The following is a 115,343-nucleotide window of genomic DNA, read 5'->3' as shown; positions in this document are numbered from 1 at the left end:
CCATTGAGCCTTACGAGCGGCCGCAAAAAAGCGAAGGCTCCGTATGGCAGCAGGCGAAAGAAGAGCTTGCGGACCGCCGGAACTGGACGATCATCGGCTGGCTGATGCTGAAATTCCCGCTGGGTCTGCTTGCCCTTCTTTTAGCCGTGCTTTGCTACATTGCTCCTGTCATCTTCATTCTGGTTCCGCTTGCGGTTCCGTACATGGACCTTTACTTTGCGGGGATTCGGGTGGACACCTTCGTAAAATCCCTCTTCGTGATGGCCGGGGGCGTTCTGCTCGCTTTTGCGGGGGCAAAACTGGGCCGGAGCACGGCGCTGCTGATCGGACGCTATATCCGGCATATGTTCAAACGGCTTCACGCATAGACAGCCGAGGCTTGCCGTGGCATAGTAAGGACAAGAACAGCCGGGCGGCAAGCCGGGCAGCCAGACAGAGAGGTGATGGACATGTTCGAAGCGGTCAAGCAGTGGATCTGGTACGAATGGGCGCTCTTTATCATCCGTGTATTGATTTTTATTTCCACCATGATCACGACCGTGCAGTTTCAAAATGACTTAAACCTTCCCCTGTGGCTGGTTCTGTGCTGGCAAATCTCCGCTTTCTCGGTTCCATGGATTTTGCTGCAGGTGAATTCGACGGCGTATGTCGTTCTCGAGCTGATTTTGTCCGGAGGAGTCAGCATCTATTTAACTTCGTTATTTCCCGAGGCCTATTTGACCTTTCTCGTGCCCGCCGCCCTGATCGCAGCCAACAGTGCGAACAAAACATACCGCTGGTCGGGACCGGCCGCCGTTCTGCTGGTGCCCCTCGTGATGGTTGAATTATCCAAACAAGCGAAGCCGTTTTGGGAAATGATGTCTCAAATCGGGCTGGCTTATGCGATCGGGTACGCGTTCCATCTGTTGGTGGTGAATTACCGGCAAAATGAAATTATCCGCAGCCAGAACAGCGTTCTGGAGCAGTACATGTCCCAAGTGGAGCGGGTCACCCAGCTTGAAGAGCGGAACCGGCTCGCGAAGGATCTGCACGATACGATGGGGCATTCGTACACTTCGCTCCTTATGGGACTTGAAACGCTGCGACCGGATATCGCGACTGAGGAAGGCGAGCATAAGCTGAAGGCCCTCCTGGACGTGACGCGCAAAAGCATGGGAGAGGTGCGGGACTTCCTGCACGGAATGGGCGCCTCGGAGGAGATGTCCTCTCTCCGGCAGGCGCTTGAGCAGTTGGCGCGCGAATTCGAGGCCAGTGCGGGGGTGACCGTAAGCCTGCGGGTGCTCGGGGAGGAAACAGCCCTGCCTCAGCAGGCAAAGATGACCTTCTACCGCTGCCTGCAGGAAGCGCTCACGAATGCGGTGCGGCACGGCAGGGCAACGGAGATTCAGGCGGCGCTGCAGTTCGAGCCCCGGCAGACCCGGCTGGAAGTGCGGGATAACGGCGAGGGCAGCGAGTCTCTGCCGGAGGGCTTCGGCCTGAAGGCGATGAAGGAGCGGGCCGCAAGCCTGCAGGGGCAGATCTCCGTCTATTCGGAGAAGGGCGTGGGAACGACCGTGACGTGCACCCTGCCGCGCCAGGCGGAGCCGGGAGGCGAAGTGATCCGCCTGCTGATTGCCGACGATCAGGCGTTCATCCGCGAAAGCCTCCGGACTCTTCTGCAGGGACAGAAGGATATGACCGTTGCGGGGCTTGCCGGAGACGGCGAGCAGGCGGTCGAGCTTTGTGCGGAGCTGGAGCCCCATCTGGTGCTGATGGATCTGGATATGCCGAAGATGGACGGCACTGCGGCCACGCGGACGATCAAGCAGAAATGGCCGCATGTCCGGGTCGTCATCCTGACGACTTTCCAGGCGCCGGACAAAGCGCTGGAAGTGCTGCGCAGCGGCGCGGACGGCTATCTGCTCAAATCGATCGAGCCGAAGGAGCTGGCCGAGACGATCCGTCTCGTGCATCAGGGCGGCACGATGATCGCGCAGGATCTCTCGACGAAACTGTTCGGCGAGCTGGGAGAAGCGGCCAAAGCTACGGGGCGCAATGGCGTCTCCGGTACTTCCGAGCCGGCGGAAACGGTCGGCCTGCCGGAGAGGGCGGCCCCTGCCGGAGAGAGCTATGAGCTGACTCCGCGCGAAATCGAGATTCTGCGGATGCTGTCCAAAGGGCTCCGCTACAAGTCCATCGCTTCTAAGCTGTACTTGTCGGACGGAACGGTCCGGAACTATGCGTCCACGGTGTACGCCAAGCTTGGCGTGCGCAACCGGGAAGAAGCTGTGGAAAAGGCGGCGGAGGCCGGGCTTCTTTGAAGCCGTATCCGGAAAGGCTTTCGGTTCCGTAAGGAACCGGGAGCTTTTTTTGTCTAAAGGAATAAGGCTTGTCCCCCCAGGCTCATCTCAGGATGGAAAATCGCTCCGATTACCCGCCCGTTAGGTATGCGCTCATACCAACCCGCCTTCGCCCGAATAATGTAACCTTAGAGCGAGGAGGCGATTCTAATGCCCGTTAAAAACGGCAGCGAGTATATAGAACGGATTAACCGGCATCTTCCCGGCGTTTGGATTGCGGGTGAACGGGTGCGGGGATTGATTTCAGAGCATCCAGCTTTCAAGGGACTGATGGCGACTCAAGCTTCCATGTATGATATGCAGCAGGCGGAGGAATGGCAAGCGAAAATGACGTATGCTTCCCCTTCGACAGGGGACCCGGTCGGATTGTCCTTCCTGCAGCCGAAGACGAAGAAGGATCTTGCGCTGCGCAGGCAGATGATGCAGGCGTGGGCATCGGTCCATCACGGTTTCCTGGGGCGTGCTCCCGATTATATGAACACGGCCATAATGGCTTTCGGCGCAGCGGCGGGTCTGATCGAGAAGGAAAATCCCGAATACGGGGATAACTTAAGGCGGTATTACGAATATTGCCGGGAAAACGACGTGACGCTCTCACACGTGTTTATTCAGCCGAAAGCGGCGAGAATGTCCACTTTTCTGCGGACCTTCGAGGAACACGCCGCCGCCCGGGTGGTCGAGAAGAATAAAGACGGGATCGTGGTCCGGGGCGCGTTCTTGCTGGATACGCAAGGGGCGACGTCGGATGAAATCCTCGTTTTTCCAGCCCCTTTTCCGTATGCAGGCAGCGAGGACAGTCCGCACGCATTCGCTTTTGCGGTGCCGAGCAATCTGGCCGGCGTGAGCTTCGTATGCAGAGAGAGCTTCGTCGGGGGCGAATCGGCTTACAACTACCCCCTAAGCTCCCGGTACGAGGAAATGGATACGCTGGTCCTTTTCGAAGACGCGCTCGTGCCGTGGGACCGTGTGTTTATATGCGGGGATGAAAGGATGGCCTGGCAGCTTGTGGACGAAAGCCGGTTCCATATCCACGCCGGTATGCAGATCATGTGCAAAAACATCGCCAAAACGGAATTCATTCTGGGCACTCTCGAAAGAATGGTCGAAGCAGGAGGCCTCGACAGCCACAGCCATGTAACCGAGAAAGTAACGGAAGTTATCGTGGCTTTGGAGACGCTCAAGGCGCTCCAGGTTGCGGCGGAAAAAGGGGCGTCCCGGGATAAATGGGGAAGTATGCTGCCCGACCCGAAGCCGCTTCTTGCGGCCAACTCCTATTTTCCGAAAGTGTATCCGCGGTTTGTGGAAATCATCCAGTTGATCGGAGCCAGCGGGCTGATCATGATTCCGGACGAAGCCGATTTCGGCACCGAGATTGGCGGGCAGTTGAACCTTTACTTGAAGGGGATTGACCTGAGCGCCGAAGAAAACGTGAAATTATCCCGGCTTGCGTGGGAGCTTAGCGTCAGCGCGTTCGGCGGCAGGCAGGCGGTTTACGAGCGTTTTTTCTTCGGAAACGCTGCGGTTGTAGACGGACGTTTGTACAACACCTATAAAGAACGGGAAGCGTTAGGACGCCGGGTTCAGGATTTCTTGTCGGGAAAAGACGGAAAGGGATTGGGTTAAGTTTTGCCGGTAAAAGTTGAAAAAAGTTTCGGCTCGGGCCGGGGCTTTTTTTTGCTTTTCGGTCTTTTTTCTTTTATATTATTTATAGATGAATATTTTATTGTTGAATTAATTAAGAGGGCTAACGTTTGGAAAACATACAAGAGAGCCCCCTGCGGGGAAAGGCTGTCTAACCTACGAGGAGGATAACCTGTCATGATTATTATTCACGCGGCCATGCGGCTGCAGCCGGGCAAAGACGAGGCGTTTCTGAAAGAAATTCTTCCGCTCGTGGAAGCTTCGAGAGGCGAGGGCGGCAACGTTTCGTATGATCTGTACAAACATGCGGAGAAGGAGCATGCCTACACGATGGTGGAGGTCTGGAAAGATGAGCAGGCTGTGGCCAGCCACAATTCCAGCGCTCATTTCAAGGCTTTCACCGGCAAAGCCGGCGAATTTCTTGCTGCTCCGCTGGATGTGAAAGTTTATGCGGCCGAGGCGGTAAAGGTGTAGAAGATGGTGCAAAACAAGCTGCCGCCTGCAGGTTACAGACGGCGGCTTGTTCTGTTCCGTTTACCGGGATAAAACATTGCGGCGATCCTAAAGATGGATTACTATCGGGTTTGTGCACAGCCTGTACACATACACACATCCATAAGCAGGCCGCAAAGGAGAATCGCGTCATGTCCGCAAAAGTTATCCACCATATCTGCATTCAGACGAGCTGTTATGAACAATCACTCGCATTTTACCGGGATGCGCTCGGCTTCGAGGTTGTGCAGGAAACGCCTGATTTTCATACACGGGCTTATAATTCCTGGCTGCGGCTCGGCGAGTTTTATATCGAGCTGCAAACCGGCAAGGCCGGTGAAGAGCTTCAGCCGGTGAATACGAGTTCGCGGGGAATCGTTCATTTTTGTCTATGGACCGAGGATCTTGAAGAAGAGGTCCGCCGTTTGAAGGATTCCGGAGCGGAGTTCAGGCTTAAAAACGGCCGGGAAATTTATACGGTAGAGAACGGGAAGCTGTGCAAGCTGACGGCGCCCGAAGGAACGATTATCGAACTGAGGGATACGAAAGGGATCTGACCGGTAAAAAAGAAAGGCCCGCAGACGGGAAATTCTGCGGGCCTTTCTTTTTTTTGCAAGCCGCTAACCGGTCGGGCAGCGTGCCGCTCTTATTTTACTTCGACGATACGTCCTTCGACCTTCGGATTAACGGTTCCCTGCTTGATCAAGGCTTCTTCCACGACATCGTAAAGCGTGAAGCCGGAGTCGAACACTTTCTTATCCTTCATCATGGCATAGCCGTCACCGCCGGCCGCGATGAAGTCATTCGTAGCCAGCTTGTAGGTCTTGTCCGGATCAACCGGCTCGCCTTTCACTTTCAGCTCCACCACTCTTTCGCCGGCAGGCTTGCTGCGGTTGTAAGTGAACGTCATGCCGCCGATTTGCGGGAAGCGCCCTTCGCCACTCTCCACTTTGCCGACTCCGTTTTCGAGTGCCGCTCTCAGCTCGCTGCCTGTAAGCTCCAGGACGACAAGAGTGTTCGGGAACGGGAGCACGTCGTACAGATTTTTCTTCGTGATGTCTCCGGCTTTCACCTGGGTCCGGATACCGCCGCCGTTAATAAGCGCAACATCGGCTTCCTGTCCGCCGATCGTCTTCGTTTTGGCGAGCATGGCATCGGCGATCAGGTTGCCGAGATTGGTTTCCTTCGCGCGTACGAGGGTGCGTTCTCCGTCAAGCTGAACGTCGGTTTTGGCGATTTTCACATCAAGCTGTCCGTCTACACGGCCGACGATATCTTTAACCAGCTTCGCCATCTCGGCATCGGGCTCTACTTTCTCGTCATACTCGATCAGGCCGCCGGTAAAGCCGACAAGTTCCTTGTTGTAATAGTACAAGTCCGCGCGGCCCATCGACTTGCCGTATTCCCAGTCCTGTACGATGTACGTGCCGTTTACGAGCTCCGGCTTCGTCAGCTGGGTGTGGGAGTGGCCGCCGATGATCAGGTCGATGCCGGGAACCGTCTTCGCCATTTCGCGGTCGACTTCGATGCCGTTGTGGCAGACGACGATGACGTGATCGACTTTCTTTTTCAGCTCGGGCACAAGCTGTTTCGCTACTTCGATCGGGTCCTTGAACTCCAGCGCCTTCACGTTGTCCGGATGAGTCACGATCGGTGTATCCGCGGTCGTAAAGCCGAGGATGGCGAATTTCTTGCCGCCGATTTCGGTATAATGCACCGGCTGGAGCAGCTCCGTGCCGTCTTCTTTTTTGAACACGTTGGAAGAAATGATCGGGTGATCGACCATGCCTTTGAGCTTGAGCAGCTGCTCGTAGCCGAAGTCGAATTCATGGTTGCCCGCCGCCTGCGCGTCGTAATCGAGGTAGTTCAGAAGCGGCACGATGGACTCGCCCTTGAACAGATTGGCGAAGACGGTTCCCTGGAAAGTGTCGCCCGCATCCATCAGCATGAAATTAGGGTTTTCCGCCCGCATTTCTTTCACGAGCGTTGCGATTTTAGCGTAGCCGAACTCTTTCAGCGATTTGTTTTCTTCGATATGTCCGTGAACGTCGTTGGTGTGTCCGATCGTAATATGTAAGGTGATGGCTTGGCCGAGGGCCTGCAGAAAATCTTTCCGGGATACGGAGTCGGCACCGGCCGTCAGTTTGATGTCGTACCCGGCTTTCTTGGCGATTTCGGTAACGGCTGCGGCGCTGAGTACGGCGTCCGGCGTTTTTACTTCCGGTTCGCTCAGCAGTCCCTGTTTTTTGGCCCAGGACAGGGAAGCCGAAGCCCAGTGGGAAATCGAAGCGTCCGTCGTCAGAGAAGCTCCCTTGGAACGGGCGAGAATCGTAGCGAGCTCCGCTGTCGAAACACTGCGGTCCAGCGCCAGGCCGCCGCCTTCGTAGCCTTCGATGATCGCTTTCTTTTGCATCCAGTCGGTATGGCTGAGCTGTGGTGCCGTCTGGGCGTAAATCGAAGTGGCCAGAATAGAAGATATGATTGCGCTTACAGATAAAGCCGAAACAAATTTGCCTTTGAACAAAAGAATTCCCCCTTAACAAAAGTAGACCCATTGTAACATGAGCCTTTGGGGGCAACAATAGAGGTATAGCGAACATAGTTTGTCAATTTGTGCACGGACGCCGCCGTAAACGCTCTCAAAAATGGTATAATGAAGAGAAGTGCTTACTGAATTCACGCTCATCTTCATTCATTTCCGGCCTGGATTGGATTGATTTTCATAAAAGGATGTTTTATACTCAGGGAATGAAATGATGTCACTTTTATATTGAACATAATTTCATAATGCGAGGCAGGGAAAAGCTCCAATGGAAGATGAAAAGCTCAGAAAGATTATCGAGGTAGCTAAATTATACTACCAGCTGGACTATAATCAGAACCAGATTGCGCAAATGCTCGGCTTATCCCGTCCGACCGTGTCGCGTCTGCTGCAGCAGGCCAAGACAGAAGGAATCGTGAAGATTCACATCGCGGACCCCTCGGAAGATTGCGAGGCTCTTGCGGTTACCTTACGGGAGAAGTTTCATTTGAAAAAAGCGGTGGTCGCTTTCGTACCGACTTATGACGACGAAATCGTCAAGAAATTTATCGGCGAAGCGGCCGCGCAGTACTTGATGACCACGGTAAAAGACAAAGATATTATCGGGGCTTCGTGGGGAACCACGATGTATCAGGTGGCGGCGAACCTTCAGCAGAAGGGGCTGACGGATTCCCGCGTCGTGCAGCTGAACGGAGGCGTGAGCCATGCGGACATTACGATCTCTCCGTCTGAAATCATCTATCTGTTCAGCCGGGCGTTTCACGTTACGCCGTATTTCCTCTATCTCCCGGCTATCGTCGATCACAGTCTGGTCAAGCAGGCGATTCAGTCCGACCGGCATATCCGCCGCGTGCTGGATCTCGGGAAGCTGGCCAATATCGCGATCTTTACGGTCGGGCTGCCGGATGCCGAATCGGTGCTGATCCAGTCCAATTACATGACCGAGGAAGATTTGGAGATTATTCAGAGCAGAGCCGTGGGCGACATTTGCTCGCGATATTTCGACGATAAAGGGCAGATCTGCCATACCAGCCTGAACGACCGCACCATCGGCATCGAGCTGGAGGATTTAAAGGAGAAAGAACAGGCGATTCTCGTAGCCGGCGGAATGAGAAAGGTAAACGCCATTTACGGCGCGCTCCGCGGCGGCTATGCGAATACGCTCATCACCGACCAGATGACGGCCAAAGCGCTCATCGCCAAACATGACGGCGGGCAGACGGCAACAGCCTGACGGCGGGCCCGCAGGATACGCGGCGCGCCCCGGCCGGGCTGTCTTGTACCGCAGCAAACCAGGGGGACTTCACGAGATGACACAGACAACACAGACTAACCACGTATCGCAGGCGGCTGCCTATATTAAGGACAAGTTATCGTTTACGCCGCAGGTCGGCCTTATTCTCGGTTCTGGCCTCGGCGTTCTCGCCGATGAAATCGAGAATCCGGTCGTTATTCCTTATCACGAGATTCCCGGCTTCCCGGTATCGACGGTTGAGGGACATGCCGGCCGGCTCGTATGCGGAATGCTGCAAGGCAAGCCGGTTGTCGCCATGCAGGGACGCTTTCACTATTACGAAGGATACGCCATGAATAAGGTCGTCTTTCCCGTTTTCGTCATGAGGCAGCTCGGCGTGAAGACGCTTCTCCTGACCAATGCCGCGGGCGGGGTCGACGTAAGCCTGGAACCGGGGGATCTGATGCTGATCTCCGATCACATCAACCTGATGGCGTCCAATCCGCTGATTGGACCGAGCGACGCGCAGCTCGGTCCGCGCTTTCCCGATATGTCGGAGGCTTACTCGAAAAGACTGCGCGAAGCGGCGCGCGAAACCGCCGGCTCGCTGAACATGAGCCTGAAAGAAGGCGTATACGCGGGCCTTACGGGCCCTTCGTACGAAACGCCGGCCGAAATCCGCATGGTGCGGGCGCTCGGAGGAGACGCGGTAGGCATGTCTACCGTGCCGGAGGCAATCGCCGCGAGCTATGCGGGGCTTGAAGTGCTGGGCATCTCCTGCATTTCCAACATGGCCGCGGGCATCCTGGAGCAGCCGCTTTCCCATGCGGAAGTCATGGAGACGACCGAGATGGTGCGCGCTAATTTCATAGCGCTGATCAAAGGCATCATCGGCCGCAGCGACCTGTAGAGCGAGTCCGACCGCCTGCCCGGTTCTCTTCAAGGAATCCTGGATATTGCCGTCCAGGGTTCTTTTTTGCGCCCGGAAAAGGGAGCGGAACGTTGTGCAAGAAGGACGGCATAAAAATAGAATAGACAGATATAAAATAAATTTCAAATTAATATTTACATATGTTCATGTCGAACCTATAATAGGTGTAATGTATTCCGGTTTCACAAATACTAGCCCCTGACAGCGGGTTTCATGCCTTACCTTTTTCTACAACTTAGACAAGTCTGGAGAGATGGTTTTGAATACAGCCTATGTGAACGGTCACTTTTTTACGATGGATGAAAGCAGCCGGCAGTACAAAAGCGGATTGATGGCCGTCAGCGGCGACACGATCGATTACATCGGCGATCATTCCGAACAGCGGCTGGCCGCGGCGGACCGGGTCGTCGATCTGGGCGGCAAATGGGTTATGCCCGGCCTCGTCAATGTCCACTCCCATATCGTGATGACCATCCTGCGGGGAATCGGCGACGATATGCTGCTGAAGCCGTGGCTGGAGACGAAGATTTGGCCGATGGAAGCCAAGTTTACGCCGGAGATCGCGTCTGTGAGCACCCGGCTCGGCATTCTGGAGATGCTGAAGTCGGGTACGACGACTTTCTCGGATATGTTCAATCCGAACGGCATCGACCTGGACGGCATCATGCAGGAAATCGCCGATACGGGCATCCGCGGCGCATTCTCGCATACGATTTTCAGCCTGGGCACGGAGCGGCAGCAGCGGGACAACATCGCCGGCGCAGAGCGGTTCGCGAAACGGTTCCGCACGTTCGCTGACGGACGTCTGACGACGATGGTTGCGCCCCACAGCCCGTATGCGTGCACACCGGCGGCGCTGGAGGAAAGCGCGCGGATCGCGGCCGAGAACGGCCTGATGGTGCACATCCACGTGTCGGAGACGGATCTGGAGATCCGCGACATCGAGAGCCGCTACGGCGTGCGTCCCGTGGAGCACCTTCGACGCCTGGGCCTGTTCGACCGGCCGACTGTGATGGCTCACGGAGTCGTTCTTAATGAGGAAGAAAGAGCGATTCTTCATCAATATGATGTACGGGTGGCTCATAATCCCATCAGCAACTTGAAGCTGGGATCGGGAGTGGCGGATGTTGCCGCGCTTCTGGAAGCGGGAGTCAAGGTCGGCATCGCCACGGACAGCACCGCGTCCAACAACAACCTCGATATGTTCGAGGAGATGAGGACAGCGGCCCTGCTGCAGAAAGGGATTTACAAAGACGCGAGCAAGCTTCCCGCCGAAACGGTGCTGGCGCTGGCTACACGTGTCGGAGCCGATGTTATCGGCATGGGCCATACGGGATCGCTGGAGCCGGGGAAGAAGGCGGATTTTATCACCATCGATCCGTCCGACAAGCCGCATCTTCAGCCGCTGGAACAGGCGTTTTCGCATCTGCTCTACGCCGCAAGCGGACGTGACGTCTGCGATGTGTATGTCGGCGGAGCAGCCGTTGTGCGCGACGGAAGCTGCCTGACGATCGACGAAGAAAAGATCTTGGCGGAGGCCAACCGTCTGCAGGCTAAGCTGCGCTAAATCCGCTGCGCGGACTGCGGTTGACTGACGGGGCAGAGTGGAGGAATAGAAGTGATTCGGGGTCTTAACCGGTATTTTCAATTGGAAGCCCACGGGACGACGTGGAAAAGAGAGCTGATGGCAGGTCTCACCTCGTTCTTTACGAGTGCGTACATTATGCTCGTCAATCCCCTTATCCTGCAGGATACGGGAATGCCGCTGAGCGCGGGAGTGCTTGCCACCATTGCGGCGACCGTTATCGGCTGTCTGATGATGGCCCTATGGGCGAATGCGCCTATTATTGTCATCCCCGGCATGGGGCTGAACGCGTTCTTTACCTACACGATCGTCCAGTCGCTGGGACTTTCCTGGCAGCAGGCGCTTGCCGTTGTCGTCGTGTCGGGTGTCATTTTCCTGCTTGCGAGCGTCTCTTCGTTCGGCGGCAAAATTTTATCGGCGGTACCCGCTTCGCTGAAGCACGGGATTACCGCGGGAATCGGCCTCATGCTTACGTTTATCGGCCTTCAGAAAGGCCAAATCATTCAGCCTGATTCCGTCAATTACGTGGCACTCGGCAGTTTTACGAGTCCGGTCACGCTGGCGACGCTTATCGGATTGGCAGTTACGTTCATGCTGTTTGTCCGCAACATAAAAGGAAGCCTGCTCATCGGAATCGGGTTTACGAGCTTGCTGACGCTCGGACTCGCAGGAACAGGAGATGTGGCCGATAAAGCGGTCGATCTGAAGGCTTACGGGCAAGTCCTGGGAGCCGCCGATTTCAGCGTCATGCAGATTCCGTTCTGGATCGCGGTCTTTTCCATGACGATGATCGTCCTGTTCGAGAACATGGGTCTGCTCAGCGGCATGCTGCCGGATAAGGAAAAGTTCCCGAAGGCTTACCGGGTCGTGGCGGTGTCCACGATCGTATCCGGCTTCTTCGGGACCAGTCCGACCATCGCTTCGGCCGAAAGCACCTCCGGCATTTCCGAAGGCGGCCGGACAGGCGTCCCTCCGCTCGTAACGGCGGTCCTGTTCTTGCTCTCCGCCCTGGCGCTGCCCGTCATCGGGCTGATTCCCGGCAACGCCGTCGCGCCGGTGCTCATGATTATCGGAGCGCTGATGATGATGAGCGTGAAGGATATTCCATTCAACGATTTCTCGGAATATTTGCCCGCGTTTCTCATCGTGGTGTGCATTCCGCTGACGTCCAGCATCGCGGACGGTCTCGCTTTCGGCTTCATCGCGTATCCTCTGACGAAGGCGGCCATCGGCCAGTGGAGAAAATGCTCGCCTCTGCTGTACGCGATTGCCGCGCTCTTTGTCCTGAACTTCGTGGCTTCCGCCGTGTTCGTACATTAAACAGGGAAACCGCACGGGAGGCAGCTCCCGGAGCCCGATAATCGGCGTCGCAAAACGGGCGGCCATCCACTGGAGTCCGAGTCGGGCACCTATTCTAGGATATTAAGGTGAGTGACCTGGAAAGTTTCTCGCTTCAAGCGTCGATTGCCCCTCAGCAATCGGCTTTTTATTTTGAACGACACATTTATTAGACTGGTTGATCAAATTGTCAATCTCTTGGGACTTAGACAATGTTCGGCTATCCAAAATGCCATATTGAGCAACTAATAGACACAATAACTCACGTTCTCTTAGTTTAAGATCAATTACGTTGAACCGTATCGCCGCTCATCCCGCATCCAACGACATCTAACAGATGAATCAAGAAGATCAGAAGCCTGGTTCCATTAGAAAGATGGAAAGCAGGCTTCTTTTGTTAATCTCCTGTGAAATATTCTACTGATAAAAAACTTGAAAGTGACGTTGCGTCATCTTGTATAATCAAGCAAATGATGAGGCTCCTCTTGAGTTATGTTCATTAAGTCAGGGGAAAAGAGATTTATACAAAAGGGATGTGTAAAAATGAAACAAGGAGATATCATTATTTATGCATGTGTCATTATAGGAGCAGGGATTGGACTTATGTTGGATCAAGCATTTCCTGGAGTATTAGTCGGATTAGGGTTGGGGTATCTAATCAAATATGCTGTATATAAAGATAAAGAAAACTAGAATTGTTCATCGTTGGAGGTGTCAGCTTGATTCATATCAAAGAAGTAGCGAAACAGACTAAAATCACGGTCAGAACACTTCGGTACTATGATCAGATCGGATTATTGACAGCTTCATCCAAAACAGAAGGGGGACATCGTCTATATTCTGAAGAGGAGATGAAGAAGCTTCAATATATCCAATTTTTCAAAGGAATGGGTTACAAGTTGCAATTTATTAAAGATATATTATCTGACTCCAATTGGAATTGGCCGAACAGTTTGAAAAGCCAGTTAGCTTATATCCTTGAAGAACAGGAAAGATTAAGAGAAATAGAGTCGTCTGTGAGGGAATTGATAAATGGGATTGCAGTCGAAGGAGGGGATGAATGGCTTGCGGTACAGAAACTTATTCAGTTATCGAGTCAAAATAAAAAAAGATTGATAACCTTTAAGGAGAACGTGTTTAACGATAAGGAAATTAAGCTGTGGACAAAGCTCCCCAAAATGAAGGGAGAAGACCCTGATTCTCTGGAGTGGATTGCTTTGTTGGGTCAGATAAAACGATATACGAAAGATGATCCTGCTTCATCAAGAGTGCAAAACATAATACGCCGTATGTTGGAAAAACAAATGGAAGAATTCAAAGACGAAAACGAATTTATAAATAAATTATGGGATTTGAGGAAATCCCCAAAGCAATCTGAAAAACTCGGACTTTATCCTATAGATAAGGAAGTTCTTGATTTTATGGAACGAGCATATGACATTCACATTTCTTGCCTACAGGACTCTTCCTTCGAGCAAGGAGGAGAATCATGAGTCTGGAACTCCTTGTTTCGGTAGGGGGATTAGCCTTATTAGATACGCTGAGTCCTACAACATTAGGGGTGACGGTATATTTGCTGTTAACTGAAAAGGAGCGATTAAGTACACGCTTAATGATCTACTTGGTTACAGTAGCGGCATTTTATTTTTTTGTAGGTGTTGCTTTCATGTTAGGCATGGATATGTTACTAGCTGCGTTCTCCTCCATCTTTCAAAATCGGATTGTGAGTTGGGTTACGCTGATCATTGGGGGAATTCTGTTTATAGCCAGCTTTTACTACCCAGAGAGTAAAAAATCGGATTTGCCAAGGTCGAAGTCCAAAAGTAAGACATCCATGATTGCACTCGGGTTTTCGACATCATTGATTGAGGTGGGTACAGCATTACCGTATTTTGCTGCGATTGGTCTTATGACAACCTCCAATTTAGCCGTTTTTCAGTGGCTCCCGATTTTAGCCGGTTATAATTTTATAATGGTCCTTCCGCCATTAATTGTGTTTTCCTTGCATTTATTATTGGGACGTGTGATGCAAAGACCATTGGAAAAGCTTCAAATCAAGATTTCAAAGCATTCAGGATCGGCTATTTCGTGGATCATGTGTATCGTTGGGCTGATTTTGATTTTTAATAGTTTGGATTATCTGTAAAGAGTTTAATGTATGCGGCTTGCTATCTAAAGATGTTAAGCTAACGGGTTCGTTAGTTGAATAACAACAACGGCAGTCTAAGATTTTATTTTCAAAGAACAAATGCTCATTCTTAGTTCGTTTAAGTTCAACTCCTCAACGCCTTTCATCCATTCTGACTAATGATTTCAAGAAGAACTGTCATTTTTAGTAACAGCAGGATTACGCTCCGGGAAATGCCGCTTCGATAGTGGAGGCGCTCAACAAAAGCCAGACGATACTTGGTACCGCGAGGCTTTTTTGGCATGCGAATAAGCATCCGGGCCCGTCAAGGTCCTTCAGGCAGAGAGGGCGCTGCCGTGCATCGGGTGATCTCAGTCTTGCCGCTTCGTCATACATACCGGGCTTTGTGTCCGGCGGTGTTTTTAACCGCGCCGTATAAAAGGGACGGCGAGGATAGGGGGAAGGTCCCACACAAGCTCTTACTTTTGGTACAATAAGGAAGAAAGGGCAGACTCCCTTGAAAGCAGGCTCTGCCTGCCTCGGTTAAGCCGACAACTTCGATTATTGGGGATATAAGATGGACATTTATGCGATAAACATACGTTTCGACGAAGAAGAGATTATACAACATGCGGACCGGCTGATGGTTCATCTGTCGGAGGAGAAGCGGGCCAAGGCCCAAAGGTTCCACCGGATGGAGGACCGCGTGAGGGCGGTTGCAGCGGATGCCCTCGCGAGGTGGTGCCTTTGCCGGAAATTGGCCGCCGCTAACCCGGAGCTGCGCTTCGGGACGAATGCCTACGGCAAGCCGTATGTGACCGCGCCCCGTACCGGCGTCCATTACAACGTGACGCATTCGGGCTGCTGGGTCGCGGCGGCCGTTTCCGAAGAAGAAGTCGGCATTGACGTGGAGCAGATCCAGCAGGTGGATCTGGATATTGCCGAACGCTTTTTTTCTGCCGCGGAAAAAGCCGACCTCTTCAGCCTCCCTCCGGAGGAGCGGCTGGATTATTTCTTCGATCTGTGGACGCTGAAGGAAAGCTACATCAAAGCGGTCGGCAAAGGCTTGTCGATTCCGCTGGACTCTTTTGCCATCCGCAAGAGGGAAAGCGGCGTGTTCGAGCTGGAGCCGCAGCCGACCCATGTTTTCAAGCAGTATGAGCTGGACGGGCCTTACAAATTGTCCGTTTGCTCGACTTCGGACAATTTTCCGGATGAAGTTACCTTGCTGCGTCTGGAAGATCTGGTGTTTGAATAGCAAGAGAACCCTCCGGCAGGAGGCTTCTCCACAAATAAAACACCGCATAAGCCTCCCAGCCCCGCCAGGGAGCGAAAAGCTGCCGGATCTCTTCGAGAGCCGGCTTTTGCGTGCGGCGCAGCAGCTGTTTCAGGGCGTTGTGAAGCCCCGCGTCCCCGATAGGGAAAGCGGCCGGATTCCGCAGGCAGCGCATCAGCACGTAATGCGCGGTCCACGGACCGATGCCGCGTATGGCGAGCAGGGTGCGCTCGGCGGCCTCATAGGAACCGGAAGCGAGAAGAGCTTCCTTCGACAGCGTGCCGCTGTCCATTAGACCCGCCACATGGAGGATGTATTCGGCTTTCTTGCCGGTGAACTGGAGCTGCCGCAACTCTTCCACGGTCACGCCCGCCAGGTCCCCCGGTTTCGGGAACAGCCAGTAGGTGCGGCCTTCCCAGACCAGCTTTTTGCCGTAGTTTTCTACAAGCCTGCGCTTGAGCGTATAAGCGAACGTTAAATTAATCTGCTGCCCCGCGATCGCCCAGCAGAGGGCTTCGAACAAATGCGGCACGCCGATGATGCGGAGCCCGTAATACCCGGAAGCTAACGGACCGAGCAGCGGATCGGACTGTGCGACCGCATAGAAGGGCGTCATGTCTCTGGCGAGGTCCATCCATTCCGCCGTGTAGGCCACCGCTTCTCGGACGGCGTTCGGATCTGCGGGCGGACCCTGCAAAAACAAGAGCTGGAGCCGACCGGGACCCGGCTCGCTGATTTCGACCGGAAGCAGTTCTTTTCCCGCTTCCAGCAGCTTGTAAATGCGGCGGTTCTCCACGCTGTGAAGGCACTCAAGGGGAGAGCGCGTCAGGTACAGAAGCGTTTCCGGATAACTGAACGCCGCCGGAGTTTCGATCTGCGCGATTCCCGTCTGTTCGTCAAAACTGAAAACGGGCGTGTCCTTTTGCCGTATAGTCATGGAATCCCTCCAGTCTGAGCAGCTCTTCTTTGACCTGAAGGCCTCCTCTGAAACCGGTGAGCGTCGCATTTTTGCCGATGACGCGGTGGCAGGGCACGATGATGGGAACGGGATTGGCGCCGTTGGCCGTACCGACCGCTCTTACGGCTGCGGGACTGCCCACGCTGGCCGCAATGTCGGAGTAGCTGCGCGTTTCGCCGAACGGAATTTCGGCAAGAGCTTTCCAGACGGAAGTCTGAAAAGCCGTGCCCCGCATGTCGAGCGGAACGTCGAATTGCTGCCGGGTCCCTTCGAGATACTCTTTTAGTTGAAGGAGATAGCCGGCCATCCGTTCTTCGTCTTCAATCAGCACGGCCCCGGGAATCTGCCTGGCGGCCCAGCTTTTCAGGGTGTCCAGACTCTCGGTCGGCCACGTAATGCGGCACAATCCCCGGTCTGTGGCGGCTATATATAAAGGTTTGTTCCGGAAAAGGGGATGCACCAGGGCCGCCCAATAAATTTCGGTTGTCGCCGAAAGAGTGTTCATTTTAGTTGCCTCCTGTTTGTCTCGGTTTGAATTGAATTGGCTTTACTTTGGTATCGGTTCTCACTCAGGAGTTCCGGGCATTCTGTTCCCTATATTCATTCGGCGTACAGCCGGCAGCTTTCTGAAAGGCGGCAGAGAAATGCGAAGCGCTGCGGAACCCGACTGCCGCGGCGATTTCGCCGATGGCCTGTTCACTCCGGGACAGCCGCCGCTTCGCCTCCTCCATGCGGGTAAGAAGAAGCTGGCGCGAGGGACTGATCCCGGTCGTCCGTTTGAACGTACGCTGCAGATGATAAGGGCTCATGTTCAGCTCGGAGGCAAGCCCGTGCAGCGTCAGATTTTCGCCGTAGCGGGTGCGGATCAGGCCCAATACGGTTTCCGCCAGCTCCGCATCGGGTCCGTGGGGACTCGGATTCTCGGGCTTGCACCTTTTACAGGGGCGGAACCCGGCTGCCAGAGCTCCTTCGATGCTATCGTACACCCGCACATTTTCGGGCTTGGGAGTCCGGGACCGGCAGGATGGCCTGCAAAAAATGCCCGTAGACGTAATGCCCACATAATACTGCCCGTCGTGACGGGTATCTCTGCTTAAAATCGTCTCGTAGACGGATTTGAAAATAGCGTCCTCGTTCATCCGTTAATCGCACCTCCTTCTCTTAACATTATAAACTTCCGTCCGGTGCTTGATAATAGGAGTGAAATAGGACAGCAAAAATTCGCTAAGACCTTGAATGTGCGAGAATCTGGAAGCAAAAGAAGGATATAGACCTTGATCGGCCGTGCCGTCCGGTTTTCCTCGGCCCCGCTTTCCACTATAATGAAGGAAGATTTTGTACAAAAAGGATGGAGGAGATCAGACAATGAAACGCATAGCGGTTTTCTGCGGATCAAGCAACGGAGCATCTGAAGTCTACAGGGAAGGGGCCGCAAGGCTTGGACGCGAGCTTGCGGAGCGGGGCCTCACACTCGTATACGGAGGCGCCAGTGTCGGACTGATGGGAGCTGTGGCCGATGCGGTTCTGGAAGCCGGAGGCGAGGTTATCGGGGTTATCCCGAAAATGCTCGAGAACCGGGAAATTTCCCATCACGGCCTGACCGAACTGATCGTCGTCGAGTCCATGCATGAGCGTAAAGCGAAGATGGCGGAGCTTGCGGACGGATTTATGGCTCTTCCGGGAGGACCGGGTACGCTGGAGGAGTTTGTGGAAATTTACACGTGGGGGCAGCTCGGTCTTCACCGGAAGCCGTTCGGGCTTGTCAATCTCAATCATTATTACGATCCCCTCGTCGCCCTCTTCGACCGGATGAATCAGGAGCAGTTTATGCAGGACAAGTACCGCTCGATGGTGCTGGTGAACGAAGACCCGGCCAAGCTGCTTGAACAGTTTGCTTCCTACAAGGCTCCGGAAGTCAAAACTTACATAAAGAACGATCAGACCTGAAATTTCAGACATCCTTAGTAAAACGTACCGAAAAGAAGCATACTAGAGTCGTTTACGGCCTTCTTGGTGAAGAAGACTGTAAGGGGCTCTTTTTTATGCCCGGAAAAAGAGCGTAAGAAGCCTAAAGACACAAAAATGACATGAACATAATTTTATGATGTGTTTTACATATGTTCATTCGTGTGCTATCATGAAGGCATGAAATTCTAAACACATTGTCTTTTTAAAGGGCATGATAACTCATAATCAAGGAGTGTAAACACATGAGCATAGCCGGAATGATCGATCACACGCTGCTTCGCGCAGACGCGACAAAGGCTGAAATCACCAAGCTGACGGAAGAGGCGAAAAAGTACGAATTCGCGTCCGTCTGTGTAAATCCGACCTGGGTTGCCTATGCGGCCGAACAGCTCTCGGGATCGCCCGTGAAAGTTTGCACGGTCATCGGATTCCCTCTGGGCGCCACGACGTCTGCCGTGAAAGCGTTTGAAACGAAGGATGCGATCGCAAACGGTGCCGGGGAAGTCGACATGGTTATCAACATCGGCGCCCTCAAAGCAGGGGACGATACGCTGGTGGAAAGCGACATTAAAGCCGTTGTCGACGCGGCCGCGGGCAAGGCACTGGTGAAAGTCATCATCGAAACGAGTCTTCTTACGGACGAAGAAAAAGTACGCGCAAGCGAGCTGGCTGTTAAAGCGGGAGCGGACTTCGTGAAGACGTCCACCGGGTTCTCGACCGGCGGAGCGACACCTGCGGATGTAGCGCTGATGCGCAAAACCGTCGGTCCCGACGTAGGCGTCAAAGCATCGGGCGGCGTACGCAGCCTCGAGGACATGAACGGCATGATCGAAGCCGGGGCAACCCGCATCGGAGCTAGCTCGGGCGTTAAAATCATGGAAGGCGGCCAGTCCACTTCTTCCTACTAAACCCTGACCTTTGAGGAGGACGGATCCATGAAAGACCAGCTGATACAAGAAGCAATCGAAGCCCGCAAGCAGGCCTATGTGCCTTATTCGGGCTTCCAGGTCGGAGCGGCCGTGCTCACGGGCGGGAAGGTTTACCGGGGATGCAACGTTGAGAATGCATCCTACGGTTTAACCAACTGCGCGGAGCGAACAGCTATTTTTAAAGCCGTTTCGGAAGGCGAAGGCGGGCACAAGCTCGAAGCTATCGCCATCGTAGCGGACACGGAAGGACCGGTATCGCCATGCGGCGCCTGCAGACAGGTTATCGCCGAATTCAGCGACCGGAATACGAAGATTTACTTGACCAATCTTCACGGCAATACCGAAGAATGGACGATCGACCGGCTGCTCCCGGGAGCTTTTCAAGCCGATGACATGGAAAAAAAGTAAAAATCAATATGAAACTTCTTTTTGCAAACTGAATGTAAGCGCTTAATAGTTTTTCAGGTTCAGAGAGCTGTACCTGCAATCAAATCTGCTAATGCTGAGCAACCATTGGGGGAACCACTAACATGAAATATTTAGTTGCTATTCTGGGCGTGCTTGTCGTGTTCGGGCTTACTTACGCCGCCAGCAACAATCGTCACAAAATCCGGTACCGTCCGCTGTTCGTCATGATCGCCCTGCAGGTGGTCCTGGCTTTCGCCCTTCTGAATACAAGCGCGGGCGAATTTCTGATCCGCGGTTTCGCGAGTGTATTCGAATCGCTTCTCGCTTATGCGTCTGAAGGGATCAATTTTGTGTTCGGCGGCATAGCGAACGACAAGACGTCTCCGTTCTTCCTGAACGTGCTGCTTCCTATCGTATTCATTTCCGCATTGATCGGGATTTTGCAGTATACTAAAATTTTGCCGTTTATCGTCAAATACATCGGTCTGGTGCTCAGCAAGGTCAACGGCATGGGTAAGCTTGAATCTTATAATGCCGTGGCATCTGCTATACTGGGTCAATCGGAAGTATTCATTTCGGTGAAGAAGCAAATCGGCCTGCTGCCGAAACACCGCCTGTACACGCTTTGCGCTTCGGCCATGTCCACGGTTTCGATGTCCATCGTCGGAGCTTACATGCAGATGATCGAGCCGAAGTTTGTCGTAACGGCGCTGGTGCTGAACCTGTTCGGCGGATTTATTATCTCGTCGATTCTTAACCCTTACGTGGTTACGAAGGAAGAAGATATTCTTGAAGTGCAGGAAGAAGAAAAGCAGTCTTTCTTCGAAATGCTGGGAGAATATATTCTCGACGGTTTTAAAGTCGCCATTATCGTGGCGGCCATGCTGATCGGTTTCGTAGCCCTGATCGCCTTGATCAACGGTGTCTTCAACGGCATTTTCGGCATTTCGTTCCAGTCCCTGCTCGGGTATATTTTCGCTCCGTTCGCGTTTATAATGGGCGTACCTTGGGCCGAAGCGGTCGAAGCCGGAAGCATTATGGCAACCAAGATGGTATCCAACGAGTTCGTCGCCATGCTCGACCTTGCCAAACATACGACCATGTCCCCGCGGACCGTCGGAATCGTATCGGTGTTCCTCGTTTCCTTCGCGAACTTCTCTTCCATCGGGATCATCGCCGGTGCGGTTAAAGGGCTTCACGAAAAGCAGGGCAACGTTGTGGCCCGTTTTGGTTTAAAATTACTGTATGGAGCTACATTGGTCAGCGTCCTGTCGGCTACGATTGCGGGGCTGTTCCTGTAAGCTGAATAGGAAAGGAAGCGAGAAACATGACTACGTTTAAACGGATTCACCTGATTGTACTGGACTCGGTCGGTATCGGCGAAGCGCCGGACGCCGCTAAATTCGACGACTTCGATGTCGATACCCTGGGACATATCGCCCGGGAGAGGGGCGGCCTCAACATGCCGAACATGGCTAAGCTGGGCCTCTCCAATATCCGTCCGATCGAAGGCGTGCCTGCGGCGGACAAGCCGCTGGCTTACTATACGAAGATGCAGGAAGCGTCGAACGGGAAAGATACGATGACCGGGCACTGGGAGATCATGGGCCTGAACATCGAAACGCCTTTCCGCGTGTTCCCGGACGGTTTCCCGGATGAGCTGATCGGGCGCATCGAAGAGAAAACCGGCCGCAAGGTAATCGGCAACAAGCCGGCCAGCGGCACCGAAATCATCGACGAGCTCGGTGAGGAGCACGTGAAAACCGGAGCGCTTATCATTTACACGTCCGCGGACTCCGTGCTGCAGATTGCCGCCCACGAAGACGTGGTGCCGCTGAAGGAGCTTTACGAAATTTGCGAGTTCTGCCGCGAAATTACGCTGGAAGATCCGTATATGCTGGGCCGCATCATCGCTCGCCCGTTCGTCGGCGAAGCCGGCAGCTTCAAACGGACGGCCAACCGTCACGATTACGCCTTGAAGCCTTTCGGACGCACTACGATGAACGAGCTGAAAGACAAAGGCTTCGACGTGATCGCGCTCGGCAAAATCTCCGACATCTACGATGGCGAAGGCGTTACGAAAGCGGTCCGGACCGTTTCCAACATGGACGGCATGGACAAGCTGGTGGACACGCTTGGCGAGTCCTTCACCGGACTCAGCTTCTTGAACCTCGTCGATTTCGACGCTCTCTTCGGCCACCGGCGTGATCCGCAAGGATACGGACAGGCGCTGGAGGAATACGACGCCCGCCTGCCGGAAGTGTTCGCCAAATTGACGGACGAGGATCTGCTGATCGTTACGGCCGACCACGGCAACGATCCGACCTACCGCGGAACGGACCATACGCGCGAATACGTGCCGCTGCTCGTTTACTCGCCGCGTTTTGCGGATGGCGGCAAAGAGCTGCCGCTGCGCCGCACGTTTGCCGATATCGGCGCTACCGTAGCGGACAACTTCGGCGTCACGCTGCCCGCCCACGGCAAAAGCTTCCTGGCGGACTTGAAATAAACCGGGACGATAAACCGTCCCTTCTATCCTTATTTATAACGGAGGTATACGTTCATGAGCGTTCATATTGGTGCAAAACCGGGCGACATCGCCGAAACGATCCTGCTGCCGGGCGACCCGCTGAGAGCGAAGTATATCGCGGAAACTTACTTGTCCGACGTAATCTGCTACAACGAAGTCCGCGGCATGCTGGGCTTCACGGGCACGTATCAGGGCAAGCGGGTTTCGGTGCAGGGATCGGGCATGGGGATCCCGTCGATCAGTATTTACGTTAACGAGCTGGTCAGCCAGTACGGCGTCAAAAACCTGTTCCGCGTCGGCACGTGCGGAGCCATGCAGGAGCATGTCCGGGTCCGCGATGTGATCCTGGCCCAGGCGTCCTGCACGGATTCGAGCGCGAACCGCCATGTGTTCGGCGGCTTCGACTACTCCCCGATCGCGAGCTTCCCGCTGCTTAAGGCCGCTTACGAGCGCGGCGTGGAGAAGGGGCTTAAGCTTCATGTCGGCAACATTTTCAGCTCCGACATCTTCTACCGCGACGACAAGACGGTCGTACAGAAGCTGATGGATTACGGCGTGCTCGGCGTTGAGATGGAGACGACCGCCCTTTACACGCTGGCAGCCAAATTCGGCGCGAACGCTCTGACGATTCTGACCGTGAGCGACCACCTTCTGACTGGCGAGGAAACGTCGTCGGAAGAACGGCAGACGACCTTCAACGAGATGATGGAAGTGGCTTTGGATACGGCGATTTCGCTGTAGGACGATACTGACGCCGGGGGATTTAAATACGACTCGGTTTTCAGGACAGAAACACGGCAATCCAAGACAGAGAAGACATTAAGACAGACGAATGACGGATAAACGGGACACAGGTTTAGATCTGGCACCCCCGTGAACAGGAATTAGTTAAGAGTACTTACTGGTAAAGCGAGGAGAAAAGACGATGAGAATGGTCGATTTGATTGCGAAGAAGCGTGACGGCAAGGAACTGACGACGGAAGAAATCAACTTTATTATCGAAGGTTACACGAAAGGGGATATTCCGGACTATCAGGTCAGCGCACTGGCGATGGCGATCTACTTCAAGGACATGACGGCGCGCGAGCGGGCCGATCTGACGATGGCAATCGTCAACTCCGGCGAAACAATTGACCTGTCCGCGATCGAAGGCATCAAGGTAGACAAGCACTCCACGGGCGGAGTGGGCGACACGACGACCCTGGTGCTGGCTCCGCTCGTAGCGGCTTTGGATATTCCCGTTGCGAAAATGTCCGGACGCGGTCTGGGCCACACCGGCGGTACGATCGACAAGCTGGAAGCTATCGAAGGCTTCCACGTGGAGATCTCCAAGGACGAGTTCGTGAGCCTGGTGAACGAACACAAAATCGCCGTGATCGGGCAGACCGGCAACTTGACGCCTGCCGACAAGAAGCTGTACGCTCTTCGCGACGTGACGGCGACCGTAGATTCCATCGCGCTCATTGCCAGTTCCATCATGAGCAAGAAAATCGCCGCAGGCTCGGACGCTATCGTACTCGATGTCAAAACGGGCGCAGGCGCGTTTATGAAAACTCCCGAGGACGCGAAAGAACTGGCGCATGCCATGGTCAGCATCGGAAACAACGTAGGCCGCAAGACGATGGCCGTTATTTCCGATATGAGCCAGCCGCTCGGCGCCGCCATCGGTAACGCGCTGGAAGTGCGGGAAGCTATCGATACGCTTCGCGGCCAAGGGCCGAAGGATTTGGAAGATCTCTGCCTCGCCCTGGGAAGACAAATGGTCTTCTTGGCAAACAAAGCTTCTTCCCTGGAAGAAGCCGAAGAGAAGCTCAAAGAAGTAATCCGCAACGGCAAGGCGCTGGAGAAGTTCAAGGAGTTCATCGCCAACCAAGGCGGGGACGCGTCGGTCGTGGACGATCCCGAGAAGCTGCCTAAAGCGAAGTTCCTGATCGAAGTGCCGGCACGCGAGGACGGTGTCGTAGCCGAAATCGTCGCCGATGAAATCGGTACGGCGGCTATGCTGCTCGGAGCGGGACGCGCCACGAAGGAATCGGAGATCGATCTGGCCGTCGGCCTTATGCTGAACAAGAAGATCGGCGAGAATGTTAAAGCGGGCGAATCGCTCGTAACGATCCATGCCAACCGTGAAAACGTGGACGATGTGATCGCTATGATTTACGACAACATCCGTATCTCGGACCATGCCGAATCTCCTGTCCTCATTCACGATATCGTGACGGAATAGAGCTTGGGCGAAGCCGCGAACCGTACAGCTTTGCGGCTGATAAAATCAGCCCGTCCGGCCGCAGACCGAAGAAACCGCCGCATCATAAGGGATGCGGCGGTTTTTTTGTGCGCTGCGCGAATGTATCGGGGCGGACGGTCACAGGTTCGCTCGATCGCCGGGCTGCGCCGCAACATGCGTCTCGGTTTTGCGCGCGTTGGAAAACATGGAAAGGACGTTTCTCATTTCGCGGTTGACAACAATTGGAATGGGGAATAAAATGAACGAAATGATAGTGAGTACTAACAAACATAACGAATCATTTGTTCTCCTTAACGGGAAGAAACATACAGATACAGAAGGAGGGGAAGGCATGAGCGGCAGCTCATCCTCAAGCAGCTCCGACAAACTGCTGCTGGCGGCTATCGATCTCATAGCGGATAGAGGCTATAAATGCGTCACCACCAAAGAAATCGCCGCTGCTGCGGGACTGAGCGAAATGACGCTGTTCCGGCACTTCGGAAGCAAGCAGAATTTGCTCGAATCCGCCTTCGACCGGTTTCATTACGCCGGGGAGATGCAGAAACTTTTTACGGAAAAGCTGGTATGGGAGCTGGAAACCGATCTTCTCCTGATCAGCCGGACCTACCACGAAATCATGAACCGCAACCGCAAAATGATCCAAATCAGCCTGAGAGAATCGGGAAGCCTGCCCGGTTTCCGGGAAAAGACGCAGAAGCATCCCCGCCATTTAAGAGAGTTTTTGACGGACTATTTCGTGAAGATGGCGGAGCGGGGAAAAATGGTCTCGACCAATCCCGATCTCCAGGCGGTCTCGTTCATGTGGATGAATTACGGCGCGTTTATGAATAACCGGGAAGGTTGGGGAGAGGGGACGTTCGCCGATGTTGCGCTCGACGATTTTATCCGGGAAAGCGTAAAGATGTTCGTCAGGGCGCTGACTCCCTAGTTTTTTTCACCCGATATGTTAGTGGGCACAAACATACAAAGCTTTAATTATTAGCGAGATTAACCGAAGTATTCGGATATCATTTACATACTGGGGAGGCGAAAGCCGTGTCAACCGCTGTACAGAAAACAACCGGCGATAAAATTATGCGGGTTCTGGCGTTCACTCTGGTCATTTCGGTCATGAACGCCTCGATTTTCAACATCGTGCTGCCGCAGATCAGCGCGGAATTTCATCTGAATTCGGCCCAGGTCAGCTGGGTGGCTTCCATCTACATGCTGGTTTACGCCATCGGGTCGGTCATTTACGGCAAGCTCGCGGATAAATATCCGTTGAAACGGCTGATTACGTTCGGCCTGATCGTTTTTGCGCTCGGTTCCGTCATCGGCCTGTCGGCCACTGCTTACTGGATGGTTATCCTGGCAAGGGGATTTCAGGCCGTGGGTTCCTCGGTAATCCCTGCGGCCGCGATGATTATCCCGATCCGGTTTTTTCCGCCGGAGACCCGCGGCAGAGCCCTGGGCATCTCGGCTATCGGGATGGCGCTCGGCAACGCGCTCGGACCGGTTCTCTCAGGCCTGATTATGAGCGTAGCGGACTGGCGCTGGCTGTTCTGCCTGTCTCTGCTCACGCTGGTGACGCTGCCCTTCTACCGCAAATTGCTGGACGATAAGCGCGGGACGGCGGGCAAAATCGACGCGTGGGGCGGCGCTTTTCTGGCGGGAACCGTCAGCCTGCTGCTGCTCAGCATTACGAACGGCGGCTGGATCACCGTAATCAGCGGAATCGTGCTGCTTGGACTTTTCATTCTCCGCATTATGAAGGCGGAGGAGCCTTTTATCCAGCCCCGGCTGTTTATGAACAAACATTACGTAACAGGCCTGATCGTCTCTCTGCTGATCGTGGGCATCGGTTTTTCCCTGTCGTTCCTGATTCCCCAGCTCATGTCTCACGTGAATCATATAGAGCCGGGCCTGATCGGCTTTATGATGGTGCCGGGAGCGGCCGCATCCGCAATGATGGGTCTCAGAGGAGGCAGGCTGGCGGATGAGAAGGGCAACTCCTTTCTCGTGTATCTTGCGTCCTTTCTGCTGTTTATCAGCTTTGTTCTGCTGTCCTCCTTGTCCGGTGCTCTTCCCGCGCTCGTGTCGGCTCTGCTCATCTTCGGCAACGTAGGCATGACGTTCATGCAGATTGCGCTGTCCAACACCATTTCGCGGTCTCTGGCCAGAGACCAGGTCGGCGTGGGGATGGGGCTTATGGCCATGATGAATTTTATCGGAATCGCGTCTTCGTCGGCTATTTACAGCAAGCTCCTGGACAACGGGGCGACGGTGACGTGGAATCCCTTCAATCTGTACCAGGGAGCTTCCGTGTACAGCAACATTTACTTGGGGCTTGCTGTCCTCGTTCTCGCGGCGGCCGGTATTTATTTCTACCGGTTCGGCAGAACTCCGGCAAGCGCAGCGCCACGAAAAGCGGAAGCTTAAAGCTGCAAGGCAGTCGCGAAAAGACGGAATGGGCTCTTTAGAGCATGATTCCGTTTTTTTTTTCGTTTAAACCCGTCGACGCCAAGCACCCCGGGCCGGGAGCCATACGCGATAACGCGATACATTTCGTGCAGAATTCTGAAAAAACAATTGAATTTGTTTTTTAGCTGACCTTGTCCCCGGGGGAACGGTATAGTGGAGGAGAAGCGCCTAAACACCTTACGCAAAAGCCACGCCTATCACGCCTATATAGGAGGTTCCCCCTATGTCTTATACGTTTGAGGAATTTGCGCTTCCGGATAAGGATTCAGGTCCGTACGGTTTGACGGCCGGCAAGGACGGGGCCATCTGGTTCACCGAGCAGAAAGGCAACCGGATCGGCCGCATTGCGCCGGACGGAACGATAACGGAATATCCGGTAACCGCCGAAGATGCCGGTCTCTCCGTGATCCTATCGGCAGCGGACGGCGCCTTATGGTTCAGCGGATATAAAGCCGGTATAATCGGGCGAATCCGCTTAACGGGAGAGATCACGGAATTTTCGCTGCCCACGGCGGATTCCGGGCCGTTCGGCCTTGCCGAGGGACCGGATGGAGCCGTCTGGTTCACGGAAATGACGGGAAATAAAATCGGCCGGATCACGGAGGACGGGACGATTACGGAATACGGTCTGCCCCTGCCGGGAGCTTTTCCTTCCTTTATCGCGCGAGGTTCGGACGGAGCGATGTGGTTCACGGAAAATCAGGGCAACCGGATTGGACGCATTACTTCTGCTGGGGAGATAACGGGATACCGGCTCCCGAGTGAACAGGCAGGCCCGGTGGGTATCACGGCAGGCCCGGACGGCGCCTTATGGTTTGCCGAGATTAACGGCAACCGGATCGGGCGGATCTCGACAACGGGCGGGATCACCGAATACCCTCTTCCGGAGCCGGGGGCAAGGCCTCATGCGATTACCGCAGGCACGCAGGGGGATCTGTGGTTTACGGAATGGGGAGGCAACAAGATCGGCAGGATCAATACAGCCGGTGAACTATCGGAATATGCGATCCCCAGAGAGAAGGCGGAGCCGCACGGGCTTGTCGTCGGGCCTGACGGAGCCGTCTGGTTTGCACAGGAGAGCGGCCAGATCGGCCGGTTGACGGTCCGTTCGTTTTGAATTCGTAAAGACGAAGCACGTGAAAAGGAGATCACTGCGCGAAAGCGGTGATCTCTTTTTTTGTTGCTGAAAGAAGGGGCTAATGTCTTAAATTCAGGTTGGTTAGGGGTGGATTTTTTTATAAAAAGGTTTCGTGTTATGGAATTTTTTTACTGCAATTGTGCTTGTATCCTATGGTTTAATGAAGAGAGATGACAAAATGAGCCTTTTTCTCACATTCGGGCCCTGATCTGGAAATGAACCGGTTTACTTATGCCTGTCCAACTTTTTTTGAAACGCAGTCTTGGGGAGAGTCAGACGGAATTTTCAGGTACAGAGGGTCCATCCCACATTTGCGGAGGTTTATCATGAAAAATATATGGATACGCAATCTGCTTGCGTTCTCCCTTCTGACCGGAATGGCCTATACATCGTTTATGACCCCGGAAGCTGCGGCAGAGTCTTCCCGGACTTCGGCCGTTCACGGTTATACCGTACAATCAGGCACCATAAGGGAAGCGGAAGGGATGACTTCGGCCGCGCCTTTCCGGGCGGACGGTATGAATCTGGCGTCACACGAAAAGGATGAGAACGTGAATCACATAGGGCTCAAGGAACTCGGGATTTTTGCGGGTATCCTTTTCGTTATCTATCAATCGATTCGTGTTTTCCGGCAGTGGAAGAGGAAGGAAAAGCTGCTCCGGGAAGCGCAGGCTTATTCCACGGATCTGTATCGGGACAGCGAGCGCCTCGGGCTGCTGGCCGATTTGTACAAAGGGCCTTCGGCCGAAAAACGCATCCGCCCCGTAGAAGCCGAATTGAAAGATGTTTCTTCCATTCTGGATGAGATGACGGGGATGATCTCGGGCATCAAGATTTCTTTTATCGGCAATGTCAAAACGCTGGAAGAAACGATGGGAGAATGCCGGGTGCTGTTGAGGCAGTATCAAGGGGTATACGGCAGTCTGAAAGGGAGCATAGACAGGCTCTGCGAGCTGGAAAAACAGAACGACAAAGTCGTCTCGGAGCTTCAGGCGAAAATCGAGTCCCTTCTGGCTCGGGCAAAGGACCGTTCGGCCGCCTACCGGGTGGATGATCTGGAAGAGGAACTGCTCAGTCTGCAAAAGCGGATCGGGATCATCGACCGGGAGCAGATGAGCGATTTTATTGACGTGCAGGAGCATCTTGCGCCGGAACGAGAGCAGCTCACCGAAATCGAACGGCTGCTTGCGGAGCTGCCTGAGCTGCATAACCGGCAGCAGAAATTCAAAGGACAGATCGTCAGCGCTCGGGATGACGTGAACCGCTCCATACGCGAGCACGGGCTGGACTCCTCGGATTTGACCTCCTTTGCGAGTCTGGATCGTGCGGAGGCGCTCTCGGTCGCGATGCTGGAGGCGCTTAACGCAGGCCGGATCCGGGAAGCCGAGCGTATTTCCTCGGATGTGACGGGGTTAATCAAGCATTCGATCGCCGCGGCGGGAGAACTGGCGGAACTGCGGGAAAGCCTGACCAAGACGCTGCGGCTTCTGAAAAGCGGCATACGGGAGCTGGATTTCCCCGAATCGGCTTTCAAGGAGGAGCAGAAGCGGGTAAAAGCGTATTTTGCGGAATCCGTCTGGTCGTTTATGCGCAGTGAATTCGATCAATTTACGGTCTTGTTCCGCGAAATTACTCAAAAGCTTCCCGAGGTGGAAAATCTGCTGGCGGAAGGGCGTTTTAACGAAGGCGGCAAAAAACTCATCGCTCTGATGGAGCAGTACGAGCTGGCCGAAAAGAAACATGCCCGTCTTCAGGTGTATGAAGCGGCCAATAAGGAACTGAACGGTCTGAGGGAGAGCGTGCATGCCTGCTGGATGGATTTTCAGGAGACGGTGTCGTTTATTTCGTCGGAAGGTTTGGAAGAAGCGCTGCACTCCCGCGATCTCGGCGATTTGAAATACAAGATTCATGACCGGAAAGAAATGATCGACCGCCGGATGAGCAGTCCTCCCATCCAGCTTGACCGAATCAAACGGGATGCGGAAGCGATGACTACCGATGTCCAGGCTTACCGCGCGCGTGTCGAGCAAATCGCCGATCAGCAGGAAGAATACGAGGACGAAGAGGAAGAGGAAAGAAAAAGCGTTGTGATCAACGTGAATTTTAAATAGTTTTGCGGGCAGGCGAGGGTTGGGTCTTGTAGCGAAGTTATTTTGATTCTGCTGTCCGGTAAAGGCCGCCGCTTCTAATCATGCAGAAGAAGCCCGTATATCAATCCGAGCCTATTTCCTCGCCCGGAAAACGGCGGTTGTGAAGCCGACGCCGGGTAACAGGAGCAGAAAGGAAGAAAAATTTTCGATGCGATCCATCGTATGGCGGCAAGTCTTGATCCGATCGTTAAAACCCGGCAAGCTGACCAAGTAAAGGTGATAGTTACCTCGTCGTACCCGGAACAACAGGAATCCAAGAAGCAAAAGCGCGGTAAGAAAACCGGCTAGGAGAAGCGCGGGGATGGCTAAATCCGAAAGGAAGCCCAAAGTAGGGAGCGGAAAAATCGACGCAGACAATGGCTGCCCTCTTCCCGCAACCGCTCATAAATGCTGAAAAACCGTTCCGGCCCGGAACGGTTTTTAGTTTGCCTGCGGGATGGCAGTGAGCCGTTGACATTTTGTCAGTTTAGTACTAAACTTAAATTATCAATGAAAGCGGGGTGAGCCGATGGAAGAGAATAAGAGGGAGCCGCTCCTCTCCAAGCAGGAAGAAAAGCTCGGGGTGCTGATCTGGTTCCGGCTGTCTCGAGTGTACAATCAGAGCATCCGACAGTCCAACCAGCATTTGAAGGCCTGGAACTTATCGGCCGCGCAGTTCGATGTGTTGGCTCAGGTCGGTTCGCACGAGCGGCTGACTCAGCAGGAGTTGGCGGACAAGCTTCTGGTCACCAAGGGAAATATTACGCAGTTGCTGAGTAAAATGGAGGAACTGGGCTGGATCAGACGCGAGCAGGAATGGAAGACCAAATATATTTCGCTGACGGCGGAAGGACAAGCTTTGTTTGACGAGGCCGTTCCGCAGCAGGAACAGTTTCAGGCTTCCCAATTTGGCGCTTTGGACCGGGAAGAGAAGAAGCAGCTTCTGGAGCTGCTGAAAAAAGTCCAGAAACAATCCTGACAACATAACCGGGGAGGGCATCATCATGGAACTTAAAGGCATCCACCACGTATCGGCCATCACGGCGCAAGCACCGGAAAATTTCGAATTTTACACGAAGGTTCTGGGACTCCGTCTGGTGAAGAAGACGGTCAATCAGGACGATATCAGCGTGTATCACTTGTTTTACGGAGATGAGAAGGGCAGTCCGGGAACGGAATTGACGTTCTTCGAAATTCCCATGGCCGCAAGGAACCGCGAGGGGGTCAGCAGCATTTCGGCCGCGTCCCTGCGGGTTGCCGGCGATGAAGCTTTGAGTTGGTGGAAAAAACGGTTCGCCGAATTCGGCGTCGATCACGACGAGATTCAAGACCGTGCGGGACGCGCGACGCTGGCTTTCCGCGATTTCGAAGGGCAGCGCCTGATCCTGGTGTCGGATCAACACAACACGGGAGTTGAAGGCGGAACGCCATGGGACAGAAGCCCGGTTCCCGCCGAATACGGCATCCTCGGACTCGGTCCCGTCAAATTGACGGTACAGGACCCGGAACCGACGGTGATTGTGCTGACGGAGCTTTTGGGCTTCCGGGAAAAAGGCCGCTACGCGGCCGACGTGCCGGGACAGCCGGATATCGTCGTGTACGAAACCGGCGAAGGCGGCAGCGGGGCCGAGGTTCATATCGAGCCGAGGAACGATCTCTCCCGTGAGCAGCTCGGCCGCGGCGGCGTACACCATGTCGCTTTCCGAGTGGATAACGAGGAAGAGCTGCACGCCTGGATCAAACGGGTCCGGCAGGTCCGGTTCCCGAATTCCGGCTTCGTGGACCGGTTTTATTTCCGGTCCTTGTACTTCCGCGAACCGAACGGGATTCTGTTCGAGCTTGCGACGGACGGGCCCGGCTTCGACACCGACGAGGATATCCGTCATCTGGGCGAATCGCTGGCACTGCCGCCGTTTCTGGAATCCAAGCGCCCGCAGATTGAAGCGGGGTTGAAGCCGCTCCACACGAAAGCGGACTAAGCCCTCCGGTTTAACTTCGCTGTGAATGCCTTTTGTAAGCCTCCCTTTGGACCGAAAGGTTCATAGGGAGGCTTTTTTAGTTCGGTCGGCTGGTACGCGCTCTGTCGTTTATAACTGAGGAGGCGCGATGTCTGGCACGGCATTTGAAATGAATTTTTCATGTCTTGCAAACTCCGCGGCCCTTACTGCCATTTTACAGCGGGCAGATGCGGTTTTTATGCGTTTACAAACTTACCCAGGGGCACTGTGATTGACGAAAAATCGTAATGGAGCTATAGTATCAATATACCCATACGGGTATAAGTATAAACGGAAAGCGATCCGCCAATAAAAAATCCCGATGGAACTCGGGGAGACAAAACGGCGGAGGTTACGCCGCCGCGGAATAACATCAGGGAGGTACTCAACGTTATGAATATTCAAACTCATCAAATACTCGACGCCAAAGGACTGGCCTGTCCCATGCCGATCGTACGCACGAAGAAAGCTCTGGAGCAGATGGATTCCGGCCAGGTGCTGGAGGTTCAGGCAACGGACCAAGGTTCTTTGGCCGATATCCGGAGCTGGGCCAAAACGACGGGCCACCAGTACTTGGGTAGCACTCAGGAAGGGGAGGTGCTGCACCATTTTATACGCAAATCCGATCCTTCCGAGGTTAAAGAAGAGCGGAAATTTCCGTATACCGCAACCAACGATGAGCTGGAACGGAGCCTGCGGGAGAAGCCGCAAACGAACGTTCTCGATGTACGCGAACCTGCGGAATACGCATTCGGGCACATACCGGGTGCGGTATCCATCCCCTTGGGAGAACTGGAGCAGCGGATCGGCGAGCTGAATGCGCAGGAAGAGCTGTATATCGTCTGCCGGACGGGCAGCCGCAGCGATATGGCCGCGCAGCTGCTGGAGCGCCAAGGTTTTAAGCACATCCGCAACGTGCTTCCGGGCATGTCCGTTTGGACGGGGCCGCTGGAGAAGTCGGCGGGCATTTGACACCCGGCCGGCGGGAAGCCTTTTACCGCCGATTATCGCATCGAGCGGCGGCAAATGTTCGACGCCTAGAGAACTGCCTGGGCAGACGATTAACGGGCTGGATCATTAAAACCATGAATCACTTATATGAGTAGGGAGGATACACGGATGAATACGAGCAATCGCGAGGAAGGGCGGCTTAGAGGATTAACGGCCGCCGCGTTGGCGGAGAAGGTTTTGAGCAATGAGCCCCTTTTTATATTGGATGTACGCAATGAAAGCGACTTTGCCGATTGGAAAATCGAAGGCAATCGGGTCGATATGCTGAACGTGCCTTACTTCGAGCTGCTGGACGGGGTGGAGGCCGTAACGGATAAAATCCCGACGGACCGCGAAGTACTGGTCGTATGCGCGAAAGAAGGCTCGTCGAAATTCGTGGGCGAGCAGCTTGTGGACGCCGGTTTCTCCGATGTTTCGTACTTGGTCGGCGGGATGAAATCGTGGAGCGAGCACCTGGAGCCCGTAAAGGTGGGCGATCTGAAAGACGGAGGAGCCGTCTACCAATTCGTCCGGATCGGCAAAGGCTGTCTGTCCTACATGGTGATCTCGGGCGGGGAAGCCGTGGTGTTTGATGCGGTACGGATGACCGGGGTGTTCACCGATTTTGCCCGAGAGAAGCAGGCCGTGATCAAGCATGTGCTGGATACGCACCTTCATGCCGATCATATATCCGGAGGCCGCAAGCTGGCTGCAGAAACGGGAGCGGCTTACTGGCTGCCGCCCAAGGATGCGGAAGAAGTGGTGTTCGGCTACTCGGAGCTGGAGGAAGGCGCCGATATCACGGTCGGCTCCACCCGGATCGCGATCCAGCCGCTGTATTCGCCGGGCCATACGATCGGAAGCACGTCGTTTGTGGTGGATGACCGCTACCTGCTGACGGGAGACATCCTGTTCGTCGCTTCCATCGGGCGTCCCGATCTGGCCGGCAAGGCGGAGGACTGGGCGGGAGATCTGCGCAGCACTTTATACGACCGCTACAAGAAGCTGTCCGAAGAGCTGATCGTGCTCCCGGCGCACTTCGGGCGGTTTGCCGAGCTGGGCGAAGGAGGAAGAGTGTCCGCCAGACTGGGCGATCTGTTCGCGAACAATCCCGGGCTGAATATCGGGGACGAAGCGGAGTTCAGAAAAACCGTATCGGAGAATCTGCCGCCCCAGCCCAACGCTTATCAGGAAATCCGGCAAACCAATATGGGTAAAATAACGCCGTCGGAAGAGGAGCAGCGCGAAATGGAGATCGGTCCGAACCGCTGTGCCGTACACGATCAATAATATACGATTCTTTACAAGAGCAATCCTTAACGGGATAAACGATAGAGGAGGATAACAAGATGGAAGTGAACGTAACGGTTGATACGAAGGGAATGGCATGTCCGATGCCGATCGTCAAAGCCAAGAAGGCACTGGATTCGCTGGAATCCGGAGGCATTATGCAGGTTCTGTCCACGGACAAAGGCTCGCTGAACGATTTTCAGGCTTGGGTCAAGCAGACCGGGCACGAGCTGATCAAGCATGAGGAAGATAACGGCGTATATACATTTTACGTGAGAAAAAAATAAGACGGGAGCGTCGGGCACAGGTTGCCTGAAAGCTCGGTTTTCCGGGCTTTTTCCGCAACTCCCGTATCAGTTATCGGTATAAACAACACGGACACCCAGATGACCGTAGGTTTCTTCGGTGTAGTGACCGCCGGGGCAGATTTTAACTACGCGGTGCGCGGTAGCCTCATCGCTTTGGAGGGGTTGCCCGCAATGTGGACATACCGAAACGAATAAACGTTTGAGTTGTTGAATCATTTTTAAAACCCCTTTTTCCAACTAAAATACTTGGTATTAATTTATTATAGCCGGATCGGCGGCACGAGTATAGGGCTTCTTCCTTCTAATTTATGCCGCCGCCGGAATGTCGTGCAGTCATTCGAGTTATTCGCATCAGGTCAGACAAGGAGGATGTTATGGATGTTTTGTTAGCGGTCATCATGCTGGCGCTGGGGTTGGCCGGTTCTTTTTTCTCGGGCCTGCTGGGAATCGGGGGAGCCATTATTAATTATCCGCTCTTGCTGTTCGTCCCTCCCCTGTTCGGGGAGGCCGCTTTTACGGCCCAGGAAGTTTCCGCCATCTCGATGTTCCAAGTATTCTTCGCCTCCTTGTCCGGTGTCCTGTTCCAAAGACGCGGAAGAAACGGACCTTCCCTCGTTCATAAAGGGCTTGTCCTGTATATGGGCGGCGGCGTACTTGCGGGCAGCCTGATCGGCGGATTGGCTTCGAAATATATGCCGGGCGACACGATTAATGTGATTTACGGTGTGCTGGCGGTAATCGCGGTGGTGCTGATGCTGATCCCGGTCAGGGGCAAGCGGCGGGAGGAAGGGAGCGGTTTGTCCTTCAACAAGCCGCTTGCCGTACTTTCCGCGCTGGCAGTGGGCCTGGTGTCCGGGATCGTCGGCGCGGGCGGGGCGTTTATTCTTATCCCGATCATGTTGACTCTGCTGAAAATTCCTACCCGCACCACGATCGCTTCTTCGCTGGCCATTGTGTTTATTTCGGCGGTCGGCGGGGTCATTGGGAAAATCGGGGCGGGGCATATCCCGCTGCTTCCGGTTATTTTTACGGTCATGGGCAGTCTGCTCGGAGCGCCGCTCGGTTCCCGGATTTCGGCCCGGATTAACGTGAAGTACCTGCGGTACGCATTGATTGTGCTCATTGCCGCCACGGCGTTTAAAATATGGCTGCCTATTTTATTGTAGAAAGCCGGTCCGCTGCGGATCGGCTAAAATTTTCACATTTTGTATACCTATAGGTGTATATGTATAAAGGAGTGGCATGATGGAGGAGCAAAAAGAAGGAACGACGATTGTGTTGTTCAGCGGGGAAATGGATAAAGCTATCGCCGCTTTTATTATAGCGAACGGTGCGGCCGCTTACGATCACGAGGTGACGATCTTTTTCACCTTCTGGGGACTGAACGCGCTGCGCAAAGATGAGCCGGTCAAGCTCAAGAAAGGCTGGCTGGAAAACATGTTCGGCCGGATGATGCCAAGAGGGCCGAAGAAGCTGGGCCTGTCCAAGATGAATTATATGGGCATGGGCCCGAAAATGATTCAGCATGTGCTGAAAAAGCACAACGCGCTGACGCTTCCGCAGCTCATCGAGCTGGCGCAGGAGCAAGGCATTAAGCTCGTCGCCTGTACGATGACCATGGATCTGCTCGGCCTGCAGAAGGAAGAGCTGCTGGACGGGATCGAGTACGCGGGCGTAGCCGCTTACCTGGGCGATGCCTCGCAGGCGAAGGTGAATCTGTTTATTTGACGATGACGGCGGGTGAAAAAGAGCGAAACCGCCGGGGGCATCGCCGCGTGCAGCAGCTCTCGGCGCCACCGTATCGCGCGAGGGGAAATGTATGCGGCGTAAACAAGGCGGCAGGGCAAGCCTGCGCCGAAAAGGGAAGGAGATGAACTCCTTCCCTTTTTTTTACGTGCGGCGTGCGTCATCCCATGCGGCAGTGTACTGTACGCGGGGGCATCTGACGGTGCGTCTGTGCTGTGTACGGGCACGAAGCCCGCCGGTGAAAGAGAGACTGCGGCGGTCTGACCGGCGCACATGATCGGCGTGCTCAACCAGACGTCGCCGCTGTCTGCCGAAGGCTGCGCACAGGCGCTCCCTGCGCTCCCCACCGCATGCTCCCCGCTACCGGTGCCCGCCGGAGGCTGCACGCGCGCGCTCCCCCTGCGCTCCCCACCGTATGCTGCCCACATACGCTGCCCGCTGCACCATCGGCCGTATGCTATCGGCGTCACGCCCCACTATCCGGCGGATGCTATCTCTTCGCTGCCGATAAGCGACCATACGGCATTGCCGTGGAGATCTTTGGACTGACGCAGATGCGAGACATGAATATCCCCGTTGGCTCGCTGCCAGACGACCTTAGCTTCCGCTTTGTTGCCCTTCAGAAGCAGCGCATACATAAGATCGCCGGGCTTAAGCCCGCGAGCCGCCGTGATGAAAACTTCATTGAAAGAGGAAGCTTCGTTCCTGCTGAGCTTGCTTTCGAATTCAGCTTCAATATCGGGACCCGCGATCAAGTTCCACTGCTCTTGCGCGAACGCGGCCGGCTGGTTGGAGTCAGAAGAACTGGTACCAAGTGCCTGAATAGCCTTGTTCCAGGAGGTTTCTAATTTCGAATACACGCTAGCGTCGGAAAACTCCTTATAAGGAACGGATTTAGAGGAGGCCTCCGAGGAGACCGCGGCCGGATATTTTTCGGTAAACGAACGTGCCGTATCGGCGGGAGTTGTTCCGGTTGTCGTATTAGCCGCGTACACAACGGTACTAGATATGACGACAGCAGCTAGGGTGGTAATTCCGATGATCACTTTTTTATTCATTTTATCCTCCTAATACTTATCATTTCCAAGTTGTACTGCCAGTGCGGTACTCTGAGCGCTCATCTCCAGCACGATAATAAAAATTGTGCCATGTTTTCATGAAATATTCGCCTTGAGCAGGATGTCTTTTTCGTTCGATTTCATCTTCTGCTGTTTTCTGACCAATTGTTTGGACCTGATGCTCTCCCATATAAACACCATTATGAAATAATTGCAAACCTGCAATTAATGATGCAGGTATACCGTCAGTGCCGGAGAAAGATCCTCCAACCATATATCCCTGTTCAGGGGTAAGAATCCTCAAATCGACATTTCCATAATAAGCATGACTTGATGACTGACAGAACAAGCTACTCGTAACTAGAACGATAGGAATTGCGATTAATTTATTTCTATTCATCAGCATCCTCCATTAGATTGAAAATTTACTGGTTCTTAAAAAGTATAACTTACTTTTTGTAAAAATGGCAATTAAAGTTAAACCTAGAAACAATTCTAACCAATTCGAAAAACTTTTTTCAAAAAACAGTGATCCAAACTTCCCTCCCCTGCGTTACACCCTATGTAAAGACCAAACAAGAACAAGCAGCACCAAAAACGGAAACGCGAAAAACACATAGACCAAGGGAGTGAACGTCCATGCAAATGAAAAAATTACTCGTTCCGGCACTGAGCTTGTCCATCCTCATGCCAACGGTGGCAGCTAACGCCGCTACAGTGGTTAACACGCCGAAACCTACCGTAAACACACCGGCCGCCGATCTGAGGGCCAGCTTGGATCATCTACTCTCCGAACACTTCGCACTGGCGGTTACCGCCATGACGAAAGCGTACGACGGCTCCGCAGATGCGGCTGAAGCGTACAAGGCGCTGGATCAGAATGCGATGGATATGACGCCGGCGATTGCTTCCCTTTACGGGAAAGAAGGCGCGGCCGAGTTCGAGCGGATCTTCCGGGCCCACAATAAGTACACGGACGATCTCGTGAAAGCGACCAAGATGAACAACCAGGAAGCCCGCAAGAAAGCGGAACAACAAGTGCAGGGCTTCGTGGACGAATTCTCGGCCTTCCTGGACAAAGCGACCGCCGGCAAGCTTCCGAAGCAGGCTGCCGCGCAGGCGATCCGTCTTCACGAAGATCAGGTTCAGGAAACGTTCGATGACTATATCGCAGGCGATTACCAGGGAGCGTACGCGGCCTACCGCGAAGGCTTCAAGGAAATGTTCACGATCAGCAAAGCGTTGTCCACGGCCATCGCCACGCAAATGCCGGAAAAGTTCAACAACACGAAGGCGGATACGCCGGCGGCTGATTTGCGATCGGCCCTGAACAACCTCGCGGCCGAACATCTGGCCCTGTCTACGCTGCAAATGCAGAAGCAGTACGACGGCAGCAAGGACTCCGACGCGCTGATCAAGGCGGAAAGCGGAAATACGGCCGATTTTAAAGCTGCGATCAGCTCGATCTACGGCGCGGAAGGCGGCATGGCTTTCGAGAAAATCTGGGTCACGAACCACGTGAACGCCCAAAGCGACTATGTGACCGCCGTCAAAAACAAAGACGAGGCCGCAAAAGCCGCCGTGGAGAAGAGAATTGACGGGTTTACGACCGAGTTTGCCAATTTCCTCGGTACGGCGACCGCCGGCAACCTTCCGGCCGCTGCCGCCCAGGATGTGCTGCGCCAGCATGAAGGTCAGGTGCAGAAAGTGCTGAACGAATATGCGGCGGGCAACTACGAGGCTTCTTATAAAACGGACCGCGAAGGCTTCAAGCTGATGTTCGGCGTAGGCCAGGCTCTGGGAAATGCCATCGTGACGCAGTACGGCGAGAAGTTCCAGGAGAAGGCGGACCCGTCCATGACCACGGTCTGGATGCAAATCGGCAGCCATGACCTGAACATCAACGGGACCGTAACGAAGATGGACACGACTCCGTTCATCTGGAATGACATGAGCTACATCCCGCTGCGTTACCTGGCGGAGGGAATCGGCGCCGAAGTGACTTGGGACAATGAAGCCCAGTCCGTCTGGGTAAAGGCTGGGAGCGACAAGATGCAGTTCTGGATCGGCAAAGACTTCATGGAGCTTAACGGCATGAAGAAAAACATCGGTTCCAAAGTATTCGTCAATGCGGATGGAAGAACCGTTCTGCCGCTGCGCTTTATTACGGAACTGCTCGGCTGGGACGTTAAATGGGGCCAGCAGGACAGATCCATCACCCTGACGAAGTCCATGTAATTCAAGGTCCCCCGGACCGCATAAATATTTAAGCGTCTTAACAAATTCAGCTCCGGCTGTATGAGACAAGCGGGGGTAACCGTTATCGCTTTCGGCAGCTATGCTGCCGATATCGGCTTCAAAAGCCGGACTGAAAAATGCCCATCCTCATGGATGGGCACTTTTTTTTATAATTCGGTCCGCCGTTTATGCTCGAAGGATTGGATCAACTGATCCAGGAGCTGATCCGGAGATGTATCGGCCAGCCAACTTTGCCCGAACATCTGGAAAATTTTGATGACGGGAAAATCTCCCCAGAAGCCGACAAATTCCTCGTTAAGGTAGACCTTGTCAGACACATGGGCGTTCATTTCTTCAAGACTTTCGACCAAAACCGATTTCGCAGTCGGGTTGCCGAGCCAATCGCTTAATAAGCTGAATTTATGAAGGGCAATAACTTCTTTTCCGAAATCACAATAAACTCTTTCGCGAATGCGGATATCCCGCGAGGAACTGCCCAACGCGAACTGGAAATACCCGGTTTCGGCGACCCATTTATTATATTTCGTATTGTAGTAAGCAAGGTCCCGTTCTTCGAGAGTAAAGCTTACGTCTTTTTTCTGGCCGGGATGCAGGGCAAGCTTCGCGAATGCTTTCAGTTCCTTCTCCGGACGGACCCACTTGCACTCCTCGTCATGCACGTACAACTGGACGACTTCTTTCCCGTACATAGCGCCCGTATTCTCAACGCTGAACGTAACTTTTACCGTGCCGCCGTTCTGTACGGCTTTCAAGTTAGAGTAAGCGAAGGTAGTATACGACAATCCGTGTCCGAACGGGAATTGCGGCGCTATCTCTTTTTTGTCGTAGTACCGGTACCCGATGAACAAGCCCTCCCGGTAATACAGCTTTCCGTTTTCGCCGCGAATGCGCATATGCGAGGGGTTATCGGACAACTTGACGGGGAACGTCTCGGACAGTTTGCCGGACGGGTTTATGCGGCCGAACAAAATTTCCGCTATCGCTCTGCCGCTGCCTTGTCCGGTCAGCCAAGAGTGGAGGATCCCCGGCACATGATGCACCCAAGGACGCATCGCCAGCGCCGTCCCGCTGCTTGTAATGACAATACACTTAGGTTGAACGGCGGATACGGCTTCAATGAGCTTGATCTGATGCAAAGGAAGCTCTATGCCGTCCAAATCATGCATTTCCGATTCCGCATACTCAGGTTGTCCGACAAACAAGACCGCCATATCCGTTTTCGCCGCCAATTCTGCGCTTTCCCGGATAAGGTTCTCATCCACGCTGTCATCCTGCGGATAGCCCTCCGCATAGGTGAACGAGACGGAATCGCCCGCAACCTTAGCCATCTCTTCCCACGGAATGTCGACATGAGTCGGCGTTACTTTGGCGCTGCCCGCGCCCTGGATTCTCGGCTGTTTGGCAAATTTGCCGATAACGGCTATGGAAGATACCTTTGCGGGATCAATCGGAAGAATGTGATTGTCATTTTTCAGAAGCACCATGCTTTCGGCCGCGGCTTTCCTGGCAAGAGCATGATAATCGGCAATCGGGTGTTGCTTTTCATTTCCGCTTCCTGTTCCGATTGTTTTGCGCACAAGTTCGAGAATGCGACGGACCGCTTTATCAAGCTGGGCCTCGCTCAGTTGGCCGTTCCGTACCGCTTCGACAATCGCATTCGTATTGTACTGTGCAGGCCCGGGCATTTCCAGATCAAGTCCGGCTTTAAGGCCGCGAAGCCGGTCGTTGACAGCCGTCCAGTCAGATAGCACAACCCCTTCATATCCCCATTCTTCACGGAGAATATGATGAAGCAGATGTTCGTTTTCGCTTGCGTAGGAGCCGTTCACGAGATTATAGGAGCACATAATCGTCCAGGGATTCGATTTTTTGACAATGCGTTCAAAGGCGCTTAAATAGATTTCGCGCAGCGTGCGCTCGTCGACTTCCGAGCTGGTTACCATTTTCTCGTACTCCTGGTTGTTGCAGGCAAAATGTTTAACCGATGCGCCGACGCCCTGGCTTTGTAGCCCGTTTACGAATGCCGCCCCGAGCTCGCCCGATAGACAAGGGTCCTCCGAATAATATTCGAAATTCCGTCCTCCGAGCGGCGTGCGTTTCATATTGATTCCCGGCCCGAGCAGCAGCTCTACGCCCATTTGCTTGCTTTCCGCCCCAAGAGCGACGCCGACTTCGTGCAGAAGTTCGGTATTCCACGAAGAGCCGATTGCCGAGCCCGTCGGATAGCAGGTGGCCGGTATATTCTCTCCCGTGATGCCCATTTCTTCGTCGCTGTTTGTTTTGCGTATGCCGTTCGTGCCGTCATACATATGAATGGACGGGATATCCAGCCGTTCGATTCCCTTGGTCATCCACATATTCAAGCCCGAGCAAAGAGCGGCTTTTTCCTCAAGCGTCAGTTCTTTTAACAAAGTTTCAGTTGACGGATTCATAGATGTCTTCCTCCTCTTGCGATTTCCCCTTATTCTTGAGGAATTTCATTCTGTTCTTTCTTCAACTCCTGCATATCGTACACTTTAAAAAACGGAAACCAAACGACAAACACAACCAACAAGACAACCGCCAGCAAGAGAAGTCCCTTGAACCCGGACAACAGATAGGTTGATAACCCCATAGGCGTGTACCACAACTGGAACACTTTGCTGGGAATGTCCACCAGTCCGAGATCGAGCGTCAGGTAGACAATGATGGGCGTAATAATGCCGTTGATCCACATGGGGATCATCAAGATGGGATTAAACGCGATCGGCGCTCCGTAGATGACGGGTTCGTTAATATTGAACAGCGAAGGCACGATCGTCGCCTTTCCGATGGAGTTCAATTTCCTGGATTTTGCGAACAGGAACCAAATGACCAGCGGAAGCGTCGCGCCCAGCCCGCCCACACCGACCCAGCCGGAGAAAAACGTTTCAAATGTGTTGATATTGACGGGTGCCATGCCTTGAGCGGCCAATTTGGCGTTCTCTTCGATCGCCGGGATCCAAATCGAATATAGGATCGGAGTGATTACCCAGGGGCTGACGCCGAACGAGTAAAGAAGCACGCCGACGAAATTAAACAGCACAAAGCCCGCGAGACTTTGACTTATTGTATTAAGCGGCTGGAATAGACCTACGATTAGTTCGAAGATATCGAAATTCAGTTGATAAATAAGCACCCATCCGAAAGTCAGAATGAGAGCGATCGGTACGAGAAAATCGAACCAGTCCACAATAAATTCGGGCAGGTTGGTATCCTTTTTGAACCAGGAAAAACGATTAAACGCATTAATTACGACTGCTACCGTTATACCTACCAGGAGCGCCGTAATCATGCCGGAAGGCCCGAAACGCTCCAGTACAAATTGGACGGTGCCGTCATCCCCGAATTTCGGATTTAAAAGCATCAAGAACAGCGATAGGCCGGTCGCTCCCGAGATCAGCTTGATTTTGTGGCGTTCTTTCTTTTGCATGACCATATAGGGGGTCAGAAAAGAAATAAAGATGCCGAGAAGGCCGAAGCTGAACGTCGTAATCGGCGTTAAGTTGGGCATGCCGGGAATAAAGTCCTTTAAAATAGAAACAAGCGTGATTAACGAACCGATGAAAATCATCGGCAGCGTAACCATGATCGCTTCCTGAATCGAATCGACCCATACATTCTTCGTAAACGCATTAATACGGGGCGCGAATTTTTCCGCCATCCACTTCATTAAACGATCCATTGTGATCCCTCCAATGCTTATGTTGTCACCATGTGCCCGTGTAACCCATGATAGAGCTTTTTGACAGCGCTTTCTTGTTCTTACTTGCCGTGTGGAGGTATGTTTTTTGCCGAAATCTCTTATCTGCGGTTTTTTCGTTTTTTCCGAAGTTTTGCCTATAGCAAAAAACACCCCTGTCTCGCAAGGGTGCCTTCCCGCGCGCATCAACGGCACGCTTAGTATTGTCTTGTAAAGGTAACCAGCATGACTCCGTGAGGGGGAAGGATAAAGGTCCCTTCATAGCTGTCGACATCCGTCAGCAATTCCGTTTGCAGGACCGGTCCGCTTTTGTTGCCCAAAAAGAGGAGTTCTTCCTCTGTGAGGTAGACGGGCATGCCCAAACGAAGCCATTCGTCGAAGACCGATCCATGCTCGCGGTCAAGCCGGTAGCTCGTCATTTTATAGTTGCCCTTTAAGCCGTTCAGTTTCAAATGAAGTGCTTTGTCTCCTTTTTCTTCAAAAATCGTGTACCGGTTCTTTTCCGTCAGTCCGGACCGGTCTCCGCTGGCGTAGAGCTGGTCTACATGCGTGTAATGGTACATTAACACTTGTATACTCCCGTCAGCCCGTGATGTTACGATATAACCCTCTCCATACGTGATCAGTTTCTCACCCAGCTTGTTAAGGAGCTCCAGGGCATAATAGCTCGGTTTCTTCAGACCGGACCGGGTTATAAGGCCGAAACCGCCGTAGAACAAAGACACGGGAACTTGGCTTTCCTCGAATACATCCGTGAATGACCAGTAAGCAATCGAAGTCAGCGTCCCCAGCGTGAGAAAAGATTGGTGGATAACGAACGCTGCCATAAACATCGTATCGTGGATGTAGTTCCGGTCATAGAGAGAAAAGTTCCACTCGGTCATATGAAGCTCCAGCGCGGGCATCCTGTCGGAACCGATCTGAGTTCTTAACCGCTTGATGCTGTCGGCATAGAACGATGGCGGCATAATCGTCGTTAATTTATCTTTTTCGTCCTTCTTATTGGGATATTCCGAATATACGTGAAACGAGAAAAAGTCGATGGGCACGTTATTCTCCAGGCAGTAAGCCATGAAGTCCTCCGCCCAGGTATCATTCCAGATCGATCCGTAGCCAAGGGCCGGCCCGCCTACTTTCAGTTCGGTAGCGACATCTTTAATGGCACAAGCAGTTGACTTGTAAAATTCAAAATATTCTTCCTTCGTTCCGGCCCAGCAGACGCCTGTCAGATCGGGTTCGTTCCATACCTCGAAATACCAATTCTTCATTTCTTCAAGGCCGTACCGGTTCAGGCAGTGGCGGACAAATTCGCGAACAAGCGAATTCCATTTGTCGGGATCCGCGGGAGGGGCGATATTTCCTTTCCACCAAAAAATCGTCTCCCGGGAACGGCGGAGCAGTGTCGGCATAAAGCTGAGCTCGACGAACGGACGAATGCCCGCTTGCAGTAAGAAATCATACAATTTGTCCACATAGGACCAATTATAAACAGCTTTCCCATCCTCCGTTTCGCTATACACCATCATTTCATCATTGAATATGCCGTGAAAGCGGATATGGGTGAAGGCCAAGCTCCGCTGCAATTCTATAAATTGCTCCTGCCAATCGGCACGCAGCCCTTCTACGGCTCTGCCCGCATTTATTAATCGCTGCCAGTGCGGCTCATAAGGCCGGCCCGGATCGTCCGCACGGACACGAATATGAATCTGGTCGTGAACGATTTCCTTAGCTCCCGACAAGTCCGGTTTGTCTTCATTAAGATTCAAATAATGAAACAAAGATTCCATCGCTTGAATGGTGTCGGTCTCGTAATAGTCTCCGCTTGGCGAGTCATCGTAGGTCAGCGGCTTTCTCTCCGGGGATGCAGTCTTTTCCTTTGCGGCTTCTCTGAAGGCGCCGGGAGTCATTTCATATTTCTCTTTGAAATATTTATTGAACAGTTTTACGTTGGCGAATCCGCAATCCAGCGCAATTTGCGTCACGCTTTTGGCGGATTCCGTAAGTTCGGCCACCGCTTTCTCCAGGCGGATCGAGGTTAAGTATTTTTGAAAAGGAATGCCGATTTTATCGCTGAAGAAATGGGAGAAATAATGGAGGCTCAGATGCTCCTGCTCGGCAATGGATTGCAGCGTAATTTTCTGGCTGTAGTGACGATCGATATACTTCAATACTCGGTTAAGACGTTTATAGTCGTAAGTTTTCTTGTCTTCTTGGTAAGCTTCATGGGGGCCGGTTGTGAAATAGCGGAACAGATGACCGGTTAACAAGTGAAGCAGGCCTATTGAAAAATTGCGGCAGCCGGGAGCCTTTTTGCTCGCTTCCCATGTCAACTGGGCCAAGTAATGGCGTACCTTGTCATAGCGGTCCCGGTTGCCGGGCTTCTGACGCAAAGAGTTGCAGTCGATAAACACTTGGCTGTCAAGCAAATCCGGGCTGAATTGCAGGGTCAGCAGCACATTGTCTTGATGGGTACGTTCAATCTTGTGAACGGACATGCTGTTTACCACGATAATATCGTCCTTGTACAACGCATATTGGTGTTGGTCCAGCCAAAGGGTAACGGCTCCGTGAAGGACGTAAATGATTTCGACTTCCCTGTGCCAATGAAACGGGACAAACGCGACGCTATTCACGAATAAACGATACGGCAGGTCATCTTGATGTTTGATAAACTCGTATAGGTAGCGCATTTGCAAATCCCCTTTCCATATACCGATTATGTACTCAAAAAAGACGATATTACAATGCGCAGGCTAAAAGAAGCTTATGAAGCACGCTATGGAGCGGCCTTTGCAGCTCCCGTTTTCACAAGATGGCTTTGCCATGGATATGGTTTCCAAACGGGCCCATAACTATAAGGTGCCAGCTTGAGGGAGCCCACGCCCTGAGCCACTGAACTGACAAAGGCGGTTAGGTTGTATAGGCGGCGGCATGCTATAATCGAGACGGATAACGTTCAGGGAGGGCAGACCGCATGGGTGTCAGGAGAATCTACCGCAACTATTTGAAAAACAACTTGTTTCTGAAAATGATCCTGATGTTTTCCCTGATCACGATCCTGACCATCATTACGCTTTCGTATTTGATGTTTTCTTTCATGTCCCAATCCATCGTACAGCGGGAGCTGGCCAACCAGAAAAAGGCGATGGAAGGCGTCAGCTCGTACGTTAACGGCAAATTCGAGTGGGTGCAGTCGCTGCTCACGGACATTTACCAGAACGATGCCCTGTCGGCTAACATGTCGTATTTTCTCCAGCATCCTTATCAGGAATATGCCGAGCACCGGCTGGATCAATTTTATAAAGATACGAATTTCTCGACGGATGTTCTGAAATATTTGCAGAACAAGCTGGATGCGGACCCGGATATCCAGAATCTCATGCTCTACAGCGCGGAGGAGCAGTATCTCTACACGTACAATTCCAACCGGCTGAGCAAGCTGATTTCCACGAACGCTTCGCGTTCCTACATTCCGGACATTATGGCGCAGGAGACCCGCACGATTGCCCCGCCGAACGTCTGGATGCGCAAGACGCTGAACCAGTGGGACCCCAGGCTGTATTCCATCCGCGTACCGGTTAACGATAAATACTCGCTCAAAAATATCGGGCAGCTGCTTCTTTATTTCAATTCGGACGGGATAGTCCGGGCTCTCGAAAGCTACAAGCCGGATTTGAAAGGGACCATCTTCGTCATGACCCCCGACGGGGATGTGATGTTTGATTCTTCCGGGCAATACTACGGGAAGAAGTTTCCCTACACCGACAGGATCAACAGCTTGTATGATACGGGCACGCTGCAAAACGGCATGTATTTGACGAAACTGACGCAGAGCCGGGGCGGCTTTATCGTCATGGGGGCCGCGCCCAAGGAAGAGATTGCGGCTTCCTACCGGGGCCTGCGCAATACGATCCTGCTCGTCAGCGCGATTGCTATTCTGTTCGCGATCCTCATTCCGTCGCTGTTCATTATGAACTTCGCGAAGCGGACGAACCGGATCATCCAGTTTACGCGGCGGGTGAAGCGGGGAGACCTGAAAGCCCGGATCCGCGATACGCGCGAAGATGAGCTCGGGCAGATTTCCAAAAGCTTTAACGATATGCTGGACGAGCTGAACAACTACATCGACCGCGTGTACAAGGCGGAGATCAAGCAGAAGCATACCGAGCTGACCGCGCTCCAGGCCCGGATCAATCCGCACTTCCTCTATAACACACTGGAGGTGATCCGGATGAGGGCGCTGTCCCAAGGGGCCAGCGATGTCGGCGAGATGATTTACAGCTTGTCCGTGCTATTCAAAAGTTTCGTGCAGCAGAAGACGATTTATACGATGAAGGACGAAGTCGAGGCGTGCCGGATGTATTTGGAGCTTTTCCGTATCCGGTACAAGGACCGTTTTTCGTACGAAATCGTGTGGGAGCGGGACTTGGCGCACGTTCAGGTTTTGAAAATGTCCCTGCAGCCGATCATCGAGAACTACGTCGTTCACGGAATCCGCAGCGACCGCAAGGATAACCGCCTGACGATCACGATCGGCGAAGAGGGCGGATTCGTCCGGGTCCGGGTGGAGGATAACGGCAACGGCATGACGGAAGAGAAGCTGGCCGAGATCACGGAGAAGCTGGACCGGGAGGAGACGGAAGGCGAATCGTTCGGTCTGAGGAGCGTTCACGAAAGGCTGAAGCTGCAGTACGGGAGCGAATACGGGATTGAACTTCACAGCAAGCCGGGACAAGGTACGACGGTAATCGTCCGTTATCCCGGCGCAGAGGGACAGGAGGCGGCCCATGTATAGAGTATTTCTGGTGGATGACGAGCCGTTCATTATCGAAGGGCTTTACGATATCATAGACTGGTCCTCGTTCGGGCTCGAAATTGTGGGCCAGGCCGAGAACGGCCGGGAGGCGCTGGAGGCGTTGAAGAAAACGTCGGTGGATCTCCTGATCACGGACATATCGATGCCGGTTATGAACGGGCTCGATCTGATCCGCGGGGCGCGGGAGTTTCATCCCGACCTGAAGGTGGTGGTCCTCAGCGGGTTTAACGATTTTGTGTATTTGAAAGAATGCATCCGGCTCGGCATCGAAAATTATTTGCTGAAGCCGATTAATCTGGACGAGCTGAAAGCGACACTGGACAATACGGTGGAGAAACTGAACGCTTCAAAATCCGAACGCTTGTTCAACGAATACGGCGTACAGATTTTGAAAGATAACATGATGCACCGCTGGCTGACGGGTCAGATTGCGTCCGGCGAGTACAGGGAGCGGGCCGATCTGCTCGGCATCGAGATGGACAAGCCGTATATGGCCGCCGCGGTTATGCGGCTCGAAGAGAACTTCGTCCAGGTGTTCGAGCTGATTTCGCGGCAGATGAAATACAACGAGTCGATCATCCCGTTCCGGGATGTGGACGGAGACCTCGTGATCCTTTTCGTGATGGACGATCCCGAAGAAGGCAAGCGCGAGATGATCGGCACGATTGAAGAACTGCTGGACCGGCTCACGACGTACCAGCCCATCCGCACCTCCATCGGAAGCGTGCAGCCGCTCCCCGATCAGGCGCCGCTCGGCTACCGGCACGCGAAGAAGGCGCAGGAATATTTCCTGCTCTATCCGGAGCACGGCCTCATCGACTACAGCGACCTGCCTTCGGGCAAAGACGCGGGGAAAGCGAAGTTCCCGATTGACTGGAGCGAGTATACGAAGCTGATCATGGCCAAAGACCGGGAGAAGCTGCTCCTGCGCATCGAAGAGGATTTCGAGGAGATGCAGACGCTGGAGGGTGTCACCCCCGGGGACATTCAGGATATCGCCATGGAAGTCATTATTCTTTTCAAAATGGCGCTGAAAGAGATCAAGCACGTGGAGGAAACCGAGCTGTACAAGGAAGGTTTCGAGAAAGTGCGGCAGGCGGGCACCCTGCGCGAGCTGATCAAGGCCGTCCAGGACGTGGCGGGGCTTACGGTCGATTCGCTGGTCCGGGATATCAAGAGCCCGGTTGTCCAGCAGGTGCTCAATTACATCCACGAATCGTATGCCGAAGAGCTCTCGCTGAAAGCGCTGGGCGCGCTGTACAATATCCATCCCGTCTATCTGGGCCAGTTGTTCCACAGGGAGACCGGCGAAACCTTTACGGAATACATCAACAAATACCGGATCGAGAAGGCGAAGGAACAGCTGAAAACGACCCATCTGAAAGTGCACGAAATCGCCCGGAATGTGGGCTACTGGGAAACGGGTTACTTTTACAAACAATTCAAGAAATATGTGGGAATATCACCTACCGATTTCAAGGGACTGCTCTAGCGGATGGCCGCGGGCGGTCTCTTTTCTTTATTTTAGACACGATAACTTTAATTTCTCTTCTATTTGAAACTGCTTTCATCACGTACAGTAAAGATAGTCCTCGAAGCAAGCGGACAGCGGCCTAAAGCCCCATGCATAGGGCATTTCCCGGTTCCGCACAATGAATAGAGCAGAAGATCGCGTAGAAAAGCCGTCTGCCCTGTTCGTGCAGAGATGGCGGATTTATTAAAGGGGAGGATACACACATGAACAGAAGCAAGAAAAGTCTGGCTGTCGTACTTGCCATGCTGCTTACGTTTACTCTGGTGCTCAGCGCCTGCGGCGACAGCAAACAAGGCGAGGGAACGTCCGATAAGCCGGTAGAACTGATCTGGTACACGATCGGGACTCCGCAGAAAGACACGGACCGCGTCATGGAAGAAGTCAGCAAGTACACGAAAGAGAAAATCGGCGTTACCGTCAAAATGAGACAAATCGATTTCGGCGACTACTCGCAGAAGATGCAAGTTATGGCCGCTTCCGGTGAGCCGATCGATATCATGTTCACCTCTTCGTGGGCATTCGATTATGTCCAGAATGCAAGAAAAGGCGCATTCCTGGCAATCGACGACCTCTTGAATAAACAAGGCAAAGGCATTAAAGACGCTCTCGACCCGGCGTTCCTCGAAGGCTCCAAAGTAGACGGACACAACTACGGGATTCCGGCTAACAAAGAGCTTCCGGCACAGGAAGTATGGCGCTTCAACAAGCAGCTGCTCGACAAGTACAACCTGGATATCACCAACGTGAACACGCTGGAAAGCCTGGAGCCGCTGCTCAAAACGATCAAGGAAAAAGAACCGAACGTATTCCCGCTGGCGGCGGACAAAAACTTCGGTCTGTACGTTCCTTACGACTACGTCATCGAAAAAATGCCGATGGCCGTCAAGCTCGACAGCACGGATCTGAAAGTCGTTAACGTTTTTGATACACCTGAAATGAAGCAGGCGCTTCAAACGATGAACAAGTACTATAAAGCCGGCTACATCCCGACTGAAGCGGCTACACTGAACTCGCTGAGCGACGTTCAAGCAACGGGCAAATGGTTCGCGGACAAAGCGACCAACCAGCCTTTCGCCGACAACCAATGGTCCGCAAGCTACGGCTATCCGGTTGTATCGACTCCGGCCGGTCCGTCCACTATCTTCAACTGGTCCGTAATGGGCTCCATGCAGGCGATCTCCGCCAACTCCAAGTATCCGGAGAAAGCGATGGAATTCCTGAACCTGCTGAATACCGATCCGAAGCTCCGCAACATGGTTGATTCCGGTATCGAAGGCGTGCACTACAAGAAAGTCGGCGACAACGTGATGGAAAACCTTCCGGATGCGAAGAACTACGACATGCCGACCTTCTCGCTCGGCAGCGTTATTATCACGTACCTGAACAAAGAAGACCCTGCCAACAAGTGGGACGAGTTCAAGAAGTTTAACGATGCGGGCAAACCGGCTCCGCTGCTCGGCTTTAACTTCGACACTTCGAAAGTGACAACTGAAATCGCCGCCGTACAGAACGTGAAGGAAGCTTTCTGGACTTCACTGATGACCGGTACGGTAGATCCGAATCAATACCTGCCGCAAGCTAACGAGAAAATGAAAGCTGCGGGCCTGGATAAAATTATGGCGGAAGCTCAGCGTCAAATCGACGAGTGGAAAGCTTCCAAGAAGTAAGAGAATCAGAATCGGATTAGGCGAATGTTTCCCGCATTCGCCTGATTTTTTATGCTCACAAGCGTTACCGGCTTCGAATTATTTCTCAAAAGGGGTGATAGGGTGTGACAAGGATTACGAATTTCTTCAAAGACATCAACAAAAACAAAGCACTCCTTCTCATGGTACTGCCAGGCACGATCTGGTTCCTGTTCTTCTCCTATCTGCCGATGGCAGGTATGGTCGTTGCGTTCAAACAATACCGGTACAGCCGGGACGGCTTCTGGGCCAGCATAGTCGAAAGCAAGTGGGTCGGCCTGCAAAACTTCAAGTTCCTGTTCAGTACGAACGACGCTTACATCATTACGCGCAATACTTTGCTCTATAACTCCGTATTTATTATCGTCGGCCTGGTCCTTGCGGTCCTGCTGGCTATCGTTCTATCCGAAATCGTCAATAAACGGCTCGCCAAAATATATCAGACCGGCATGTTCCTCCCGTACTTTCTGTCCTGGGTCATCGTCGGCTATTTCGTATTCAGCTTCCTCAGCTTCGACAAAGGTCTCGTGAATAAAGTCGGCGCCATGTTCGGCGTAGATCCTACCCAGTGGTACAACAACCCGACATACTGGCCGCTGATTATCATCCTGGTGTTCCTGTGGAAGTCCGTCGGCTACAACAGCGTCGTTTACCTGGCCGCTATCATGGGGATCGACAAATCCTTGTACGAAGCAGCCATGATCGACGGCGCAAGCAAATGGCAGCAGATCATCCACATTACGATCCCGATGCTGAAGCCGCTGATGACGATTCTGACGCTGCTGGCGATCGGCCGCATTTTCTATGCCGACTTCGGTCTCTTCTATCAGGTTCCGAGAGATTCGGGCACGCTCTACTCCGTGACGAACGTTATCGACACGTATGTATACCGCGGCCTCAAAACGACCGGTGAAATCGGCATGAGTACCGCCGCAGGTCTTTACCAGTCCCTGGTCGGCTTTATTCTCGTCATTACCTCGAACTACATCGTACGCAAATTCAACAAAGAGAATGCCTTGTTCTAAGAGATCAGCATGTGAAAGGGGGAATTGGTTGTGCAAGCCCAAACGAGAAAAAAAAGCCGCGATTTTCATCAGCTCCCAACCGTCTGGAACGTTGTCTTTAACTTGATTGCAGCCTTGTTCGCTTTTGCCTGCGTCTTTCCGTTCCTGTTCGTTACGATCATCTCCTTCACGGATGAAACGACACTGGCCGCCAACGGCTATCAGCTTATCCCGGAAAAATGGAGCCTGGAGGCTTACCGCTATTTGTTCAAAGCGGGCGATCAGCTTCTCCGCTCGTATGGCGTCACGATTCTCGTCACAATTGTCGGGACCGTTATCTCCGTCATCATGACGGCGCTGTTCGCTTATGCCATTTCGCGTAAAACGTTCAAATACCGCAATTTCTTCGGATTTTTCGCTTTCTTCACGATGCTGTTCAACGGCGGTATGGTACCGACGTATATCGTCGTAACCCAACTGCTCGGCATGAAAGATTCGCTCTGGGCGCTCATTCTGCCCTTGGCGGGGAACGCCTTCTACATCATGATTATGCGGACGTTCTTCAGCACCTCGGTGCCGGACGCGATTGTCGAATCCGGTAAAATCGACGGCGCGGGCGAATTCCAGATCTTCTACAAGCTCGTCATGCCGCTGGCTCTGCCCGGTATGGCGACGATCGGCCTGTTCAGTACGCTGGGCTACTGGAACGACTGGTTCAACGCGCTTCTGTACATCGACGATCCGAAGCTGGTTCCGCTCCAATCGATGCTGATGCGGATCGAGAACAGCATGCAGTTTCTGCTGCAGAACACGAACAACCCGTCGCTCGGGATGGGCGTGCTGCAGTCGCTGCCGCAGGATACGTCCCGGATGGCAATGGTCGTCCTGGCGACCGGACCGATCATTCTCGCGTATCCGTTCTTCCAGCGTTACTTCATTCAAGGCCTGACGATCGGCGCCGTAAAAGAATAGGCCGAGCGCAGTGCATAACGGCCCTGCAGCCTGCGGGGCCGCTCCTGCATGGAGAGCGGAACGCCCGCCCGGTACCACTTTTCGCAGCTTAAGAGCAGAAGCGACATACCGGGTCAAAACCTACACATATAAGAAACGTGATAAATCGAGTAAACTAGCAGACAAACTGGGAAATTATTGGAGGAACCGAAGCCATGGAACAATTCAGACTGCCCAAAATTCCGATGCCTAAGCTGGAGCTCCCGCAGGCCATTCAGGAAGTATTGAAGGAAGCCGAAGTGAAGCTGGCGCACCGCCCGAAGCTTCTTCAACTGTTCAAGAACTGTTTCCCGAACACGCTGGAAACGACGACGAAACTGCTGGATGACGGCACCACCTTCGTCATTACCGGAGACATCCCGGCCTCCTGGCTGCGAGATTCGGTCGAGCAGGTGATCCAATATGTGCCTTTTGCCAAAGAAGACAAGGATCTGCAGCGTATTATCGGCGGCCTGATCAAGCGCCATATCGCTTACATCCATATCGACCCGTATGCGAACGCGTTCAACGAATCCGCCAACGACTGGCACTGGAACACCACCGACATTACGGACATGTCCCCATGGGTGTGGGAGCGTAAATTCGAGCTCGATTCGCTTTGCTTCTCGATGCGTCTGGCCTACGCGTACTGGAAGGAAACCGAACGGACGGACATTTTCGATGCGGGCTTTAAAGGCGCGATGCGTAAAATCGTCGAGCTGTTCAAAACCGAGCAGCGCCACTTCGAACAATCTCCTTACCGCTTCACGCGCGACAACGGGATTCCGACCGATTCGCTCCGCAACAGCGGCCTGGGGATGCCGGTCAATTATACGGGCATGGTCTGGTCCGGCTTCCGTTCCAGCGACGACGCCTGCGACTTCCATTACAACATTCCGGCCAATATGTTCGCCGTGGTGGCGCTTCGCCATATGCAGGAATTCGCCGAATGGGTTTTCCGCGATATGGAGTTCCTGAAAGAGCTGAAAGACCTTGAAGCCGATATCGACCACGGGATTCAACTGTACGGCATTTACCGTCACCCCGAATTCGGACCGATTTACGCGTACGAGACGGACGGCTTCGGCAACTACTGCCTGATGGACGATGCGGGTACGCCGGGACTCATGTCCATTCCGTACCTCGGGTATGTGAATGCGGACGATCCTATCTACCAGAATACGAGACGCTTCGCCCTCAGCAAAGAAAATCCGTTCTACTACGAAGGGACCGCGGCAAAAGGAATCGGAAGCCCGCACACCCCTCCGGGCTATATCTGGCATATGGCTTTGTCCATGCAGGGACTGACCGCCACGACGACGGAGGAGAAGCTGGAGATGATCGCGATGCTGGAAGCGACCGACGCGGATACGGGCTTTATGCACGAGGGCTTCCATGCCGATGATCCGAACACGTTCACCAGAACCTGGTTCGCGTGGTCGAACAGCCTGTTCTCCCAGCTCGTTTACCGGGCGATGAAGGACGGACTGCTATGAGCGTGAATCAGCCGGTCGTTCTTTTCTATGATCCGTCGTTTCCGATAAGCACCGCCGAACAAGCAAACGTGAAAACAGGCCGGCAGACCGTGCCGGTCCTGAAGGAAGAGGTTCGGCAGCCGGACTCCGCCGCGGGCTTAACGGGCGCTGCCGGCGCCGCGCTCCAGACCGATACCCTGGCGGGTATCGGGAACTTCGTCAGCGCAGACGGCTTGGCCGAAGCCCTGAACGAAGCGGCCGGCGGCTGCTTCGTGAACCTGCACGCGCCGTATTTCCCGAAGGCGGCGTGGCCGGCCATTCTCGGCTTCCTGTCGAGAGGCGGCAGCCTGATCTCCGTCGGCGGCGCGCCGTTCAAGCATCCGGTACGCCGCGAGGGCGGCGAATGGCACGTGGAAGCCGAGCAGACGGCTTACCACCAGGAGCTGCACATCCACGAGGCGCTTCGCGTGGACGCATCTTCCGCGGAGGAACTGTCCGCTTCGGACACGGTCCCACTGCTGGCGGGGCAAGAATCGCTGTTTAGCGTGACGGACACGTGGAATCTCGTGCCGCACGTGACCAAAACAAGCGATCTCCCGCACCAGATGGGCTCCGCCGGACCGATGAGCACGCAGATTTATCCGCTGCTCAAAGGGATTACCGCGGAAGGCCGCGAAGTGTCGGCCCCCGTCGTGCTGTGGGAAAACTCGCGCGGCAAGTTCGAAGGCTCGCGCTGGCTGTTCGTGAACCAGCCGCTCCGCGCGCTATTCTGGGAGCAGGGCGGCGCCGCGGCGCTCAAGCAGTGGACGGAATTCTGCGCGGCAGGCGTGACCGAGCTGTGGCTGAAGCCGAATTACGCTTCCTACGAAGCAGGCGAGCGTCCGCAGCTTACCCTGCAGACCCAGCGGATGACGCGCGCTTGCGCGGACAGTCGTGCGAAACGGACGGAGGACTGGACGTTCTCCATCACCGTGGAGCACGAGAGCACCTCCGATCGGTGGACGTGTGAGCTGCAGCAGGAGGTAACCGGCGAATTCGGCCTCGTCCGTATCCCGGTCCCGCTCGACATGCGAAGCGGGCTGTACCGGGTGGAATGCCGGGCCGAATCGGCGCGCGGCGAGATCCGCATCCTGCGCCAAGGGTTCTGGGGCCTGGACGCCAAGATGCTGGCGGAAGGCCAGCCGATCGGCCGGGACCGCGACTACTTCATCCAAGACGGCAGGCCGCTGCCGGTTGTCGGCATGACCTACATGACTTCCGACGTGGCCCGCAAGTTCCTGTTCCTGCCTAACGCGGCGGTATGGGACCGCGATATGGCCCAGATGGCCCGCGCGGGCATCAATTGGATCCGCACAGGCATCTGGACCGCTTACCGCAACATTATGCAGGTGGACGGCCATGTGTCGGAGGATGTACTTCGGGCGATCGACGCGTTCCTGATGACGGCCAAGAAGCACGGCTTGCAGGTCACGTTTACGTTTTTCTCCTTTACGCCGGAAACGTGGGAAGGGGTCAATCCTTACCTCGATCCGCAGAGCGTGGAAGCGCAGAAGCGGTTTATCCGCTCCATCGTTTCGCGCCACCGGAATACGAAGAACGTGGATTGGGATCTGATCAACGAGCCGTCCATGTTCGAGCCGGAAAAAATCTTCTCCGACGGCCCGCGCTCCTGCCGCGATCCTTTTGAGAAAGCGGCCTTTATCGAGTGGCTCCGCGAGCGGCACGGCTCTATCGAAGCGCTTCAGGAGCGGTGGAACATGTCCCCGGAGCAGCTTCCGGATTTTGCGGCGGCTGCCCTACCGGAAGCCGAGGAGATCAATTTCGATGTGCAGGATATGCACCGCGGCAAGAAAGGGACCCGCTGGCTGGACTACTGCCTGTTCTCCATGGACATGCACAACCGCTGGGCCCGGGAGCTCTACGAGACGATCAAGGAGCAGTGCCCGGATCATCTCGTGACGGTCGGGCAGGACGAAGCGCTCGGAGCCCAGAGACCGTCGCCGTTCTTCTACGAAGAAGCCGTCGACTATACGACCGTGCATTCCTGGTGGCTGAACGATCAGCTTCTCTGGGACGGCATTTTCGCCAAAACGGCGCATAAGCCGAATCTCGTCCAGGAAACCGGCATCATGTACGTGGAAACGCCGGACGGCCGGGCGAAACGGACCGAGACGGAGCTGCGGAACCTGCTGGAGCGCAAGTATGCCTACGCGTTCGCGACAGGCGGCGCAGGGGCGGTTCACTGGATCTGGAACACGAACTTTTACATGGATAATGCCAACGAATCGCATATCGGGGCTCTCCGGGCAGACGGCACGGAGAAGCCGGAAGCGGACGTTTCCTATGACTTCGGAACGTTTATGGCCGGTATCCGCGATTTGTTCCGGGAACGGAAACTGGAAGATATCGTCGCCGTTTTCCCGTATTCGAACGATTTTTCGAACCGGAAGCTGGCCTTCGATGCCACTACACGGCTGACGCGTGTGCTGGCTTACCAGCTTAACCAGCCTTTCCGGGCGGTTTCGGAGTATCACCTGGATGCGCTGGAGCAGGGTCCGGTCAAGCTGATTCTGCTGCCGAGCGCCCATAACGTGGACGATCAAGCGATGGCGGAGCTCGTGGAGTTTGTAAAACGTACGGGAGCCGTGCTGCTGGCGACAGGTCCGCTGGGCATCGACGCGTACTGGAGAGAGACGGCCCGCCTGGACGATGTGCTTGGCAGCGGCAAGCTCGCCAACGTACGCCGGGAAGAAATGCTGAGCATCGGCGGCTCCATCCAGCCGGTTTCATTCGGACAGAGACGCATTGCGGAAACCGTCAAGGAAATCCGTCTGAACGACTCCGGGCAAGGAGGCGTCATCGGCGCGGGAGCCCCAACCGGAACCGGTGTAACGGGACAAAAAGCTGACAGCCCGCAAGGCGACGCTGTTGTGGATATCCCGCTCGGCAAGGGCCGCCTGATCTGGAGCCCGCTGCCTGTCGAGCTTAACGAGAGAACCGAAGCCGTCGCCGAACTCTACCGGTACGCTCTTGAGGCGGCGGGCTGCGAGAGCGGTCTGGAATGGCGCCGCGGGGGTAATCTGCCGGGCGTGTACGGCCGCAAAATCAGCTTCAAGGAAGGCTCGCTCTTCGTATTCGTTTCCGAATTCGCCTGGGACGCCCCTGTAGAAGTGAAGGACACGGAGACCGGCGCGGTCTACTCCTTCCTGCTGGAGAAAGAGCGGTCCGTCTTGTTCGCCGCCGATTCGGCAGGCAAGCTTCTCGCCGTTTACCGGCCGGATGAGGTTCAAATTCGCGTAGGTAACGAGTAAAACGCGAGGGAGCGTAAGGGTACGTGTTCGGGTACGTCTGCACGTACCTGCGTTATCCTTAACCCGTCAGGCAGACCCTTTTAACTAACGACAATTCATGCTGGAGAACACGCCGCTCGGATGCGGAGCTCTCCGGCCCTTTTTTCAATAGAAGATCTGCAAACAAACGGCACCACGACAAAGAAAGGCCAGGAGGCGAAAGATCATGAGCAAAAAAAGAACGGCGCACATCATTTCCCATACGCATTGGGACCGCGAGTGGTACCTGCCTTACGAAAAGCACCACGTCCGGCTAGTCAGGCTGGTCGATACGCTGCTGGATAAATTGGATGCGGGACCCGAGTACAAAAGCTTTTATCTCGACGGCCAGACCATCATTCTCGAAGACTATTTGCAGGTCCGCCCGGAGCAGAAAGAGCGCCTGGAGAAATACATCCGCGAAGGACGTATTTTTATCGGCCCCTGGTACATTCTGCAGGATGCTTTTCTGACCAGCCCCGAGGCGAACGTGCGGAACATGCAAATCGGGCATCAAGATGCCAAACGGTACGGCCCGGTATCCAAAATCGGCTATTTCCCGGATACGTTCGGCATTTACGGGCAGGCGCCCCAGATTTTGCAGCAGGCGGGCATCCGCAACGCGTTCTTCGGACGCGGCGTGAAGCCGACCGGCTTTAACAACACCGTATCGGATTCCGGATACGAATCGTCGTTCTCGGAGCTGATCTGGGAAGGATCGGACGGCTCCAAGGTGCTTGGCGTCCTGTTCGCGAACTGGTACTCCAACGGCAACGAAGTGCCGGCCGGAGAAGAGGAAGCGAAGGCGTACTGGGCCCGCAAGCTTGCGGACGCCGAGAAGTACGCGTCCACGGGCGAGCTGTTGTTCATGAACGGCTGCGACCATCAGCCGATCCAGCTCGACCTGCCCGAGGCGATCGAAACGGCGCGGAAGCTGTACCCGGACACGGAGTTCGTCCATTCGAACTTCGCGGCTTATCTGGAGGCGCTGGGCGACAGCGTGGAGCGCGAGCTGTCCTCCGTCAAGGGCGAGCTGCGCAGCCAGCGTACGGACGGCTGGTCTACGCTCGTCAACACGGCGTCGGCCCGCGTCTATTTGAAGCAGATGAACCAGGAAGGCCAGGCGCTGCTTGAAAAAGTGGCCGAGCCGCTCGCTTCCTTCGCGCATCTGCTCGGAGAGCAGTACCCGCATCATCTGTTTACGTATGCCTGGAAAACGCTGATGCAGAACCACCCGCATGACAGCATCTGCGGCTGCAGCGTGGACGAAGTGCACCGCGAAATGGTGACGCGGTTCGAGAAGAGCCGCCACGTGGCGGAAGCCATCGTGGACGACAGCAAGCGTGCCATCGCCGAAGCGGTCGACACGAGCGCGTTCGCGGGATTCGGCGAGGATGCGCTACCGGTCGTCGTGTTCAACACGACAGGCTGGGAACGCACCGGCACCGTCTCCATCGAGCTTGATGCGGCGCGTCTGTACTTCCGGGAAGGCTATTCCCTGGAAGAAACGGCAAGCCGCATGAAGAACGTGGACCTGTCGGGCCGTGTGCTTGTCGACGCGGAAGGCAAGGTCATCCCGTGCACGGTGGAGGACCTTGGACTCCTGTTCGGCTACGACCTGCCGGACGACCAGTTCCGCCAGCCGTATTCGTGCCGCAAGGTGAAACTGACGTTCGAAGCGCGGAACGTTCCGGCGCTCGGACTCCAGACCTACGCGTGGGTGCGCAGCGATAAGGCGCCGTCCGCGCCTGCTTCCCTGTTCGCAGGCGAACGCGTGCTGGAGAACGAGAGCCTCAAAGTCGAGATCGCGCAAGACGGATCGTTTGCGCTGACCGACAAGGCAAACGGACGGACGTACCGCGACCTTGGCGTGTACGAGAACACCGGAGACATCGGCAACGAGTACATGTACAAGCAGCCGGAAGGCGAAACCGCGCTGACCACGAAAGGTCTTCCCGCACAGGTCCGCGTGCTGGAAGACACGGCTTTCCGCGCTTCCGTGGAAATCGTCCACGAGTGGGAGATTCCCGTGTCCGCCGACGAGACGCTGGACCGGGAGCAGCGGGAAATCGTCTATTTCCCGCACCGCAAAGCCCAGCGTTCCGCCGAAACGGTGCCGATGGTCATCCGCACCGTCGTCAGCCTGGACCGCGGAGGCAAGGGCGTGGAGCTTTCCGTCTCCTTCAACAATCAGGCGAAGGATCACCGCATCCGCGCGCTGTTCCCGACGGACCTTCAGGCCGGCTCGCATGCGGCTGATTCCGTCTTCGAAATCGCCCGCCGGGACAACGAGCCTGCGGCTGAGTGGGAAAACCCGAGCAACACGCAGCATCAGCAGGCGTTTGTCGATGTGAGCGAGGCTCAGGCCGGGCTGACGGTCGCCAACCTCGGCCTGAGCGAGTACGAAGTGCTGCGCGACGGGCGCAACACCATCGCCGTAACGCTGCTCCGTGCGGTCGGAGAGCTCGGCGACTGGGGACTGTTCCCGACACCGGAAGCGCAGTGTCTGGGCGAACACATAGTCCGTCTGATGCTGATCCCGCACAGCGGAGACGGCATCGCCTCCGGCGCTTATGCGCAGGCGTACCAGTTCCAGATCCCATGGACTCTCAGCCAGACCGGCGTGCATACAGGCGCTGTTAAGCCTGTCTACGCGCCTGTCCATTGGGAGAGCCGGGAGCTGTCCTTCTCCTCGCTCAAAATGAACGAGGAGTCGGGAGACATTCTGCTCCGCTGGTTCAACATGAGCCCGCAGCAGGCGGAGCTGCCTGTGCGTACCTCGCTGCCTCACAGCGGCTTCTACAAGAGCAGCATCATGGAGGAAGCAGGGGAGGCGATTCCTGCGGAGAACGGCGCTATCCGCGTGTCTGTCGCGCCTCATGAGATCGTGACCATCGGGCTTCGCCGTTAGAAGATCAATCAAACAAATCGGGCAGACTGCGGCTGTTAAGGCCGGAGTCTGCCCGATTTTATTTTTGTCCTCAAAGAAGGGTCTGTTACGGAGCCTGTTACCTTAATGGAGGATGTCTGCGGGTATATGGTTTTTATTCGGCAGCCATTGCGTCTGCTTTCGTTCTATGGATCGTACCGAACGGATGCTCCGGAGGCGCATAAATAGAATAAAGCTTAAGCGGTGTATGGCCCGTATTGGTTACATTGTGCCATTTACCGGCGGGTACCATGATCGCGTATTCATCATAGACTCTTTTTTGAACATTTAAATGATCTTTGGTATCCCCCATTTGAACGAGACCTTGACCCTGTTCAATACGCAAGAATTGGTCAGTTGTGGGATGAACTTCTAAACCGATGTCTTCTCCAGGGTTGATACTCATCACCGTGACTTGTAAATGATCTCCTGTCCATATGGCAGTGCGATAAGTATTGTTTTGCTTTGCAGCCTCGCTAATATTCACGACAAACGGTGTTCTTCCATAATCTTTCAACTCGGTTTTGCCGTTCATGTTCGAAGGTTGCCGATGACCCAATCGGTCTGCATTCTCTAATTCATGTGGAATAGCCCGGTACACAGGCTGTCTGGCATAGTTATACACGGGTGCGTTAACGTAGTATGGATATGGAAACCTATTTCCGGCGTAATACATGGAGTTTCCTCATTCCCTTCACAGAAGTATAGAATAGGGTATTCATATGACTTGGGCATGGGTACACTTAAAAATATCTTCGATCGGTTGACAGAACAGGTGCGCCTCATGAGATCGTGACCATCATCGGGCTTCGCCGATAGAATAATAAAATGATTAAAGCCGGAGCGCTCTGCTCCGGCTTGTACTTTTTGCAACGAATAGTTAAGCAAGCGAAATTTTCCTGAAAGTGTACAGGTGGTACAAATCGCATCGGTTGTTCATTATCTTGCTTACTGGCTCAGAGGTGCGCCTACCGGGCTATTCGTCATGTTTAAAAATAGGCTAAAGTCGTAGAAGTGAGAAGCTCGTCGCTAAAAAGCCAGTTTTGAGGAACTAGGATAATGTTTCCCTCATAATCGAGATGCGTCTCTTCAAAGAATTTCCATAAGGAATCATTCATCTCGTCAAATTATTTCTTGTTTTTCATCTACATTCCAGCTCTTTTGTAGCTTCCGAATATAACAGATTTGACCAATGTGATATGCATTATGAGTTGATAAATTTCCAAGTAACTCCCACCACTTGGCAGCCACTGGAAACCCGATTACATCACTTTCGACTTTTTCTTCAGTAAGTAGATCTTGCCATTTTAAAAGCACATCTAATAATTGATCTTTTAAATCAGTGAATTTTTTGTCCTTAGGAATGATAAAACTTTTATTATTATTTTCTATGGAAGGCACGGTATTGACATCAGATTTTTGGTACCTGGTTTGCCAGGTTTCATTCCAATAAAGTAAATGCTGCACAATTTCAGCGATACTATTACTATCTTCACTAGGTTTCCAAAAAGCTACTTCCTCTGACAAATTTTCGACTGCAGCTGAAAATGGTAGGTACCAACTAGGGTCATTAGCATTTGCTAATAACTGATCGGATAAAATATCTTTTACATGAAACATACTTTTCACACTCCTCCTTACTAATATGCGGCGACCTGCTAGTATTCATGTTGAACCAACGTTCGCCGTTAGTTCAATGGCAAAATTCTATTCTAGTATTATTTTCCCATCGAACTTTTTATAATCTTTAAACACTTTTTGGTGATGTTTTGCAAAAAGTTCATTTGAGGCAGCTACTTAAGACAAAATTTAATGAAGTTCTTGAGCAAGCCTCGGATGAACAAAGGGAGTTGCTGTTGAAATACGAAGAAGAGGGACAAATTCAAACCGCGTTGGCAATTGAGCTTATGTACAAGCAAGGGTTAATGGACGGCATCTACATTTATCAGCGCGTATTTGGGAATTAATTGCTGAATATTTTCTTTTTATTGTCCTACTACTAGAAATATCATCCCATCCGGTTGACACAACTGGGGGAGATGTTATAATACTCTACGAACCCAAATGATAATGAATCTCATTATTAATGAGAAACATTCTTACTACAAAGCTACATAACCAAATTACCCGCCTAAAGGACAGCTTATGAAAAAGAGATATCTGGTGATCGCGCTTATCGTTTTATCCGTCGCATCGATCTTTATCGGGGTGAAAGATATCAGCCCGTTGGATCTGTTCAACCTGAGCGACGATAAAGTCCATATCCTGCTAGTCAGCAGACTCCCCCGGTTGATCAGCATCCTGATCGCAGGCATGAGCATGAGTGTCATCGGCCTGATCATGCAGCAGCTGAGCCGCAATAAGTTCGTGTCGCCGACTACGGCCGGTACGATGGATTCCGCAAGGTTCGGCATTCTGGTCTCGATGATGCTGTTCACTTCGGCCGGTCCGCTGGAGAAGATGTTGATCGCCTTCGTTTTCGCTCTGCTGGGAACTTTCATCTTTATGAAGATTCTCGACCGCGTGAAGTACAAGGATACGATTTTCATCCCGCTGGTGGGTCTGATGTTCGGAAATATCGTAAGCTCTATCACTACCTTTTTCGCTTACAAAAACAATCTCATTCAGAACATGTCCTCGTGGCTGCAAGGAGATTTCTCGATGGTGATGAAGGGCCGGTACGAAATCATGTACATTTCGATCCCGGTGCTCGTTATCGCGTATCTGTACGCCAACCGGTTTACCATTGCCGGCATGGGGGAGGAGTTCTCCACCAACCTGGGGCTGAAATACAAGCAGGTGGTCAACATCGGGCTCGTCATCGTGGCCCTGGTATCCTCCGTGGTCATTCTGACGGTCGGTACGCTGCCGTTCCTGGGGCTGATCATTCCGAACATCGTCACGCTCTATATGGGAGACAATCTGAAGCGGGCGCTGCCCCACACCGCCTTGCTAGGAGCCGTGTTCGTCCTTTTCTGCGACATTCTGGGACGGATTATTATTTTCCCGTATGAGATTTCGATCGGGCTTACGGTCGGGGTAATCGGAAGCGGCATCTTCCTTTACATGCTGCTGGCAAGGAGAAAGGCCTTATGAATTCACAAGCAAAAGTTAAAATCAGCATCCTTGCCATACTCGCTCTTGTGCTCATCGCGGTCTTTCTCCTGATTGACGCTTCCGGCAACTGGGATTACGTGCTTCCCCGCAGGGGCAAGAAGATCCTGGCGATTGTCATAACGGGCGGCGCCATTGCCTTCTCGACGATGGTGTTCCAGACCATCACGAACAACCGGATTTTGACGCCGAGCATTATCGGTCTGGATTCGCTCTACATGCTGTTTCAGACGGCCATTGTGTTCCTGGTCGGCTCCGCCAGCTTCCTTATGCACAAGAATGTGAATTTTCTTATATCCGTCGGCTTGATGGTAGCCTTCACCGGCGTATTATATAAGCTGCTTTTCAAGAAGCAGGGGCAGAACTTGTACTTTCTCCTGCTGGTGGGACTGATCTTCGGGACGTTTTTCCAGAGTATCTCTTCCTTTATGGAAGTGCTGATCGATCCCAACGAATTTCTGATCGTGCAGGACAAAATGTTCGCCAGTTTCAACAACGTCAATACGGACCTGCTTATTATTTCGGTCGTGCTGCTTGCTCTGGTGGGTGTTTATTTTGCAAGATTCACGAAATACCTGGACGTCCTGGCGCTGGGCAGAGAGCACGCCGTTAACCTCGGCATCGATTACGATTATGTGGTCAAAAGGCTGCTCGTCGTCGTCGCCATCCTGATCTCGATCGCTACCGCTCTGGTAGGTCCGATTACGTTCCTGGGCCTGCTTGTCGCGAACGTGTCGCACGAATTTCTCAAGACGTTCCGGCACAAGGTGCTGATCACCGGCTCCATTCTTATCTCCATTATCGCTTTAGTAGGAGGCCAGTTGATTGTAGAGCGGGTATTCACCTTCTCGACAACTTTGAGCGTGATCATTAACTTCATCGGTGGTGTCTACTTTATCTATCTTCTATTAAAGGAGAAAAAATCGTGGTAGAAGTCAAGGGCGTATCCAAACTATACGGCAGCAAACATGTGGTCGAGAACGTGTCGGTCCAGATCGCCAAAGGCAAAATCACTTCCTTCATCGGTCCCAACGGCGCCGGCAAAAGTACGCTGCTGTCCATGGTGAGCCGCTTGATCGACAAAGATCAAGGGGAAGTGTTCATTGAGGGTAAGGAGATCGGCCAGTGGAAGAGCAACGATCTTGCCAAAAAAATCTCCATTCTCAAGCAGTCCAATCACATCAACATCCGTCTGACGATCCGTGATCTGGTCGGCTTCGGACGGTTTCCATACTCGCAGGGCCGGCTGACCGCAGAGGACAAGAAGTATATCGACGAGGCCATTCAATACATGGATCTGGGAGATATCCAGGACAAATATTTGGATGAGCTGAGCGGCGGCCAGCGGCAGAGAGCCTATCTCGCCATGGTGCTTGCCCAGGATACCGAATACATCCTGCTTGATGAGCCGCTGAACAATCTCGATATGAAGCACTCGGTCCAGATCATGAAGGTGCTGCGCAGGCTGGTCAGCGAGCTGGGCAAGACGATCGTCATCGTCATTCACGATATCAATTTCGCTTCGTGCCATTCGGATTATATCGTCGCTCTGAAGAACGGCCGTGTCGTGAAAGAGGGCACAACGGACGAGATTATCGACTCCGCCGTTTTGAAAGAGATTTACGACATGGACATCGAGATTCATAACCTTAACGGCAACAGAATCTGCACCTACTTCGCTTAGGAAGCAGATTCCCGCAGACAGCCGTTTTACAGATGGTAACCAATTAGACGGATGATGCCGGACGGTATCATGCCCGCTAACTAAAAAAACCAATTAAACCCATAGGAGTGATTAGAATGAGTAAGAAATTATCCTTGCTTCTCATGACCCTCGTACTAGCCGTTATGGCTGCCGCGTGTGGTAATAAAGAGGTGGCTACAACGTCTTCCAAAGAAGGAACGGCTCCAACGGCTGCCGCTTCCAAAGAACTGACCATCAAGCATCAACTGGGCGAAACGAAAGTGAAGACGAACCCTGCCAAAGTTGTCGTATTCGATATGGGCGTGCTGGATTCCCTGGATAAACTGGGCGTAGAAGTAGCCGGCGTACCGCAGGACGGACTGCCGACTTACCTCAAAAAATACAAAGACGCTAAATACACGAACGTCGGCAGCCTCAAAGAACCGGCTTTTGAAGTGATCAGCAAGCTGAAACCGGATCTGATTATTATTTCCGGCAGACAGCAGGATGCTTACAAAGAATTGAGCAGCATTGCCCCGACTATTTTCATGGGCGTAGACGCGAAGAAATACATGGAATCTTTTAAAGAAAACGCGAAACAGCTCGGCCAAATTTTCGGTAAAGAAGCTCAAGTGGATCAAGAGCTTGCCAAAGTAGACGAAGCGATCAAAGGTATCAAAGATAAAGTGGGCGCCGGCAACAAAAACGGTCTGATCACTCTTGTGAACGGCGGTAAAATCAGCGCTTACGGTCCCGGTTCCCGTTTCGGCATCATTCACGACGTATTCGGCGTTCCGGCCGTAGACAAAACGATTGAAGTGTCCACGCATGGTCAAAGCATTTCCAACGAATTTATCGTAGAGAAAAACCCGGATTATCTGTTCGTTATCGACCGTGACTCCGCGGTCGGTACGGAAAGCGCGGGAGCCAAGAAAGTCATCGAGAACGAACTGGTGAAAACGACTAAAGCGTTCAAAGAAGGCAACATCATTTACCTGAACCCGGACTACTGGTACTTGTCCGGCGGCGGACTTGTATCCGTAGCCGAGATGGTTAAAGAAGTCAGCGCAGGCATTAAGTAAGTTTGCAGTGAAGATAAAAAAGCAGCCTAGGATCTTTTGATCCCGGCTGCTTTTTTATTTTTGTGGAGGACAACCTTAATATTCGTTTACCTCGAATGTGATGATTTTGTCGTAGATAATGTAATCGTTTCTTTGTTTGAAAGGACCTTTGTTATTGTCATGCTTGTTAATAGCAAAGGAGACAGGACCTGTTCCTTTGGCTTTCGATTCATACCAGGTGATAAATTGGTTTACTTCCTTCATTGAAAGGTCATATTCTTTCTCCGTGCCGTTCATCAAAGTGATAACAAGTAGGGCACGACCAGCCGGATCGGGGTTTCCTGGTGTTTCCGGATCGGTCGGCGTTTCAGGTTCAGATGGATTCGAAACTTCCCCGCCAATGGCAAAGACAGATCCGTCACCGTCGGCTATATAGATCGTACCGTCTGCGGCGATTGCGGGAGCCGAAGTGAAGACGGAGGCTTTCAGATCAAGAGCCCATTTTTGAACTCCCTGGTTATTCAGAGCAATTACCTTACCGTCCGCGCCTAAATAAATGGTTCCGTTTTTGTCTATAATCGGTGAGGCTTGTATCATGCCGACGGCATATGTCCATTTCAAAGTCCCGTCCGGGTTAATCGCAACGAAGGATTGAGTTCCGTTACCTGCATAAATGGTGCCGTCCGGCCCGACTATGGGATCTATGACCGCTCTTGAAGTACCTACTTTTTCAATGGCAAGTTTCCACTTTAAAGTTCCGTCAGGGGAAACCGCGTAGACAAACCCCTCCTGGCCGGATACATAAATCGTCCCATCTTGAGCTAAGGCAGGGGCAGAAGGAGTGTATTTGGTTCCTACACCTGTATACTCCCATTTCATGCCGCCTGTTTTGGAATCATAAGCGTATAAAGAACCGTAACCGTTGGATCCTGCTTTAAAGTACAAGGTACCGTTTGCGGCCAGCGCCAGATATCCGGGTGAATAATTTGTATTGAAGGAAGACTTCCATTTTTGAGTGCCGTCAGGTCGGTAGGCCGCAAGTCTGCCCCCGGCGCCGGCAAGGTAAATCGTACCTTCTGCATCTATTGCCGGTTGGGACGGATAACCGTTATCTAATGGAAGATCGTTGGCTATACCTGTAACGAGATCAATCGATTTTAAATTTTTCCCGGCAGGAATAAAAAGTTTTTTGTCTTTGCTGATAATGGGAGAACCGTTAGTGAGTTCTTCCGTGGTGGAATAGAGCCATTTACGGGTCCCATCGGGATTAATGGCATGTATTTTGTAAGGAGGAGTTACACCTATTTCATAACTCTTAACGAAGAGAGTTCCGTTCTCGTCTAAAATAACGGACGAATTTCCGCCTGAAGGCATTTTGTAAGTCCATTTTAAATGAATGTTTTGATCGACTGCTTTAAACTGAGAATTTCTGTTCCAATTGGCACCAAGAGGCTGCATAGAACTGACATCATATAGTCCTTGTTGATAAGCACTTCCCTGACTGAATGATGGGGTTGCGGCCATAGTGGCTGTTTCAAGAGTGAAAAACAAACAACTTAAGATAGCTATGGAGATAAAACACTTAATTCTTTTCAAAAAAATTCATCCTCTCCCTTAATATTTATTATATTATCGGTTTATTATAAATAATAATTAATAGTAATTTATAATAATTAGTTATTAATAAATAATGAGGGAGTGAACAGAATTAACAAAAATGAAGCTGTTTCATGAGATTAGTGTTTCTTTCTAATGCGAAGCGGGCCCATGCTGCTGGTTGGGGTCCAGCTTCTCCCGGCTCATCGCAATGGCGCATACGAGCGCCAGCGCCGCGGGCAGCACCGTCCATGCGAACGTATGGACGATGGAGGAGGACAGCGCCTGCGTGATCTTATCGAGCACCGGAGCGGGGATAAGCGCCCGTTTGGCCGGATCGAGCAGGCTGCGCGCATCGCTCGTATCGAGTCCCTGAGGCGCCTGAGCCTGTCCGGCGAACGATTCCGTGAGCTTGCGGGTGAACGCGTGGCTCTGGATAATGCCGAAGATCGTAATGCCCAGCGTCATGCCGAGAGAGCGGAGGAAGTTCAGCGTACTGCTCGCGGAGCCGCGCTGGCGCGCATCGAACAGATGAATCGCGGCATTGCTCAGCACGGAGAAGGAAGCTCCGATTCCGAGGCCGACGATTACCATGTAGATCGTGACCAGCCACCGGGGAGAATCCGCGTTCAACGTGGTGAGCAGGAGAGTCCCTGCCACGAGAATGGCGGTAGTCGGGATCATGATGGTGCGGTAGCTCACCTTGTTCATGAGAAAACCGCCTCCCGTGGCCGTCACGACGGAGCCCAGCATCATCGGCAGCAGAACCATGCCGGAATTCGTGGCCGAGCCGCCGAGTACGCCTTGGACGAAGATCGGGATATAGACGGACGCCGTAATAAAAGCGGCTCCGCTGAAAATCGCGGTCGCGTTGCTCGTGGCGTAGAGCCGGTTTTTGAACATGCCGAACGAAATAATCGGTTCGGCCACCCGTGTTTCGATGAACAGAAACAGAACGGCCAGGACGGCGAAACCTGCGAACAAGCCCAGAATAATCGCGGAATCCCAGGCGTATTCTTTGCCCCCGAGCTCCAGAGCGAACATCAGGCAGATAATGGCCCCAACCAGGGTGACCGCGCCCAGCCAGTCGATTTTTTGCTTGGAATGCTCGTGCGATTCTTTGTAGAAGGCCGCGATAAAGACCAGAGCGATTAATCCAAGTGGAAGGTTAATGTAGAAAATCCATTCCCAGTGGATGTAGTCCGTGATATAAGCGCCCAGGAGCGGCCCGAAAATGCTGGACATGCCGAACACGGCGCCGAACAGTCCGCCGAGCTTGCCGCGCTGCTCCACGGGAACCGCATCGAACATGATCGTGAATGCGATAGGAACGAGCGCTCCGCCGCCGATTCCCTGAATCGCCCGGTAGATGCTGAGCTGAACGATCGAAGTTGCCGTTCCGCACAGGATGGAGCCGATCATAAAGACGATAATGCCGAATACAAAAAACCTCTTGCGGCCGTACATATCCGACAATTTGCCGAAAATCGGCATGCCGGCCATTTCCGCTACCATGTAAGCGGAAGTAACCCACACGAATTTGTCGAGTCCGCCGAGCTCCCCGACAATCGTTCCCATGGCCGTCGAGACGATCGTATTGTCCATGGAGGCCATCAGAATGCCGAGCAGGAGCCCCGCAATGACGATGCCCAGATGTTTGGTTTTAGCTGGTGCCATAAAGCTTGTTTCCTCCGATTCAATGAAAATGATTTACAGGACCGTGACACGATCCCGGTTCGCTTTGTGTCCTTTAAGGGCCACTCTTTCCTATAGAAGCAGGTCCGGGATAGGGTAAGCCGTTTCCCAGTTGTTCTTGTTCCTATGGTAAATCCGGATTCCTTTCTCCGTAATGCGGTAATTCAAGTTTGAAGCTAATTTGCTGTCTTTATCCGCGAAAACCTCGCCTCCCGCATTACAATATAAACAGAAGCACTTTGCTTGTCAAAGTAATTTAGGTGTCTTAAGCCCACTCCCCGATTGAAACTTCGTCCCTGCGGCCCTAGAATGGAAATGTCCGGAAAGGAGCGCGAGGTGATGGAAGATGTCCAAAGCGGATAACATGCTTGCCGTGCTGTGGCAGTTAAAATCGGGGAGAAAAATGACCGCCCGGGAACTGGCCGAGACGCTTGAAATCAACATCCGGACCGTGTACCGGTATATAGATGCGCTTTGCGCCAGCGGAGTGCCGATACTCGCGGATTCCGGACATAACGGCGGCTACAGTCTGCTGCCGAATTTTCGGGAGGCGCCGCTGTTCTTTAATGCCGCCGAGCAGAAAGCCCTCGTTCATGCCGCCATATTCGCGCAGGAAGCGGGCTACCCGTTCGGGGACGCGCTGAACAGCGCTGTGGGGAAGCTCAAGCAGTATACGAACCCCGAGCAGCTCAGCGCGATCGAGCGGCACGAAGCAGGCTTCGATGTCATTCACCCTCCGACCGATTCTTCGCTGGAGGCTTACCTGCAGATGCTGGAGATAGCCGTTGCGGACGGGCATACCCTGCACATGGAGTACAGCAAGGGAAACTCCTCGGCGGTCCAGAGCAGGAGCATTGATCCGTACGGGCTCGTCCACTGGAAGAGCAAATGGTATTTGGTCGCCTATTGCCACCTTCGCGGCGAGCTTCGAAGCTTCCGTGTCGACCGTATCCGGGTGTTGTTCCATACGGAGGGCGTCTTCAGCAGGCCGCCGGGATTTTCCGCCCGCCAGTTTTTTATGAATAATCTTCTCCCTGACACTAGCCGGCAGGAACAGCTTGTCTCCATCCGGATCCAAGGGGCTCCCCAGGCGATAGCCGAGCTGTGCGATCACTGGCTTTTCAGCCATACGATCGTGGAACGCACGACGGATCAGATCCATATGAAGATGGAGGAGAAAGCGATCCGCAGCTATGTCCCTTATTTTCTGATGATTCAAGGGAAGTCGATCCGGGTTCTTGAACCTGCTCTGCTGAAAGAGCAGCTGATTGACGTGACGTCCGGTCTGCTTGAATTTTATAAACAGCTTTAGCTTCACTGACCGGAACTGTCAGTTAATCCGGGTTATCCTAAGAAGGCAACACTCCAACATATCCACAGGAACAGGGAGGAACCGGAATGTCATCGGATACGCAGCATCAGGAACAGGAAAAGGCCGCTTTATTAAGCGGTTATGCGGAGCAGCAGTACGACTACCATGTGTGGGCAAACGGGAAAGTTTTCGCAGGTCTCAAGGCACTGCCCGAGGAGCTGTCCTTCGAGCAGATTCAGAGTATTTTCCCGTCCGTCGCGGACGCTTTGAACCATATCTACATGATGGATGAAATGTGGCTGGTCATTATGAAAGGGGGCGGCTATGAAGAAGCCAGGCAAGTCGTGACGGACCTTTACGCGCAGGGGCGTGGAGGCTCGCTGGACGAATTGCAGAAGAGATTCGCTCTTGCCGAGGAGAAGTACCGGGCTTTCTTCGCCGAGGGAGAAGGCGCATCCGCCGAAACGGCTCCGTCGCATCCACAGTTCGGTTCCCTTGAAACCCGGGTCTACGCGTTGGTTCAGCATGTGGTGAATCACGGAACGTATCATCGCGGCAACATATCCGCCATGTTGCGTCAGCTCGGTCATAGGGGGACTCCGACCGATTATATCGCGTTTTTGTTCGAACGCGGCATTCGCTAAAAATTTAGTATGATTAGCGTGAAGAGCGCCGTACATAAGTTTCATCAGGAAATGTCTCGAAAAGAACTCCGAAAACGGAGTTCTTTTCTTTTATTTTGGAAAGGATGATGGTAAGATATAAAACCCGCCGTTTTGAAATTCCAACTCTATACACAGGGTTATACACAAATCAACAGTCCAAAATCGTGGGCTGTGCATAAGTTTGAAATTTTTATAAACATATCCACAGCTAAGGTTGTCCACAGTTTTCGGCGCGGATTAGTCTGTAATTTTTATGTTGACAGTTAGAATTTTAAAACCTATCATAGGAGTATACCCGTACGGGTATTTATTTCCGGATGATAAAGACAGAAACGATATAGGAGAGCTGGAATGGCCTTTCAAATACCTAAGAGCTGTACCCCGCAGGATCTGGCGCGGCGCATTCACGACGGAGAGGATCTATACATCCTGGATGTCAGGTAAGATGAGGAATGGGCGGAGGGGCATATCGAGCAGGCCGTTCATATCCCGCTGGGACAATTGATGCAGAGACTCGGCGAACTGGACCGGAATCGGGAAATTACGGTGGTATGCCGCAGCGGCAACCGCAGCGGATTGGCTTGCGAACTGCTGACGGAGCAAAACTTCGACGTCATTAATATGACCGGCGGTATGAACAACTGGTCGGACCGGATTTCATACGGACGTTAGTTAGAACGAAGAGCCGAAAAGACGAGAAGACGAGAAGACCGCAGATAGACCGGCAACCGATTTATAGCTGTCAACAGCGTGAATAGGGAGGGATTGTCGAAATGATTATGTGGGAGATCATCGCGGGAATGATGGTCTTGGCGCTTGTGCTGAACTGGCTTCCGGTAAAGGGCCTGAATTATCTCAGTCAAGAGAAGGCAAGAGAGCTTGTGGCTTCCAAGGAAGAAGGCCGGATTAAGGTACTGGACGTGCGTGACGCTTCGGATTACGAAGAGGCGGCAGGCTTTCCTTCCATTAATATGTCCGTCGGCCGTCTCCCCTACTTGTGGAAGGATGAATTCTCTCCGGAAGACCGGATACTGCTGGTTGGGGATTCCAACCGTCACATCAAGAAAGCGGCCCGCTTTCTGAAAAGGCGGGGCTTCAAGGGGTTGTACGCCATGCAGCTTCGTTCCGAACTTCGCTCTCTGGGGACTCGTCCCGAGAAGACCTGCGGAGCGGGCTGTCCTTAACAAGGACGCAATCGGCATTACACGGAAAGGAAGATCGCGATGAACTACGATGAAAGCTTAGTCCGCCGGCTGAAGCGGATGGAGGGCCAGGTACGCGGCATTCTCAAAATGATGGAAGAAGAAAAAGACTGCAAAGACGTCGTCGCTCAGCTTTCCGCAGTCCGAAGCGCGGCCGATAAGGCGATGGCCTATATCGTAGCCACCAACCTGGAGCACTGCATCCGTCAGGAGGAAGAGAAGGGCAAGGATACCGGCAAACTTGTGCAGGAAGCTGTCGAGCTTCTTATCAAAAGCCGCTGACCGGAGCCTTTCGGGCATCTGCCGAGGCGTTAAATAACAGGAGCTTTCCAATGATTCCTTAGGGAATTAATGGAAAGCTCCTTTTGCTTGACAGGGGCAAATTTTTAACAATTTATTAAAATATGGTATGATCAAGGCTGTTCCCGATCTCTTTGTTCAGGACCAGGAATTAGTGAAGAAAGGAAGACCTTTTATCGCAATGAATACGAAATTAAACGTTTTGCTGACCCGTTCTTTTCTCGTTTGTCTCTTACTGGCCTTATGCTTCGGTACGGTGGCGCTGCTTGTCAGCCGCCAGCAGATTGCCTGGTTCGACGAAACGATCATTTCGTTCGTGCAGGGGGCGGAAAGTCCCGGCTTAACCGCGGCTGCCGGTCTGCTGTCCGAAATCGGTTCTTCCGCCGTCGTCCCGTTTATTACGATCGCCGCCGCTCTGTATTTATACTTCGTGTTGAAGCGCCGGTCGGAAGTCATTCTGCTCATTGCCGCTATCGGCGGCTCCGCTATTTTGAATACGATTCTTAAAAAGATTTTCCAGCGGGAACGTCCGACCATCCACATTATTATGGAAGAAGCCGGATTCAGCTTTCCCAGCGGGCATTCCATGGCCGTAGTCGGTTTATACGGAATTCTGGTCTATCTGCTGTGGAGGCATATTTCCAGTGCGGCGGGAAGAGCCGTTCTCGTCGTGCTGGCAGCCGCAATGATCGTGGGGATGGGACTCGCCCGCATTTACCTTGGTGTGCATTATCCCAGCGACGTACTGGGCGGTTATCTGGCCAGCGGTTTCTGGCTGGGCGTATGCATTTGGACGTACCGGAGCTACCGGAACAGGCGGCAATCGGCCGTGAGGTAGCCCGCGGATGCGGATGTGACAGGAAGCCGGGAGTAGGGAGTATGGCTTTGTACAAAAGTTAGAGCGTGGAAGCTCCGGCATGTCCCCGCCGGCCCTGGCCGGCGGCATGGCGACCGACGCTGACACGCGCGTGTGCCTGCGCCTCGGGCGCAAACAAGCAAAAGCCCTTCGCATGTGCGAAGGGCTTTTGCGTTAGGGCTGTTCGGCCTTCAGGCGGTCGAACAGCAGCTTCGCGGCGCCGAACATGCCTGCCGTGCCGCCGAGCTCGGCCGGCACGATCGGGACAGGCGCCGCCGTGTAGGCCGGCATGGTCATGTCCAGGACATGCCGGCGGATCAGATCGAACAGGAAGTCCCCCTGTTCGGTGACGGCCCCGCCCACGACGACGGCGGGCGGGTTGAACGTGTGGATGAGACCGCTGAGTCCTGTGGCGACGTACTCGGCGTACAGCCGCACGATGGCCATCGCGGTCTCGTCCCCGGCGCGGGCGCGCGCGAACAGCTCCGGCGGAGACGCTTCTTCCAGCGTCTCCCCGCCCCGTTCGCGAATAAGGCGCTTCAGCGCGGTCACGGACGCGTACTGCTCCCAGCAGCCGCGGTGGCCGCAGGTGCAGGGCTCGCCGCCGAAAGCCACGACCATGTGGCCGTAGGCTCCCGCGAAGCCGTCCCGCCCGTGCAGCGGGCTGCCCTCGCGGATGTAGCAGCCGCCCACCCCGGTGCCCAGCGCCACGCAGAGGAAGGTGTCCCAGCCGCGTCCGGCTCCGAGCCACTGCTCGCCGAGGGCGATGACGTTGACGTCGTTATCGACGGCAGCGGGCAGGCCGGAAAGCTTCTCGATATCCGCGCGCAGCGTCGTTCCGCTCCAGCCGGGCAAATTATCGGTCGCGAAAGCTACGGTTCCTTCGCGGTTAATGTAGCCGGCGCTGCCGATTCCCGTTCCGGCGAGCTTCACGCCTGCGGCAGCGGCCTCTTCTGAATACGTTTGCAGAAGTCCTGCGAGCTTAGCCATGAGACCGGATTTGCCGGCGGACGCTTCCGTCTCGGTTTTGTGGGAGGCGAGCACTTTCCCGTCGGGAAGGATGAGCCCGCTTTTAATGTGGGTGCCCCCAATGTCGATGCCGATCGCTGCGTAAGAAGACATGAACCTTTTCCCCCGCTTCGTGATTTTAGAAGAATTAATTTTCCTCAATTGATAACTATAAAAGAAATTTTACTTCTTTATTATAGGAGAAGCCTGCTGCCCTGTAAATGAAAAACCGGCAGTTTATCCGTACCCGGTTCCACCTGCAAAGCCGTCTTCGTCCCGTAAAGTTCCCGCGCAATCAAGCTCCTTCCCCTCGGCAAGATAGGAATACTTCCTCCGTATTTACGGCACACTTTACTTTAATAGAATAGCGAGGCCGCTTTTATCCCCGCACTGTACTCTAAATGTGCCTTCCAATTCCCCGGCGTTTCCCTAGGATTTGCGTCTTTTTACCAGACCCCGCGCGGTTTCTTTAAAACCCGACAAAATTTTTTAGAAAAAAACCGAAAACCCTGTTTCAAGTTTAACGGAAGCGGGTATAAAAGCGCATCAGCGTGCCATAATGTCGAAAAATGTTTCAAAGCCCGGATTTTTACCGGGAATTGTTGCTATTACAATTTTTTACAAACAGAAACTATCTTCACATGGGGACGTAATTACAAAGGACGTGTAAGGACCAAAGGGAACAAACCTGTCATTTGAGCGGAAAAGGGGGACAAACCGGCGATATGTAAGCGGTAACGCAGCGGGGATCGGACTTCGACTGAGAGGGTTCCCGCGTGCGAAAGGTATACAATTTCCTCTACTTGCTATTGTATTCGGTTTTTAGAAACACTACTATTAAAGTTGACATAATTCAAAATTTTCGATTTATTTTTTTCTATATATACAAATTCGGAGGAAAAGCCGTATGTCGGAACAAGACCAGAGATCCAATGATTCCCTAGATGTTTTGGACGAAAAACAGTTGCTTCAGGTGTTGCTGGCTTTTAAGAAGGGCGACTTTTCCGTGCGCATGCCCTATGACCTGAACGGAATGCCGGGCAAAATCGCCGATACATTGAACGATATCCTCGATATGCAGGAGAACGTGGTGCAGGAAGTGCAGACGGTCGAGCGGGTTGTCGGCAAGGAAGGCAATACCAACCGCCGCTTTATGTGCCGGAGCACGGGCGGAAGCTGGAACGCGTTCAACGATTCCCTGAACAATCTGATCAGCGATCTGATTCAGCCTACGAGCGAGATGGTCCGGGTGATTAACGCCGTGGCGCAGGGCGATCTTTCGCAGAAAGTGGAGCTTGAATTTGAAGGGCGCGCTCTTACGGGCGAATTTTTGCGCACCGCCAACAATATCAACCGCATGGTCAACCAATTGGGCACGTTTGCGGCCGAGGTTACCCGCGTGGCGCGTGAAGTGGGAACGGAAGGCATTTTGGGCGGACAAGCCGAAGTGACGGACGTATCCGGTACGTGGCGCGATTTGACGGAGAGCGTCAATAACATGGCGAGCAACCTGACGGATCAGGTACGGAACATCGCGGATGTGACGACGGCTGTCGCGAAAGGCGATTTGTCCCGCAAGATTACCGTTAACGCGAAGGGCGAGTTTCTGGAGCTCAAAAATACGATTAACACGATGGTGGATCAGCTCAGCACGTTTGCTTCCGAGGTTACCCGTGTGGCCCGGGAAGTAGGAACGGAAGGCAAGCTGGGCGGGCAAGCCGACGTCAAGGGTGTGTCCGGTACCTGGTACGATTTGACGGAGAGCGTTAACGACATGGCGAGCAACCTGACGAACCAGGTGCGCAACATCGCGGTCGTCACGACGGCCGTTGCGAACGGCGATTTGGGCAAGAAGATTACGGAAGAAGCGCAGGGCGAAATTCTGGAGCTTAAAAATACGATCAACACGATGGTGGATCAACTCAGCACGTTCGGTTCCGAAGTTACGCGTGTGGCGCGCGAGGTGGGAACGGAAGGAATACTGGGCGGCCAGGCCGACGTCAAAGGCGTGTCGGGCACATGGCGCGATCTGACGGAAAGCGTTAATTACATGGCGACCAACCTGACGAATCAGGTGCGGAATATCGCCGAAGTCACGACGGCGGTTGCAACCGGCGACCTGTCGAAGAAAATCGCCGTAGATGCCAAAGGCGAGATTTTGCAGTTGAAAAGCACGATTAACACGATGGTGGATCAGCTCAGCACGTTCGCGTCCGAGGTTACCCGAGTGGCCCGCGAAGTTAGTAACGACGGCAAGCTGGGCGGCCGGGCCGACGTTAAAGGCGTATCCGGCACCTGGAAGGACTTGACCGACAGCGTGAACTACATGGCGAGTACGCTGACCGATCAGGTGCGCAACATTGCGGAAGTCACGACCGCCGTTGCGAAGGGCGACTTGTCCAAGCAGATCACGGTTAACGCGACCGGAGAGATTCTGGAGCTGAAGAACACGATCAACACGATGGTGGATCAGCTCAGCACCTTCGCCTCCGAGGTTACGCGTGTGGCGCGTGAAGTAGGAACGGAAGGGAAGCTGGGCGGCCAAGCCAACGTGAAGGGCGTATCCGGAACGTGGAAAGATCTGACGGAGAGCGTAAACGACATGGCGAGCAACCTGACGAACCAGGTGCGGAACATCGCCGTCGTCACGACGGCCGTCGCGAACGGCGACCTGTCCAAGAAAATCACGGAAGACGTACAGGGCGAGATTCTGGAGCTGAAAAACACGATCAACACGATGGTGGATCAGCTCAGCACGTTCGCGTCCGAAGTTACCCGTGTGGCGCGTGAAGTAGGAACGGACGGACGCCTTGGCGGCCAAGCCCAGGTTAAAGGCGTTGCCGGAACCTGGAAGGACCTCACGGAAAGCGTAAACGACATGGCGAGCAACCTGACCGACCAGGTACGGAATATCGCCGATGTAACGACGGCGGTTGCGAAGGGCGATCTGTCCCTCAAGATTACCGTTGACGTTAAAGGCGAGATGCTGCAGCTGAAGAGCACGATCAATACGATGGTGGATCAGCTCAGCAACTTCGCATCCGAAGTTACCCGTGTGGCGCGTGAGGTAGGAACGGAAGGGAAGCTGGGCGGCCAGGCGGATGTAAAAGGGGTTTCCGGAACGTGGAAGGATCTTACCGACACGGTGAACTACATGACCGGCAACTTGACCAGCCAGGTGCGGAACATCGCGGCCGTTACGACCGCCGTCGCCAACGGCGACTTGTCGAAGAAGATTACGATCGACGTTAAAGGCGAGCTCCTGGAGCTCAAAGAAACGATCAACACGATGGTGGATCAGCTCAGTTCGTTCGCCTCGGAGGTTACCCGTGTAGCCCGCGAGGTAGGAACGGACGGCAAGCTGGGCGGCCAGGCGCATGTGAACGGGGTCGGCGGAATCTGGAAAGACTTGACCGACAACGTTAACATCATGGCGACCAACCTGACCAACCAGGTGCGCGGCATCGCGAAGGTCGTTACGGCCGTCGCCAACGGTAACCTGAAGCAGAAGCTGATGGTGGACGCGGCGGGCGAGATCTACGATCTGAGCGAAACGATCAATAACATGATCGACACGCTCGATACGTTTGCCGACCAGGTTACGACCGTGGCCCGCGAGGTAGGGGCCGAAGGAAAGCTGGGCGGCCAGGCGCACGTGCCGGGGGCTGCCGGAACGTGGCGTGACTTAACCGATAACGTAAACTACATGGCGTCCACGCTGACGACTCAGGTGCGCCAGATTACAAACGTTGCGACTGCGGTGACGAAGGGCGACTTGTCGCGGACTATTGATGTCATTGCGGCGGGCGAAGTCGGAACACTCAAAGATAACATCAACGAGATGATCCGCAACCTCAAGGAAACGACGCGGATCAATACCGAGCAGGATTGGCTCAAGACCAACCTGGCCCGGTTCAGCCGTCTCCTCCAGGGTCAGCGCGACCTGTACGAAGTGTGCCGCATGATCATGTCGGAACTGGCTCCGCTTGTTTCCATGCAGCACGGCGTGTTCTACATGAACGAAGCGAACGGCGAGGAGCAGGTGCTGCGCATGTTCTCCAGCTATGCGTACCAGCAGCGCAAGCACCTGTCCAACGAGTTCCGTCTGGGTGAGGGGCTGGTCGGCCAGTGCCTCATCGAGAAGCAGCGGATTCTGCTGACGAACGTACCGGAGGATTACGTGATGATCGGCTCGGGACTCGGCGAAGCTGCGCCGCTTAACATCGTGCTGTTGCCGATCATGTTCGAGGATCAGGTGCTGGCCGTGATGGAGCTGGCTTCCTTCCGCCGCTTCACGGAGATCGACATCGCGTTCCTCGACCAGTTGACCGAGAGTATCGGAATCGTGCTGAACACGATGCAGGCAAACATGAGAACCGAAGAGCTGCTGTCGCAGTCGCAGTCTCTCGCGGAAGAGCTCAAGAAGCAGCAGGAAGAGCTGCAGAACACCAACGAGGAGCTGGAAGACAAAGCGAAACTGCTTGTCATTCAGAAAGCGGAAGTCGAAAGCAAGAACAACGAAGTCGAACAGGCGAAACGCTTCCTCGAAGAGAAAGCGGAGCAGCTTGCGCTGACGTCCCGGTACAAATCGGAGTTCCTCGCGAATATGTCTCATGAACTGCGGACGCCGCTGAACAGCCTGCTTCTGCTGGCCGAGCAGCTTTCCGAGAATCCGGATCATAACCTGACCGATGATCAGGTGAAGTTCGCGCGTACCATCCATGATTCGGGTCTTGACCTGCTCAACTTGATTAACGACATTCTCGATTTGAGCAAAATCGAATCCGGTACGATTGCGCCGGACTTCACCGAAATCAAGCTGACCGAAATTACCGGTAATATGGAGCGGACTTTCCGACATATTGCTCAGGATAAGAAGATTGATTTCAAAATCAAGGCGGAAAAAGCGCTGCCGGAATCCATTATTTCCGATTCCAAGCGTCTTCAGCAGATCTTGAAAAACCTGCTCTCCAACGCCTTCAAGTTCACTGAGAAGGGCGAAGTCGTTCTCCTCATGCGCCGGGCGAGCAGCGGCTGGAGCCAGGACAACGAATCGCTGAACCGCGCCCGCATGGTGCTGGCCTTCTCCGTCGGAGACACCGGGATCGGCATCTCCGAGGACAAGCAGCAGATTATTTTCGAAGCGTTCCAGCAGGCGGACGGCAGCACGAACCGCGAATACGGTGGAACGGGCCTGGGTCTTGCCATTTCCCGTGAAATCGCGGGCATGCTCGGCGGGGAGATTACGCTGTTCAGCGTTGTCAACGTCGGCAGCACCTTCACGCTCTTCCTGCCGGTCGATCTCGATCCGGCCATGTTGGAAGCGGCCGCCGCTTATGTGCCGGAAGTGATCGACGTACCGGCTGCGCAGCCTAAAAAGTACGAATACGACCGGTTCGATACGACACAGCTCGTAGATGATCGTGCGAACATTGAAGCGGGCGACCGTGTATTCCTGATCGTGGAAGACGATATGAAATTCAATGAGATTCTGCTGGATATGCTTCACAGGAAAGGCTTGAAGGCGATTATTACGCCGAAAGGCAACAAGGCGGTCGCTCTCGCCAAGAGGTACAAGCCGGTTGCGATTACGCTTGACCTGCGTCTGGAGGACATGAACGGGTCTTCCGTTCTGGATCAGCTGAAGGAAGACATCGAGCTGCGTCATATCCCGGTAACGGTGATGACGATCGAAGACGATGCGACCGAGCTTTTGCAGAAGGGCGTGTTCGACTTCCTCTGCAAGCCGATCAAGAACGAAGATCTGGAGAACGCGATCGACAAGCTGAATGCTTTCGGCAATAAGCCGTTCCAGCAGCTTCTGGTCGGCATGTCCGATTCCGAGCGCCGCAGACAGACGGTGGATCTCGTGAAGAACAGCGACATTAAGGTCAGCGCGACCGATACCGCCCGCAAGGCGTTGAACCAGCTGAAATCCAAGGACTTCGACTGTGTGCTCGTCGATACGGACCTGCCGGACATGGGCCCGGCCCAGTTCGTGAGAGAGATGCAGAAGAACGCCAAAAATAAATACAAGCCGGTCCTGATCAACCGGAGCGAGAAGCTGACCAAAGAGGAAGAGGACGATCTGGAGGAACTGCGTTCCATGGCGGTCATCAAGGAAGTGAAATCTCCGATTCAGATTGTGGACGAAACGATGTTGTTCCTCCACCGCAAGCTGGAAAATCTCAATGAGAGCCAGAGAGATATTCTGATTAAAAAGCATCAGTCCAACGAAATGATCGATTCGAAAAAGGTGCTGATCGTCGACGACGATATCCGTAATATTTTCGCTTTGACGACCATTCTGGAGCGTCAGAATATGAAGGTCATATCCGCGGAGAACGGCCATGACGCCATCGAGATCCTTGAGCAAATGCCGGACATCAATATCGTTCTGATGGATATTATGATGCCGGTTATGGACGGGTACGAAACCATGCGTGAAATCCGCCGCAGACCTCAGTTCCAAGACCTGCCGATCATTGCGCTTACGGCCAAAGCGATGAAAGGGGACCGCGAACAGTGTCTGGAGGCGGGAGCCTCGGACTACATCACCAAGCCGGTGAACAGCGCCCAGCTTCTCGCTATGCTACGGGACTGGTTCCTGGCCCAGGACGGACTTCAGCCGAGTCCGGCCGAGCTTCCGGGTTCCGAACCTTTCGGATGGATGAAAGGACAGTAACGCCATTTTTAAGCCTTGTGCGCAAGCACAGGGCTTTTTTTTATGGCCGGGACTTCCGGAGGGTGCCTTGCATGAGCCGCTTCTAAACAGGACGAAAAAGTCAAAAAATGCGGAATATGTAACTTTTTGTTGGAAATATGTGTCTATAAAAGTGAACATGCAAAGAGCCGGGAGTATGGGAAGGAGTCACGATGAACTAAAAATAAAGAAAAAATGCTCCAAAATTAAGTTGAATTACGGATAATTACTTCATATAATAAAGTGACGGGTTTTCTTATAAATGCCGGCAGCGGTGCCGGACGGTCTTATAACTAACGGAGGTACAACTATGGAAAAACACAGCCTATTGGAAGCAGTCAAGGGAGGAATTATCGTTTCCTGCCAGGCGTTGCCGGATGAACCTTTGTTCGGAAGCGAGATGATGGTCAGGATGGCGCTGGCCGCGGAGGCCGGGGGAGCAGTCGGCATAAGGGCCAATACGCCGGTTGATATCGCCGCGATTAAATCGAGAGTAAAGCTGCCGCTTGTCGGGCTCTGGAAGCGTGACTATGAAGGCAGCGATGTATATATCACGCCTACCTTGGAAGAGGTAGAGGCCGTTTGGCGGGCGGGAGCCGATATAATCGCGCTGGATGCGACGATGCGGCCGCGTCCCAAAGGGGAAACGCTGAAGGAAATCGTGTCCGAAATCAAAAAGCGGGCCGGCGTTCTCCTCATGGCGGATATCTCTACCGTCGAAGAAGGGCTCCATGCCCAGGAAGCCGGCTTCGATATCCTGTCTACGACGATGTCCGGGTATACGCCGTACAGTCCTCAGCAGGAAGGGCCGGATTTCACGCTGATCCGCGAGATGGCGGCGCGGGCCGATATCCCGGTATTTGCCGAAGGGCGTATTCATACCCGGGAAGATGCGACAGAATGCTTCCGCAGCGGTGCGCATACCGTCGTTATCGGGGGCGCTATCACAAGGCCTCAGCAGATTACAAAACGTTTTGTCGACTTCGTACGTATACACGTTTAGACCGGCTCCTGCCGGACGATTGGCGCAATTATCACTTTTTCTGATCAGGGGAGATCATTGGGATGACGAAAATCGTATTTGTACCGCTCGACGAGCGGCCGTGTAACCTGGAATACCCGCAGCGCCTGGCCGAGATGACCGATTTGGAGCTTGCCGCTCCGCCCATGTCCATTCTGGGACGTAAAAAAGCGCCGGGGGACACCGAGGCTCTTGGTAACTGGCTGCTGCGGGAAGCGGAAGGGGCGGACTATGCCCTGGTGTCGCTGGATATGCTCGTTTACGGAGGCATCGTACCTTCCCGGCTGCACTATTTGACCCGTGAAGATGCGCTGAAGCGCCTTGAAGTGCTGCGCGAACTCAAAAGGAATAAGCCGGACCTGCGGATCCACGCTTTTAATCTGATTATGAGGGTGCCCGCCTATTCCAGCAGCGAAGAGGAGCCGGATTATTACGCGGATTACGGCCGCGAGCTGTTCCTCTACGGCTGGTATACGGACAAGAAACAGCAGGAAGCGCTGACGGACGAAGAAGAGCGGATTTTCGCCGGCATTCTGGACAAAATTCCGCAGGATGTGCTGGAAGATTTCACCGGACGGCGCGAAATCAACGCTTTCGTCAACCGGACGGCACTGGAGCTTGCGGAAGAAGGGATTATCGACTATTTGATCATCCCGCTCGACGATAATTCCCAGTACGGCTTTTCCCCGCTGGAGCAGAGAGCGCTCGCCATCCTCTCGGAAGAGCTGGACCTGACGGATCGCGTTGCGATATACCCGGGGGCGGACGAAATCGGCTGTACGCTGTTTGCCCGGATTTTCTGCGAAAGCAAAGGATATCTTCCGAAGCTGTTTGTCCGTTATTCCTCCACGAGAGGACCTTTCTGCATTCCGAAGTACGAGGACCGCAGCTTGAACGAGAGCATCAAGGCGCACCTGACGAGTGCAGGCGCTTTTATGGCGGACAGCTCGCAGGGTGCAGACGCCGTGCTGATGGTCAATTCGCCGGCCGTGGGCGAATCGGACATGGCGGAAACGTCGCAGGCGTGGAGCCAGCGGCACCGGTCTTACTTCTCCGAGGTGAATTTGCGCGAGTTCGCCCAGGCGATGCGCGTGTATCTCGGAGAAGGGCGGACCGTAGCCCTGGCCGACGTGGCGGTCTGCAACGGCGGCGACACCGTGCTGCTCAAGCTGCTTGCCCGTCAGGGCCAGCTTGAAGGGCTTTCCGCGTATGCCGGGTGGAACACCTCCGGCAATACGCTGGGCACCGTCATCGCGCACGCCGTCATCGAGGCGTACTACGCGGGCGCGGGGGAAACGGCCGGCGGGACGGACGCGGACACCCCGGCGGGAGGCCGTTTGCGCAGCGAAGCACAGAAGCGGAGCAGCCGGGCCTTCTACTTCTACCGGCTCGTAGAAGACTGGGGCTACCAGGCCCTCGTCCGCAAGGATGTGACGGCGAACGTGCTTCCGGCGTTCGGAGCGGGGTATTTCGGGCTGGCCGGCAAGCAGCCTGAAATCGAAGCCGTCATCGCGGAGAAGCTGCGCGCGTTTGTCAGTGAGCGCCTCGCCGGGCTGACGTCCGGACAGATCCGGCTCGCCAACGTTCATCTGCCGTGGAACCGGATGTTCGAGGTCGGGTTTGATCTGGATCTGGTCGGGGACGGTAGCCTTGATCCGTCCCGCGAAAGTAAAGAGACCGCCCGGAGCTGATCGGGATCGGGCTTTGTTTTTGCGGATGTCTTCGTGTATCGCCATCGGATTCGGGCATCGGATCGGAGGATGCGGCAAGCGCTTCGGCCTTAAGGGCCGGGGCGCTTTTTTGTACTGGGGAAAGCGGGAAAGGACGCGATAAGCTTTGCAAAAGGATAGCCGGCTGGCGGCTTCGTTCTCGGGGATGCGGTTCATCTGCATATGCAGACTGTCCGCCATCCGGTTGATCGCCTGACTCAACTGCCGGCAACGCCCCGCCCTCCAAACCGCCTCCAAATTGGGCCCGGAAATTTCGCGGATTTCGTTCATTTCCGGGGCAAACCGGAATTGGTGTCCTTTTTTCCGGAAAGGCCCCATACACTATAACGGAGGCCAAATTAGCGCATCCAGCGGGAAACGGGTATAATGGGGGTATTATAAAAGTCAGATTGTGCCCATGCAATCTTAACATCAAGGAGGTACCCTATGTCCGGATTTATCGGGAAGATTAAACAGGGCGCAGCCGAAGCGGGGAAAAAAGCGCAGCAGACGATCGAAGTTAACCGGTTGAAGCTGCAAATTGCGGCGAAGCAGAGAGATATGCAGAAACTGTATACGCAGATCGGCGAATTCGTCTACGAAGCGGGCAAGCAGAAGCAGCCTTACCCGGAGACGCAGGTCGCGGCCGTAACGGCTGAGCTTCAGGCTGTCGAAGATGAAATCAAGGCGATGCAGAACCGGATTTACAGTCTGTACGACGAGAAATCGTGCGAATGCGGACACGTGGTCGCGGTGGATACCCGGTTTTGCCCGAACTGCGGGCGGAAATTCGAACCGATTCACGAGCAGGCGGATTTTACGGCTATTATGGAATTGAAGCCTTTCTGTCCCCAGTGCAAAGAAGATATCGAACCCGGTATGCAGTTCTGCACGACCTGCGGATACCGGCTGACGGAAGAAGAAAACTAGACTGCCGGTTAGCCTGCGGAAGGCGTTATACATGCCATAGGATAAAGACGATTATACAGGCGACATGCCAAAAAGGATGAAGGGATTCTTCGCGAATGCCTCATCCTTTTTTTTATGTTTATCTACTTCTCGTCTTCGCAGGCGTCCGCGGGTTCCTTCGCCTGAGCGTTTCCCGTCCTGCGGGTATCCGAACTGTTGCCGTATTCTTCTACGTTCTTCCAGGCGTCCGCGTCGTCGATTTCGGCGCGGCCCGTGTCGTCATCGTTCGGAGACTCCAGGATCGGTTCGAGAATTTCTTCTTCTACCGGGCGTTCTGCGGGATCGCCTTCCGCACGTATCTGCGAATGTTCAACGCAGGTAGAAGCCCATGGAATCGCCTCCAAGCGTTCGAACGGAATCGGCTCCTTGCATACTTCGCATACGCCGTAAGAACCGGATTCAAGCCGGCCGATCGCATGTTTGACGTCTGTAAGCTGCTGTTCCATATTTTCATCCACCGCCTGATCCCGGCCTCTTTCGAACGCTTCGGTTGCGATGTCGGCGGGGTGATTGTCGTATGAGGAGAGTTCTCCGGTAGAGTCTCTCAGGGAGTCTTCTTCCCGGTCGGACTCAAGCACGTGCTCCAGCTCGCTTTTTTCCTTGTAAAGCCGCTGCTCCAGCTTGTTTCTTTCTTCTTCGGTCAGCGCTGCCATCGGACATTCCTCCCCTTCGGATACGGTATATGGGACGGTTCCCCCTGAAGAGATGAATACCGCTCGATTGTATTTTTTTATTACCCGAAGACCCCTTTCTTTGACTCAAAAGCGGAAGATGGTAACATACGGGAGCGGGTATCTGGAGCTTGCCGGAAGTAGACGAGTTCGGTTCCGGGCGTTTTTTACGGGAAAATTTAGCTTGTAATTGGAAAAAGGATAAGGTAAGGTTAAGATAACCTTATATGTTTCGGGAGCTGGATGAAGTCCGGCTGAGAGTGTGACCGCGAATGTCACTAACCGTATCTGATCTGGGTAATGCCAGCGTAGAGAGAATAACCCTGCCGACCAAGGCCGCACGGTATATTCCGTCCGGTCTTTTTTAGTTCATTGCAAGCCTGAGGCTGCTGCCGGTTGTTCCGGGAAATCTTGTCCGCTTACGAACCGCCTAGCGGCCGTAGGCGCGAGAAGACCGGGATTGGAGAAATACCGGTACGGTCGGTCGTTTCCGCCAATCGGCGGAGCGGCGTCCAGGCTCGCGTGCAACGGTGTACGGGAAAACCACTTTCTGCGGAAAGTGGTTTTTTTGCGTGTATTGCCGCCTCGTCTGACAGAAAGCGGGCCCTGCCCGAAGATTGATTATAAGCCGCTATATAAGCCGAGAGGAGAAGAACGAGATGACCCCTTATCCCGCCGGACCGGAACTTCACGCCATCTCAACCGGAAGGCAGAAACCGGAGGTGCTTATACGGATTGCCTCCGCCATCCATCCTTACGTAACGGCCATTCATGTGCGTGAAAAAAAGCAGTCCCCGCGGGAGCTGTGGGCGCTGCTCTCGGGGCTTGCCGCATGCGGGGTCCCGCCGGGCAAGATTATCGTCAACGATCGCGCCGATGCGGCCCGGCTGTCCGGAGCGGCCGGCGTGCAGCTTCCGGGAAGCGGCCTGCCCGCCTCCGCCGTGAAAAAGGGGTTTCCCGGCCTGCGCGTAGGCGTCTCCGTTCACGGGCCGGAGGAAGGTGGCCGTGCCGCGAAGGAGGGGGCCGATTATGTGATATTCGGCCATGTATTCGCCACAGGCTCCAAACCCGGAGCGGCCCCGCGCGGCGCGGAAGCGCTGCGGGAGACGGTGCTGGCTTGCGGAGGCCTCCCGGTTATCGCGATCGGAGGGATTATTCCGGAGAACTGCGCCGAGGTGATTCGTGCGGGAGCAGCGGGCGTGGCCGTGATGAGCGGCATATGGGAAGCGGAGAATCCCGCGGAGGCTGCGGAGCGTTACCGGCACGAGCTGGAGCTTGCCCTGCAGCCGGAGAAAACAGGAGGAGAACTGAGATGAATCGGGATACGGATATTGTCGTGATCGGAGGAGGCGTTATCGGCTGCTCGATCGCCTATCAGCTGGCGAAGCGGGGAGTCCGAGTGACTCTGCTGGAAAAGGAACGTATTGCCGGGCAGGCGTCGGGCGCGGCAGCCGGGATGCTTGGGGCCCAATCCGAAATGCGCGAGGCGGGGCCGATGTTTGATTTTGCCCGCAGGAGCCGGGATTTGTTCCCGGAACTGGCGGAAGAGCTCAAGGAGCTGACGGGCCTGGACATCGGCCTCACCCGCCGGGGAATGCTTAAAGCCGCCTGGACCGATGCCGAAGCGGCGGCGCTCAAAGCGGACGGCCGTTTCCAGCAGGAGGCCGGCGGCCGGGCGGAATGGCTCCGTCCGTGCGAGACAGGCTGGCTGGAGCCCGGGCTGAGCAAGGAGCTCCGCGGGGCGCTTCACCTGCCCGACGAGGGGCACGTGCTGGCGCCGGAGCTGTCGGCCGCTCTGGCCGCCGGAGCGGCGCGGCTTGGCGCGCGGATCATGGAGCACGCCGACGTGACCGGACTCCTGACGGAGTCGGGCAGGGTGAGCGGCGTGCAGACCCGCGAAGGGAAGATCCGCTGCGCCGGCGCGGTGCTGGCGTCCTCGCTTTGGAGCGCCCAGATTCTGGCGCCTCTGGGCGTGGAGCTGCCCGTGTATCCGGTGAAGGGAGAATGCTTCTCCCTCACCCTGCGGCAGCCTCTTCTCGCGAGGACGATCGCTTCGGGCGGCTGCTACATCGTGCCCAAGCCGGGCGGGCGGATCATCGTGGGAGCCACGGCTCAGCCCGGCTCCTTCGACCGCAGTCCGCGTCTTGGCAGCCTGCTTTCGCTGGCCGCGCAGGCGCAGCGGCTCGTCCCGGGGCTTGCGGATGCCGAGTGGGAGCGCGCCTGGGCAGGGCTGCGGCCTCAGACGCCCGACGGGATGCCTTACATCGGCGAGATAACGGCCTGCAAGGGGCTTTTCGCAGCCCTCGGGCATTACCGCAACGGCATTTTGCTGTCGCAGGCGACCGGCGTGCTTGCCGCTTCGGTGCTCACGGGCGGGGCCGCGGCTGCCGAAGCGGCTCTGCCGGGGGCGAGTGAGCTGCTCGAAGCGTTCCGGCCGGACAGAAAGGCGGTAGCCGCGGCTGTAAGGCAGTAGACCCCGCCGGCTGGGGAGCATGGCTCCGTGTACCGGCCCGGAGGCTGCATTTTGCAAGTGAAGGAGGCATTTGACGAGTGAAGCTGCATGTAAACGGAGACGACATTACGGTGCCGGAAACGGTACATACCGTAGAAGGGCTGATCTTGCACCTAGGATTAAAACGCAATCTGCTTATCGTGGAGACCAACGGGCATATTTTGCAGGCGGAAGAGCATGCTCATACCCCGGTGGCGGACGGCGACCGGATCGAAATCGTTCATTTTGTAGGAGGAGGCTGACCCTATGCTGAAAATCGGACCTTACGAATTTAACTCCAGGCTGCTGCTGGGAACGGGGAAATTCCCGGATTTTACGATTCAGAAAAAGGCGGTCGAGGTTTCCGAAGCGCAGATTTTAACTTTTGCCGTGCGGCGGATGAATATTTATGACCCGGAACAGCCGAACTTTTTGTCCATGCTGGATGTAAGCAAGTTCAAGCTGCTGCCGAATACGGCGGGAGCCAAAACGGCCGAAGAAGCGGTCCGCATCGCCAAGCTGGCGAAAGCATCCGGACTCTGCGACATGATCAAAGTAGAAGTGATCGGCTGTGACAAGACCTTGCTGCCCGATCCGGTAGAAACGCTGAAGGCCACCGAAATGCTGCTGGCCGAAGGGTTTCTTGTCCTGCCGTATACGTCGGATGATGTCGTGCTGGCGCGCCGTTTGCAGGAGATGGGCGTTCATGCGATCATGCCGGGGGCATCGCCGATTGGTACCGGTCAAGGCATTATCAACCCGCTGAATCTCAGCTTCATTATCGAAGAAGCGCGCGTACCCGTCATCGTGGACGCAGGCATCGGGGCTCCTTCGGACGCCGCGCTGGCTATGGAAATGGGAGCGGACGGAGTGCTGCTGAACACAGCGGTTTCCGGCGCAGCCGATCCTGTGCGGATGGCGTATGCCATGAAGCTGGCCTTGGAGGCCGGAAGGGCCGGGTATGAAGCCGGACGAATCCCGCGCAAGCGTTATGCGACCGCGAGCAGTCCTTTGGAGGGAGTCAGCGTGGGCTGACGGATGTGGTACAGGCGGGAGGCGAACATTACTCAACGCCATCCAAAACCGCAGCGTCGAACGGCAGGAACGAACGGTCAGACCAACCGGCATCAGAAGCAGGACTTACCTCAAGAATTTCAAAACCTGCCGCTGACTGTGTGACTACCTATATCTTTATAGTCGTGTAGACCTATGCGAAAAAGAGGAATTATGTCGGCCACTGCAAGTTAATGGAGGTGCAACCTGATGAACATGTCCTTAAACAAACAGCAGTATCCGCCGGAGCCTCGCCGTCAAGCCCCGCTCGTTCCTGCGGCAGCCACGATTGCCGGTTCCGACAGCGGAGGAGGGGCGGGCATCCAGGCCGATCTCAAAACGTTCCAGGAGCTCGGGGTATTCGGAGCAAGCGCTTTGACGGCCGTAACGGCACAGAACACGCTCGGTGTTCACGGAGTTCATCCGATCCCTCCTTCTATGGTGGCGGCTCAAATCGACGCGGTTGCCGGAGATATCGGGCCCGCCGCCTGGAAGACGGGCATGCTTTTCAGCGCGGAGATCATTGAAGCCGTAGCGGACCGCGCGACTTTCTACAAATGGTCCCGTCTGGTTGTGGACCCCGTTATGATCGCCAAAGGCGGAGCAAGCCTGCTGCAGGAGGATGCCGTGCAGGCGCTTAGGAGCCTGCTGCTTCCGCTGGCGCAAGTCGTGACGCCGAATATCCCGGAGGCGGAGGCGCTTACGGGAATGCGGATCGCAACGATGGCGGACCGCAAAGAAGCCGCCCGCCGCATTCATGCGTGGGGAGTCAAATACGTGGTGCTGAAAGGCGGCCACGGAGGGAACCGCGCCCAATCGCTGGACCTGCTGTACGACGGCCGCGTGTTTACGGAATTTGCGGCTCCCTGGGTAGAGACGCGGCATACGCACGGCACCGGCTGCACCTTCGCCGCGGCATTGACGGCGGGGCTTGCTTCCGGGCTACCTATGGACGAAGCGGTACTGCTCGCCAAACGCTTTATCCAGGCGGCTCTCGAGAACCCTCTGAACCTTGGAGCGGGGCATGGCCCGACCAATCATTGGGGGTACAACAGACCGGGGACGGCAGGCGCTTTCTTCAAAACGGCACCGGCCGCAGCCGGAGAAAGCGAGGGGTGGCTGCGATGACAAAAACGGCTTCCGAAACCCGGTATACCGGCAATCTCAGGGAAGCGTTGAAGGTTTATCTCGTGATGGGGAGCCCCAACTGCGGGGGCAGAGACCCCGCTGCCGTATTGCAGGCGGCCATAGAAGGCGGCGTCACGCTGTTCCAGTTCAGGGAGAAGGGCCCCGGCGCCCTGCAGGGCCAAGAACGGACGGAGCTGGGGAGCCGGCTCCTCGGCGTCTGCCGTCAGGCGGGAATCCCGTTCATCGTGAACGACGATCTCCGCCTGGCGGAAGAGCTGGAGGCCGACGGAGTTCACGTCGGCCAAGAAGATCTGGCGCAGTGGGACCGGGAGGGACTGCGCCACAGATTTAAAGGGCGGATTCTCGGCATATCCGCCCACGACCCCGCCGAGGCGCGGGAGGCGGTCCGCTGCGGCGCCGATTACCTCGGCGCGGGCCCGATGTACGCCACGGCGACGAAACCGGATGCCCGTGCCGTGCAGGGCCCGGGCATCCTTGCTGCCATGCGGGCGGACGGCATTTCGCTGCCGCTGGCGGGCATCGGCGGCATCACGCCGGAGGGCGCGGGCGCCGTACTGGCGGCCGGAGCCGACGGCGTGGCGGTCATCTCGGCCATCAGCGGTGCCGACGACCCGCGCGAAGCGGCCCGGAGGTTTTCCCGCCTATTTACGGGGGGATAAGCCGGCGCCGGCAGTTATTTTACCGGTTGGCTGCAGACAGTCTATCAGCGAGTCATAAACGCGTTCGAAAAGGTATGCCAAACCGCCGTTTAAGCCATAAACGTCCATTAATAAGGCTTTTACAACGAGCCAATAAAGTTCGGGAGGGATTTTTAAAATGACCAAAAGTACAGAAATCCAGGAGCCTAACGTATCCACTTTTCCGGGGAGCCGCAAAGTTTATGTGGAAGGCTCTCGTCCGGACGTGCGCGTAGCGATGAGGGAGATTCAATTGAGTCCGTCCTCCGGGCGTTTTGGCGAAGAAGAGAATGCCCCGGTCCGTGTCTATGACACGAGCGGTTTGTACACGGATACCGAAGAGGCAACCGATATCCGCCGGGGCCTGCCTTCGAACCGGTACGGCTGGATTGTGGAGCGCGGCGACGTGGAGGCTTACGAGGGCCGCACCGTGAAGCCGGAGGACAACGGGCTGCGCAGCGAGGAAGCGCTGGCGAATACGGAAGTGTTTCCCGGTCTTAACCGGAAACCGCTTCGTGCCAAGCCCGGGAGCAATGTGACTCAGATGCATTATGCGCGCAAGGGGATCGTTACGCCGGAGATGGAGTACATCGCCATCCGCGAGAATGTGGCGCCCGAATTTGTCCGCGATGAAGTGGCCCGGGGCCGTGCCGTTATTCCTTCGAATATCAATCACCCGGAAAGCGAGCCGATGATCATCGGGCGCAATTTCCTTGTGAAGGTGAATGCGAACATCGGCAACTCGGCCGTAGCTTCTTCGATTGAGGAAGAGGTGGAAAAAATGACTTGGGCGACCCGCTGGGGAGCCGATACGGTCATGGACCTGTCCACGGGCAAAAACATCCACACGACGCGCGAATGGATCGTGCGGAATTCACCGGTGCCGATCGGAACGGTGCCGATTTATCAGGCGCTGGAGAAAGTGGGTGGAAAGGCCGAAGAACTCACGTGGGAGATCTACCGCGATACGCTTATTGAACAGGCCGAACAAGGGGTCGATTACTTCACGATTCATGCGGGCGTGCTCCTCCGCTATATTCCGCTGACGGCCAAAAGAACGACGGGCATCGTTTCCCGCGGAGGCTCGATTATGGCTGCCTGGTGCCTGGCCCATCATAAGGAGAACTTCCTCTACACCCATTTCGAAGATATCTGCGAAATTATGAAAGCTTACGATATTTCGTTCTCGCTCGGAGACGGCCTGCGTCCCGGTTCGATTGCGGATGCGAACGACGAAGCGCAGTTCGCCGAACTGGATACGCTCGGAGAGCTGACCCGGATTGCCTGGAAGCATGACGTCCAGGTCATCATCGAAGGCCCCGGCCACGTTCCGATGCATCTCATCAAGGAGAACGTCGACCGGCAGATGGAAGTTTGCCAGGAGGCGCCGTTCTACACCCTCGGTCCGCTGACAACGGACATCGCGCCGGGTTACGATCATATTACGTCCGCTATCGGTGCGGCGATGATCGGCTCGTTCGGTACGGCGATGCTCTGCTATGTAACGCCGAAGGAACACTTGGGCCTGCCGAATAAAAATGACGTGCGCGAAGGCGTAATCGCCTATAAAATCGCTGCACATGCGGCAGACCTGGCCAAAGGCCATCCGGGAGCGCAGGACCGGGATAACGCCCTTTCCAAAGCGCGGTTCGAGTTCCGCTGGCGCGACCAGTTCAACCTTTCGCTTGATCCGGAACGGGCGATGGAGTACCACGACGAAACGCTCCCTGCGGAAGGGGCCAAAACCGCCCATTTCTGCTCCATGTGCGGTCCGAAGTTCTGCTCCATGAGGATTACGCAGGACATCCGCGAGTATGCCCGCGAGAACGGCCTCGGCGAACAGGAAGCGGCGGAAGCGGGCATGGCCGATAAAGCCGCCGAATTCCGGCGCGAAGGCAACGTGATTTATAAGTAGGCCAAGAATCGGCCTGCGAATGACAGCGAATGACGGCGCACGAGTGCATGACAGCCCGTCCGTTTGTCCGCCAAGCTTGCAGTGCAGTATGCAGCCGCAAAAGCAAAAACCGTATTTCTCCTGTCCAGTGGAGGAATACGGTTTTTCTTATGAGCGAAATCTCGAGAGAATGAGAATGTTGCGGGCAGCCCCGCAATCGATCCGAAGCGGGCTGACACGAACTAAAGCGAGCGCTAGCCGTTCGGCTGCTTCTCCTCCGAAGCGGCTTCCGAAGCGGCACGCAATTGAACAGGCTGCCGGCTGTGTATTCCATCCGTTCGTGCGCTATCTACTTCCGCAGTCGCCCATTCCTTGACGGAGGCGCTGTCCGGTCCCGGTTCCGCCATCCACTCATGATGGGCTGCGGACGTGTGCTCTTCCTCTTCGTAATCAAAGGATGACACGCCGTACTGGTCCCGGGCACCTTGGATACTTTTTATGAAAACGGTTACAACTAAAAAGCCGAAAATGAGCAATGTTAATGTTCCCCATAAGGCTGTCATTTTGAGCTGCCTCCTTGAACGTACGAATCGACTGCGGAAGAAAAGAGCCTTCCTACCATATGTACGCGTAAGTTCCGGAGAAGTTTCTGCTCACGCCCAGGAAATATCTAGTTTTTTTTGATGGCATATTTGTGCGCAGGAAAAAGAATGAAAAACAATATTAATTACATATCGTGTATATTGAATCTTTGATTGTTTTATATCGAAAAAAGCGGCGGACCGCATGACGGACACCTGCTTCCTCGCAGAGCTCTCTGCGGCCTCGCCGAAAAACGAAGAAGCCTCCTCCCGCCCGGGGAAGAGGCATTTTCATTTTTTCTTAGTTCGCGTGTGGCGATATTCCGAAATTCCGAAATTCTACATCGTGTAGTGCTGCTGTGCTTGTCCCGCCTGATTGTAAGGAGGTTGTGTGTAGGAGTATCCTTGGTGCTGGCCTCCGGAAGACAGGTAGGGATTCACGAGCTGCTGGGTTTGTTGTCCCGATTGCTGGGAGTGCTGAATTTGTTTGTCGATATCCTGACGCAGGGCTGGAGAGGGAGTGGTGTACATGTTATTTTGTTTCATAAACGTGTACAGTTCCCCTTGCAGATGCAGGGTATCCAGCGTGAGCTGGTTAAATAGCTGGCGGATCGCCGGGCAGTTGGATTCCGTCGTTGCCGTTGCATATTCTCTGACCACGCGCTTATGGTCGGCAAGGATTGCGGACAGGAGGTCCTTGTCGCTCAGGATGGAGCCGCTCTGGCGGTTCTGCTGTTGATTCGGCTGTTGATTTTGCTGGAAACCTTGCGAGTACGGATATGCGGACTGCTGCTGAAAAAGCTGCTCCAGCTGTTGTTGGCGCTGGTTATGCTGTTGCTGCTGCTGGTAGGACAGCTGCCGGTTTTGGTTGTTCTGTTGCTGGTTCACAGGAAATCCCTCCTTTTGTCGGGCTTGAATAAAGTTATTGCTGCTGCGGCTGATTCGGGGCATGCTGAGCGTGCTGCTGAAGAGCGGACAAAATTTGAGCGTAATGCTGCTGGTGACTCTGGATCAGATGCTCCGCGATCTGCCGGATAGCCGGGTTTTGAGCATGGGCGATGGCGTTTGCCGCCTGTTTAATCAACAGATCCTCATTGGTCAGGGAATCGGCCAGGTAGTCCAATTCTTTGCTGGTTATCGGTTGCATGGAAAATCCTCCTTTCCGTTCCTTAGTAATGTAACCCGGTTTTATGGAATTATTCGGAAAAAGTGATTTTGCCGAAAATTGCAGAACGAGCATCCGGCCCCGCGCAGCAAAAAGAACCCCGCTTCTACGAAGGGGGGCGGGGAAAGTATGAATGTTTACTTGCGCGGAGGCCGCTTGGCGATTTCCTCCGTCACCACAAAGGCAAGCTCTTCATTGCCGAACATGGACAGCACGCCGAGCAGAGTGTCGTCGGGAATTTCTCCGGCTTCTTCCTTGGAAACCGTAAGCTCCAGCGCCTGCTGAAGCTCCGTGTTGTTCCCCTGTTGGGGATAGGCCTGCGCATACAGGGCGGCCGGGTCCAGTCCGTGATTGATGCACCACTGGGCAAAAATCAGAATCATCATTCGTTCGTCGCGCTGATAGTTCTCGATGATGCGTTTTTCCATCTCCTGCTGATTCATGTTCATAGGGTAGTGCCTGCTCCCTTCGATCGTGTGAATTAGAGACATCAGATTTAAAAGCTGCCGGGGAGTCTCATCGCCCGGTTATGCGATTTGCCCAGAAGCAGCAGGGAAAGGACGGCGCCGATCAGAGCGCACATCATGTCCCATTGGGTGTCCCAGACATCGCCTTGAGTGCCCAGGAAAGATTCCGCCGCCGTCCCGGTCAGCTTGGCGACAGTGAACTCCAGGAGTTCATAGAAAGCGCTGAATCCCAGGCAAACGCTGAGCGTAAGAAACGTAAGCCAGCCTCCGGGCTGTATGGGAACTTTGCGGATTAGAATCTCGCGCGTGAGAATGGCGGGTACAAAGCCCTGCATAAAATGACCGAGCCGGTCGTAATAATTCCGCTCCAGATCGAAGGTATCCCGAAGCCAGTTGAAGAGGGGGACCTCCGCATACGTGTAGTGCCCGCCTACAAACAAAATCATGACATGAGCCCACACCAGCGTATACGTGAGAAGGGTAAGCGGAGTCTGCCGGTAAATGCCGATTAATACGGCTACCAGAATCAGCCCCGGCGTCACTTCCAGCAGCCAGGTGAAATAATCATGAGGCCGTATGCCTGACCAGATGAAAACGGCCGCCAGGCTGCCCAGCAGAGCGGAATAGCTCCCGGTGGGGACACGGGAAGATTTCATGGGGCGGAAGAACCTCCTATAGGTTATTGTGCGTGCTTTTTTACATTTCGTCCAATCTTTGAGCCTGATTCGTGCGCATCCTATATCCGGAACTGGTGCGGTAAGCTATACTGACTCTATCGTACCATGAAAGCGGGAAAGGGAGGTAGACCATGTCATCTTCGAACCGAAAAATAAGGTGGGGCATTCTTGGGTGCGCTTCCATCGCTCTAAGGGCAACCGTGCCCGCCATTCAGGCATCGTCTACGGGGGAGCTTGCCGCTATTGCCAGCCGCGACGTGTTCAAAGCCAGGGAAGCGGCCCGACGTCACGGAATACCGGCCGCCTATGGAAGCTATGAGGAGCTGCTCGCCGATCCGACCCTGGATGCGGTGTACATTCCGCTCCCGAATCATTTGCATTTTGAATGGACGATTAAGGCCGCAAGAGCGGGGAAACATGTGCTCTGTGAAAAACCGCTTGCCCTTACGGCTGCCCAGGCGCAAGAAATGGCCGCGGCGTGCAGGGAAGAGGGCGTCCTCCTTGCGGAAGCCTTTATGTACCGACATCATCCCCGGTACGACCGAATTCGCGAGATTCTTGCGGCCGGGGAACTGGGCGTTATACGCGCGATGCGCGCCTCCTTCACGTTCGATAACTCCGCGGATACGGGAAATGTCCGCTGCCGCAAAGAGTGGGGCGGCGGTTCGCTTTACGATATCGGCTGCTATACGCTTAATGCGGCCCGTTATTTGCTTGACGGAGAGCCGGAAGCCGTTACGGTGCAAGCTTTCTTCTCGCCCGGGCACGGCGGCGTAGATATGATGGCGTCGGGGCTTGCGGAGTTTCCGGATGGCGTCGCCTTGACGTTCGACTGCGGCATGTGGGCCGCTTCCCGCAATACAATCGAAATCGTCGGGACGACGGGGACGATTGAAGTGCCGAGCGCTTTTGTCGCACCGGAGGGAAGGGGAGCCGACTTTACCGTCACGGTAAACGGTGCTCGCCGGACGGAGGCCGCGCCTTCCGTGAACCAGTACGCCGTGCAGTTCGACGACTTCGGACGGGCCGTTTTGGGCCGGGAGCCCTATCGTTTTCCGGCCGAAGATGCCATTAACGGCATGAAGGTCCTGGAGGCCTGCCTTCTTTCTGCGGAAACCCGGGCAAAAATAAGCCTCTAAACTAGCAAAAAAAGGATGGCGCCCGGGAACGTTTTGTACTATGATGGTACTAACAGGGACTTGGAGACTAGTCGGCTAGTCTTACATCCCGAAAACCAAGCCAGGCGCCTATCTTCGGGATAGCGGCGCACAGTGGAGCGAGGAAGTCACATGGGGTCTGTGACCGCGACACTGCTATGAGCTTGGTTTTTTTGCGTTTTTTTGCGCTCGGGGGCGGCTGTTCGTACAATAGGAAATAGGAGATAAAGGGAAAAGAAGCGGCCGGATCGTTCGGCCGCGGGCAATCGGAGGAGGAACATGCGATGAACAGGAAAAGATATACGAACATGGACCCTGCAGCGGGACTGAGCACATTCTCGGATCTTCGCAAATGGCGTAAGGAAAGAAGCGGCAAAGTGAAGGATCTTTCCTTCGTTGTAAAAACAAGTCCGGATAAAGATCCCGGCTACTTGAAAGCCAACCGGAGCGAGACGACGATCACGTGGATCGGCCATTCCACCTTTCTGCTTCAGAAAAACGGCATTAACCTGGTCACGGACCCGGTATGGGCGAGCCGTATGGGGTTCGACAAGCGCCTGGCGGAACCTGGGCTTAAGCTCGGCGAACTGCCTCCGGTGGATGCGGTTCTGCTCTCGCACGGGCACTACGATCACCTCCATATCGGCTCCTTGCGTGCTCTTCCCGGAAAACCCAAGCTGCTGGTCCCGGAAGGGCTGGGGAAGACGCTTCGGCGTAAGGGCTTCGACGATATACAGGAGCTTTCCTGGTGGGGAAGCCATGAACTCGGGGGTCTGCGCCTTCATTTCGTTCCCGCGCAGCACTAGACCCGCCGTTCGCTGACGGATACGAACACCTCCCACTGGGGAGGCTGGATCATAGAGGATGCCGGCAAGCCGGGGGCGGACCCGGACAGTCTCTATTTCGCGGGCGACAGCGGGTATTTCCAAGGCTTCCGGATGATCGGGGAACGATTTCGCATCGGCTGCGCCCTGATGCCTATAGGAGCTTACGAGCCCGAGTGGTTTATGTCCACTCAGCACGTTTCCCCGGAAGAAGCCGTGCAGGCTTTTCTGGACACCCAAGCGGACATTTTCGTGCCTATGCATTACGGCTCGTTCCGCCTTGCCGACGATACACCGCAAGAAGCGCTGGACAGACTGCGGCTGAATTGGGAACAGCGGAAGCTTGATCCCCAGCGTCTGAAGGTGCTGCTGCACGGACAAACACTGAAGACCACTTTAAGCGGCGCAGTAAACAAATTTCCCGCTGAATAAGGACAAACCCGTCTTTTTCGGCTTCCGGGCGGCATATACATCATGAGGGACCCTGCAGGCACGATGCGGTCCGAACGAATACCGAGGAAGCGGGGGAGGAAGATGAAGAACTGGAGAGTCGTGCTGATCCTCGGTTTTGCCGTATATGCGGCTGCGGTAGGATTTTATTTCGGCAGAGGGGACATTTACAGTCTGCCGTCAGGCTCGGCGGGCACCAGCATAGATCCGCACACGTTTATGAGCGAAGGAGAGATCGGCCGGGCAGAGGTGTTGTCGCGCATCCGCTCGATTGTGTATTTTTTGCAGACTCCTTTACAGCTTGTTCTGCTGATTTTGCTTGTGGGCACGGCTATCCGGTTCAGGGACCGCATTGAAGGCTGGACCCGGCGCTATCTGCTGCGGACAGGCTTGTTCGTTTTTCTGTTCCTGCTGGTCGTGTATGTCCTTATGCTGCCGTTCGACTACTTTATGCTTAGTGTGGAGAGGCACTACGGAGTTTCCAATGTCAGCTTAGGCACCTGGCTGGTTGACCATGCGAAGAACCTTGGGATCGAATGGCTGACCACGACGTTCGTTCTCTTGCTTGTCCTTGCCTTGATGAAACGAAGTCCCCGGAAATGGTGGCTGTGGCTGTGGGCTTTTTCCGTACCGCTCCTGCTGTTTCTCCAGTTTATCCAGCCGGTAATTATCGAACCCCTATACAATGAATTTACGCCGCTGCGGGCGGGTGAACTGAAAAAAGAGCTGCTGCATCTAGCATCGCAGGCCGGAATCGCGGCGGATGACGTATACGAGGTCAACATGTCCGAGAGGACGAATCAGCTCAACGCCTACGTGTCCGGAATCGGGTCCAATGCCAGAGTCGTTCTGTGGGATACGCTTCTGCAAAAAATGGACACTCGCGAAATTCTGGTCGTCATGGCGCACGAAATGGGGCATTATGCGGAGCGGCACGTCTTCTGGGGGAGCGGACTGGGGCTTGTCATGAGCTTCGGCCTCCTCTGGGGCGGGAGCCGGATTTACGAGATAGCGGTGCGCAATTGGGGCAGAGCGAGAGGACTTCGCGGTCCTCGGGATATGGCCGGGCTGCCGCTGCTGCTCGCCATTGTCTCTCTGCTGAGCCTTGCGGTAACTCCTATAGACAACGCCGCTTCGCGGCTGATGGAAGTCAGGGCCGATTCCTATGCGATGAAAATGACCGGAGACGGCCAGGCGGGTGTGAGCGCTTTTCAGAAGCTTGCCGCAGCGAATTTGAGTCCGGTCACGCAGCCGGCGCTCCTGCAGTGGTTTCTCGGTTCCCATCCGACCATAGAGGAACGAATCCGGTATTTCGGCGAGTTTGCCGCGCAAAAAGCCCGTTAAACTAAAAAGCGTACCGTTTTCCGATTTGCAAACAGGTTTTGCGAATCGCGAAAAGGCACGCTTTTTTTCATAGGGAAGAGCTATAGGGCACGCGTCCGAGCAGGGTGATCTTCACAACGGGTTAAGAGACCGCTTTAGTCCTGCTTAGGCGCGTCGATTCCTTGGCGGCTGCGTGTCATTTGCTGCCAGACCGAGCCTTCCGCGGCATGTCCGCCCTCGATGCGGGCAATTGCCATCTGGACCTGCATGCTGATTTCGAATTCCGGATCGTGCGCCGCTTCGCGCAAGGCCTCGAGGCAGGAATCGTCACCGACTTCGTACAGAAAACGGGCGGCACGCCAGCGGACCAGCTTGTTGGGATCTTTCAAGGCAGTAGACATAGCCGGAACGGCTGCCGGATCCCCCAGATCGGACAAAGTGTCTCCCGCCGTACGGCGGACGGCCGGGGTGCGGTCCTCCAGAGCCTGGAACAGGTAAGGAAGCACTTCCGGTTCCTTGATATCGCCGAGATAAACCGTTGCAAGTCTGCGTACGGACGTTTTCTCATCGCCGAGAGCCTTGGCGAGGAGAGGCAGCGTCTGGGGAGTGGCTTTGACGCTTTGCAAAGCGGCATACCGTTTTTTCCAGTCGGGATCGTCCAGGAGCCGGCCGATTTCCTCTTCGGTCAATTCGGCCGGACGCTGGGCTTCCGCATAGTCCGTCTCGGACAGCCCCTGAGCGGCCTGTTCCGTAAGCAGGCTCAACCTCTTGTCATCGTAAGACGCATCCACTTCCTGAACAACCTCATTCAGCACATCCTGAAGCTCTCCGTAACGGACATCGAGCTCTTGCAGCTTCCGCTCCTTGAGCAGGTGAGGAGAATTTTCGGTCGCTTTCATCGCAGCTTGTGTAAAACGTTCCGGAAGAGCGGCACGCGCTTCTTCGCCGCCTGCGTTTACCCGGATCTGCATAGGGATGCCGCGGAAAGTCTGGAGCAGCACCTTAACCTCTCCGAAACCGGACCCCGCTTCGTCTTCGCCGGGAAGAGAGGCTTGAGAGCCGCCGCTGCCCAGCAGTTCCCGGGCCTGTGTGAGAATCTGCTTCCAGTCTCCTTTGGGGGAACGGTCAAGCGCGATAAAATCGGCTACCTGAAAAACGCTTGTCACTCCGGGGATATCCAGGAGCTGTTGAATATAACCGGGAGCGTTGTCGCGCTGTTTCCGGGTAAAAGTCAGGCTGCGGCCCTTAGGCAGCGCCTTATCTAAGTTAAGCTTCATGGTATTGGGACTCGGGGTTGGTTCAATCGATACTAAATTCACTGGATCACACCCTCCTTTGTTCCTCTTTATGATACCACATTTTTGCTAAAAGACCTTTCGCGCCAAATCTCTGTGAGGAAAGTCACTGCATGCAGGTATAAATTACCTATAATTAACTAAAATGGAATTTTGACATCTCTGTTTTGTTGAGTTTCTTCTATATAATAAGCTGCTTCTGAACCCCGTTGAATCCAGGTAAAAAAGAAAACCGGAACATGAAGTCCCGGTTGGTTGCAAAACATTTCCGATTAGCCTCTTTCCGCAAGGCGGAGGGTCTATCGGAGGCGAAGCTTAAAAGGTAGTTAGCCGGCAGCTGATAAAAATGCCGGCTCAACGCACGCCGCTGACTACCTGCCGCGCTTGGAACCGCCCCGCGGAGCAGGTCCGCCGCTTCGCGAACCGCCACCGCGAGGGCCTGCACCGCGGCCGTTAGAGCCGCCGCTGCGTGATCCTCGCCCGGCGCTGCCGCCGCTTCGCGAGCCGCCGAAGTCGCCGCGGCCGGAACCGCCTCCGCGTGATCCTCGGGAATCGGCGCCGCCGCGTCCGCGGCTGCTGCGGGCTTCCGCCTCTTCACGCTGCTTGGCGCTTACGCCCCAGCCGGCTTCGCCGAATGGGCCCGCCGCGCTGTCGCGGTCGCCGCGTCCGCTGTCCCGTGTGCCGCGTCCGCTGTCGCGCGCGCTCTCGCTGCGCGGTCCGCGCCCGACGCTGCCGCCGCGTGCGCCGGCGAAGTCGTCGCGGCCCGAGCCGCCACGTGGGCCGCCGAAGCCGCCGCGCTCCGAGCCGCTGCGTCCGCGTCCGCCGCGGTCTGCGCCGTCGCGACGCTCCGCGCTATCGCCGCGGAAGCCGCCTTCGCTGCGTGTGCCGCGCCCGGCGCCGCCGCTGCGCGGTCCGCCCGCGTCGCGCGCATCCGCACGGCCGCGGCCCCGGCCGCCCGAACCGCCGCGCGGTCCGTCGGTGCGGTGCTCCCAGCGGCCTTCGGAGCGTCCCGCTCCGTCGCCGCCGCGGGAGCGCCCGCCGCCTTTGCCCGCAGGCTTCGCTCTGTCGCCGCCGCCGAAGTTCCGCTCGCCGCGAGGGCTGCGTCCTCCGCGCTCGCGGCGCTCGTCGGTCTCCTCGCCGCGTTCGCGGCGTGGAGCGTCCTGCCGCCGGAGCTGCTGGCGGATGCCCTGCTCGATCTGGTCGACGTAGACCTGATCGCGCGGGCTGGCGAACGTGACGGCGACACCGGTTTGGCCCGCCCGTCCCGTCCGACCGATGCGGTGGATGTAGCTTTGCGCGTCGTGCGGGATGTCATAGTTGAAGACGTGTGTAACGCCTTCCACGTCGATCCCGCGCGCAGCCACATCCGTGGCGACCAGCAGTTGGATGCTGGCGTCGCGGAACCGCTTCATGACCTGCTCGCGCTTGGCTTGCGACAGATCGCCGTGAAGCTCGTCCGACTTGTAGCCGCGCTCCTGCAGGTCGGCGTTCAAGGAAGCCGCTCTCCGCTTCGTGCGGCAGAATATCATCGCGAGGTAAGGCTTATCCGTATCGATGGCTCTGCATAAGGCGTCAAGCTTGCCGCGATCCGATACACGCACTACGGACTGGTCAATCTCCGTGAGTGTAACTTGCTTCGCTTTTACTCGGATTTCTTCCGGATTGACCATGTAACGCTTGGCCAGGTTCCGGATCGGGTCCGGCATTGTTGCGGAGAACAGCATCGTCTGCCGTCTCTGAGGAGTCTGGGCAATGATTTCCTCGACTTCATTCAAGAATCCCATATGAAGCATTTGATCGGCCTCGTCGAGGACCAGCATGGAAATCTTGTACAGAGCGACGGATCCTCTGCGCAGGTGATCAAGCAGGCGTCCCGGGGTCGCGACGATCAGATGGACACCGCCTGTCGAGGAAAGCTTGCGCAGCTGTTTCTCGACATCCTGTCCGCCGTATGCGGCCAGTACGTTAATGCCGAGGGAGGGCGCCAGTTTGGCGGCCTCCGCGGCGATCTGTATGGCAAGCTCCCGTGTAGGGGTCAGAATAAGCCCCTGCACTTCGGCGCGTGTGGGATTAGTCCGCTCCAGCATGGGAAGCAGGAAGGCGAGCGTCTTGCCGGTTCCGGTCTGTGCCTGGGCAATCACATCGCCGCCGCGGAAAACAACGGGCAGCGCCTGCTGCTGGATGGGAGTCGGATCGGATACGCCGCTTCGAGCCAGCAGTTTGGCCAGCTCCGGACGAACGCCGAGGTCTATAAATGGAAAAGACATATTGGTGTAAGCTCCTTCGAATGTAGGGATGCTTCCCATTCTACCCTAACGGCCGCACGATGGAAAGCTATGGCTTGGTTTCCTCTGTCTGCTTATTAACAAGAAGCATGCCTCCGCATGACTTTCTTCCTATAAAAAGGTGTTTTTCCTGACATGAATCTCCTTTTACGGTTACGGCTGCGGTTTCGTCCCGAATATCCGTGTCGCTCCTTGATTAAACTCGTTCACATAAGGTTTGAGCGAAGCGCCTGACAGGGCATCCAGTTTATAATGGTTGAGCTGGTTAATGAATTCACGGTTAGCCGAGATGTACACATCATGCACGGTCGGATCGAGCTGTCTGATTTTAAGGGCTATTTCCTGCTTGAAGTTATGGGATAAATTTTTATGATCCTGGACCGTCACGTAGCCGAGGAAGTCCGAAGCGAGTTCGTTCGTATAGAGGTTCTCGTAGTAGGGCTGGGGAATTTGGTTTTTCATGTCCCCGGGGCCATGCGTTTTCGTTTCGCTGCGCCCCGCTTTGGTTCCGGATGCGGAGTTGTCCACCATGATGGCGGCATAGGCATTTCGGTCTGTTCTCATCACGATAGCTCCCATCACCCCGTGCATGGCCGCAATTTGCGTGGACAGCTCATGATCGTACGCGAAGAAAGTATTGTTGTGGGAAACGGCGCTGACCTGCTGCTGGGTCTGATAAGCCCGGCTCTGGCCTTTTCCCTCAATCCGCTGCTTGGGATGCCCGTAACTGGTTTCCTTCGGATACGTATTAGTGCATCCCGATACAGTTACAATAATGAAGCCGGCCGCGGAAAGGGCAGGGATGAAACGGCGCATGATCTTGTTCATGATTGCTCCTCCTTGTTGAAGACTGACATAAATTTAGGATGAAGCGGGGAGGTGTGAATTATACGGGACGCAATGATGCATCCTAATGCTAAAAACCGAGCAGGAAGGAAATCAATGCAAGACAAATCAACAAAAAAATCGCAAAATGTAACAGCTTTTAGAACAATTTGTGAACTTTCCAAGAAGAATTGACAAAAAAGTTTTACCTAATTATAGTTAATTAAGTGATAAGGTTGATTGACATAGGCCTGTCGTTCGTGGTAAAAATATTGGTTTACAAAGTGGGGTTGATAAGCAATGAGTCGATGGAAAAAGAATTGGCGTCTAGTCCCCCTATTTGCGGTGATGACGTTCCTCCTTGCGGGTTGTGGAGACCCGACGCTTTCCGCTTTGCGACCTAGAGGGCCGGTGGCATCAGAACAGCTGTTTCTGATGAAGATCTCGATCGCCATCATGCTTCTGGTTGTAGTAGTGGTATTTGCATTGTATTTGTTCGTAATCATCCGTTTCCGTAAACGGAAGGGACAAGAAGGCATTCCGAAGCAAGTGGAAGGTAACCACGTGCTGGAGATTGTCTGGACGGTTATTCCGATTCTGCTGCTTATCGTGCTGGCCGTACCGACGGTTTACTATACGTTCAAGCACACTACGAACTACGTGCAGGATAAGGATGCTATCCATGTTAAAGTGACCGCTCACCAATTCTGGTGGCAGTTCGAGTATCCCGAGCTCGGCATTTCGACCGCTCAGGATCTTGTAATCCCTACAGGAAAGAACATCGCGCTTGAGCTTACCTCCGCGGATGTTACTCACTCCTTCTGGGTTCCGTCTCTCGGCGGTAAAATGGATACGAACACTAACATGACGAACGTGTACTATTTGAAAGCTGACGATGTCGATGTCTTCAAAGGTAAATGTGCGGAGCTTTGCGGCGCGTCCCACTCCTTGATGGACTTTAAAGTGAAATCGCTCGCACAAGGTGATTTTGACGCTTGGGTGACGAATATGCAAACTCCTGCCGCTGTTCCTGCAGATGCGAAGCAAGGCGAAGAGCTGTTCAAACAGAAATGCCTGCAGTGCCATGCGATCGATCCGAAAGGACTCGGTTTCGGTCCTAACCTGAACGGTTATGCGGACCGTGAAATGCTCGCCGGTGTTCTGGACCACAACGACGAGAATTTGAAAAAATGGATCAAAGATCCGCAATCCGAGAAGCCGGGAACTTTAATGCCTAAAGTACCGCTCGAGGATAATCAGGTTAACGAGCTTGTTAAATATCTGAACAGCTTGAAGTAAGACTTCTCAGGAAAAAGGAGGTTAATACGTTGGCACAAGCACACGCCCACGCGCATGCGCACGCACACCATCAAGTGAAGCGGTACACCGGCTTGATGGATTGGCTGACCACCGTGGATCATAAGAAGATCGGTATTTTGTACTTTATGGCCGGCGGACTGTTCTTCCTGATCGGTGGACTGGAAGCCATTCTCATCCGGATTCAGCTTATGAATCCAGATTTGAAAATTTTTATCGGTGATACGTTCAACCAGCTGACAACCATGCATGGTACGACGATGATCTTCTTCGCGGCCATGCCTATGATTTTCGGATTTATGAACGCGATAATCCCCTTGCAGATAGGGGCCCGGGACGTTGCGTTTCCGTTTCTGAACTCCCTTGGATTCTGGCTTTTCTTATTCGGGGGTATCCTTCTGAACCTGTCCTGGTTCATGGGGGGCGGAGCCAATGCCGGTTGGACGGCATACGCTCCACTTTCATCTATAGTAGATAGTACGAAAGCCATTACGGTTGGTGGCAATATTACCGGGGTCGATTTCTATGTTCTCGGTCTGCAGATTGCCGGCCTTGGAACCCTCCTCGGGGGGATTAACTTCCTCGTAACGATCATTAACATGCGTGCACCCGGCATGACCTACATGCGTATGCCGATGTTTACCTGGGCGTCCTTTATCACGTCCGCACTGATCTTGTTCGCTTTCCCTGCGATTACCGTAGGTTTAGTTGAACTGATGTTTGACCGTATCTTCGACGGAGCCTTCTTTGATCCGGCCCGCGGCGGCAGCACCGTCCTTTGGGAGCATCTCTTCTGGATCTTCGGGCACCCCGAAGTTTACATTCTGATTCTTCCTGCGTTCGGTATCATTTCCGAGATCGTAAGTACCTTCTCTAGCAAGCGCCTTTTCGGTTACAGCTCGATGGTATTCGCGACCGCTCTGATCGGTTTCCTGGGCTTCATGGTTTGGGTTCACCATATGTTTACCGTAGGCCTCGGTCCTGTTGCCAACTCGATTTTCTCCATCGCAACGATGGCGATTGCGGTTCCGACAGGGATCAAAATCTTCAACTGGCTGTTCACCCTTTGGGGCGGACAAATCCGCTTTACGACGTCCAGCCTTTTCGCAACGGCTTTCATTCCGACGTTCGTAATGGGCGGGGTAACCGGGGTTATGCTTTCCGTACCGGCTGCCGACTTCCAGTATCATGACACTTATTTCGTTGTCGCTCACTTCCACTACGTTATCGTCGGTGGTTTGATTCTTGGCTTGTTCGCCGGTTCTTACTACTGGTGGCCAAAAATGTTCGGCCGTGTGCTGAACGAAACTTTGGGTAAAATACATTTCTGGACCTTCTTTATCGGGTTTCACCTGACCTTCTTCCCGCAGCATTTCCTCGGTCTGATGGGTATGCCTCGCCGCGTATTCACTTACGATCCGGGCCTTACTGCAGGTAACCTTGTCAGTACGGTAGGCGCATTCCTGATGGGTATCGGTACTCTCGTGTTCATCATCAACATGATCGCGACGAACAGAAAACCTCAAGATGCACCGAACGATCCGTGGGATGGTCGTACGCTGGAGTGGACGATTCCTTCTCCGGCACCGGAATACAACTTTAAACAAACTCCGCTTGTTCGCGGTCTTGACGCTCTGTGGAAAGAAAAAATGGCTGGCAACAAAGAGATGACTCCGGCTGAACCGGTTGGTTCGATTCATATGCCGTCTCCATCGATCCTGCCGCTGTTCATGGCTCTTGGGCTGTTTATCTCCGCATTCGGCTTCATGTACCACATCTATGTGATCTGTATCGTGGGTATCGGCATTACACTCCTTTGCATGCTGCTTCGTTCCGTCTTTGACGACCACGGTTGGCATATCGAACCGGAGGAGCTTAACGACAAGGGGGTTAAACGATGAGCACGCAAACGCACGACGCGGGTACGTTGCCGCTGGAGCCCGAGAAGGCAACGCTGGAAGGCAAGAATAAGGTTCTTGGTTTCTGGCTCTTCCTCGGCGGCGAGATGGTTTTGTTCGGTACGCTGTTTGCCACCTATATCGCTCTCCGGAACCAGATTCCGGAGGGGCCAACTCCGATGGAACTGTTTAAGCTTTCTACGGTCGCCTGGGCAACGTTCATCCTGTTGACATCCAGTTTGACCAGTGTATTCGCCATCATGGCGATGCACAAAAACAACGTAAAAGGTTTGCTGTTTTGGTTAGCCATTACGGTATTGCTCGGTCTTGGCTTCCTAGGGCTTGAAGTGTATGAGTTCTACGAATATGTCCATGAAGGACATGGGTTTACGACCAGTGCGTTCTCAACCTCCTTCTATACGCTCGTAGGCTTCCACGGCGGTCACGTTGCTTTCGGGGTTCTGTGGATCACTCTGCTGATCATCCAGGGAACACGCAAAGGTCTAACCGTCGTTACGGCACCGAAGTTCTATGTTGCCAGCTTGTACTGGCACTTTATCGACGTAGTATGGGTATTTATCTTTACGGTCGTTTATCTGATGGGGAAGGTAGGTCCTTAAGATGAGCACAAACGAAACAACTTCACCAAGTAAACGTTACAAGAAGGAAAGCCCGGCTAACCATTACTTTTCGTATATTGCTTCCATTCTCCTGACCATGATTGCTTTCGCGCTTGTCATGTACGGCGGCTTGGATAAGTCTTTCCTGTACGCATTCCTTATTTTCATGGCGTTGATCCAAATAGCCCTTCAACTTGCTTATTGGATGCACATGAAGGAAAAAGGCCACTTGTTCCCGATCGTGGGAATTATCTTTGGAGGCATAGTCGCCTTAACGGCCGTAGCCGCTGGGGTTTACTGGACCTGGTGGTAAGATAAAAAGAAGAAGAGCGGCTTCGTTGGCTATTGTTGCAACAGGCCGCTCCTTTTTTTCATCCGGGCAAGAAAATAAAAGGTAAAGGAGCTGACACAGCGATGGGTTTTTTTGAGATGTGGAACCCTGTTGTTCTGCTGTTCGTTGTCGTTGTCGGTCTCGTCTATCGTAGTTTGACCTCTCCTTCCAAGGCGGCGGCCGCGGGAGAAGAACCTGTAAGTTCCAAGGTCAAGCTCTCGTTCTACACCGGAATTGCCTTGTTCTACATCGGGCAGGGAAGCCCGATCAACTATCTGGGTCATCACTATCTGTTCAGTGTTCATATGCTGCAGCAGTCTCTCTTGTATCTGATCATGCCGATCTTTATCTTGAACGGGCTGCCGGCCTGGTTGATCCGTCCTCTTTTCAAAGGGACTGTTATGAACCGTCTGCTGCGATTCTTCACCCATCCGCTGATTTCGGTTCTGGCGTTCAACCTGCTTTTCTCGATTTACCATCTGCCGCTTATCATGGATACCCTGATGGAAAACGAATGGATGCTGCTCGGTTATCACGGAATCCTGCTGTTTACGGCTTTCGCCATGTGGTTCCCGGTCTTCACGCCGCTGCCGGAGCACGAAAAGCTGTCCAGCCTGATGAAATTGGCTTATATCGCGGTGAACGGAATTTTGCTCACTCCGGCCTGTGCGCTCATTATTTTCGCGAGCGAACCGATCTATGCGATGTATGCAAATGTGGTAATTCCGTTCAATGCGCTGCCTTTGCTTGACGACCAACAGCTTGGCGGAGTCCTGATGAAAGTGATTCAAGAAATTGTTTACGGTTCTGCCCTTGCTATGATTTTCTTCAAGTGGTATCGTACGGAGAGGGCACAAGAGGACGAATTGTCGGATGACCCGCAGGGAAACAACGGTCTGACGACGGCTTGAGTTTTTTGCCACTGACTCTGTGTCTTAATATAGGGAATGGATGGGATTTAAATCATGCATGTACTGCCGACGATCAGCACGATGTTCATCGTGATCAGCGCCATCTTCGTCGCTTTCGGTTGGTATCAGATTCGTAAGGGCAACCGGGAGACTCATACGAAATTGATGATTGCGGGGGCAATCTCTGCGCTGATCTTTTTCACCATTTATATGTCGCGTACCATCTTTCAAGGCAATACTTCATTTGACGGACCGGAAAGCCTTAAGCTTGCGTACCATATCTTTTTATTTTTCCATATTACGCTCGCTACGGTGGGAGCCGTGTTCGGTATCGTCACCTTGATTCTGGCTTTCAAAAAGAACTGGATACGCCACCGGAAAGTAGGCCCTATTACGGCAACCATTTGGATGTTCGTGGCACCTACGGGCGTAGTGGTTTACATTCTGCTCTATATTCTGTTTCCTGGCGGGGAGACGAAACCTCTTATCGATGCGATTTTTGGCTTGTAAAAGTACAGAAGCTTTACACATAGCCGCGTAGGCGAGATTAAACAGCTTTTTGTTTTCTAACGAAAACAGAGGGCTGTTTTTTTGTTTTGTGACAAACGGAGTGATAAGGAGGGAATGAATACGAGGGAGTGAGCAGGTGGCAGGGGGATAAGGCGGGACTTATAAGGAAAGGTAGTAAGCAAGAAAAGTGAGCAGGAGCAAGTGTGTATGGAGTAGAGAATAGGGGACAGAAAAAAGTGGAAAAAGGGGTTGCGGAAGTGTGTGCTTACTGTTAATATAAATATACACAGTAATCACAGCAAGCACAGTGAATACAGTAAACACGGTGAGGTGTTCGCATGAGCGTCTGGAGCAATGTATGGTGGCTAGCTAAACAAGATCTTAAGATGGTCCGTTATGGATATATCTGGAGCCTGCTTTATTATTTGAATGCCATGTTTGTGCTGTTTGTTTTCATGAAGCCGGAAATTTCGATGCATGGCGAAGTGAACGGGTTTTTGACCGTGGTGTTTAACTTGTTTGTTCTATCGATCATTCAAGTGGTTGGGTACCCGATTGATACAAGAAATATGAATTATTGGAAAAACGATGCTTATACGAAGCGAATTCTGCAGTTGAAAATGCTGCCTGTCACAAACAAGGAAATCGTGACGAGCCGGTTTTTGGTTTACATCCTGTACTCAAGTTTTTTTATCCTGCTTCTGCATGTGGGAATCCGCGTGATGATGTCCTTACAATGGGTTGATCCGGTAGGATGGGGGACGTGGCTCGGCATGATCTTCTTCTGGTGGGGAGCGGTGCTGGCCGTCGGTTCATTTTACCTGTATGGAGAATTGTCGATGCGCGGAAAAGTCTTCTTCCGTTTCAGTCTGCTGATGCTCTTGGCCACTCTGATCTTTTCCATTCTGCTATGGTGGACCGGGAATTACATGGTATGGCCTCTTGTGATAAGCAGTGTTGAACGATACGGGGTGATTGTGCCGGCTTGTTCGGTCATAATCGGTGCGACTGCGTTGGGGATCTCGTGGAAGATCCTCGGGAGAAAGATCGGACACCGGGATTTGTTTGCATCATGAGTGACGTACCTTTTGCCTAAAATGACGAAAGTTTGAAAGCAGGTGATGCAGTTGCATATTCCGATCCAAATTTCACCGGATAATCCGGAGCCGTTATATCATCAGATTCAAGTTCAGCTCAAAGAGCTGATCCTCAGCGGGCATTTGCCAGAAGGTACGCTGCTGCCATCCATCCGCGAGTTTGCGAAAGATTTGTCATGCAGCGTTATCACGATCCGGCGTGTATATCAGGATCTGGAGAACGAAGGTATTCTGAGGACCCGTCAGGGAACCGGCACTTTTGTCGCCAAGGTGGGCACAGTGACTCGAGAGCAATACCGGAAGGAAGCGGTGGTGGAAGCGATGAAAGATGCTCTGCGCAGCGGACTGCGTGTCGGCTGTACCATTGAGGAACTCAAGCAGTTGTTTGAAGAGGCTTTGCTGGAAATTACGAACGAGGGACAGGGAACACCTGAGAATCGTCAGCCGGGCACGAATAATCCGCAAAATATAGGATCGACGAATACGGAAGTCCCTGGTTTGGCCAAAGCTGCCGTCGAACCGGAAGAAGGGGGGAGCGGAAATGAATAGGGAGGCTGGGCGTTACGGAGATTGTGCGATCCGGCTGTCCGGGGTGGACAAGATGCTGGGCGATATGCGCCTCGGGCCGCTCGAACTGGAGGTGGAAACCGGAACAGTGGTGGCTCTGGTCGGACAAAACGGCTCCGGCAAAAGCACGATTTTCCGCATGCTCATGAATTTGACCAAAGCGGACAGCGGTAAGGTGGAGCTGCTCGGCAGGCTGTACGGAGAGGACGATACCGAAACCGACATCAAGAGACGTATCGGTTATGTGCCCGAAGAGTCGAGCTGGGAAGAGCTCGGCTGCACGACGATCGGAGAGCTCCACGATTTCGTATGCCGCTGGTATCCGACGTGGAACGAAACGCTCTACCGCGGCATGATGGAAGAGTTTGAACTTAGCGGCAAGCTAAAACTGAAGACGCTGTCCAAGGGAATGAAGCGCAAGCTGAGCTACATTCTGGCAGCCGCTCACGAGCCTGAACTGCTGCTGCTGGACGAAGCGACGTCCGGTCTGGACCCTTTTGCCACCAAGCGGATGATAGAACATCTAGTGAAGTTTATGGAACGGGAAGGCCGGAGTATTTTCTTCTCTACCCATGTGATGGAGGAAGTCCGGCGGCTTGCGGACTACATCGTGTATATCAACCGGGGCCGCCTCATCGGTGTCTATGAGAAGGATCAACTGCTGGATGACTGGAAGCGCATATGGGTCCGCGAAACGCCGCAGCCGGCTTCAGGTCCCCTGCCCGGTGTAGTGTCCATGGGTACAGGAGAGCACGGAGGGCTGATCCCGATTATATCCCGGTCCTCCAGTGAAACGGAAGCGGCGCTCGCTTCGCAGGGTAACTTACCGGTGCGGACAACCGCTATGGAACTTGAAGATATTTTGGAGCTTTTGACTCAGGAGAAGATAGCGAAAAAGGCAGAAAACAAAGAGAGATAGAGAAAAATCAACCATTCAATCGAGAAGGGAGCAATCACTATGTTGCCGCTGGAACTGGAACAAGTTACGAAACAATATGGAGAGAAAACGGCCGTCAACGGAATTTCCCTGCAAGTGAAGCCGGGAGAGATTTACGGCTTGCTCGGAGGAAACGGCGCGGGAAAAACGACGACGATGCGTATGTCGCTCGGACTTATTTATCCCGATGGAGGAACCATTCGCTGGAACGGCAAGGGGTACGGCGACGAGCTGCGCAGATTGATGGGGTATCTTCCCGAGGAACGGGGACTGTACCCGAAATACAAAGTATCGGAGCAGCTCATTTACCTGGCGGAACTCCGGGGCATTAAGCGGAAGCAGGCGGACCGGACGCTGAAGGAGTGGCTGGCCAAGTTCGAAGTGCCCGAATACTACGATAAACGGGTAGAGGAGCTATCCAAAGGAAATCAGCAGAAAATCCAGTTTATCGCGTCCGTTCTGCACGACCCGTCGATCATTATCATGGACGAAACGTTCAGCGGCCTGGACCCGGTTAACGTCGAGCTTCTGAAAGGAACGGTCAAAGAGCTTCGGGACAAGGGAAAAGCGATTCTGTTTTCCAGCCACAGGATGGATCATGTCGAAGAGCTTTGCGAAAATATTTGCATCCTGCATAAATCCAACACGGTGTTGCAGGGCAACCTGCGCGAGATCAAGCAGTCGTTCCCGAAAGAGCGCGTTCTTCTGGAAACGAAGGAGGCGGTCCCCGGATTGGAGACGATCGAAGGAGTCACTTCCGTGGAAAAGCATCTGAACGGCTACGAGATCCGTATCCGGGAAGCCGGCGCCGCACAGCGTATTTTGGCCCACGCGGCCGCAGCGACGGATATTTACCGCTATCAGCTCATGGAGCCGACGTTGAACGAAATCTTTATCGCAAAGGTGGGATCGTCTCATGAATAGCATGCTGACCGTGATCCGGTTTACCCTCTTGAACCGGTTAAAAACGAAGTCGTTCAAAATCACGACGCTTATTTTCGTACTGCTGATCTCGGCCGTCGTGAATCTCCCGGCTATCATCCAGCAATTTTCCAAAGAAGACGGCAAGGAAGCCGTCAAAATCGGGGTGATGGCTAATGGCACCGATATTCAGCAGAAGCTGACGGATTATTTTGCCGCTGCCAAGACAGGCACTAGTGCCGTTGAAATTGTACCGCTGGAAAGTAAGGGCGGTGCGGAGGCGGATGCCGCACTGATCCGTGAAAAACTCAAAAACGAGGATGTAAAAGGTGTCCTGACCGCTAAACCGGCAGGCGCGGGGGAGTTCCCGCAGCTTCTCTACCAAACGGGCGCAAGCGGGTTCTCGATGAATCCGGGCACCGATGAGACGGCCGGCCTTCTGAAAACGGCTCTCCAGACGATCAAGACGAACAGCGCGATTGCTCAAGCAGGCATAGAGCCTGCCGTGCTGGCGAAGATCCAGGAGCCCGTCAAGCTGACGACGGAAACGGTAGCCTTGAAGGAAGCGGAAACGCCGGCTAAATCCAAGGAAGAGCTGGGAATTGCTTTTATCTTGGTCTATGCCTTGCTGTTCCTGCTTTACATGAGCGTAATCGGCTACGGAAGCATGGTTTCCACCGAAATCACCGCGGAAAAAAGCTCGCGTGTGATGGAGATTCTGATCTCCAGCGGTTCTCCGCTTAAGCAGATGTTCGGCAAAATCATCGGCATCTGTCTGATGGGACTGCTGCAAAACGTGGTGTTCGGCATAGTGGTAGCCGTGAACCTGACTCTTCCTTGGAACGGGGCGGCGCTGCAGTCGATGGATCTGGATTTGTCCCTCATCCCTTATGGTTTGCTCGGCTACTTCCTTCTATTTTACCTGGGCGGGTTCTTTATTTACGCGACTA

99 protein-coding genes and 2 pseudogenes (2 of these 101 cut by a window edge) are annotated in these 115,343 nt (G+C 54.2%); 76 read left to right on the top strand and 25 right to left on the bottom strand.

From position 1 onward, the window contains the following. From HMPREF1207_RS10635 to HMPREF1207_RS10615, 5 genes are all read left to right on the top strand, one after another. Positions 1-368, top strand: partial view of a sensor domain-containing protein gene (locus HMPREF1207_RS10635; protein ID WP_009671431.1) — the 3' portion only. It extends 220 nt beyond the left edge of the window; 368 of the gene's 588 nt are visible here — the last part of the coding sequence; its start codon lies beyond the left edge, outside the window; its stop codon occupies positions 366-368. 81 nt (positions 369-449) lie between these two features. Beyond that, on the top strand, positions 450-2,300 hold the full coding sequence (locus tag HMPREF1207_RS10630; protein ID WP_009671422.1) for a helix-turn-helix transcriptional regulator: 1,851 nt from the start codon (positions 450-452) through the stop codon (positions 2,298-2,300). Positions 2,301-2,489: 189 nt separating this feature from the next. Further along, positions 2,490-3,962: a 4-hydroxyphenylacetate 3-monooxygenase, oxygenase component gene (gene hpaB / locus HMPREF1207_RS10625; RefSeq protein ID WP_009671418.1), complete on the top strand. Its 1,473-nt coding sequence runs from the start codon at positions 2,490-2,492 to the stop codon at positions 3,960-3,962. 195 nt (positions 3,963-4,157) lie between these two features. After that, complete coding sequence (locus HMPREF1207_RS10620) at positions 4,158-4,454, top strand: putative quinol monooxygenase (protein WP_009671402.1); 297 nt, start codon at positions 4,158-4,160, stop codon at positions 4,452-4,454. 170 nt (positions 4,455-4,624) lie between these two features. Continuing rightward, positions 4,625-5,029 (top strand): VOC family protein, encoded by a 405-nt coding sequence (locus HMPREF1207_RS10615; RefSeq protein WP_009671432.1) that lies wholly within the window; start codon positions 4,625-4,627, stop codon positions 5,027-5,029. Between the two features lie 89 nt (positions 5,030-5,118). Here the strand turns inward: HMPREF1207_RS10615 and HMPREF1207_RS10610 are convergent, their stop codons facing one another. Continuing rightward, positions 5,119-6,996, bottom strand: a complete 1,878-nt coding sequence (locus HMPREF1207_RS10610; protein ID WP_009671405.1) for a bifunctional metallophosphatase/5'-nucleotidase — start codon at positions 6,994-6,996, stop codon at positions 5,119-5,121. 286 nt (positions 6,997-7,282) lie between these two features. On the opposite strand from HMPREF1207_RS10610, the gene HMPREF1207_RS10605 reads away from it, so the two are divergent. The 4 genes from HMPREF1207_RS10605 (at position 7,283) to HMPREF1207_RS10590 (ending at position 12,084) form a co-directional block, all read left to right on the top strand. After that, entirely contained in the window at positions 7,283-8,248 is a 966-nt protein-coding gene (locus HMPREF1207_RS10605) for a sugar-binding transcriptional regulator (RefSeq protein ID WP_009671421.1), read from the top strand. 76 nt (positions 8,249-8,324) lie between these two features. Beyond that, on the top strand, positions 8,325-9,158 hold the full coding sequence (locus HMPREF1207_RS10600; RefSeq protein ID WP_009671415.1) for a purine-nucleoside phosphorylase: 834 nt from the start codon (positions 8,325-8,327) through the stop codon (positions 9,156-9,158). Between the two features lie 274 nt (positions 9,159-9,432). Beyond that, positions 9,433-10,746: an amidohydrolase family protein gene (locus HMPREF1207_RS10595; RefSeq protein WP_170318592.1), complete on the top strand. Its 1,314-nt coding sequence runs from the start codon at positions 9,433-9,435 to the stop codon at positions 10,744-10,746. A 117-nt stretch (positions 10,747-10,863) separates the two neighbouring features. Continuing rightward, positions 10,864-12,084 (top strand): NCS2 family permease, encoded by a 1,221-nt coding sequence (locus HMPREF1207_RS10590; RefSeq protein WP_442950132.1) that lies wholly within the window; start codon positions 10,864-10,866, stop codon positions 12,082-12,084. 102 nt (positions 12,085-12,186) lie between these two features. Here HMPREF1207_RS10590 and HMPREF1207_RS30760 read toward each other — a convergent pair whose 3' ends face one another. Next, the gene (locus HMPREF1207_RS30760; RefSeq protein WP_196809658.1) at positions 12,187-12,360 is read right to left on the bottom strand and encodes an aspartyl-phosphate phosphatase Spo0E family protein; all 174 of its coding nucleotides are present in this window, start codon (positions 12,358-12,360) and stop codon (positions 12,187-12,189) included. Between the two features lie 285 nt (positions 12,361-12,645). Here HMPREF1207_RS30760 and HMPREF1207_RS29790 point away from each other — a divergent pair, with 285 nt between their 5' ends. The 4 genes from HMPREF1207_RS29790 to HMPREF1207_RS10570 all read left to right on the top strand — a co-directional run bounded on the left by HMPREF1207_RS29790 (position 12,646) and on the right by HMPREF1207_RS10570 (position 15,488). Continuing rightward, complete coding sequence (locus tag HMPREF1207_RS29790) at positions 12,646-12,795, top strand: hypothetical protein (RefSeq protein WP_009671400.1); 150 nt, start codon at positions 12,646-12,648, stop codon at positions 12,793-12,795. 26 nt (positions 12,796-12,821) lie between these two features. After that, complete coding sequence (locus HMPREF1207_RS10580; RefSeq protein ID WP_009671424.1) at positions 12,822-13,595, top strand: MerR family transcriptional regulator; 774 nt, start codon at positions 12,822-12,824, stop codon at positions 13,593-13,595. After that, positions 13,592-14,248, top strand: a complete 657-nt coding sequence (locus tag HMPREF1207_RS10575) for a GAP family protein (protein ID WP_016423652.1) — start codon at positions 13,592-13,594, stop codon at positions 14,246-14,248. Before HMPREF1207_RS10580 ends, HMPREF1207_RS10575 begins: the two co-directional genes overlap by 4 nt. A gap of 559 nt (positions 14,249-14,807) precedes the next feature. Then, positions 14,808-15,488 carry a 4'-phosphopantetheinyl transferase family protein gene (locus tag HMPREF1207_RS10570; protein WP_016423651.1) on the top strand — a complete coding sequence of 227 codons (681 nt, stop codon included), beginning with the start codon at positions 14,808-14,810 and terminating at the stop codon, positions 15,486-15,488. On the opposite strand, the gene HMPREF1207_RS10565 is transcribed toward HMPREF1207_RS10570, so the two are convergent. The 3 genes from HMPREF1207_RS10565 to HMPREF1207_RS10555 form a co-directional block, all read right to left on the bottom strand. After that, the gene (locus HMPREF1207_RS10565; protein WP_009671401.1) at positions 15,451-16,443 is read right to left on the bottom strand and encodes a DNA-3-methyladenine glycosylase family protein; all 993 of its coding nucleotides are present in this window, start codon (positions 16,441-16,443) and stop codon (positions 15,451-15,453) included. The two genes, HMPREF1207_RS10570 and HMPREF1207_RS10565, sit on opposite strands and share 38 nt — an antisense overlap. After that, entirely contained in the window at positions 16,403-16,969 is a 567-nt protein-coding gene (locus HMPREF1207_RS10560; RefSeq protein WP_016423650.1) for a methylated-DNA--[protein]-cysteine S-methyltransferase, read from the bottom strand. The genes HMPREF1207_RS10565 and HMPREF1207_RS10560 overlap by 41 nt, the downstream gene beginning before the upstream one ends. Before the next feature lie 64 nt (positions 16,970-17,033). Then, positions 17,034-17,603: a bifunctional transcriptional activator/DNA repair enzyme AdaA gene (locus HMPREF1207_RS10555; RefSeq protein ID WP_009674815.1), complete on the bottom strand. Its 570-nt coding sequence runs from the start codon at positions 17,601-17,603 to the stop codon at positions 17,034-17,036. Positions 17,604-17,829: 226 nt separating this feature from the next. Here HMPREF1207_RS10555 and HMPREF1207_RS10550 point away from each other — a divergent pair, with 226 nt between their 5' ends. From HMPREF1207_RS10550 to HMPREF1207_RS10465, 16 genes are all read left to right on the top strand, one after another. Then, positions 17,830-18,411 carry a TIGR00730 family Rossman fold protein gene (locus tag HMPREF1207_RS10550; protein ID WP_009674810.1) on the top strand — a complete coding sequence of 194 codons (582 nt, stop codon included), beginning with the start codon at positions 17,830-17,832 and terminating at the stop codon, positions 18,409-18,411. 263 nt (positions 18,412-18,674) lie between these two features. Next, a complete protein-coding gene (deoC, locus tag HMPREF1207_RS10545) occupies positions 18,675-19,340 on the top strand; it encodes a deoxyribose-phosphate aldolase (protein WP_009674812.1) in 666 nt (221 codons plus the stop codon). Between the two features lie 27 nt (positions 19,341-19,367). Next, the gene (locus HMPREF1207_RS10540; RefSeq protein ID WP_009674813.1) at positions 19,368-19,769 is read left to right on the top strand and encodes a cytidine deaminase; all 402 of its coding nucleotides are present in this window, start codon (positions 19,368-19,370) and stop codon (positions 19,767-19,769) included. 122 nt (positions 19,770-19,891) lie between these two features. Beyond that, positions 19,892-21,070 carry a NupC/NupG family nucleoside CNT transporter gene (locus HMPREF1207_RS10535; protein ID WP_009674811.1) on the top strand — a complete coding sequence of 393 codons (1,179 nt, stop codon included), beginning with the start codon at positions 19,892-19,894 and terminating at the stop codon, positions 21,068-21,070. 26 nt (positions 21,071-21,096) lie between these two features. Further along, on the top strand, positions 21,097-22,278 hold the full coding sequence (gene deoB / locus HMPREF1207_RS10530; RefSeq protein WP_016423649.1) for a phosphopentomutase: 1,182 nt from the start codon (positions 21,097-21,099) through the stop codon (positions 22,276-22,278). 54 nt (positions 22,279-22,332) lie between these two features. Continuing rightward, positions 22,333-23,040, top strand: a complete 708-nt coding sequence (deoD, locus tag HMPREF1207_RS10525) for a purine-nucleoside phosphorylase (protein ID WP_009672988.1) — start codon at positions 22,333-22,335, stop codon at positions 23,038-23,040. A gap of 184 nt (positions 23,041-23,224) precedes the next feature. Then, positions 23,225-24,526 (top strand): pyrimidine-nucleoside phosphorylase, encoded by a 1,302-nt coding sequence (locus tag HMPREF1207_RS10520; protein ID WP_009672991.1) that lies wholly within the window; start codon positions 23,225-23,227, stop codon positions 24,524-24,526. Between the two features lie 352 nt (positions 24,527-24,878). Continuing rightward, complete coding sequence (locus tag HMPREF1207_RS10515) at positions 24,879-25,475, top strand: TetR/AcrR family transcriptional regulator (RefSeq protein WP_016423648.1); 597 nt, start codon at positions 24,879-24,881, stop codon at positions 25,473-25,475. 107 nt (positions 25,476-25,582) lie between these two features. Further along, positions 25,583-26,965, top strand: a complete 1,383-nt coding sequence (locus HMPREF1207_RS10510) for an MFS transporter (protein ID WP_009672995.1) — start codon at positions 25,583-25,585, stop codon at positions 26,963-26,965. Between the two features lie 265 nt (positions 26,966-27,230). Next, on the top strand, positions 27,231-28,124 hold the full coding sequence (locus HMPREF1207_RS10500) for a Vgb family protein (protein ID WP_009673001.1): 894 nt from the start codon (positions 27,231-27,233) through the stop codon (positions 28,122-28,124). A gap of 347 nt (positions 28,125-28,471) precedes the next feature. Further along, positions 28,472-30,256 carry a hypothetical protein gene (locus HMPREF1207_RS10495; protein ID WP_009673005.1) on the top strand — a complete coding sequence of 595 codons (1,785 nt, stop codon included), beginning with the start codon at positions 28,472-28,474 and terminating at the stop codon, positions 30,254-30,256. Positions 30,257-30,803: 547 nt separating this feature from the next. Continuing rightward, a complete protein-coding gene (locus HMPREF1207_RS10485; RefSeq protein WP_009672993.1) occupies positions 30,804-31,253 on the top strand; it encodes a MarR family winged helix-turn-helix transcriptional regulator in 450 nt (149 codons plus the stop codon). 25 nt (positions 31,254-31,278) lie between these two features. Continuing rightward, entirely contained in the window at positions 31,279-32,253 is a 975-nt protein-coding gene (locus HMPREF1207_RS10480; protein ID WP_009672999.1) for a ring-cleaving dioxygenase, read from the top strand. A gap of 411 nt (positions 32,254-32,664) precedes the next feature. Then, the gene (locus HMPREF1207_RS10475) at positions 32,665-33,243 is read left to right on the top strand and encodes a sulfurtransferase TusA family protein (RefSeq protein ID WP_009672994.1); all 579 of its coding nucleotides are present in this window, start codon (positions 32,665-32,667) and stop codon (positions 33,241-33,243) included. Between the two features lie 147 nt (positions 33,244-33,390). Further along, a complete protein-coding gene (locus HMPREF1207_RS10470) occupies positions 33,391-34,551 on the top strand; it encodes an MBL fold metallo-hydrolase (protein WP_009673007.1) in 1,161 nt (386 codons plus the stop codon). A gap of 59 nt (positions 34,552-34,610) precedes the next feature. Beyond that, positions 34,611-34,838, top strand: coding sequence for a sulfurtransferase TusA family protein (locus HMPREF1207_RS10465; RefSeq protein WP_009672989.1), 228 nt, complete (start codon positions 34,611-34,613; stop codon positions 34,836-34,838). Between the two features lie 66 nt (positions 34,839-34,904). Here HMPREF1207_RS10465 and HMPREF1207_RS29785 read toward each other — a convergent pair whose 3' ends face one another. Next, complete coding sequence (locus HMPREF1207_RS29785; RefSeq protein WP_170318633.1) at positions 34,905-35,075, bottom strand: hypothetical protein; 171 nt, start codon at positions 35,073-35,075, stop codon at positions 34,905-34,907. A gap of 158 nt (positions 35,076-35,233) precedes the next feature. Here HMPREF1207_RS29785 and HMPREF1207_RS10460 point away from each other — a divergent pair, with 158 nt between their 5' ends. Both HMPREF1207_RS10460 and HMPREF1207_RS10455 read left to right on the top strand, forming a co-directional pair. Then, positions 35,234-36,025 carry a sulfite exporter TauE/SafE family protein gene (locus tag HMPREF1207_RS10460; protein WP_009673002.1) on the top strand — a complete coding sequence of 264 codons (792 nt, stop codon included), beginning with the start codon at positions 35,234-35,236 and terminating at the stop codon, positions 36,023-36,025. Between the two features lie 79 nt (positions 36,026-36,104). Next, positions 36,105-36,587, top strand: a complete 483-nt coding sequence (locus HMPREF1207_RS10455; RefSeq protein ID WP_009672998.1) for a DsrE/DsrF/DrsH-like family protein — start codon at positions 36,105-36,107, stop codon at positions 36,585-36,587. Between the two features lie 494 nt (positions 36,588-37,081). Here the strand turns inward: HMPREF1207_RS10455 and HMPREF1207_RS10450 are convergent, their stop codons facing one another. Next, positions 37,082-37,663 carry a hypothetical protein gene (locus HMPREF1207_RS10450; protein WP_009673004.1) on the bottom strand — a complete coding sequence of 194 codons (582 nt, stop codon included), beginning with the start codon at positions 37,661-37,663 and terminating at the stop codon, positions 37,082-37,084. A 19-nt stretch (positions 37,664-37,682) separates the two neighbouring features. Beyond that, complete coding sequence (locus HMPREF1207_RS10445; RefSeq protein WP_036739628.1) at positions 37,683-38,063, bottom strand: hypothetical protein; 381 nt, start codon at positions 38,061-38,063, stop codon at positions 37,683-37,685. Positions 38,064-38,302: 239 nt separating this feature from the next. On the opposite strand from HMPREF1207_RS10445, the gene HMPREF1207_RS10440 reads away from it, so the two are divergent. Beyond that, on the top strand, positions 38,303-39,901 hold the full coding sequence (locus HMPREF1207_RS10440; protein WP_009672990.1) for a copper amine oxidase N-terminal domain-containing protein: 1,599 nt from the start codon (positions 38,303-38,305) through the stop codon (positions 39,899-39,901). A gap of 167 nt (positions 39,902-40,068) precedes the next feature. Here the strand turns inward: HMPREF1207_RS10440 and HMPREF1207_RS10435 are convergent, their stop codons facing one another. The 3 genes from HMPREF1207_RS10435 to HMPREF1207_RS10425 form a co-directional block, all read right to left on the bottom strand. Continuing rightward, positions 40,069-42,354: a beta-glucosidase family protein gene (locus HMPREF1207_RS10435; protein WP_009672996.1), complete on the bottom strand. Its 2,286-nt coding sequence runs from the start codon at positions 42,352-42,354 to the stop codon at positions 40,069-40,071. Positions 42,355-42,383: 29 nt separating this feature from the next. Beyond that, the gene (locus HMPREF1207_RS10430; protein ID WP_009672992.1) at positions 42,384-43,625 is read right to left on the bottom strand and encodes a PTS sugar transporter subunit IIC; all 1,242 of its coding nucleotides are present in this window, start codon (positions 43,623-43,625) and stop codon (positions 42,384-42,386) included. Between the two features lie 215 nt (positions 43,626-43,840). Further along, positions 43,841-46,333, bottom strand: coding sequence for a GH39 family glycosyl hydrolase (locus HMPREF1207_RS10425; protein WP_016423646.1), 2,493 nt, complete (start codon positions 46,331-46,333; stop codon positions 43,841-43,843). Positions 46,334-46,617: 284 nt separating this feature from the next. Between HMPREF1207_RS10425 and HMPREF1207_RS10420 the strand changes: the two genes are divergently transcribed. The 8 genes from HMPREF1207_RS10420 to HMPREF1207_RS10385 all read left to right on the top strand — a co-directional run bounded on the left by HMPREF1207_RS10420 (position 46,618) and on the right by HMPREF1207_RS10385 (position 61,387). Next, positions 46,618-48,438, top strand: coding sequence for a sensor histidine kinase (locus HMPREF1207_RS10420; RefSeq protein ID WP_009673525.1), 1,821 nt, complete (start codon positions 46,618-46,620; stop codon positions 48,436-48,438). After that, on the top strand, positions 48,431-49,951 hold the full coding sequence (locus tag HMPREF1207_RS10415; protein ID WP_009673531.1) for a response regulator transcription factor: 1,521 nt from the start codon (positions 48,431-48,433) through the stop codon (positions 49,949-49,951). Before HMPREF1207_RS10420 ends, HMPREF1207_RS10415 begins: the two co-directional genes overlap by 8 nt. A gap of 245 nt (positions 49,952-50,196) precedes the next feature. Then, complete coding sequence (locus tag HMPREF1207_RS10410) at positions 50,197-51,660, top strand: ABC transporter substrate-binding protein (protein ID WP_009673526.1); 1,464 nt, start codon at positions 50,197-50,199, stop codon at positions 51,658-51,660. A 161-nt stretch (positions 51,661-51,821) separates the two neighbouring features. Continuing rightward, positions 51,822-52,703, top strand: a complete 882-nt coding sequence (locus HMPREF1207_RS10405; RefSeq protein ID WP_170318649.1) for an ABC transporter permease — start codon at positions 51,822-51,824, stop codon at positions 52,701-52,703. 30 nt (positions 52,704-52,733) lie between these two features. Continuing rightward, a complete protein-coding gene (locus HMPREF1207_RS10400) occupies positions 52,734-53,654 on the top strand; it encodes a carbohydrate ABC transporter permease (RefSeq protein ID WP_009673528.1) in 921 nt (306 codons plus the stop codon). Positions 53,655-53,848: 194 nt separating this feature from the next. Then, positions 53,849-55,168, top strand: a complete 1,320-nt coding sequence (locus HMPREF1207_RS10395) for a glycoside hydrolase family 125 protein (RefSeq protein WP_009673518.1) — start codon at positions 53,849-53,851, stop codon at positions 55,166-55,168. Further along, entirely contained in the window at positions 55,165-58,458 is a 3,294-nt protein-coding gene (locus tag HMPREF1207_RS10390; RefSeq protein ID WP_009673520.1) for an alpha-amylase family protein, read from the top strand. Before HMPREF1207_RS10395 ends, HMPREF1207_RS10390 begins: the two co-directional genes overlap by 4 nt. Before the next feature lie 205 nt (positions 58,459-58,663). Continuing rightward, positions 58,664-61,387, top strand: a complete 2,724-nt coding sequence (locus tag HMPREF1207_RS10385) for an alpha-mannosidase (protein ID WP_009673512.1) — start codon at positions 58,664-58,666, stop codon at positions 61,385-61,387. A 133-nt stretch (positions 61,388-61,520) separates the two neighbouring features. Here HMPREF1207_RS10385 and HMPREF1207_RS10380 read toward each other — a convergent pair whose 3' ends face one another. Together HMPREF1207_RS10380 and HMPREF1207_RS10375 are read right to left on the bottom strand one after the other, a co-directional pair. After that, positions 61,521-62,081 (bottom strand): cupin domain-containing protein, encoded by a 561-nt coding sequence (locus tag HMPREF1207_RS10380; RefSeq protein ID WP_016423645.1) that lies wholly within the window; start codon positions 62,079-62,081, stop codon positions 61,521-61,523. 446 nt (positions 62,082-62,527) lie between these two features. Continuing rightward, positions 62,528-63,025 carry a DinB family protein gene (locus HMPREF1207_RS10375; protein WP_009673529.1) on the bottom strand — a complete coding sequence of 166 codons (498 nt, stop codon included), beginning with the start codon at positions 63,023-63,025 and terminating at the stop codon, positions 62,528-62,530. Positions 63,026-63,174: 149 nt separating this feature from the next. On the opposite strand from HMPREF1207_RS10375, the gene HMPREF1207_RS10370 reads away from it, so the two are divergent. The 5 genes from HMPREF1207_RS10370 (at position 63,175) to HMPREF1207_RS10350 (ending at position 67,285) form a co-directional block, all read left to right on the top strand. Then, complete coding sequence (locus tag HMPREF1207_RS10370; RefSeq protein WP_036739624.1) at positions 63,175-63,372, top strand: hypothetical protein; 198 nt, start codon at positions 63,175-63,177, stop codon at positions 63,370-63,372. Between the two features lie 178 nt (positions 63,373-63,550). Beyond that, complete coding sequence (locus tag HMPREF1207_RS10365; protein WP_009673533.1) at positions 63,551-64,501, top strand: ABC transporter permease; 951 nt, start codon at positions 63,551-63,553, stop codon at positions 64,499-64,501. Continuing rightward, positions 64,498-65,451: an iron chelate uptake ABC transporter family permease subunit gene (locus HMPREF1207_RS10360; RefSeq protein ID WP_009673521.1), complete on the top strand. Its 954-nt coding sequence runs from the start codon at positions 64,498-64,500 to the stop codon at positions 65,449-65,451. The genes HMPREF1207_RS10365 and HMPREF1207_RS10360 overlap by 4 nt, the downstream gene beginning before the upstream one ends. Further along, entirely contained in the window at positions 65,445-66,203 is a 759-nt protein-coding gene (locus HMPREF1207_RS10355; protein ID WP_009673538.1) for an iron ABC transporter ATP-binding protein, read from the top strand. The genes HMPREF1207_RS10360 and HMPREF1207_RS10355 overlap by 7 nt, the downstream gene beginning before the upstream one ends. Before the next feature lie 116 nt (positions 66,204-66,319). Next, the gene (locus tag HMPREF1207_RS10350; protein ID WP_009673516.1) at positions 66,320-67,285 is read left to right on the top strand and encodes a siderophore ABC transporter substrate-binding protein; all 966 of its coding nucleotides are present in this window, start codon (positions 66,320-66,322) and stop codon (positions 67,283-67,285) included. 75 nt (positions 67,286-67,360) lie between these two features. Here HMPREF1207_RS10350 and HMPREF1207_RS10345 read toward each other — a convergent pair whose 3' ends face one another. Both HMPREF1207_RS10345 and HMPREF1207_RS10340 read right to left on the bottom strand, forming a co-directional pair. Beyond that, a complete protein-coding gene (locus HMPREF1207_RS10345) occupies positions 67,361-68,860 on the bottom strand; it encodes a PQQ-binding-like beta-propeller repeat protein (RefSeq protein WP_016423644.1) in 1,500 nt (499 codons plus the stop codon). A 153-nt stretch (positions 68,861-69,013) separates the two neighbouring features. After that, complete coding sequence (locus HMPREF1207_RS10340) at positions 69,014-70,537, bottom strand: MDR family MFS transporter (RefSeq protein ID WP_009673514.1); 1,524 nt, start codon at positions 70,535-70,537, stop codon at positions 69,014-69,016. 364 nt (positions 70,538-70,901) lie between these two features. Here HMPREF1207_RS10340 and HMPREF1207_RS10335 point away from each other — a divergent pair, with 364 nt between their 5' ends. From HMPREF1207_RS10335 to HMPREF1207_RS10315, 6 genes and pseudogenes are all read left to right on the top strand, one after another. Next, complete coding sequence (locus HMPREF1207_RS10335; RefSeq protein ID WP_009673510.1) at positions 70,902-71,867, top strand: helix-turn-helix transcriptional regulator; 966 nt, start codon at positions 70,902-70,904, stop codon at positions 71,865-71,867. Between the two features lie 86 nt (positions 71,868-71,953). Beyond that, positions 71,954-72,511: a DinB family protein gene (locus HMPREF1207_RS10330; RefSeq protein WP_009673513.1), complete on the top strand. Its 558-nt coding sequence runs from the start codon at positions 71,954-71,956 to the stop codon at positions 72,509-72,511. Positions 72,512-72,991: 480 nt separating this feature from the next. Next, positions 72,992-73,204: pseudogene (locus HMPREF1207_RS30245) on the top strand (rhodanese-like domain-containing protein); the annotation flags it as partial. A gap of 101 nt (positions 73,205-73,305) precedes the next feature. Next, positions 73,306-73,716 carry a rhodanese-like domain-containing protein gene (locus tag HMPREF1207_RS10325; protein ID WP_009673530.1) on the top strand — a complete coding sequence of 137 codons (411 nt, stop codon included), beginning with the start codon at positions 73,306-73,308 and terminating at the stop codon, positions 73,714-73,716. Positions 73,717-73,755: 39 nt separating this feature from the next. Continuing rightward, entirely contained in the window at positions 73,756-74,016 is a 261-nt protein-coding gene (locus HMPREF1207_RS10320; RefSeq protein WP_009673532.1) for a metal-sensitive transcriptional regulator, read from the top strand. A 199-nt stretch (positions 74,017-74,215) separates the two neighbouring features. Beyond that, the gene (locus HMPREF1207_RS10315) at positions 74,216-74,872 is read left to right on the top strand and encodes a phosphatase PAP2 family protein (RefSeq protein ID WP_231392035.1); all 657 of its coding nucleotides are present in this window, start codon (positions 74,216-74,218) and stop codon (positions 74,870-74,872) included. 192 nt (positions 74,873-75,064) lie between these two features. On the opposite strand, the gene HMPREF1207_RS10310 is transcribed toward HMPREF1207_RS10315, so the two are convergent. Next, positions 75,065-76,012 (bottom strand): ROK family protein, encoded by a 948-nt coding sequence (locus HMPREF1207_RS10310; RefSeq protein ID WP_009673523.1) that lies wholly within the window; start codon positions 76,010-76,012, stop codon positions 75,065-75,067. Between the two features lie 793 nt (positions 76,013-76,805). Between HMPREF1207_RS10310 and HMPREF1207_RS10305 the strand changes: the two genes are divergently transcribed. The 4 genes from HMPREF1207_RS10305 to HMPREF1207_RS10290 all read left to right on the top strand — a co-directional run bounded on the left by HMPREF1207_RS10305 (position 76,806) and on the right by HMPREF1207_RS10290 (position 86,261). Further along, a complete protein-coding gene (locus HMPREF1207_RS10305; RefSeq protein ID WP_016423642.1) occupies positions 76,806-82,583 on the top strand; it encodes a HAMP domain-containing protein in 5,778 nt (1,925 codons plus the stop codon). 328 nt (positions 82,584-82,911) lie between these two features. Further along, positions 82,912-83,604 carry an N-acetylmannosamine-6-phosphate 2-epimerase gene (locus tag HMPREF1207_RS10300; RefSeq protein WP_009672282.1) on the top strand — a complete coding sequence of 231 codons (693 nt, stop codon included), beginning with the start codon at positions 82,912-82,914 and terminating at the stop codon, positions 83,602-83,604. A gap of 62 nt (positions 83,605-83,666) precedes the next feature. Then, a complete protein-coding gene (locus HMPREF1207_RS10295; RefSeq protein WP_009672280.1) occupies positions 83,667-85,313 on the top strand; it encodes a DUF4127 family protein in 1,647 nt (548 codons plus the stop codon). 465 nt (positions 85,314-85,778) lie between these two features. Beyond that, positions 85,779-86,261, top strand: a complete 483-nt coding sequence (locus tag HMPREF1207_RS10290) for a zinc ribbon domain-containing protein (protein WP_009672287.1) — start codon at positions 85,779-85,781, stop codon at positions 86,259-86,261. A 122-nt stretch (positions 86,262-86,383) separates the two neighbouring features. On the opposite strand, the gene HMPREF1207_RS10285 is transcribed toward HMPREF1207_RS10290, so the two are convergent. Next, complete coding sequence (locus HMPREF1207_RS10285; protein ID WP_009672284.1) at positions 86,384-86,953, bottom strand: TraR/DksA C4-type zinc finger protein; 570 nt, start codon at positions 86,951-86,953, stop codon at positions 86,384-86,386. Between the two features lie 677 nt (positions 86,954-87,630). On the opposite strand from HMPREF1207_RS10285, the gene HMPREF1207_RS10280 reads away from it, so the two are divergent. The 7 genes from HMPREF1207_RS10280 (at position 87,631) to thiC (ending at position 94,256) form a co-directional block, all read left to right on the top strand. Continuing rightward, entirely contained in the window at positions 87,631-88,287 is a 657-nt protein-coding gene (locus HMPREF1207_RS10280) for a thiamine phosphate synthase (RefSeq protein WP_009672278.1), read from the top strand. Further along, entirely contained in the window at positions 88,284-89,444 is a 1,161-nt protein-coding gene (gene thiO, locus HMPREF1207_RS10275) for a glycine oxidase ThiO (protein ID WP_009672285.1), read from the top strand. The genes HMPREF1207_RS10280 and thiO overlap by 4 nt, the downstream gene beginning before the upstream one ends. Positions 89,445-89,521: 77 nt before the next feature. Further along, on the top strand, positions 89,522-89,725 hold the full coding sequence (gene thiS, locus HMPREF1207_RS10270; protein WP_009672281.1) for a sulfur carrier protein ThiS: 204 nt from the start codon (positions 89,522-89,524) through the stop codon (positions 89,723-89,725). Between the two features lie 4 nt (positions 89,726-89,729). Beyond that, on the top strand, positions 89,730-90,497 hold the full coding sequence (locus HMPREF1207_RS10265) for a thiazole synthase (protein ID WP_009672289.1): 768 nt from the start codon (positions 89,730-89,732) through the stop codon (positions 90,495-90,497). A 228-nt stretch (positions 90,498-90,725) separates the two neighbouring features. Further along, positions 90,726-91,643, top strand: coding sequence for a bifunctional hydroxymethylpyrimidine kinase/phosphomethylpyrimidine kinase (thiD, locus tag HMPREF1207_RS10260; protein ID WP_009672288.1), 918 nt, complete (start codon positions 90,726-90,728; stop codon positions 91,641-91,643). Then, entirely contained in the window at positions 91,640-92,323 is a 684-nt protein-coding gene (gene thiE, locus HMPREF1207_RS10255; protein ID WP_016423640.1) for a thiamine phosphate synthase, read from the top strand. The genes thiD and thiE overlap by 4 nt, the downstream gene beginning before the upstream one ends. 157 nt (positions 92,324-92,480) lie before the next feature. Further along, complete coding sequence (gene thiC / locus HMPREF1207_RS10250) at positions 92,481-94,256, top strand: phosphomethylpyrimidine synthase ThiC (RefSeq protein WP_016423639.1); 1,776 nt, start codon at positions 92,481-92,483, stop codon at positions 94,254-94,256. 233 nt (positions 94,257-94,489) lie between these two features. On the opposite strand, the gene HMPREF1207_RS10245 is transcribed toward thiC, so the two are convergent. The 5 genes from HMPREF1207_RS10245 to HMPREF1207_RS10225 form a co-directional block, all read right to left on the bottom strand. Further along, positions 94,490-94,798 carry a hypothetical protein gene (locus tag HMPREF1207_RS10245; protein ID WP_009671446.1) on the bottom strand — a complete coding sequence of 103 codons (309 nt, stop codon included), beginning with the start codon at positions 94,796-94,798 and terminating at the stop codon, positions 94,490-94,492. Positions 94,799-95,155: 357 nt separating this feature from the next. Continuing rightward, positions 95,156-95,704, bottom strand: coding sequence for a spore coat protein (locus HMPREF1207_RS10240; protein ID WP_009671447.1), 549 nt, complete (start codon positions 95,702-95,704; stop codon positions 95,156-95,158). Positions 95,705-95,738: 34 nt separating this feature from the next. Continuing rightward, positions 95,739-95,963, bottom strand: a complete 225-nt coding sequence (locus tag HMPREF1207_RS10235) for a hypothetical protein (protein WP_009671454.1) — start codon at positions 95,961-95,963, stop codon at positions 95,739-95,741. Between the two features lie 155 nt (positions 95,964-96,118). Then, positions 96,119-96,424, bottom strand: coding sequence for a hypothetical protein (locus tag HMPREF1207_RS10230; protein WP_036739927.1), 306 nt, complete (start codon positions 96,422-96,424; stop codon positions 96,119-96,121). Between the two features lie 53 nt (positions 96,425-96,477). Further along, positions 96,478-97,104 (bottom strand): DUF2238 domain-containing protein, encoded by a 627-nt coding sequence (locus tag HMPREF1207_RS10225; RefSeq protein ID WP_009671448.1) that lies wholly within the window; start codon positions 97,102-97,104, stop codon positions 96,478-96,480. Positions 97,105-97,256: 152 nt separating this feature from the next. Between HMPREF1207_RS10225 and HMPREF1207_RS10220 the strand changes: the two genes are divergently transcribed. The 3 genes and pseudogenes from HMPREF1207_RS10220 to HMPREF1207_RS10205 all read left to right on the top strand — a co-directional run bounded on the left by HMPREF1207_RS10220 (position 97,257) and on the right by HMPREF1207_RS10205 (position 100,900). Continuing rightward, a complete protein-coding gene (locus HMPREF1207_RS10220; RefSeq protein ID WP_009671444.1) occupies positions 97,257-98,264 on the top strand; it encodes a Gfo/Idh/MocA family protein in 1,008 nt (335 codons plus the stop codon). A 302-nt stretch (positions 98,265-98,566) separates the two neighbouring features. Then, a pseudogene (locus HMPREF1207_RS28680) lies at positions 98,567-99,538 on the top strand (MBL fold metallo-hydrolase). A 102-nt stretch (positions 99,539-99,640) separates the two neighbouring features. Next, positions 99,641-100,900 (top strand): M48 family metallopeptidase, encoded by a 1,260-nt coding sequence (locus tag HMPREF1207_RS10205; protein ID WP_009671449.1) that lies wholly within the window; start codon positions 99,641-99,643, stop codon positions 100,898-100,900. A gap of 134 nt (positions 100,901-101,034) precedes the next feature. Here HMPREF1207_RS10205 and HMPREF1207_RS10200 read toward each other — a convergent pair whose 3' ends face one another. The 3 genes from HMPREF1207_RS10200 to HMPREF1207_RS10190 all read right to left on the bottom strand — a co-directional run bounded on the left by HMPREF1207_RS10200 (position 101,035) and on the right by HMPREF1207_RS10190 (position 105,287). Next, positions 101,035-102,198, bottom strand: a complete 1,164-nt coding sequence (locus HMPREF1207_RS10200) for a conserved virulence factor C family protein (RefSeq protein WP_009671443.1) — start codon at positions 102,196-102,198, stop codon at positions 101,035-101,037. Between the two features lie 347 nt (positions 102,199-102,545). Beyond that, positions 102,546-104,441 carry a DEAD/DEAH box helicase gene (locus HMPREF1207_RS10195; RefSeq protein ID WP_016423637.1) on the bottom strand — a complete coding sequence of 632 codons (1,896 nt, stop codon included), beginning with the start codon at positions 104,439-104,441 and terminating at the stop codon, positions 102,546-102,548. A 171-nt stretch (positions 104,442-104,612) separates the two neighbouring features. Beyond that, a complete protein-coding gene (locus tag HMPREF1207_RS10190; protein ID WP_009671715.1) occupies positions 104,613-105,287 on the bottom strand; it encodes a hypothetical protein in 675 nt (224 codons plus the stop codon). A 297-nt stretch (positions 105,288-105,584) separates the two neighbouring features. Here HMPREF1207_RS10190 and coxB point away from each other — a divergent pair, with 297 nt between their 5' ends. The 11 genes from coxB to HMPREF1207_RS10135 all read left to right on the top strand — a co-directional run. Continuing rightward, positions 105,585-106,583 carry a cytochrome c oxidase subunit II gene (gene coxB, locus HMPREF1207_RS10185; RefSeq protein ID WP_009671687.1) on the top strand — a complete coding sequence of 333 codons (999 nt, stop codon included), beginning with the start codon at positions 105,585-105,587 and terminating at the stop codon, positions 106,581-106,583. Between the two features lie 95 nt (positions 106,584-106,678). Next, a complete protein-coding gene (gene ctaD, locus HMPREF1207_RS10180; RefSeq protein ID WP_050803004.1) occupies positions 106,679-108,502 on the top strand; it encodes a cytochrome c oxidase subunit I in 1,824 nt (607 codons plus the stop codon). Then, complete coding sequence (locus HMPREF1207_RS10175) at positions 108,499-109,119, top strand: cytochrome (ubi)quinol oxidase subunit III (RefSeq protein WP_009671668.1); 621 nt, start codon at positions 108,499-108,501, stop codon at positions 109,117-109,119. The genes ctaD and HMPREF1207_RS10175 overlap by 4 nt, the downstream gene beginning before the upstream one ends. Position 109,120: 1 nt before the next feature. Further along, a complete protein-coding gene (locus tag HMPREF1207_RS10170) occupies positions 109,121-109,432 on the top strand; it encodes a cytochrome C oxidase subunit IV family protein (RefSeq protein WP_009671683.1) in 312 nt (103 codons plus the stop codon). A 101-nt stretch (positions 109,433-109,533) separates the two neighbouring features. Then, a complete protein-coding gene (locus HMPREF1207_RS10165) occupies positions 109,534-110,361 on the top strand; it encodes a cytochrome c oxidase assembly protein (RefSeq protein WP_009671673.1) in 828 nt (275 codons plus the stop codon). 54 nt (positions 110,362-110,415) lie between these two features. Beyond that, on the top strand, positions 110,416-110,871 hold the full coding sequence (locus tag HMPREF1207_RS10160) for a DUF420 domain-containing protein (protein ID WP_009671726.1): 456 nt from the start codon (positions 110,416-110,418) through the stop codon (positions 110,869-110,871). Positions 110,872-111,209: 338 nt separating this feature from the next. Further along, a complete protein-coding gene (locus tag HMPREF1207_RS10155) occupies positions 111,210-111,947 on the top strand; it encodes an ABC-2 transporter permease (RefSeq protein WP_009671719.1) in 738 nt (245 codons plus the stop codon). 51 nt (positions 111,948-111,998) lie between these two features. Beyond that, positions 111,999-112,517, top strand: a complete 519-nt coding sequence (locus HMPREF1207_RS10150; RefSeq protein WP_009671690.1) for a GntR family transcriptional regulator — start codon at positions 111,999-112,001, stop codon at positions 112,515-112,517. Continuing rightward, complete coding sequence (locus HMPREF1207_RS10145; protein ID WP_009671711.1) at positions 112,510-113,454, top strand: ABC transporter ATP-binding protein; 945 nt, start codon at positions 112,510-112,512, stop codon at positions 113,452-113,454. The genes HMPREF1207_RS10150 and HMPREF1207_RS10145 overlap by 8 nt, the downstream gene beginning before the upstream one ends. A 39-nt stretch (positions 113,455-113,493) precedes the next feature. Continuing rightward, positions 113,494-114,396: an ABC transporter ATP-binding protein gene (locus HMPREF1207_RS10140; protein WP_009671696.1), complete on the top strand. Its 903-nt coding sequence runs from the start codon at positions 113,494-113,496 to the stop codon at positions 114,394-114,396. Beyond that, positions 114,389-115,343, top strand: the 5' portion of a protein-coding gene (locus HMPREF1207_RS10135; protein WP_009671664.1) for an ABC transporter permease. Its footprint extends 362 nt past the window's final position; only the first 955 of its 1,317 coding nucleotides appear in the window; it begins with the start codon at positions 114,389-114,391; its stop codon lies beyond the right edge, outside the window. The genes HMPREF1207_RS10140 and HMPREF1207_RS10135 overlap by 8 nt, the downstream gene beginning before the upstream one ends.

Origin of the sequence: Paenibacillus sp. HGH0039, from assembly GCF_000411255.1 — a bacterium.
Taxonomy (GTDB): domain Bacteria; phylum Bacillota; class Bacilli; order Paenibacillales; family NBRC-103111; genus Paenibacillus_F.
Note: the sequence above shows the minus strand (reverse complement) of the source record. Positions and strands in the feature narration are given on the sequence as shown.

Bases quoted from the DNA above. Each gene is read 5' to 3' on its own strand.
- HMPREF1207_RS10170 (WP_009671683.1), top strand. From the start codon at position 109,121: ATGAGCACAAACGAAACAACTTCACCAAGTAAACGTTACAAGAAGGAA.
- HMPREF1207_RS10595 (WP_170318592.1), top strand. From the start codon at position 9,433: ATGGTTTTGAATACAGCCTATGTGAACGGTCACTTTTTTACGATGGAT.
- HMPREF1207_RS10470 (WP_009673007.1), top strand. From the start codon at position 33,391: ATGAATACGAGCAATCGCGAGGAAGGGCGGCTTAGAGGATTAACGGCC.
- HMPREF1207_RS10405 (WP_170318649.1), top strand. From the start codon at position 51,822: ATGGTACTGCCAGGCACGATCTGGTTCCTGTTCTTCTCCTATCTGCCG.
- HMPREF1207_RS10320 (WP_009673532.1), top strand. From the start codon at position 73,756: ATGAACTACGATGAAAGCTTAGTCCGCCGGCTGAAGCGGATGGAGGGC.
- HMPREF1207_RS10605 (WP_009671421.1), top strand. From the start codon at position 7,283: ATGGAAGATGAAAAGCTCAGAAAGATTATCGAGGTAGCTAAATTATAC.
- HMPREF1207_RS10455 (WP_009672998.1), top strand. From the start codon at position 36,105: ATGGAGGAGCAAAAAGAAGGAACGACGATTGTGTTGTTCAGCGGGGAA.
- thiC (WP_016423639.1), top strand. From the start codon at position 92,481: ATGACCAAAAGTACAGAAATCCAGGAGCCTAACGTATCCACTTTTCCG.
- HMPREF1207_RS10475 (WP_009672994.1), top strand. From the start codon at position 32,665: ATGAATATTCAAACTCATCAAATACTCGACGCCAAAGGACTGGCCTGT.
- coxB (WP_009671687.1), top strand. From the start codon at position 105,585: ATGAGTCGATGGAAAAAGAATTGGCGTCTAGTCCCCCTATTTGCGGTG.
- HMPREF1207_RS10515 (WP_016423648.1), top strand. From the start codon at position 24,879: ATGAGCGGCAGCTCATCCTCAAGCAGCTCCGACAAACTGCTGCTGGCG.
- HMPREF1207_RS10555 (WP_009674815.1), bottom strand. From the start codon at position 17,603: ATGAACGAGGACGCTATTTTCAAATCCGTCTACGAGACGATTTTAAGC.
- HMPREF1207_RS10480 (WP_009672999.1), top strand. From the start codon at position 31,279: ATGGAACTTAAAGGCATCCACCACGTATCGGCCATCACGGCGCAAGCA.
- HMPREF1207_RS10195 (WP_016423637.1), bottom strand. From the start codon at position 104,441: ATGTCTTTTCCATTTATAGACCTCGGCGTTCGTCCGGAGCTGGCCAAA.
- HMPREF1207_RS10550 (WP_009674810.1), top strand. From the start codon at position 17,830: ATGAAACGCATAGCGGTTTTCTGCGGATCAAGCAACGGAGCATCTGAA.
- deoD (WP_009672988.1), top strand. From the start codon at position 22,333: ATGAGCGTTCATATTGGTGCAAAACCGGGCGACATCGCCGAAACGATC.
- thiD (WP_009672288.1), top strand. From the start codon at position 90,726: ATGAACATGTCCTTAAACAAACAGCAGTATCCGCCGGAGCCTCGCCGT.
- HMPREF1207_RS10445 (WP_036739628.1), bottom strand. From the start codon at position 38,063: ATGAATAGAAATAAATTAATCGCAATTCCTATCGTTCTAGTTACGAGT.
- HMPREF1207_RS10375 (WP_009673529.1), bottom strand. From the start codon at position 63,025: ATGTTTCATGTAAAAGATATTTTATCCGATCAGTTATTAGCAAATGCT.
- HMPREF1207_RS10300 (WP_009672282.1), top strand. From the start codon at position 82,912: ATGGAAAAACACAGCCTATTGGAAGCAGTCAAGGGAGGAATTATCGTT.
- HMPREF1207_RS10380 (WP_016423645.1), bottom strand. From the start codon at position 62,081: ATGTATTACGCCGGAAATAGGTTTCCATATCCATACTACGTTAACGCA.
- hpaB (WP_009671418.1), top strand. From the start codon at position 2,490: ATGCCCGTTAAAAACGGCAGCGAGTATATAGAACGGATTAACCGGCAT.
- HMPREF1207_RS10190 (WP_009671715.1), bottom strand. From the start codon at position 105,287: ATGAACAAGATCATGCGCCGTTTCATCCCTGCCCTTTCCGCGGCCGGC.
- HMPREF1207_RS10440 (WP_009672990.1), top strand. From the start codon at position 38,303: ATGCAAATGAAAAAATTACTCGTTCCGGCACTGAGCTTGTCCATCCTC.
- HMPREF1207_RS10415 (WP_009673531.1), top strand. From the start codon at position 48,431: ATGTATAGAGTATTTCTGGTGGATGACGAGCCGTTCATTATCGAAGGG.
- HMPREF1207_RS10245 (WP_009671446.1), bottom strand. From the start codon at position 94,798: ATGACAGCCTTATGGGGAACATTAACATTGCTCATTTTCGGCTTTTTA.
- HMPREF1207_RS10620 (WP_009671402.1), top strand. From the start codon at position 4,158: ATGATTATTATTCACGCGGCCATGCGGCTGCAGCCGGGCAAAGACGAG.
- thiO (WP_009672285.1), top strand. From the start codon at position 88,284: ATGAATCGGGATACGGATATTGTCGTGATCGGAGGAGGCGTTATCGGC.
- HMPREF1207_RS10325 (WP_009673530.1), top strand. From the start codon at position 73,306: ATGATTATGTGGGAGATCATCGCGGGAATGATGGTCTTGGCGCTTGTG.
- HMPREF1207_RS10225 (WP_009671448.1), bottom strand. From the start codon at position 97,104: ATGAAATCTTCCCGTGTCCCCACCGGGAGCTATTCCGCTCTGCTGGGC.
- HMPREF1207_RS10630 (WP_009671422.1), top strand. From the start codon at position 450: ATGTTCGAAGCGGTCAAGCAGTGGATCTGGTACGAATGGGCGCTCTTT.
- HMPREF1207_RS10520 (WP_009672991.1), top strand. From the start codon at position 23,225: ATGAGAATGGTCGATTTGATTGCGAAGAAGCGTGACGGCAAGGAACTG.
- HMPREF1207_RS10575 (WP_016423652.1), top strand. From the start codon at position 13,592: ATGAGTCTGGAACTCCTTGTTTCGGTAGGGGGATTAGCCTTATTAGAT.
- HMPREF1207_RS10155 (WP_009671719.1), top strand. From the start codon at position 111,210: ATGAGCGTCTGGAGCAATGTATGGTGGCTAGCTAAACAAGATCTTAAG.
- HMPREF1207_RS10560 (WP_016423650.1), bottom strand. From the start codon at position 16,969: ATGAACACTCTTTCGGCGACAACCGAAATTTATTGGGCGGCCCTGGTG.
- HMPREF1207_RS10420 (WP_009673525.1), top strand. From the start codon at position 46,618: ATGGGTGTCAGGAGAATCTACCGCAACTATTTGAAAAACAACTTGTTT.
- HMPREF1207_RS10540 (WP_009674813.1), top strand. From the start codon at position 19,368: ATGAAAGACCAGCTGATACAAGAAGCAATCGAAGCCCGCAAGCAGGCC.
- HMPREF1207_RS10385 (WP_009673512.1), top strand. From the start codon at position 58,664: ATGAGCAAAAAAAGAACGGCGCACATCATTTCCCATACGCATTGGGAC.
- HMPREF1207_RS10235 (WP_009671454.1), bottom strand. From the start codon at position 95,963: ATGCAACCGATAACCAGCAAAGAATTGGACTACCTGGCCGATTCCCTG.
- HMPREF1207_RS10615 (WP_009671432.1), top strand. From the start codon at position 4,625: ATGTCCGCAAAAGTTATCCACCATATCTGCATTCAGACGAGCTGTTAT.
- HMPREF1207_RS10570 (WP_016423651.1), top strand. From the start codon at position 14,808: ATGGACATTTATGCGATAAACATACGTTTCGACGAAGAAGAGATTATA.
- HMPREF1207_RS10430 (WP_009672992.1), bottom strand. From the start codon at position 43,625: ATGGATCGTTTAATGAAGTGGATGGCGGAAAAATTCGCGCCCCGTATT.
- HMPREF1207_RS10265 (WP_009672289.1), top strand. From the start codon at position 89,730: ATGCTGAAAATCGGACCTTACGAATTTAACTCCAGGCTGCTGCTGGGA.
- HMPREF1207_RS10425 (WP_016423646.1), bottom strand. From the start codon at position 46,333: ATGCGCTACCTATACGAGTTTATCAAACATCAAGATGACCTGCCGTAT.
- HMPREF1207_RS10350 (WP_009673516.1), top strand. From the start codon at position 66,320: ATGAGTAAGAAATTATCCTTGCTTCTCATGACCCTCGTACTAGCCGTT.
- HMPREF1207_RS10395 (WP_009673518.1), top strand. From the start codon at position 53,849: ATGGAACAATTCAGACTGCCCAAAATTCCGATGCCTAAGCTGGAGCTC.
- HMPREF1207_RS10205 (WP_009671449.1), top strand. From the start codon at position 99,641: ATGAAGAACTGGAGAGTCGTGCTGATCCTCGGTTTTGCCGTATATGCG.
- HMPREF1207_RS10535 (WP_009674811.1), top strand. From the start codon at position 19,892: ATGAAATATTTAGTTGCTATTCTGGGCGTGCTTGTCGTGTTCGGGCTT.
- HMPREF1207_RS10305 (WP_016423642.1), top strand. From the start codon at position 76,806: ATGTCGGAACAAGACCAGAGATCCAATGATTCCCTAGATGTTTTGGAC.
- HMPREF1207_RS10140 (WP_009671696.1), top strand. From the start codon at position 113,494: ATGTTGCCGCTGGAACTGGAACAAGTTACGAAACAATATGGAGAGAAA.
- thiE (WP_016423640.1), top strand. From the start codon at position 91,640: ATGACAAAAACGGCTTCCGAAACCCGGTATACCGGCAATCTCAGGGAA.
- HMPREF1207_RS10290 (WP_009672287.1), top strand. From the start codon at position 85,779: ATGTCCGGATTTATCGGGAAGATTAAACAGGGCGCAGCCGAAGCGGGG.
- HMPREF1207_RS10280 (WP_009672278.1), top strand. From the start codon at position 87,631: ATGACCCCTTATCCCGCCGGACCGGAACTTCACGCCATCTCAACCGGA.
- HMPREF1207_RS10160 (WP_009671726.1), top strand. From the start codon at position 110,416: ATGCATGTACTGCCGACGATCAGCACGATGTTCATCGTGATCAGCGCC.
- HMPREF1207_RS10600 (WP_009671415.1), top strand. From the start codon at position 8,325: ATGACACAGACAACACAGACTAACCACGTATCGCAGGCGGCTGCCTAT.
- HMPREF1207_RS10360 (WP_009673521.1), top strand. From the start codon at position 64,498: ATGAATTCACAAGCAAAAGTTAAAATCAGCATCCTTGCCATACTCGCT.
- HMPREF1207_RS10330 (WP_009673513.1), top strand. From the start codon at position 71,954: ATGTCATCGGATACGCAGCATCAGGAACAGGAAAAGGCCGCTTTATTA.
- deoC (WP_009674812.1), top strand. From the start codon at position 18,675: ATGAGCATAGCCGGAATGATCGATCACACGCTGCTTCGCGCAGACGCG.
- HMPREF1207_RS10485 (WP_009672993.1), top strand. From the start codon at position 30,804: ATGGAAGAGAATAAGAGGGAGCCGCTCCTCTCCAAGCAGGAAGAAAAG.
- HMPREF1207_RS10335 (WP_009673510.1), top strand. From the start codon at position 70,902: ATGTCCAAAGCGGATAACATGCTTGCCGTGCTGTGGCAGTTAAAATCG.
- HMPREF1207_RS29785 (WP_170318633.1), bottom strand. From the start codon at position 35,075: ATGATTCAACAACTCAAACGTTTATTCGTTTCGGTATGTCCACATTGC.
- HMPREF1207_RS10500 (WP_009673001.1), top strand. From the start codon at position 27,231: ATGTCTTATACGTTTGAGGAATTTGCGCTTCCGGATAAGGATTCAGGT.
- HMPREF1207_RS10460 (WP_009673002.1), top strand. From the start codon at position 35,234: ATGGATGTTTTGTTAGCGGTCATCATGCTGGCGCTGGGGTTGGCCGGT.
- HMPREF1207_RS10295 (WP_009672280.1), top strand. From the start codon at position 83,667: ATGACGAAAATCGTATTTGTACCGCTCGACGAGCGGCCGTGTAACCTG.
- HMPREF1207_RS10285 (WP_009672284.1), bottom strand. From the start codon at position 86,953: ATGGCAGCGCTGACCGAAGAAGAAAGAAACAAGCTGGAGCAGCGGCTT.
- HMPREF1207_RS10165 (WP_009671673.1), top strand. From the start codon at position 109,534: ATGGGTTTTTTTGAGATGTGGAACCCTGTTGTTCTGCTGTTCGTTGTC.
- HMPREF1207_RS10340 (WP_009673514.1), bottom strand. From the start codon at position 70,537: ATGGCACCAGCTAAAACCAAACATCTGGGCATCGTCATTGCGGGGCTC.
- HMPREF1207_RS10565 (WP_009671401.1), bottom strand. From the start codon at position 16,443: ATGACTATACGGCAAAAGGACACGCCCGTTTTCAGTTTTGACGAACAG.
- deoB (WP_016423649.1), top strand. From the start codon at position 21,097: ATGACTACGTTTAAACGGATTCACCTGATTGTACTGGACTCGGTCGGT.
- HMPREF1207_RS10410 (WP_009673526.1), top strand. From the start codon at position 50,197: ATGAACAGAAGCAAGAAAAGTCTGGCTGTCGTACTTGCCATGCTGCTT.
- HMPREF1207_RS29790 (WP_009671400.1), top strand. From the start codon at position 12,646: ATGAAACAAGGAGATATCATTATTTATGCATGTGTCATTATAGGAGCA.
- HMPREF1207_RS10495 (WP_009673005.1), top strand. From the start codon at position 28,472: ATGAAAAATATATGGATACGCAATCTGCTTGCGTTCTCCCTTCTGACC.
- HMPREF1207_RS10390 (WP_009673520.1), top strand. From the start codon at position 55,165: ATGAGCGTGAATCAGCCGGTCGTTCTTTTCTATGATCCGTCGTTTCCG.
- HMPREF1207_RS10435 (WP_009672996.1), bottom strand. From the start codon at position 42,354: ATGAATCCGTCAACTGAAACTTTGTTAAAAGAACTGACGCTTGAGGAA.
- HMPREF1207_RS10590 (WP_442950132.1), top strand. From the start codon at position 10,864: ATGGCAGGTCTCACCTCGTTCTTTACGAGTGCGTACATTATGCTCGTC.
- HMPREF1207_RS10220 (WP_009671444.1), top strand. From the start codon at position 97,257: ATGTCATCTTCGAACCGAAAAATAAGGTGGGGCATTCTTGGGTGCGCT.
- HMPREF1207_RS10365 (WP_009673533.1), top strand. From the start codon at position 63,551: ATGAAAAAGAGATATCTGGTGATCGCGCTTATCGTTTTATCCGTCGCA.
- HMPREF1207_RS10465 (WP_009672989.1), top strand. From the start codon at position 34,611: ATGGAAGTGAACGTAACGGTTGATACGAAGGGAATGGCATGTCCGATG.
- HMPREF1207_RS10145 (WP_009671711.1), top strand. From the start codon at position 112,510: ATGAATAGGGAGGCTGGGCGTTACGGAGATTGTGCGATCCGGCTGTCC.
- HMPREF1207_RS10450 (WP_009673004.1), bottom strand. From the start codon at position 37,663: ATGAATAAAAAAGTGATCATCGGAATTACCACCCTAGCTGCTGTCGTC.
- HMPREF1207_RS10175 (WP_009671668.1), top strand. From the start codon at position 108,499: ATGAGCACGCAAACGCACGACGCGGGTACGTTGCCGCTGGAGCCCGAG.
- ctaD (WP_050803004.1), top strand. From the start codon at position 106,679: ATGGATTGGCTGACCACCGTGGATCATAAGAAGATCGGTATTTTGTAC.
- HMPREF1207_RS10315 (WP_231392035.1), top strand. From the start codon at position 74,216: ATGAATACGAAATTAAACGTTTTGCTGACCCGTTCTTTTCTCGTTTGT.
- HMPREF1207_RS10310 (WP_009673523.1), bottom strand. From the start codon at position 76,012: ATGTCTTCTTACGCAGCGATCGGCATCGACATTGGGGGCACCCACATT.
- HMPREF1207_RS10230 (WP_036739927.1), bottom strand. From the start codon at position 96,424: ATGAATCAGCAGGAGATGGAAAAACGCATCATCGAGAACTATCAGCGC.